This window comes from Nocardia sp. NPDC051463 (genome assembly GCF_040681975.1).
GTDB lineage: Bacteria > Actinomycetota > Actinomycetes > Mycobacteriales > Mycobacteriaceae > Nocardia.
Map to the genome: position 1 here is coordinate 55,889 of NZ_JBFBAB010000002.1, position 113,258 is coordinate 169,146.

The 113,258-nt window shown below is 65.6% G+C and carries 112 protein-coding genes and 6 pseudogenes (2 of these 118 running past the window's edge); 60 read left to right on the top strand and 58 right to left on the bottom strand.

The annotated features are described in order from the left end of the window. From AB0M74_RS05860 to AB0M74_RS05880, 5 genes are all read left to right on the top strand, one after another. On the top strand, positions 1-158 hold the 3' portion of the coding sequence (locus AB0M74_RS05860) for a hypothetical protein (protein WP_364902124.1). 145 nt of this gene lie to the left of the window's left edge; only the last 158 of its 303 coding nucleotides appear in the window; its start codon lies off the left edge, out of view; its stop codon occupies positions 156-158. Further along, the gene (locus tag AB0M74_RS05865; RefSeq protein WP_364902126.1) at positions 158-772 is read left to right on the top strand and encodes a hypothetical protein; all 615 of its coding nucleotides are present in this window, start codon (positions 158-160) and stop codon (positions 770-772) included. Before AB0M74_RS05860 ends, AB0M74_RS05865 begins: the two co-directional genes overlap by 1 nt. A gap of 196 nt (positions 773-968) precedes the next feature. After that, on the top strand, positions 969-1,712 hold the full coding sequence (locus AB0M74_RS05870; RefSeq protein WP_364902127.1) for a hypothetical protein: 744 nt from the start codon (positions 969-971) through the stop codon (positions 1,710-1,712). Beyond that, on the top strand, positions 1,709-1,972 hold the full coding sequence (locus tag AB0M74_RS05875; protein WP_364902129.1) for a hypothetical protein: 264 nt from the start codon (positions 1,709-1,711) through the stop codon (positions 1,970-1,972). The genes AB0M74_RS05870 and AB0M74_RS05875 overlap by 4 nt, the downstream gene beginning before the upstream one ends. A gap of 343 nt (positions 1,973-2,315) precedes the next feature. After that, positions 2,316-3,173 (top strand): YbaB/EbfC family nucleoid-associated protein, encoded by an 858-nt coding sequence (locus tag AB0M74_RS05880; RefSeq protein WP_364902131.1) that lies wholly within the window; start codon positions 2,316-2,318, stop codon positions 3,171-3,173. Between the two features lie 283 nt (positions 3,174-3,456). On the opposite strand, the gene AB0M74_RS05885 is transcribed toward AB0M74_RS05880, so the two are convergent. Together AB0M74_RS05885 and AB0M74_RS05890 are read right to left on the bottom strand one after the other, a co-directional pair. Further along, positions 3,457-4,833, bottom strand: a complete 1,377-nt coding sequence (locus AB0M74_RS05885; protein WP_364902133.1) for a pentapeptide repeat-containing protein — start codon at positions 4,831-4,833, stop codon at positions 3,457-3,459. A 275-nt stretch (positions 4,834-5,108) separates the two neighbouring features. Then, positions 5,109-6,491 (bottom strand): MFS transporter, encoded by a 1,383-nt coding sequence (locus AB0M74_RS05890; RefSeq protein WP_364902681.1) that lies wholly within the window; start codon positions 6,489-6,491, stop codon positions 5,109-5,111. A gap of 463 nt (positions 6,492-6,954) precedes the next feature. On the opposite strand from AB0M74_RS05890, the gene AB0M74_RS05895 reads away from it, so the two are divergent. The 5 genes and pseudogenes from AB0M74_RS05895 (at position 6,955) to AB0M74_RS05915 (ending at position 10,568) form a co-directional block, all read left to right on the top strand. Then, positions 6,955-7,572 (top strand): hypothetical protein, encoded by a 618-nt coding sequence (locus AB0M74_RS05895; protein WP_364902135.1) that lies wholly within the window; start codon positions 6,955-6,957, stop codon positions 7,570-7,572. Next, a pseudogene (locus AB0M74_RS05900) lies at positions 7,559-7,630 on the top strand (hypothetical protein); the annotation flags it as partial. The gene AB0M74_RS05895 and the pseudogene AB0M74_RS05900, both read left to right, overlap by 14 nt. 459 nt (positions 7,631-8,089) lie before the next feature. Next, the gene (locus tag AB0M74_RS05905) at positions 8,090-8,314 is read left to right on the top strand and encodes a hypothetical protein (protein ID WP_364902137.1); all 225 of its coding nucleotides are present in this window, start codon (positions 8,090-8,092) and stop codon (positions 8,312-8,314) included. Between the two features lie 26 nt (positions 8,315-8,340). After that, positions 8,341-9,288, top strand: a complete 948-nt coding sequence (locus tag AB0M74_RS05910) for an SGNH/GDSL hydrolase family protein (protein WP_364902139.1) — start codon at positions 8,341-8,343, stop codon at positions 9,286-9,288. Continuing rightward, on the top strand, positions 9,285-10,568 hold the full coding sequence (locus AB0M74_RS05915; RefSeq protein WP_364902142.1) for an acyltransferase: 1,284 nt from the start codon (positions 9,285-9,287) through the stop codon (positions 10,566-10,568). Before AB0M74_RS05910 ends, AB0M74_RS05915 begins: the two co-directional genes overlap by 4 nt. 157 nt (positions 10,569-10,725) lie before the next feature. Here AB0M74_RS05915 and AB0M74_RS05920 read toward each other — a convergent pair whose 3' ends face one another. From AB0M74_RS05920 to AB0M74_RS05940, 5 genes are all read right to left on the bottom strand, one after another. After that, entirely contained in the window at positions 10,726-11,298 is a 573-nt protein-coding gene (locus AB0M74_RS05920) for a hypothetical protein (RefSeq protein WP_364902143.1), read from the bottom strand. A 31-nt stretch (positions 11,299-11,329) separates the two neighbouring features. Beyond that, the gene (locus AB0M74_RS05925; RefSeq protein ID WP_364902144.1) at positions 11,330-12,682 is read right to left on the bottom strand and encodes an aldehyde dehydrogenase family protein; all 1,353 of its coding nucleotides are present in this window, start codon (positions 12,680-12,682) and stop codon (positions 11,330-11,332) included. A gap of 1 nt (position 12,683) precedes the next feature. Then, a complete protein-coding gene (locus AB0M74_RS05930) occupies positions 12,684-13,742 on the bottom strand; it encodes a phenazine antibiotic biosynthesis protein (RefSeq protein ID WP_364902146.1) in 1,059 nt (352 codons plus the stop codon). A gap of 23 nt (positions 13,743-13,765) precedes the next feature. Further along, positions 13,766-14,914 carry an FAD-dependent monooxygenase gene (locus AB0M74_RS05935; protein ID WP_364902148.1) on the bottom strand — a complete coding sequence of 383 codons (1,149 nt, stop codon included), beginning with the start codon at positions 14,912-14,914 and terminating at the stop codon, positions 13,766-13,768. A gap of 117 nt (positions 14,915-15,031) precedes the next feature. After that, complete coding sequence (locus tag AB0M74_RS05940; protein ID WP_364902150.1) at positions 15,032-15,862, bottom strand: oxidoreductase; 831 nt, start codon at positions 15,860-15,862, stop codon at positions 15,032-15,034. A gap of 48 nt (positions 15,863-15,910) precedes the next feature. On the opposite strand from AB0M74_RS05940, the gene AB0M74_RS05945 reads away from it, so the two are divergent. Further along, on the top strand, positions 15,911-16,177 hold the full coding sequence (locus tag AB0M74_RS05945; RefSeq protein WP_364902152.1) for a hypothetical protein: 267 nt from the start codon (positions 15,911-15,913) through the stop codon (positions 16,175-16,177). Between the two features lie 134 nt (positions 16,178-16,311). Here the strand turns inward: AB0M74_RS05945 and AB0M74_RS05950 are convergent, their stop codons facing one another. From AB0M74_RS05950 to AB0M74_RS05975, 6 genes are all read right to left on the bottom strand, one after another. Then, positions 16,312-17,148: an NAD(P)H-binding protein gene (locus AB0M74_RS05950; protein ID WP_364902153.1), complete on the bottom strand. Its 837-nt coding sequence runs from the start codon at positions 17,146-17,148 to the stop codon at positions 16,312-16,314. Positions 17,149-17,326: 178 nt separating this feature from the next. Beyond that, entirely contained in the window at positions 17,327-17,461 is a 135-nt protein-coding gene (locus AB0M74_RS05955; RefSeq protein WP_364902155.1) for a hypothetical protein, read from the bottom strand. Positions 17,462-17,578: 117 nt separating this feature from the next. Beyond that, entirely contained in the window at positions 17,579-17,902 is a 324-nt protein-coding gene (locus AB0M74_RS05960; protein WP_364902157.1) for a hypothetical protein, read from the bottom strand. A 244-nt stretch (positions 17,903-18,146) separates the two neighbouring features. Then, positions 18,147-19,700, bottom strand: coding sequence for a serine/threonine-protein kinase (locus tag AB0M74_RS05965; protein ID WP_364902159.1), 1,554 nt, complete (start codon positions 19,698-19,700; stop codon positions 18,147-18,149). Between the two features lie 93 nt (positions 19,701-19,793). Further along, a complete protein-coding gene (locus AB0M74_RS05970) occupies positions 19,794-21,050 on the bottom strand; it encodes a hypothetical protein (protein WP_364902160.1) in 1,257 nt (418 codons plus the stop codon). A gap of 8 nt (positions 21,051-21,058) precedes the next feature. Next, positions 21,059-22,264, bottom strand: coding sequence for a hypothetical protein (locus tag AB0M74_RS05975; protein WP_364902161.1), 1,206 nt, complete (start codon positions 22,262-22,264; stop codon positions 21,059-21,061). Positions 22,265-22,796: 532 nt separating this feature from the next. Between AB0M74_RS05975 and AB0M74_RS05980 the strand changes: the two genes are divergently transcribed. The 5 genes from AB0M74_RS05980 (at position 22,797) to AB0M74_RS06000 (ending at position 27,563) form a co-directional block, all read left to right on the top strand. Beyond that, positions 22,797-23,978, top strand: coding sequence for a hypothetical protein (locus AB0M74_RS05980; RefSeq protein ID WP_364902162.1), 1,182 nt, complete (start codon positions 22,797-22,799; stop codon positions 23,976-23,978). A 201-nt stretch (positions 23,979-24,179) separates the two neighbouring features. Continuing rightward, entirely contained in the window at positions 24,180-24,722 is a 543-nt protein-coding gene (locus AB0M74_RS05985; RefSeq protein ID WP_364902163.1) for a YaeQ family protein, read from the top strand. Between the two features lie 88 nt (positions 24,723-24,810). Further along, positions 24,811-25,659 (top strand): helix-turn-helix transcriptional regulator, encoded by an 849-nt coding sequence (locus AB0M74_RS05990; RefSeq protein ID WP_364902165.1) that lies wholly within the window; start codon positions 24,811-24,813, stop codon positions 25,657-25,659. A 99-nt stretch (positions 25,660-25,758) separates the two neighbouring features. Next, positions 25,759-26,523 carry a glucose 1-dehydrogenase gene (locus tag AB0M74_RS05995; RefSeq protein ID WP_364902167.1) on the top strand — a complete coding sequence of 255 codons (765 nt, stop codon included), beginning with the start codon at positions 25,759-25,761 and terminating at the stop codon, positions 26,521-26,523. Positions 26,524-26,816: 293 nt separating this feature from the next. Next, complete coding sequence (locus AB0M74_RS06000) at positions 26,817-27,563, top strand: LppP/LprE family lipoprotein (protein WP_364902169.1); 747 nt, start codon at positions 26,817-26,819, stop codon at positions 27,561-27,563. A 57-nt stretch (positions 27,564-27,620) separates the two neighbouring features. Here AB0M74_RS06000 and AB0M74_RS06005 read toward each other — a convergent pair whose 3' ends face one another. Further along, complete coding sequence (locus AB0M74_RS06005) at positions 27,621-27,968, bottom strand: hypothetical protein (RefSeq protein WP_364902171.1); 348 nt, start codon at positions 27,966-27,968, stop codon at positions 27,621-27,623. Positions 27,969-28,197: 229 nt separating this feature from the next. Here AB0M74_RS06005 and AB0M74_RS06010 point away from each other — a divergent pair, with 229 nt between their 5' ends. Beyond that, the gene (locus AB0M74_RS06010) at positions 28,198-29,343 is read left to right on the top strand and encodes a lipase family protein (RefSeq protein WP_364902173.1); all 1,146 of its coding nucleotides are present in this window, start codon (positions 28,198-28,200) and stop codon (positions 29,341-29,343) included. A gap of 78 nt (positions 29,344-29,421) precedes the next feature. On the opposite strand, the gene AB0M74_RS06015 is transcribed toward AB0M74_RS06010, so the two are convergent. Next, positions 29,422-29,682, bottom strand: coding sequence for a hypothetical protein (locus tag AB0M74_RS06015; protein WP_364902175.1), 261 nt, complete (start codon positions 29,680-29,682; stop codon positions 29,422-29,424). Between AB0M74_RS06015 and AB0M74_RS06020 the strand changes: the two genes are divergently transcribed. Then, positions 29,681-30,043: a hypothetical protein gene (locus AB0M74_RS06020; RefSeq protein WP_364902177.1), complete on the top strand. Its 363-nt coding sequence runs from the start codon at positions 29,681-29,683 to the stop codon at positions 30,041-30,043. The genes AB0M74_RS06015 and AB0M74_RS06020 overlap by 2 nt on opposite strands. 628 nt (positions 30,044-30,671) lie before the next feature. Here the strand turns inward: AB0M74_RS06020 and AB0M74_RS06025 are convergent. After that, positions 30,672-31,991 carry a family 1 glycosylhydrolase gene (locus AB0M74_RS06025; RefSeq protein WP_364902179.1) on the bottom strand — a complete coding sequence of 440 codons (1,320 nt, stop codon included), beginning with the start codon at positions 31,989-31,991 and terminating at the stop codon, positions 30,672-30,674. Between the two features lie 124 nt (positions 31,992-32,115). Between AB0M74_RS06025 and AB0M74_RS06030 the strand changes: the two genes are divergently transcribed. Both AB0M74_RS06030 and AB0M74_RS06035 read left to right on the top strand, forming a co-directional pair. Further along, a complete protein-coding gene (locus AB0M74_RS06030; RefSeq protein ID WP_364902684.1) occupies positions 32,116-32,712 on the top strand; it encodes a TetR/AcrR family transcriptional regulator in 597 nt (198 codons plus the stop codon). 108 nt (positions 32,713-32,820) lie between these two features. Continuing rightward, positions 32,821-33,141: pseudogene (locus AB0M74_RS06035) on the top strand (Lsr2 family protein); the annotation flags it as partial. A 147-nt stretch (positions 33,142-33,288) separates the two neighbouring features. On the opposite strand, the gene AB0M74_RS06040 reads toward AB0M74_RS06035, so the two are convergent. Beyond that, the gene (locus tag AB0M74_RS06040; RefSeq protein ID WP_364902181.1) at positions 33,289-33,624 is read right to left on the bottom strand and encodes a putative quinol monooxygenase; all 336 of its coding nucleotides are present in this window, start codon (positions 33,622-33,624) and stop codon (positions 33,289-33,291) included. A 63-nt stretch (positions 33,625-33,687) separates the two neighbouring features. Here AB0M74_RS06040 and AB0M74_RS06045 point away from each other — a divergent pair, with 63 nt between their 5' ends. Beyond that, a complete protein-coding gene (locus tag AB0M74_RS06045) occupies positions 33,688-34,002 on the top strand; it encodes a helix-turn-helix domain-containing protein (protein ID WP_364902183.1) in 315 nt (104 codons plus the stop codon). 71 nt (positions 34,003-34,073) lie between these two features. On the opposite strand, the gene AB0M74_RS06050 is transcribed toward AB0M74_RS06045, so the two are convergent. The 5 genes from AB0M74_RS06050 to AB0M74_RS06070 all read right to left on the bottom strand — a co-directional run bounded on the left by AB0M74_RS06050 (position 34,074) and on the right by AB0M74_RS06070 (position 37,913). Further along, complete coding sequence (locus AB0M74_RS06050) at positions 34,074-35,027, bottom strand: alpha/beta hydrolase (protein WP_364902185.1); 954 nt, start codon at positions 35,025-35,027, stop codon at positions 34,074-34,076. A gap of 550 nt (positions 35,028-35,577) precedes the next feature. Then, positions 35,578-36,240: a hypothetical protein gene (locus tag AB0M74_RS06055; protein WP_364902187.1), complete on the bottom strand. Its 663-nt coding sequence runs from the start codon at positions 36,238-36,240 to the stop codon at positions 35,578-35,580. Positions 36,241-36,356: 116 nt separating this feature from the next. Further along, complete coding sequence (locus tag AB0M74_RS06060) at positions 36,357-37,244, bottom strand: hypothetical protein (RefSeq protein WP_364902189.1); 888 nt, start codon at positions 37,242-37,244, stop codon at positions 36,357-36,359. Then, positions 37,180-37,620: a hypothetical protein gene (locus tag AB0M74_RS06065; protein WP_364902190.1), complete on the bottom strand. Its 441-nt coding sequence runs from the start codon at positions 37,618-37,620 to the stop codon at positions 37,180-37,182. Before AB0M74_RS06065 ends, AB0M74_RS06060 begins: the two co-directional genes overlap by 65 nt. After that, positions 37,536-37,913, bottom strand: a complete 378-nt coding sequence (locus tag AB0M74_RS06070) for a hypothetical protein (protein WP_364902191.1) — start codon at positions 37,911-37,913, stop codon at positions 37,536-37,538. Before AB0M74_RS06070 ends, AB0M74_RS06065 begins: the two co-directional genes overlap by 85 nt. Before the next feature lie 646 nt (positions 37,914-38,559). On the opposite strand from AB0M74_RS06070, the gene AB0M74_RS06075 reads away from it, so the two are divergent. Genes AB0M74_RS06075 through AB0M74_RS06085 form a run of 3 tightly spaced genes read left to right on the top strand, consistent with a single transcriptional unit; the run spans position 38,560 to position 41,244 of the window. Next, positions 38,560-38,883 (top strand): hypothetical protein, encoded by a 324-nt coding sequence (locus AB0M74_RS06075; protein WP_364902192.1) that lies wholly within the window; start codon positions 38,560-38,562, stop codon positions 38,881-38,883. Next, complete coding sequence (locus tag AB0M74_RS06080) at positions 38,880-40,199, top strand: hypothetical protein (protein WP_364902193.1); 1,320 nt, start codon at positions 38,880-38,882, stop codon at positions 40,197-40,199. Before AB0M74_RS06075 ends, AB0M74_RS06080 begins: the two co-directional genes overlap by 4 nt. Beyond that, positions 40,186-41,244, top strand: coding sequence for a hypothetical protein (locus AB0M74_RS06085; RefSeq protein ID WP_364902194.1), 1,059 nt, complete (start codon positions 40,186-40,188; stop codon positions 41,242-41,244). The genes AB0M74_RS06080 and AB0M74_RS06085 overlap by 14 nt, the downstream gene beginning before the upstream one ends. Before the next feature lie 169 nt (positions 41,245-41,413). Here AB0M74_RS06085 and AB0M74_RS06090 read toward each other — a convergent pair whose 3' ends face one another. Continuing rightward, on the bottom strand, positions 41,414-41,845 hold the full coding sequence (locus tag AB0M74_RS06090) for a hypothetical protein (protein ID WP_364902196.1): 432 nt from the start codon (positions 41,843-41,845) through the stop codon (positions 41,414-41,416). A 74-nt stretch (positions 41,846-41,919) separates the two neighbouring features. Between AB0M74_RS06090 and AB0M74_RS06095 the strand changes: the two genes are divergently transcribed. Further along, positions 41,920-42,870 carry an ATP-dependent DNA ligase gene (locus AB0M74_RS06095; RefSeq protein ID WP_364902197.1) on the top strand — a complete coding sequence of 317 codons (951 nt, stop codon included), beginning with the start codon at positions 41,920-41,922 and terminating at the stop codon, positions 42,868-42,870. Between the two features lie 208 nt (positions 42,871-43,078). Here AB0M74_RS06095 and AB0M74_RS06100 read toward each other — a convergent pair whose 3' ends face one another. From AB0M74_RS06100 to AB0M74_RS06110, 3 genes are all read right to left on the bottom strand, one after another. Next, positions 43,079-43,486 (bottom strand): SgcJ/EcaC family oxidoreductase, encoded by a 408-nt coding sequence (locus AB0M74_RS06100; RefSeq protein ID WP_364902199.1) that lies wholly within the window; start codon positions 43,484-43,486, stop codon positions 43,079-43,081. 275 nt (positions 43,487-43,761) lie between these two features. Continuing rightward, positions 43,762-45,240, bottom strand: coding sequence for an AIM24 family protein (locus AB0M74_RS06105; protein WP_364902687.1), 1,479 nt, complete (start codon positions 45,238-45,240; stop codon positions 43,762-43,764). Between the two features lie 156 nt (positions 45,241-45,396). Continuing rightward, on the bottom strand, positions 45,397-46,209 hold the full coding sequence (locus AB0M74_RS06110) for an SAM-dependent methyltransferase (protein WP_364902201.1): 813 nt from the start codon (positions 46,207-46,209) through the stop codon (positions 45,397-45,399). Between the two features lie 93 nt (positions 46,210-46,302). On the opposite strand from AB0M74_RS06110, the gene AB0M74_RS06115 reads away from it, so the two are divergent. Then, positions 46,303-47,481, top strand: a complete 1,179-nt coding sequence (locus tag AB0M74_RS06115; RefSeq protein WP_364902203.1) for a cytochrome P450 — start codon at positions 46,303-46,305, stop codon at positions 47,479-47,481. Between the two features lie 208 nt (positions 47,482-47,689). Further along, positions 47,690-49,237 (top strand): hypothetical protein, encoded by a 1,548-nt coding sequence (locus AB0M74_RS06120; protein WP_364902204.1) that lies wholly within the window; start codon positions 47,690-47,692, stop codon positions 49,235-49,237. 33 nt (positions 49,238-49,270) lie between these two features. On the opposite strand, the gene AB0M74_RS06125 is transcribed toward AB0M74_RS06120, so the two are convergent. Further along, positions 49,271-49,960, bottom strand: a complete 690-nt coding sequence (locus tag AB0M74_RS06125) for a GPP34 family phosphoprotein (RefSeq protein WP_364902206.1) — start codon at positions 49,958-49,960, stop codon at positions 49,271-49,273. 171 nt (positions 49,961-50,131) lie between these two features. After that, complete coding sequence (locus tag AB0M74_RS06130; protein ID WP_364902208.1) at positions 50,132-50,527, bottom strand: hypothetical protein; 396 nt, start codon at positions 50,525-50,527, stop codon at positions 50,132-50,134. A gap of 247 nt (positions 50,528-50,774) precedes the next feature. Here AB0M74_RS06130 and AB0M74_RS06135 point away from each other — a divergent pair, with 247 nt between their 5' ends. Further along, a complete protein-coding gene (locus AB0M74_RS06135; RefSeq protein ID WP_364902210.1) occupies positions 50,775-51,317 on the top strand; it encodes a hypothetical protein in 543 nt (180 codons plus the stop codon). Between the two features lie 82 nt (positions 51,318-51,399). Here the strand turns inward: AB0M74_RS06135 and AB0M74_RS06140 are convergent, their stop codons facing one another. Continuing rightward, complete coding sequence (locus tag AB0M74_RS06140) at positions 51,400-52,338, bottom strand: SMP-30/gluconolactonase/LRE family protein (RefSeq protein ID WP_364902212.1); 939 nt, start codon at positions 52,336-52,338, stop codon at positions 51,400-51,402. 397 nt (positions 52,339-52,735) lie between these two features. Between AB0M74_RS06140 and AB0M74_RS06145 the strand changes: the two genes are divergently transcribed. The 5 genes from AB0M74_RS06145 to AB0M74_RS06165 all read left to right on the top strand — a co-directional run bounded on the left by AB0M74_RS06145 (position 52,736) and on the right by AB0M74_RS06165 (position 57,382). Next, positions 52,736-54,100, top strand: a complete 1,365-nt coding sequence (locus AB0M74_RS06145; RefSeq protein WP_364902214.1) for a glutamine synthetase family protein — start codon at positions 52,736-52,738, stop codon at positions 54,098-54,100. Next, complete coding sequence (locus AB0M74_RS06150) at positions 54,081-54,836, top strand: gamma-glutamyl-gamma-aminobutyrate hydrolase family protein (protein ID WP_364902216.1); 756 nt, start codon at positions 54,081-54,083, stop codon at positions 54,834-54,836. The genes AB0M74_RS06145 and AB0M74_RS06150 overlap by 20 nt, the downstream gene beginning before the upstream one ends. 110 nt (positions 54,837-54,946) lie before the next feature. Beyond that, positions 54,947-56,308: an aldehyde dehydrogenase family protein gene (locus AB0M74_RS06155; protein WP_364902218.1), complete on the top strand. Its 1,362-nt coding sequence runs from the start codon at positions 54,947-54,949 to the stop codon at positions 56,306-56,308. Between the two features lie 27 nt (positions 56,309-56,335). Further along, complete coding sequence (locus AB0M74_RS06160; RefSeq protein ID WP_364902220.1) at positions 56,336-57,100, top strand: 3-oxoacyl-ACP reductase; 765 nt, start codon at positions 56,336-56,338, stop codon at positions 57,098-57,100. A gap of 117 nt (positions 57,101-57,217) precedes the next feature. Continuing rightward, positions 57,218-57,382 (top strand): hypothetical protein, encoded by a 165-nt coding sequence (locus AB0M74_RS06165; RefSeq protein ID WP_364902221.1) that lies wholly within the window; start codon positions 57,218-57,220, stop codon positions 57,380-57,382. Positions 57,383-57,404: 22 nt separating this feature from the next. On the opposite strand, the gene AB0M74_RS06170 is transcribed toward AB0M74_RS06165, so the two are convergent. Continuing rightward, positions 57,405-57,800 carry an ankyrin repeat domain-containing protein gene (locus tag AB0M74_RS06170; RefSeq protein WP_364902223.1) on the bottom strand — a complete coding sequence of 132 codons (396 nt, stop codon included), beginning with the start codon at positions 57,798-57,800 and terminating at the stop codon, positions 57,405-57,407. Between the two features lie 94 nt (positions 57,801-57,894). Continuing rightward, a complete protein-coding gene (locus AB0M74_RS06175) occupies positions 57,895-58,614 on the bottom strand; it encodes an SDR family oxidoreductase (RefSeq protein WP_364902225.1) in 720 nt (239 codons plus the stop codon). Between the two features lie 73 nt (positions 58,615-58,687). Between AB0M74_RS06175 and AB0M74_RS06180 the strand changes: the two genes are divergently transcribed. The 9 genes and pseudogenes from AB0M74_RS06180 to AB0M74_RS06220 all read left to right on the top strand — a co-directional run. After that, positions 58,688-59,275 carry a TetR/AcrR family transcriptional regulator gene (locus tag AB0M74_RS06180; protein WP_364902227.1) on the top strand — a complete coding sequence of 196 codons (588 nt, stop codon included), beginning with the start codon at positions 58,688-58,690 and terminating at the stop codon, positions 59,273-59,275. A gap of 110 nt (positions 59,276-59,385) precedes the next feature. Then, positions 59,386-59,583: a TMEM175 family protein gene (locus tag AB0M74_RS06185; protein ID WP_364902229.1), complete on the top strand. Its 198-nt coding sequence runs from the start codon at positions 59,386-59,388 to the stop codon at positions 59,581-59,583. A gap of 143 nt (positions 59,584-59,726) precedes the next feature. Then, positions 59,727-59,966, top strand: a complete 240-nt coding sequence (locus AB0M74_RS06190) for a hypothetical protein (protein ID WP_364902231.1) — start codon at positions 59,727-59,729, stop codon at positions 59,964-59,966. 84 nt (positions 59,967-60,050) lie between these two features. Further along, complete coding sequence (locus AB0M74_RS06195; protein WP_364902233.1) at positions 60,051-61,283, top strand: sensor histidine kinase; 1,233 nt, start codon at positions 60,051-60,053, stop codon at positions 61,281-61,283. Continuing rightward, the gene (locus AB0M74_RS06200) at positions 61,280-61,945 is read left to right on the top strand and encodes a response regulator transcription factor (RefSeq protein ID WP_364902235.1); all 666 of its coding nucleotides are present in this window, start codon (positions 61,280-61,282) and stop codon (positions 61,943-61,945) included. The genes AB0M74_RS06195 and AB0M74_RS06200 overlap by 4 nt, the downstream gene beginning before the upstream one ends. A 90-nt stretch (positions 61,946-62,035) precedes the next feature. Beyond that, positions 62,036-63,460, top strand: coding sequence for a hypothetical protein (locus AB0M74_RS06205; protein WP_364902236.1), 1,425 nt, complete (start codon positions 62,036-62,038; stop codon positions 63,458-63,460). Between the two features lie 222 nt (positions 63,461-63,682). Further along, the gene (locus AB0M74_RS06210) at positions 63,683-65,017 is read left to right on the top strand and encodes an MFS transporter (protein WP_364902238.1); all 1,335 of its coding nucleotides are present in this window, start codon (positions 63,683-63,685) and stop codon (positions 65,015-65,017) included. A 201-nt stretch (positions 65,018-65,218) separates the two neighbouring features. Continuing rightward, positions 65,219-66,115, top strand: a complete 897-nt coding sequence (locus AB0M74_RS06215) for a TIGR03619 family F420-dependent LLM class oxidoreductase (protein ID WP_364902239.1) — start codon at positions 65,219-65,221, stop codon at positions 66,113-66,115. A gap of 107 nt (positions 66,116-66,222) precedes the next feature. Continuing rightward, a pseudogene (locus tag AB0M74_RS06220) lies at positions 66,223-66,333 on the top strand (XRE family transcriptional regulator); the annotation flags it as partial. A 236-nt stretch (positions 66,334-66,569) separates the two neighbouring features. On the opposite strand, the gene AB0M74_RS06225 reads toward AB0M74_RS06220, so the two are convergent. Then, positions 66,570-66,818, bottom strand: coding sequence for a DUF6886 family protein (locus tag AB0M74_RS06225; protein ID WP_364902690.1), 249 nt, complete (start codon positions 66,816-66,818; stop codon positions 66,570-66,572). Positions 66,819-66,845: 27 nt separating this feature from the next. After that, on the bottom strand, positions 66,846-67,268 hold the full coding sequence (locus AB0M74_RS06230) for a hypothetical protein (RefSeq protein WP_364902241.1): 423 nt from the start codon (positions 67,266-67,268) through the stop codon (positions 66,846-66,848). Positions 67,269-67,444: 176 nt separating this feature from the next. Here AB0M74_RS06230 and AB0M74_RS06235 point away from each other — a divergent pair, with 176 nt between their 5' ends. Next, complete coding sequence (locus AB0M74_RS06235) at positions 67,445-68,566, top strand: MAB_1171c family putative transporter (RefSeq protein WP_364902243.1); 1,122 nt, start codon at positions 67,445-67,447, stop codon at positions 68,564-68,566. A 136-nt stretch (positions 68,567-68,702) separates the two neighbouring features. Here the strand turns inward: AB0M74_RS06235 and AB0M74_RS06240 are convergent. Beyond that, a pseudogene (locus AB0M74_RS06240) lies at positions 68,703-69,797 on the bottom strand (transcription termination factor Rho, short form); the annotation flags it as partial. A gap of 437 nt (positions 69,798-70,234) precedes the next feature. Between AB0M74_RS06240 and AB0M74_RS06245 the strand changes: the two are divergent. After that, positions 70,235-71,092 carry a cyclopropane mycolic acid synthase family methyltransferase gene (locus AB0M74_RS06245; protein ID WP_364902245.1) on the top strand — a complete coding sequence of 286 codons (858 nt, stop codon included), beginning with the start codon at positions 70,235-70,237 and terminating at the stop codon, positions 71,090-71,092. Positions 71,093-71,119: 27 nt separating this feature from the next. On the opposite strand, the gene AB0M74_RS06250 is transcribed toward AB0M74_RS06245, so the two are convergent. From AB0M74_RS06250 to AB0M74_RS06265, 4 genes are all read right to left on the bottom strand, one after another. Further along, the gene (locus AB0M74_RS06250; protein WP_364902247.1) at positions 71,120-71,521 is read right to left on the bottom strand and encodes a PaaI family thioesterase; all 402 of its coding nucleotides are present in this window, start codon (positions 71,519-71,521) and stop codon (positions 71,120-71,122) included. Positions 71,522-71,526: 5 nt separating this feature from the next. After that, on the bottom strand, positions 71,527-72,738 hold the full coding sequence (locus AB0M74_RS06255) for an MFS transporter (RefSeq protein ID WP_364902249.1): 1,212 nt from the start codon (positions 72,736-72,738) through the stop codon (positions 71,527-71,529). A 364-nt stretch (positions 72,739-73,102) separates the two neighbouring features. Beyond that, positions 73,103-73,852: an SDR family oxidoreductase gene (locus AB0M74_RS06260; RefSeq protein WP_364902251.1), complete on the bottom strand. Its 750-nt coding sequence runs from the start codon at positions 73,850-73,852 to the stop codon at positions 73,103-73,105. A 54-nt stretch (positions 73,853-73,906) separates the two neighbouring features. Beyond that, positions 73,907-74,278: a hypothetical protein gene (locus AB0M74_RS06265; protein WP_364902253.1), complete on the bottom strand. Its 372-nt coding sequence runs from the start codon at positions 74,276-74,278 to the stop codon at positions 73,907-73,909. 326 nt (positions 74,279-74,604) lie between these two features. On the opposite strand from AB0M74_RS06265, the gene AB0M74_RS06270 reads away from it, so the two are divergent. From AB0M74_RS06270 to AB0M74_RS06280, 3 genes are all read left to right on the top strand, one after another. Continuing rightward, a complete protein-coding gene (locus AB0M74_RS06270; RefSeq protein WP_364902255.1) occupies positions 74,605-75,081 on the top strand; it encodes a sigma-70 family RNA polymerase sigma factor in 477 nt (158 codons plus the stop codon). A gap of 197 nt (positions 75,082-75,278) precedes the next feature. Continuing rightward, positions 75,279-76,604 carry an N-acetylmuramoyl-L-alanine amidase gene (locus AB0M74_RS06275; protein WP_364902256.1) on the top strand — a complete coding sequence of 442 codons (1,326 nt, stop codon included), beginning with the start codon at positions 75,279-75,281 and terminating at the stop codon, positions 76,602-76,604. Positions 76,605-77,055: 451 nt separating this feature from the next. Next, the gene (locus tag AB0M74_RS06280) at positions 77,056-78,090 is read left to right on the top strand and encodes a CobW family GTP-binding protein (RefSeq protein WP_364902258.1); all 1,035 of its coding nucleotides are present in this window, start codon (positions 77,056-77,058) and stop codon (positions 78,088-78,090) included. A 174-nt stretch (positions 78,091-78,264) separates the two neighbouring features. Here AB0M74_RS06280 and AB0M74_RS06285 read toward each other — a convergent pair whose 3' ends face one another. The 3 genes from AB0M74_RS06285 to glp form a co-directional block, all read right to left on the bottom strand. Next, on the bottom strand, positions 78,265-78,702 hold the full coding sequence (locus AB0M74_RS06285) for a molybdenum cofactor biosynthesis protein MoaE (RefSeq protein ID WP_364902260.1): 438 nt from the start codon (positions 78,700-78,702) through the stop codon (positions 78,265-78,267). Then, positions 78,689-79,771 carry a bifunctional molybdenum cofactor biosynthesis protein MoaC/MoaB gene (moaCB, locus tag AB0M74_RS06290; RefSeq protein ID WP_364902262.1) on the bottom strand — a complete coding sequence of 361 codons (1,083 nt, stop codon included), beginning with the start codon at positions 79,769-79,771 and terminating at the stop codon, positions 78,689-78,691. The genes AB0M74_RS06285 and moaCB overlap by 14 nt, the downstream gene beginning before the upstream one ends. A 78-nt stretch (positions 79,772-79,849) precedes the next feature. Continuing rightward, entirely contained in the window at positions 79,850-81,055 is a 1,206-nt protein-coding gene (gene glp, locus AB0M74_RS06295) for a gephyrin-like molybdotransferase Glp (RefSeq protein ID WP_364902264.1), read from the bottom strand. A gap of 139 nt (positions 81,056-81,194) precedes the next feature. Between glp and moaA the strand changes: the two genes are divergently transcribed. Both moaA and AB0M74_RS06305 read left to right on the top strand, forming a co-directional pair. Beyond that, on the top strand, positions 81,195-82,253 hold the full coding sequence (moaA, locus tag AB0M74_RS06300) for a GTP 3',8-cyclase MoaA (protein ID WP_364902266.1): 1,059 nt from the start codon (positions 81,195-81,197) through the stop codon (positions 82,251-82,253). Continuing rightward, a complete protein-coding gene (locus AB0M74_RS06305) occupies positions 82,246-82,488 on the top strand; it encodes a MoaD/ThiS family protein (RefSeq protein WP_364902268.1) in 243 nt (80 codons plus the stop codon). Before moaA ends, AB0M74_RS06305 begins: the two co-directional genes overlap by 8 nt. A 434-nt stretch (positions 82,489-82,922) precedes the next feature. On the opposite strand, the gene nadE is transcribed toward AB0M74_RS06305, so the two are convergent. Both nadE and AB0M74_RS06315 read right to left on the bottom strand, forming a co-directional pair. Beyond that, a complete protein-coding gene (gene nadE / locus AB0M74_RS06310) occupies positions 82,923-83,747 on the bottom strand; it encodes an ammonia-dependent NAD(+) synthetase (protein WP_364902269.1) in 825 nt (274 codons plus the stop codon). 6 nt (positions 83,748-83,753) lie between these two features. After that, positions 83,754-84,380, bottom strand: coding sequence for a helix-turn-helix domain-containing protein (locus AB0M74_RS06315; RefSeq protein ID WP_364902693.1), 627 nt, complete (start codon positions 84,378-84,380; stop codon positions 83,754-83,756). A gap of 131 nt (positions 84,381-84,511) precedes the next feature. Between AB0M74_RS06315 and AB0M74_RS06320 the strand changes: the two genes are divergently transcribed. From AB0M74_RS06320 to eccCb, 6 genes are all read left to right on the top strand, one after another. Next, a complete protein-coding gene (locus tag AB0M74_RS06320) occupies positions 84,512-85,081 on the top strand; it encodes an NAD(P)H-dependent oxidoreductase (RefSeq protein ID WP_364902271.1) in 570 nt (189 codons plus the stop codon). 398 nt (positions 85,082-85,479) lie between these two features. Then, positions 85,480-85,713: a glutaredoxin-like protein NrdH gene (nrdH, locus tag AB0M74_RS06325; RefSeq protein ID WP_328404509.1), complete on the top strand. Its 234-nt coding sequence runs from the start codon at positions 85,480-85,482 to the stop codon at positions 85,711-85,713. A 51-nt stretch (positions 85,714-85,764) separates the two neighbouring features. After that, positions 85,765-86,226 carry a class Ib ribonucleoside-diphosphate reductase assembly flavoprotein NrdI gene (gene nrdI / locus AB0M74_RS06330; protein WP_364902274.1) on the top strand — a complete coding sequence of 154 codons (462 nt, stop codon included), beginning with the start codon at positions 85,765-85,767 and terminating at the stop codon, positions 86,224-86,226. A gap of 38 nt (positions 86,227-86,264) precedes the next feature. Continuing rightward, positions 86,265-88,370: a class 1b ribonucleoside-diphosphate reductase subunit alpha gene (gene nrdE, locus AB0M74_RS06335; RefSeq protein ID WP_364902276.1), complete on the top strand. Its 2,106-nt coding sequence runs from the start codon at positions 86,265-86,267 to the stop codon at positions 88,368-88,370. A 141-nt stretch (positions 88,371-88,511) separates the two neighbouring features. Further along, positions 88,512-88,883: a hypothetical protein gene (locus tag AB0M74_RS06340; RefSeq protein WP_364902278.1), complete on the top strand. Its 372-nt coding sequence runs from the start codon at positions 88,512-88,514 to the stop codon at positions 88,881-88,883. Beyond that, positions 88,876-93,222, top strand: a complete 4,347-nt coding sequence (eccCb, locus tag AB0M74_RS06345) for a type VII secretion protein EccCb (RefSeq protein WP_364902280.1) — start codon at positions 88,876-88,878, stop codon at positions 93,220-93,222. Before AB0M74_RS06340 ends, eccCb begins: the two co-directional genes overlap by 8 nt. Before the next feature lie 51 nt (positions 93,223-93,273). On the opposite strand, the gene AB0M74_RS06350 is transcribed toward eccCb, so the two are convergent. From AB0M74_RS06350 to AB0M74_RS06395, 10 genes are all read right to left on the bottom strand, one after another. Continuing rightward, entirely contained in the window at positions 93,274-94,266 is a 993-nt protein-coding gene (locus tag AB0M74_RS06350; RefSeq protein WP_364902696.1) for an LLM class F420-dependent oxidoreductase, read from the bottom strand. A gap of 242 nt (positions 94,267-94,508) precedes the next feature. Next, on the bottom strand, positions 94,509-95,447 hold the full coding sequence (locus AB0M74_RS06355) for a TauD/TfdA family dioxygenase (protein WP_364902282.1): 939 nt from the start codon (positions 95,445-95,447) through the stop codon (positions 94,509-94,511). 111 nt (positions 95,448-95,558) lie between these two features. Next, positions 95,559-95,885 carry a ferredoxin family protein gene (locus AB0M74_RS06360; protein WP_364902284.1) on the bottom strand — a complete coding sequence of 109 codons (327 nt, stop codon included), beginning with the start codon at positions 95,883-95,885 and terminating at the stop codon, positions 95,559-95,561. Next, the gene (locus AB0M74_RS06365; protein ID WP_364902286.1) at positions 95,882-97,468 is read right to left on the bottom strand and encodes an FAD-binding protein; all 1,587 of its coding nucleotides are present in this window, start codon (positions 97,466-97,468) and stop codon (positions 95,882-95,884) included. Before AB0M74_RS06365 ends, AB0M74_RS06360 begins: the two co-directional genes overlap by 4 nt. Then, on the bottom strand, positions 97,465-98,754 hold the full coding sequence (locus AB0M74_RS06370) for an MFS transporter (protein ID WP_364902288.1): 1,290 nt from the start codon (positions 98,752-98,754) through the stop codon (positions 97,465-97,467). The genes AB0M74_RS06365 and AB0M74_RS06370 overlap by 4 nt, the downstream gene beginning before the upstream one ends. Next, positions 98,751-100,097, bottom strand: a complete 1,347-nt coding sequence (locus tag AB0M74_RS06375; RefSeq protein ID WP_364902290.1) for an LLM class flavin-dependent oxidoreductase — start codon at positions 100,095-100,097, stop codon at positions 98,751-98,753. Before AB0M74_RS06375 ends, AB0M74_RS06370 begins: the two co-directional genes overlap by 4 nt. A 38-nt stretch (positions 100,098-100,135) precedes the next feature. Next, positions 100,136-101,026, bottom strand: a complete 891-nt coding sequence (locus AB0M74_RS06380; RefSeq protein WP_364902292.1) for an ABC transporter permease — start codon at positions 101,024-101,026, stop codon at positions 100,136-100,138. After that, the gene (locus AB0M74_RS06385) at positions 101,019-101,849 is read right to left on the bottom strand and encodes an ABC transporter ATP-binding protein (protein WP_364902294.1); all 831 of its coding nucleotides are present in this window, start codon (positions 101,847-101,849) and stop codon (positions 101,019-101,021) included. The genes AB0M74_RS06380 and AB0M74_RS06385 overlap by 8 nt, the downstream gene beginning before the upstream one ends. Further along, positions 101,846-102,928, bottom strand: a complete 1,083-nt coding sequence (locus AB0M74_RS06390; protein WP_364902296.1) for an ABC transporter substrate-binding protein — start codon at positions 102,926-102,928, stop codon at positions 101,846-101,848. Before AB0M74_RS06390 ends, AB0M74_RS06385 begins: the two co-directional genes overlap by 4 nt. Before the next feature lie 394 nt (positions 102,929-103,322). Further along, positions 103,323-104,045: an IclR family transcriptional regulator gene (locus AB0M74_RS06395; protein ID WP_364902298.1), complete on the bottom strand. Its 723-nt coding sequence runs from the start codon at positions 104,043-104,045 to the stop codon at positions 103,323-103,325. A 396-nt stretch (positions 104,046-104,441) separates the two neighbouring features. Here AB0M74_RS06395 and mgtE point away from each other — a divergent pair, with 396 nt between their 5' ends. Further along, a complete protein-coding gene (gene mgtE, locus AB0M74_RS06400; RefSeq protein WP_364902300.1) occupies positions 104,442-105,836 on the top strand; it encodes a magnesium transporter in 1,395 nt (464 codons plus the stop codon). Between the two features lie 152 nt (positions 105,837-105,988). Next, complete coding sequence (locus tag AB0M74_RS06405; protein WP_364902302.1) at positions 105,989-106,537, top strand: hypothetical protein; 549 nt, start codon at positions 105,989-105,991, stop codon at positions 106,535-106,537. Between the two features lie 61 nt (positions 106,538-106,598). On the opposite strand, the gene nrdF is transcribed toward AB0M74_RS06405, so the two are convergent. Beyond that, positions 106,599-107,561, bottom strand: coding sequence for a class 1b ribonucleoside-diphosphate reductase subunit beta (gene nrdF / locus AB0M74_RS06410; protein ID WP_364902304.1), 963 nt, complete (start codon positions 107,559-107,561; stop codon positions 106,599-106,601). Between the two features lie 361 nt (positions 107,562-107,922). On the opposite strand from nrdF, the pseudogene AB0M74_RS06415 reads away from it, so the two are divergent. Both AB0M74_RS06415 and AB0M74_RS06420 read left to right on the top strand, forming a co-directional pair. Then, positions 107,923-108,272, top strand: a pseudogene (locus tag AB0M74_RS06415) (MMPL family transporter); the annotation flags it as partial. A gap of 115 nt (positions 108,273-108,387) precedes the next feature. After that, positions 108,388-108,786, top strand: a complete 399-nt coding sequence (locus AB0M74_RS06420) for a hypothetical protein (protein ID WP_364902306.1) — start codon at positions 108,388-108,390, stop codon at positions 108,784-108,786. Between the two features lie 74 nt (positions 108,787-108,860). On the opposite strand, the pseudogene AB0M74_RS06425 reads toward AB0M74_RS06420, so the two are convergent. Beyond that, a pseudogene (locus tag AB0M74_RS06425) lies at positions 108,861-109,566 on the bottom strand (dioxygenase); the annotation flags it as partial. A gap of 204 nt (positions 109,567-109,770) precedes the next feature. On the opposite strand from AB0M74_RS06425, the gene AB0M74_RS06430 reads away from it, so the two are divergent. Continuing rightward, entirely contained in the window at positions 109,771-110,292 is a 522-nt protein-coding gene (locus AB0M74_RS06430) for a type VII secretion system-associated protein (protein WP_364902308.1), read from the top strand. Positions 110,293-110,374: 82 nt separating this feature from the next. Here the strand turns inward: AB0M74_RS06430 and AB0M74_RS06435 are convergent, their stop codons facing one another. The 3 genes from AB0M74_RS06435 to AB0M74_RS06445 form a co-directional block, all read right to left on the bottom strand. Beyond that, on the bottom strand, positions 110,375-111,268 hold the full coding sequence (locus AB0M74_RS06435) for a hypothetical protein (protein WP_364902310.1): 894 nt from the start codon (positions 111,266-111,268) through the stop codon (positions 110,375-110,377). Positions 111,269-111,596: 328 nt separating this feature from the next. Further along, a complete protein-coding gene (locus AB0M74_RS06440) occupies positions 111,597-112,679 on the bottom strand; it encodes an ABC transporter substrate-binding protein (protein ID WP_364902312.1) in 1,083 nt (360 codons plus the stop codon). A 103-nt stretch (positions 112,680-112,782) separates the two neighbouring features. Beyond that, on the bottom strand, positions 112,783-113,258 hold the 3' portion of the coding sequence (locus tag AB0M74_RS06445) for a VOC family protein (protein ID WP_364902314.1). The gene runs 331 nt beyond the window's last position; only the last 476 of its 807 coding nucleotides appear in the window; the start codon falls outside the window, past its right edge; it ends in the stop codon at positions 112,783-112,785.

Below are 113,258 nucleotides of genomic sequence, written 5' to 3' on the forward strand. Positions count from 1 at the left end.
AGATTCAGGCGGCGATGGAAGTTATTGGTCAGCAGGTCTCGAGTTGGGCGGTAGCCGTCGAGCAGACCGCCAGTAGTTTGGCGCTGAGCACCACCGCGATCACCGGTGTGGACGGGACCACGGCTGCCGATATCAACGCTGTCGGCGGAGCCGGTTAATGCGCGCGCTCACTAGCCAGGGCAGCAGCGATGTCGACCAAGTCCTGGCTGAGGGGCTCAGCAAGCTGCAATCCTTCGGCCAGCTCATGTCGCTGTATCGGGACTGGACGGGTAGTGATCCGAACGGAATGAGCCCGGACTCGCTGATCGATGAGTACCAGCAGCAGAAGGGCATGAGCGTGGCAGCACTTCGGACGTATGCCGCGACACTGAGCGACGAGCTGTCGGCAACGCTTACCGAACAAGCCGTAGATCAGCAGGCGAAGCTCCCCCAATTGCATGCTCTATGGAGTGATTCTGCGGGCTCTGCGGCGGCGACGCTGGCGCAGTCGAAGCTGAGTGAACGCATGGCCACTGATACGGCAACGCTGTCGGCAACGGCGAAAACGGTCGCCGCCGCCGCTGACACCCTCGAACGCGTCGTATCGGAGAAGGCGGCAACTATCCAGCAAGATTTGACCGATACAGTCGCGGGTCTCTCCGCTCAGCAGATCGGCCAGCTCATCGACTACGCCAAGAACGGCTTCGGCGGGGCCAGTACCGAGCAGGCGGCAGCCATGTTGCGGTCCATCCTTCCCGAATACCCCGCTGGTGGCGGTAACGATGTCGCTTGATCCTCAGGAGTACGCAACGCAGTGGCTCAATTCTGTGTTCAAACCGGATGTCGAGAACAAGGTCCTGGCGGTCTCGAGCTTGAACAGTGCATCTCACAATGCGGTCGCAGAGTCGCTGCAGACAGTCGCAAGTCAGCTGAAGGCGACTGATCCTTCTGAGGTGACTGATCCGTCGAAGGCGACTGATCCTTCTGAGGTGACTGATCCGTCGAAGGCGACTGATCCGTCCGAGGCCACTGATCCCACAAGCACCGATATGGGCAAAGCTGGAGAGTGGCGACCCGGCGATATCGCCAACGTCATTACTGCGGCAAGCAAGATCACCGGCAGCCTTCCCGACCTGATCACGGCCATCGGCACGCTCGATGATGATCTCGACGACATCATCAAGGCTCCTGGCGAAGCTATCAAGGCGGGTGGCGAAGGCATCGCGAAGGTGCTCGACTCGGTCGACAAACTGATCGACCAGAACGCCGACCCCACCAACAGCGCGGACCCGACCAGCGCTGCCGACCCCACCAACGCCGCGGACCCGACCAGCGCCGCGGACCCGACCAACGCCGCGGACCCGACCAACGCCGCGGACCCGACCAGCGCCGCGGACCCGACTAGCGCTGCCGACCCCACCAACGCCGCGGACCCGACCAAAGCCGCGGACCCGGCGGCCGATCCCGCCGAGGCTGCGGACCCGACCAAGGCCGCCGACCCGACGAAAGCTCCGGTCACCATCGACCCCGCTCCCACGGGCACCCAAACCGCCGGGGCCGCGACATCCACCGCGCCGGCGAGCGTTCCCCAGTCGGTTCAAAGTTCGCTGATGGGCTTACCGCCAATTGTTCCGCCTCGCTCCGGCGGCGATAAGGAGCAGCGCCCAGATCCTAGGTTGACTCTGACGCCGAGCGTCGAGGGCGTAACCGGCCAGCAGGAGGCAGAAGATTGAATTCGATTGTCAGGCTTGAACATATCGCTGGTCAGCACGAGTCGGCGGTCAAGCACATACGGGATCAGTTCGAGCGAATAGACAAGGCCGCACAACAGGCATCTCGCGAGCTTGCCGCGCAGGAATGGAAGCGACAGCGCAATCGCGCCGAACAGCAACGGGCTCACAAGAAGTCTGCCGAAATGCCGAATCCTGTTGACCTGCTGGATCGCCCGGAGCTGCTCATGTGGGCGCTGCAAGAAAAAATGACCGGGAAGTAGCCAGCACGGCCGACGGGTGCGGATCGCGGTCCCGAAATGGCGATATGTCCTCGGCTTCGGAGTGAACCTGGCGCTGGTGGCAACCGGAGAGAAGTGGCCCGTGCCCGTCGAATGGGCAGGATCGGCGCGCAACGTCGTGTGGACCTGGTTGATCGCGACTTCACCGAGCCGGTACTGGACCCGGATGGGGCCGCGCCTTTGTCGAGCCAGTCAGTGTGGCCAGCGCTGTCGCCGCGAACTCAAGTTGCCAAAACCTGGCGGGCACACCGATTCTCGGTCGTCAGGTTGATCGCTTAGTAGTCGATAACCCGCTATGCTCCCTTGGGGAGAGGCGAGGTGTGGTATGGGGGATGAGGGGCGGGCGCACTTAGATCGGCTGCAGGAGGCATTGACACGCATTCGTGGGATTTCCTCGTGGGGTGATCGCTCGGTGACGGTCGAAGTCGGCGCGAATGGTGCTCTGTATGCGGTCCGGCTCAACGAATTCGGAATGCATCTTGACCCGCAACACTTGGCCGATCGCATCGTTGAGTTACATAAGCACGCCATGGCCGATGCCAGCGACCTGATGCGTGCCACTGTTGACGAACTCCGAGCTGAACCGGGCATGCAGGCCATTCCTGGACAGGCAGCCGATGACCACGACGAGCCGGAATCCAGCTCTCCTGCGACATCCGCTGCTACGGCCGTTCAACAGCAGGATGCTCCGTCGTCGAGTCAGGACCCAGCGCAACGTGGAAGGCCGCCGAGGCCGCAAGGTTCCGAACCGGTCCCGGCCGCCGATCCATCAGATCCGATCTCGCGGAGTGAGCCTGCGCTGCTCGTTGATCAGAACCAGGCCAGCTGGGTGATGGACGACGGGTCGGACAACGGGCCCAGGCGAGAAGACCTGGAAAACGAGACGTCGCAAGCTTTCTGGCCGTTCGAAGACTTCGAGGATCGGGGCGTCTACGCTCCCATTCTGCCGGGTGACAACAACCCGTACGCGGCTGTTTACGCGGATCCGCCGCAGCCCGCCAGAGCATCCGCGCCTAGTGCCACGCCACCAGATCCCGTCATCGGTGCCATATATCTGTCTAGCTCGCAGCCGCCTCATTTGGATTCGCGCAACCCGGCCTCTTGGCGCGACCTTCGAGTGTCGCCGCTCGACGACTACCTGCGATACGAGTCCCCTTGGGACGACTGGTACCCAGATCAATAGGACCCAGGCCATGCGTGGCATCCGTTGACATGCATCGCCTTCCGCTTCTGCGTCATCCACTTCGGGCTGTACTGCGTCCCCGAATCGTCAGCCCCTGGTCGGATTCGCGAGCAGGCCGTCCGCCGGCTTGAACGCCGGCTGGCCGATGGCTCCTCTGGTGGACTGGGCGCTCACGCACGTCTTCGGCGTGTGTGAGCCACTGCTGCACGCCACCACCCGAGCAGCGATCGGACCTATAACTGGACTTTGCTAGCAAGGTCGCCCTGCGATAGAAATGCTGAGCTCAGCGGCCTTGCGCCGGTGTTGCCGCCGGCGGCCAGTCCTGCGGCTCGATATTCATCGGCTTCTCCGCCACCTGCTGATCCCAGTCGAATTCTGGCGCAGGTGGCCCCCACCGTTGGGGGGCGTCGAAGGTAATCCGCTCGGAACCGAAGTCGGTATTCGAAAACGTGGTCGGACCGGAGAATGCCACTCCGCCGAACCCTGCGGGGCCGTTGAACATCGCCTTGCCGAAGTCGGCGGCCTCGTCGAACGTCGTTTCGTCGAACCCCGCGTGGCCGTTGAACGTGGCTCCGTGGAATACGGTGCCGCCATTGAAAGAAGCGCTGTGGAACCGGGCGTGGCCGTTGAACCTTGCTCTGTAGAACCCGGCGGCCTCGGTGAATGTCGCCTTGGGGAACTTGGCGTGGCCGTTGAACGTCGCTCGGTAGAACACGGCCTCGCCATCGAACGTCGCTGTGTGGAACTCGGCGTTGTCGTTGAATATCGCCTCGCTGAACCCGGTGCGGCCATGGAAGGACACTCCACCGAACGCGGCGCCGCCGTTGAAGGTCGCCCCGTCGAACCCGGTGGGGCCGTCGAAGGTCGCCTTATCGAACCAGGTGCGGCCGTCGAAAGTGGCCTTATCGAACCAGGTGCGGCCGGAGAAGGTCGCTGCGTCGAACGCAGCCTCTTCGAAGTGGGCGGTGCGAAAGTCGAAATTACTTGTCGACCAGCAGTATTCGGCTTCCGGCTGGAGATGGCCTGCGATGACCCGGACGATGGTTTGGCGGACTTCGCGGTCGTTCTGTCGGTACTCGAGGTGTTCTTCGGTTTCGCCGCGGTCTTGTCCGCTGTCGACCCGGGGGATGGTGGTCACGAGTTTGGTCCGGCCACTGCGGCCGTGGTCGGGGTCGTAGGGCAGGCGTAGGTAGCCGCAGAGGACGTCGATACATTGCTGTCGACGCAGGCCATCGGATTCGTCGGCGGCGCCTGCCATGGCATACACCCCGGCGATGCGGACCGCGACATCCGAGGCGCCGAGTTGTGCGGCGGCCGCGCCGAAGCGTTCCACAAACCGGCTCTGCTCGATGTCACGTTGGCGGCGGTAGGCGATGACCAGAGCGACGATGCCGCCCACGCCGGCGACAATGGTCAACGAGACTCGGGTGATGTCGATCGGGGCGGCCGCATCCGCGCTGGTGGGCGTGATCCAGCGCAGGAATCCGTTGGACACGATGGCGACGACGAGGCCGAAGCCGAGCGCGAAGACGACGGCGGGAAACAGCCCGGTCCGGCCGGCTCGCCGGCCGATTACTTTGCTGCGCTTGCCTATCCGAGCGCGCAGCGCGCCCGCCTTGGTGCGTGCCCGTGTGCCGACTGCGCTCGCCCTCCCCAGCATCGCTCGATTGTGCTCGAAGTCGCCCGGTTTCGCGAGGCACTCGCCGAACATTCTGTGACTCGTCGGCGGTGGCGTCGATCGACCACCGTTTGTCCGCACGTGCCACTGGACAGTGTGGGTAGCGAGAGTGGTCGCGCCGTTCGCAACCAACCGGCGCCCTCCATGGCCAGTTTTCTGCTGGCCGGAGGAACATTGAGACGGTCGGACGACCAGGCGCAGCGGGCACCCGAAAACAGTATGCCCGCTGCGTATCTCGCCACATGCAGTGTCGATCGTTAGGCCGCTGCGGCAGTTTCCAGGTGCCGCCGCGGCGGTGTCGGCCAGCGGCGGTGTTCGGCGTCGATGACGAAGATGTGGGTGTGTCGGTAGTGGCGTTCGTCGACGCGATCGGCGCCGAGCAGCCTGGCCGGGGCGATGGTGGTGTCGACTTCATGCAGATGAGTCAGCTCCGCAGGGTCGTGACGTGGCCACATCCGCAGTGCCACAGTGATTCCCGCTCCCGCGAATACCGCGAGCGTGATCCAGGTGGTGGTGAATCCGGCGGCGGTGGTCAGCCATCCGGCGATCAAATAGGTGATCAACCAGGCGAGGTGTGACAGCGAGAACTGCGCCGCGAAGAGCGCGGGGCGGTCGGCGGGTTGCGACGATCGCCGCAGGACCTGCCCGGTCGGCGTCAGCACTGCCGCGGTGCCCGAACCGGTCAGGGCCCACACCGCGATCGCGGCACCCCATCGCCAGTCGCCGACATCGGCGGTGGACAGCGCGATGGCCGAGCCGAGTCCGGTAATCAGCGTGGCCGCTCCCGCGAACATCACCGGCCGGGCACCGACTCGATCGAGGATCCGGGGCAGCGAGAGTGCGATGATCATGGTGCCGAATCCGTTGGCGGCCAGGAGCATCGCCACGCCGGACTGCGTGCCGCCGAGGGTGTCGCGGACGTAGTTGACGGTGTTGACCATGATCACCGATCCGGCGGCAGCGACCACGAGGTTCAGTCCGAGCAGGCCGCGCAGGCGTGGTGTCGCGACGAAGATTCGCATGCCCACCGTGATCCGTTCGCGGAAGGAGCCCTGCGTGGCGGTGGTCGCGTCCGGAATACGGGTGGTGATCACCAAGGCGGCCGAGATGGCGAATCCGATCGCGGTGCCGACGAATAGCCAGTGGAAGCTCATCACGGCGAGTGCCGCAGCGGCGAGCATCGGGCTCAGCAGCGTTTCCATCGTGGCGGCCAGTTGTGCGGCCGACAGCGCTCGGGTGTATTCACGCTCGTCGGGCAAGATGTCGGGGATGATCGCCTGGTAGGTGGGGGTGAAGGCGGCCGAGGCGGTTTGCAGCACCGCGATCAGTATGTAGATCTGCCACACCTGGTCGATGAACGGCAGTGCCAGCACTATGGCGGCGCGAATCACGTTGAGCGCCACCAGGAAAAGCCTGCGGGGGAGTCGGTCGGCATAGGCCGCCACGATCGGCGCGATCGTCACGTAGACGAGCATCTTGATGGTCAGTGCGGTGCCTAGGACGGCGCCTGCGTCGGCTCCGGCGAGCTCGTAGGCGAGCAGCCCGAGTGCGACGGTAGTCAGCCCGGTGCCGAACAGAGCGGACACCTGGGCGGTGAACAGTCGAAGGTAGTCACGATGGCTGAACAGTGTGGCGATCATGGGCATGGAGCGCATCGGGAACACATCCTTGGAATGAGTTGGGGGGATCGCGGGTGCTGGGACAACGGCATCGGGACATGTCGGGCTCCTGTCGGGAAAATCGGCGAGTGGGCGTGGGTGGTCAGGCGGTTCGGGGTCGGTGATCTCCATCCGGCAGTCCACGATCGTGCCCGGCATCGGCGGTGCGATATCCGTGTGCGCCGTGGTGATCGGGGTGTCCGCCTGTGCGGTCATCGCCCTGGCCTCTCCGGTCGTGTTCGTTCGACACCGCGAATTTATACCCCCTGGGGGTATGTAGCAAGACTGTTCGGCGTGAAGTGGCTCACTCGCGATTCGGGTGCGGGATTCCTGGAACTCGCGGATCCCGACCCGGGCGATTCCCTTGCCGGGGTCCCGGCCTGCCGCTCCGTGGAACCTCTGGTCATAGCGACGTGCGTGCTACTTCCGTGTCCCGACCTGCGCTATGCGGCTGCTGCAACCCACGGACTTCGGTGGCTACGCCGCACACCCGCGCGATTTCGCCGAGGCGGTCATGGCGGTGGCACAGCGCTGCGGTTCGACCGGCTGGGTGTGCGGGGTGGGTGGCGTACACCCGTGGGAGATGGCGCTGATGGACCGCAGGAGGCAGAACGAGGTGTGGGGCGAGAATCCCGACACCTGGATCGCCTCGCCGTATGCGGCGCAGGGCGTGGCCACACCGACCGACGGCGGCTACCTCCTGACCGGGCGCTGGAGTTCCGAAGAGATCACGACCGGCGAGTTCGCCGCGGAACGAGCCGGGCGCACCGACACCGTCTACAAACTGCCGTTCTGGGCGATGTTCCCGCTCGGCGTCACCGCCGCGGTCGTCGGTACCGCCGAGGGCGCGCTCGCCGCGCACCTGGCCTACCAGCGCGAGCGGGTGACGGCGATGGGCACGGAAATCAAGGATGACCCGTACGTCCTGTATGCGATCTCCGAGGTGGCCGCCGAGATCGCGGCCTCACGCACCCAGCTGCTGGACGGGCGTCAGCCGCCACTACGACCTGGCCGACGCCGGTCGGCCGATCGCTTTCGAAGACCGTTCGCTGGTGCGGCGTAACCAGAGTCGTCGCGCGTGGCGGGCGGTGGCAGCGGTCGACGAGATATTCGCACGCTCGGGCGGTAACGCGGCACGACGGCACAACGGCCTGCAGCGTTTCTGGCGCGACGCCCACGTTCGGCCCGCAGCACGCCATCCACACCCCCGGCACTCCGTATCACTCGACTGCACTGACCGCGATGGGTGTCGAGCCGCGGGCCGCTGCGCGCCATGATATGACGCTCTGGTCGAGGTCGAGCACGCCGTCGATGGTGCCGGTCGCACACAGCGACATCTTCGGCTAGAGTCGGCATGCCAATTCGAGGCTGTTGCCCGATCCGGACTTGATGCCAACTCTTCTGGTTCAGCATGGCTGTCTACGAGGCTATTTCGATGATGAAGGATGTTTGTGAGTAGATCTCCTGTTGTTCTGTCAGTTCTCTCCCTTGCCGTGATCGGTTTGTCGAGTGTGACCGCGTGTAGCGACTCGGATGGCGGGGAACCTGCAAAGACGTCCACCACAGTTGTCGCTCCGCCCGTGACGAGCGCGGCCCCCGAGTCGAGCTCGGTGCCGGTGCCGCCTCCGGTGAGCCCGCCGAGCAGCGAGGTCGAGGTGCCGAGCCCGGTGCCGACGACGCCCGCGGTTGTGGAGCCACCCAAGCAGACTGTGCCTCAGGAACAACCCAAGCAGACAGCGCCCGCGGAGAAGCCCGCCCCGCCGACACTGCCGGACCCTGGTTTCGAGCCGCATCCCGGTTACTGACCGAGAAGATTGGTGTGCGAGTTTTTATGCAGTTCGGTGTAAATGTCCGCGGCTCTGTGCGGACGACCAGGCTTTTTCATGTCATTCTTTCGGCCGTCACCGTCGCGCTGCTCGGCGGTAGCGCGGCGGTTGCCTCCGCGGAACCGGAGAAGCCACCGGCCGCTGGCAAGTCGCTTGTAGTGATCGGCGATTCCTACACCGCCAACGGCGTTCGGCTCAATGGTGATGAGAAGGAGTGCCGTCGCGGTCCGTCGGCATGGCCGACCCAGCTGAGCCAGCTGATGGGGATCCACGGGACACCGGAATTCATGGACGTCTCGTGCTCGGGTGCCTCGATCCAGAGCCAGACCGCCTACAACCTGATACACGAGGCGCGTCTGGCCGACAAGGCGGGGGCGTTCGGTCCGAACACCAAAGTGGTGGCGATTCAGCTGGGTATGAACGACACCTGGGGCACGAACAAGACCATGCTGTGGACCGCGATGGATCCGTGCATCCTCAACCTGACCGACGGCTGTGGTCTCGAAGCCGCCGAGCAGGGTCGTAGCCCCGACTACCGGGCCGTGACCGGGAAAGAGTACGCCGACCGCATTCGGACCGTGATCGACTACATTCGCTATTACGCGCCGCAGGCACGGATCGTGCTGGTCGGCTATCCGGAACTGGTCCCCGCGCAAACACAGAAGTTGTGCGTCAACATTCTCGGCGTGGGTGCCTTCGTCCAGGACCGTGGTGCGGCCGTGGTGGAGTACATGGACCGGCTCGACCGAGCGCAGCGCGAGGCGGCCGAGATCCTGAAACTGGAGTTCTTCAACGCCAAGCCGATCACCGCGGGACATGGCCTGTGTTCGCAGGATCCGTGGGTCAACGGGGTGTTCGATCCCCGCGCCGACTTCCTCGGAATGCCTTTGCACCCCACCGCGAAGGGCGACGCGGTCATGGCGGCCGCGCTGCGTGACTGGATCTCCAAGTGACGACATCGGACACGGAAGCGCCGAGCACCTCGGCGCTTTCACCCACGGTTTCCGCTGCCGCCGGCTCGTCGAGTACGGTTCGGCCGGGCGGGAATCTGCCCGGCCTGACCGGGGCGCGATGGTGGGCGGCCTCGGCGGTTTTCGTGCTGCACGCGCTGGTGTTCTTACCTACCTACCCGTTCCAGAAGTCGGAGTTGTTCCGCACAATCCATCGGAACTTCCTGCCGATGCAGTTCGGCGCAACCGCTGTCACGTTCTTCTTCGTGCTGTCGGGCTTCATCATTTACTGGTCCTTCCGGCCCGGCACCACCACGGTGGCCTTCCTGCGCCGCCGCATACTCAAGCTCTACCCCAGCCATCTGGTCGCCGCCGCGATGATGATCGTGGTGGCCGCTGTGCCGTTGAGCCGCGCCGTGGTCTGGGTGCCGAATGTGCTGCTGATTCACACCTGGCTTCCGAAATGGACGACGGTGGGCGGGCTCAACGTCCCGTCGTGGTCGCTGGCCGCAGACCTGCTGTTCTATCTGAGTTTCCCGCTGGTCCTGCCGTTGGTGCGACGTATTCGCATCGAGCGCTTGCTGCACTGGGTCATCGGTTTGCTGGCATTCATCATCCTGATGAACATCGCTTACCACTTCGGTCTCGACGGTCCCTCCAGCACTGCCAACCCGTTCGTCCCGCGCCTTGTCCCCGGCGATGTGTCCCCGTCGACTGATCTGCATGCCTCGCAGGCGTGGTTCCGTCAACAAGACATCCCGGTCGTGCGGTCGTACTGGTTCAGCTACAACTTCCCGCTCTCGCGGCTGCCCGAGTTCTTCGTCGGCATGATCGCAGCACGCATGGTGATCGAGGGGCAGTGGCGCAATACCCGGCTGACGCTGCCACTGGTCGCGGTCGCGATCACCTACGCCGCCACGTATGTGGTGCCGGTGACCTTCAAAATGTCGGCCCTGGTGGTCGGCCCTATGTGCGCCCTGATCGCCACGGTCGCTGTTCGGGATCTGCAGGGCATCACCGGGTTCACCGCATCCCGGCCGATGGTGTGGCTCGGCAACGTCTCCTACGCGTTCTACCTGATCCAATTCCCTGTCATGGTCTTGGTCAGCCGACTGGTCATCGGCGGACGACAGTTCGGACTCCTCGGCTGGCTCGGATGCACCGCACTCTGCTTCGCGCTGTCCCTACTAGCCGCGGCTGCCATCTATAAGTGGGTCGACCTACCGATCATGCGCCGGTTCGCCCACGGGCGACCCCGGCAGCCGATCCCGCAGGCCGCATAACAATCACGGGCGCTTTCTCGGCCGGTCGAGTCCTGTTCTGCTCCGAACACAAGGCCAGATCCGCAAGACTTCCGGATCTGGCCTTGTGCGTGGTCACGAGCGCATCCTGACCGGCTACATCTCCTCGACGTGAGTGTGACCGGACGCGGAAACGGCCTTACGAAGGCAACGGTATTCGGATCGGCAGCCCCTCGTGGACAAGTCCGGCGGGCAGTGCCCGTAGCGCCGCGTCGTCGCCGAGTTGGACCAGTCGTGGATTGAAGTGTTCGTGCACGTAGGTGCGGCCACCGTCGGCATCGTGGATGATGTAGGACTTGAATGCCGACAGGGTCGGTTCGTCGCTTCCCCGCCACGGCGCCAATCCGCTGGACACTTGCGCGCGATACTGCGGAATTCGCTGTTGACGTAGCTGCATGCCGAAGGGGATCGAGGTGTCGGGGCTGCCCATCCGGCGCCGGGTGATGTTGTCGGTGACGAGGTGGTTGACGCTGACCACTTCGTCTTCGCTGGTTACCAGGCAGGATCGGCGTTCAAGCACGGGTGCGTCGGTGTCGAGTGCCAATGCGTTCCGGATTGTGTCCGAGAGGAATTCGGGTGACGTCTCGCCCTGGGCGTCGACCCGGACGAACAGAGTTTCACCAGTAAGGGCTTCGAGCAAGACTGTGGTCGAGCCGTCGCAGGCGAGCAGCATTCGGACGGTCGGTCCCAGCTGCACGGTCTGTCGGTTCATGCGGAAATCCATCTATCTGATCTAGGTGCGGTCAGGCCGCGATGATGCCCTTGGGCTCGAGGAGGAATTGGGAGTAGTTCCCGTCGTGCGGAATTCCAGGGATCAGTTCCCATGGCAATGCCGTCCCGCACGTGATCTTGCGAATTCCGGGGTCCGCGATCGCGCGCTCCCGGATATCGTCGTTGTCGGTCAACAGATTGAGCACGAGGGCCGGGCTCAGCGAGCGCACGCCGTCTGGTTCGGTCCACGGGGCCACTACGACGAAGGGGAAGCCCAGCTCCATTCCCACCGCGGCATGGTCTGCGGCTTCGGCGGACAGGACAATCGGGCGTGGCAGGAAGGAACCGTCGCCGAGATCGACCATGAAATCACCGCCGTAATGCGGCGTGCTGTGGTCACCGAGTTCGGTGACGAGTTTCGCGATCAGGCGTTTCATCGCATCGGCGCGTTCACGGCCGACCACCAGCAACTGTGCGGTCGGGTCCATGGCCGGTCGCACCGGCAGTTGCGCCAGCCGAGCAGCGAGCCGGTCGGCTGTTTCCGCGACGGGACCGCTCGTCAGCACGGCGGACAAATTGGTACACCGGGTGCCACCGTCGTAGGCGGCCGAGGTGACCAGATGGTCGAGGATCGTTTCGGTGAGCGGACAATCCAGCAATGCTCGGGAGCGGCCCGGTCCCCGCGTGGTGACGTGGCGGCGGTCCCGCCAATCCCGCACTGCGGCGTCATCGCCGTAGATGATCCCGCGGTCGACACTGCGGAGCAGGAACGAGCCCACTGCCTGGGTGCACGGCAGCAGCGCCACCTTCTCGGCGGGCAGCCCGGCGGCGAGCAGCGCCGCGATCAGCCTGCCCGGGGTGAAGGGGTCGCGGCTGCCTGGGCGGACCGCCACGCTGTAACCGACGAAAAGCGCTTGCACCCAGGTCGAGTGGGGCAGCGGATGGTTGCTCGCCATGATCGCCGCGAAAACACCGCCCGCAGGCACCCACCGGGTGCGGTGGCCCGGTGTGGCGAGGGGTGCAGGTAGTTCGGACTCGGTGATGCGCGGCAGCGCCGCCAATTCGGCCACCATATCGACGATCGCGCGCTGGACCGTGGCAGCGGGAAGACCGGTACCGCGCACGACTTGGCTGACGTACTGCTCGACAGATTGCCCATCGAGCTCCGCCTCCGCGAACAGCCGTGCCGCTCGCGCGAAGATCGCCGGATCGCAGCGCTGCCCGTCGGCAGCTCGACGCAGCTGGTCTACTGCGGCTTGCACCCCGAGCCGGGGAAGCACGCCGACATCGGCCAGCTGCTGGCCGTACACATCGATGAGCGGCGATCGGTCCGAGCTGATCGCCGAGCGACCATGGATGACGGGTTCGATTGTCGGCACGGCCATTTCAGTACACCCCTTCCACCACGTCGACGTCATCGATCGTGCGGATGGGGCGGACGTCGGCGAGTCCATCCGGTCCGCCGGCGACGGGCTCGACCCGGGTCGCGGTGTCGCGTTCCAACACATTCGGCAGGAACATCTCCTCGCTGACCAGGTGCATCCGTACCCGGCCACGACTGCCGTAGTCGACCGGCTGTCCATCCACGGCCACCAGATCGAGCCGGGTCGTCTCGTGGAACGGCTCGAACACACAGCGGTGCTCGTCGCCAGGCTGTCTCGGTCGCTGCGGGGCGACCCCCATCAGGCTGTTGCCGTAGATCCCGACGATTCGGATACCGGGAAAGAAGACCTCTTCGGCCTGGCGCAGGCTCTCCGCGCTGAAAGATGTTCCGGCCCAGACGATTGTCTCGATCTTGGCCGCGACCAACGCCAGGAGCTCCGGTCTCGCGCAGATGGCTTCCAGCAGCGGAGGCGTCGTGTTGAGCACGCTGATCGGCTGGGTGCTCAACACCTCGTAGGCTTGGTCGAGCAGATGTTCTATGTAGTCGTCCGCGTCGGAGTGGCGACCTTCGGCGATGAGCTTTTTGACCCAGCGGGGATCAAGATCGATGGTGTACAGCATGCCACCGCCCAGTGCCGCGTAACCCGCGGTGTCGAAGGCGACCACATGTGGGCCCGCCGGTCCAAGGTGCAGCCAGTTCGCCGAATCCTGCACTCCATGGGCCCGAAGCCGAGACCACGCCCACACAGCCATGCGCGACCGGTATCCGCCATCGATGATGCGTTTGGGCGCGCCGGTCGTTCCGCCCGATTCGTACACCCGGAACACCTGGTCGGGGCCGGCGCCTCGGGGGATGAGATCGGTGGCTGCCACGGTCCGCAGCTCGCCGCTGACATCCGGGAAACGCAGCAGATCATCGCCACTGTGGATGTCTTCGATCGGATCGAACCCGAGCACAGCGCGTTTGCCCAGCCAGAACGCCGACCCGGTGTCCTCGCTGAAGTGCCATTCCATCATTTTTCGAACATGCGCGTCGAAATCGACATCGAACACAGTGCTCAACCTCTCGAATATGTCGGTGTTGTCTAGAACGCCGTGTTGAGCTCATCGTCGACCTGGTGTGCTACCCGGACGAGATCGTTCTTCAAGAATTCGATCTGCCGGTCCAGCGAATCCTGGTCCGTGGTGTTCATTTCTGAAAGAAGAATATTCTTGGACGCGTCCTGAATCATTTTGCACCGGCCGAATCGGCGTTCCTGGAACTCGTCTACCAGCTCGGCCACTGCGCCGGGGCGGCTCAGTATCTCGCCTAGTGCGACCGCGTCCTCGATCGCCATCGCGGCACCCTGGGTTCGGTGTGGTGCCATGGCGTGCGCGGCGTCGCCCAAGACCAGCACGCCGTCGCGGTACCACGTGCCGCCGAGGAAGACCTCCTCGATCGGTGCGTAGACGATGTCGTCGGTCGGCACGAGGCCGGCCGCCAAGTCTCCGACGAGGCCGGTGTATCCATCGAGCCGCGTCTGTAGGAGCTCGTAGAACTGCTCCGGATCGTGCCGCGGATTGCCGGGCTCCGGGGTCACGTGCAGCAGGTACATGGTCTTCTCGTTCAGCGGGAAAAGTCCCGCTTTGGTGCCCATGCCCTGGAAGTACATGTTGCTGGTGACCGCGGTGTGTCGGGGCAGGGCCACGCGCCAGACCGAGTAACCGGTGTGCACCGGCTCGACGCCGAAGATCCGCTTGCGCTGCGCCGAGCGGATTCCGTCGAACGCCACCACGAGATCGAAGGTGTCCGAGGTCCCATCGGTGAGCCTCACATGTACTCCGGTCGCGGCGGGGGTGACAGTCTCGACCGTCGTGCCGTATCGAATGTCGACGCCTGAGTCGACGCATGCCTTCTCCAGCAGCTGGGCGAGATCCCGGCGCTGGATCGCGCAGTTGGCGGGCACACCGTCGATACCGAGCTTGGACGCCACCGTGGCCAAGTGCACCGACGCACTGTCGTGGAAGTCGACCCGATCGAAGGTGTATCCGTGGTTCACGGTGTCGTCGAGCAGATCGAGTCGCCGCAACGCGCGTAGTGCGTTCCCCGGAATGTTGATGCCGACTCCGGCTACCGTGTTGTCCGGCTTTATTTCGACGACAGTGACATCGATATCTTTTCTTCCCAATGCCACACCGGCGGTCAGACCGCCGATGCCGCCGCCGATAACCAGAATGCGACGTTTGCTAGCCATTGAATTTCCCCTCGGAAATAATATCAGTCCCATACTGACAATTTGAGCGTGATGCGGTTCGGACTCACGTCACGCGGGGAGTCACTTGTCATGTGATTCCCTGATGTCGACGAGTTTTTAACTCGCGAACCCGGTCGACATCGCGATATCGCGCTGGGCAGCCAGTTCCGCGGCCATGTTGTCGAGCTTTGCTTCGACGCGGGCGACGCAGTCCGCACCGAGCTGCAACCGCAGCGGCGGGGCGCTCTGGTCGGTGATTTCGACGATCAGCTGAGCCGCTTTGGCCGGATCGCCGGGTTGGTTGTGGTTGGTCGCCGCGGCCCAGTCGCGGGTCGCGCCTACTGTCTGCGTGTAATCAGCGATCGGCCCTGCGGACCTCAGGGACGAACCATCGAGGAAGTTCGTCCGAAACACGCCGGGCTCGATGATGGTTACCTGAATTCCCAAGGGGGCCAACTCGGCCCGCATCGCTTCGCTGATGCCCTCGACAGCGAACTTGGTGCCGTTGTAGACACCCCACCCCGGCGCCCCCGTGAAACCGCCGACCGAGCTGATGTTCAGTACGTGGCCGCTACGCTGCCCGCGCATGATCGGCAGCACCGCTCTGGTTACGGAGAGCAGGCCGAAGACGTTGGTCTGGAACAGCTCGCGGACCTCGAGGTCGGTTGCTTCCTCAACGGCCCCGAGTAGTCCCCGGCCCGCGTTGTTGACCAGAACATCGATTCGGCCGAAGCGGTCGATGGCTTGCCCAGCGGCACGCTGTGCCTGGATCTCGCTGGTCACATCGAGCGGAACGACAAGCAGGGCATCATTGTGCTCGTCCAACGCGGATTCGACATCTTTCGGTTGCCTGGCTGTCGCGACCACCTGATGCCCCTGGTTCAGCGCCGCCTGCGCGATGTGCAGGCCGAGCCCTCGTGAGCTGCCGGTGATGAACCAAACTGCCACGTTCTATCTCTCCGAAACTGTTGGCCGCGGACCCGACTATGTCCGGTCATGCGCGAAATGATCTTGGTGCCAACGTCATTCAAAACGTTGTCGCCGAAGTCGATCAAGTGGACTTCCCAGTTCTGGCGAAAGGTGACCGCATGGTCCCGCGGTCGCTTCCGCTGGACATGCCCGGATGTGATGATTCAACGGCGCTGCGCCCGGGCGCCGTTCGGGAAAGTGATTTATGTTGTGGCCCAACATATTTCGATGATCTCCGTCCACAATGTCGCGCGAATTCCGCAGCTGCCGGGCGATTGCTCGGTCCTTCGGTGATCTGGAGGATGCTGGAGTTGTGGTGACATAAAACACACTATTGGTGCGGTTGAATCATGCCCATGGTGGGCAAGTGGCCCTGAACGCGCTTCGCCCGAGATGTTCGAACGAAAGCGCTTTCAGGGCAACATGGTTCAGGCAAAGTCGGCAGTGTGGTCGTCGACCCACTGCGTGAAGGTGCGGGGGGTGTGGCCGGTGAGCTGTTCGACGTTCGCGTTGACCGGTGCGGGCTTGTCGACCGTCGCGGCCATCAGATCGAAGAGGGCGTTGATGAAGGCGGGGTCCATGAACTGCGCCATCTGCTCCCGGACCGGCGCGTCGTCGAGTTCCTCGAAGCCCAACGGGCGCGCGAGGGCCGTGCCGAGGATGTCGACCTGCTCGGCCTGGGTGAGCGACTCCGGGCCGGTGAGCTCATAGATCCGGCCGTCGTGTCCGCCTGTCAGTACGGCCGCCGCGACGTCGGCGACATCCTGCTCGTGGATCGGTGCGCTCGTGGCGTTTGCGTAGGGCGCCCGGATCACGTCGCCGCCGGTCAGCTGCATTGCGAAGGACAGCGCGTTGATCGCCGGGAAGAACAGGCGCAGGAACGTCCAGGCGATGCCCGAGGTCTCGATCGCGCGCTCCACATCGCGGTGGTACTGGGCGATGACATCCGGCTGCTGGTCGACGCCGTCGACCACCGCGCCGGAGGACAGGAACACGATGCGCTCGACGCCCGCGCTGCGCGCGGCGGCGAGCAGGGGTGTGGCATCCATCTGATATGGCAGGACCAAGAAGATCGCCTGTACGCCATTCAGTGCTGGCGCCAAGGTTTCCTCCCGGGTGAGATCACCGGCCATTACCTCGACCCGCTCGGGCAGTCCGGCCGACTCGGGACGGCGGGTAAGTGCCCGAACCGGCTGCCCCGCGGCCAGTAGTGCGTCGACGGCCTGACGGCCGAAGTGGGCGGTGGCGCCGATAACCAAGAACATGGGAATTCCTTTCGGGTTCGGCGTGGCCGGTCCGGCCTCGCTTGCACCACTGTAGCAGAACGGAACGATCCATTCCAAATTGACGCCGATCGTGAGCGGTGCCGGTCCATGGATCGGGATGAGCCGGCCGGTGCGATTGTCGGCGACTTCGGCCACCGGTATTCCGGCCCAGCAGATCTCAGCTCACGGTCATCGGAATGACCGCTGACACGCCGTTCGCACCGTCGATCGTTACCGTCGAGAGGCCGCTGCCGGTGCCGACCGCGCCGACGCCCGCAGTGTCCTCGTCTGTTTCACCCGGCAACAGCGCCATGACGTCCCGCCCGATCGACGTGATGAGCAGGCCACCGTCCGTTCCGGCTGGATCGACCCGAACACCGGCCTCCGGCGGCCATGGCAGCTCTCCTGTATACGGATGCGGCGGGCGCGGTCAGAGGCATTCGTCGATGATGACGTTGCCCAGGGTCAGTGGCGCTTGTCCGTTGATGACGAGCGTCATGACGTAGTTGCCTGCGGGGAGAGTGAAAGCCAACGAGCGCTTCACCGACTCGCCGACCGCCAACGGCTCGCATCGCAGCTCTTTGCTGTCGCCCGAACCTTGATCGTCCACATCGAATATGTCCTGATATCGGGCGGCATCTTCGTCGCCGATATTCTTCTCCTGCCAGGAGACCGTGAATTCTTCTCCTGCACAGGGGTTTACCGGGTCGGTCACAAAGGTGACCTGATCGTCCAGCACGATCTTTACCGACATTTCGTCTCCCTACTCCGCTTCCCTGCCGGGCAAGCCCCATCGATGAGGTCGCCGTCGTCCATCGCGGTGATGGCGGTCATCCGAAGATTCGCAGATGCCGCGCGCATCGGCGTGAGTGGTGCACTACTCGAATTGCCACGCAGAACGCCGGGTGGGCCGTCGGTCGGTCACCGCGGATGGGCGTCATGTCCCCAGCAACACCCTGCATGCCCTGACCCAGTTCAGGGCGGGTCTGGTGCTTCGGCTACTTGATCCCTGTCTTCAGCACCGGGACCAGCTTGTTCAGCAGGATCTGTTCGGAGTCGGAGTTCCAATAGCGAATGGCGTTCACTGCTTGGGGGTCGTCGACGACAAGGACTGTCGCGTGGGTGTCGAGGAGGGCGCCGGGGAGTCCGAGCAGGCCGCCACCGCCTGCGCGGGCGTCGCTGCGGACGGCCAGGACGTAGCCCCCGGTGACGGCGCTGAAGGCGGTGTACTGGCCGTCCTTGCCGATCGGCCGGGGGGATGGTTCCTCGCCCTTCTTGGCGAAGGAAGGGTTGTAGGTGAGGCCGATGTCGTGCAGGAAACTGGTGGGCGGGGTGGTGTCGAGGAAGACTTCTATGTCGGGTTCGCTGCTGCGGCCGGTGCCGGTGACGTTGACCATCAAGATCGGGGTGCCGAGGAATCGGGGGTTCTGGGCGCGGGCCTGATCTTTCGATGTCGGCGGCGCCGCGGATGTCGCGGTCGCCGGGCCCGCGATAGGCGTGGCAGCTGGATCGCCACGGCCGGTGAGCAGCATGCTCGCGCTGATAGTCAGGGCGACCACGACGGCGGCGGCCGCGATCACGCCCCAGCGTTTGCTCGAAGGCTGGGGGATCGGTCGGATTGCTATGGGGGCCAACGGCATTCGGGGATCGGTCGGTGGCAGGGGTGCGCCGACCCGAATCGGGGCGGTGCCGGTCAAGGTAGGGACACGACCCGGGAGCATGGCGTCGGCTGCAGCGTCGGTGAATTCGCGGCAGCTGGCAAACCGGTCGGCGGGGTGCTTGGCCATGGCTCGGGCGAGCACGTTGTCGATTGCGGGGGGCAGGCCCGGGTTGGCGGCGGTGGCCAGCGGCGGGGGCTGGTGGAGATGCCCCATCATCACCACGGTGGGCTGCGTCGACGGGTACGGATTCTGCCCGGTCAGCAGCTTGTAGAGCGAGCAAGCGAGGCTATAGATGTCCGAGCGCGGATCCAGCGGCAGCCCGGAGAGCTGCTCGGGCGATGCGTAGGCGATGGTCGCGACGAAACTGCCTGCCTGGGTGAGTTCGCTGGTGTCGTCGGAAGCCTTCGCGACACCGAAATCGGTGAGCAGGACCCGTTCTTCGTCGCCATCTGCTGTGGACAGCAAGAAGTTTGCCGGCTTGATGTCGCGGTGCAGCAGGCCTTTTCGATGCGCGTAGTCGAGCCCCTTGCCTACCTCGGTGATAATCCGGAGTGCGCGTAGCGGATTCATACTGTGCGGGTCACGCGTCATTTCCGCGGCGACGTCGGTGCCTGCCACGTACTGCATGGAGATCCACAGTCGGCCGTGCTCCTCGCCACGGTTGTACACGGAGACGATGTTCGGATGATCCAGTCCAGCAGCGAGATTCGCCTCCCGCTCGAATCGCGCACGGAACTCGTCGTCGACCGAGCGTTCGGTGCCGAGCACCTTGATCGCGTCGCGCCGCGGCAGGCTGGGATGCTGGGCCAGGTAGACGGTGCCCATGCCGCCTGCGCCGAGTACTCCCAGGATCCGATATCCGCCGACGATGGTGCCGGGGCTCATCGCCATCTTTGCCGTCCTGTTCCTGCGGTGGCCGCGGTGGCCGGGTGTGATGGGTGGAGGAGCCGATCGCTCGAGTGGGGTCGTGTCATTTCTCGTGGGCTAGCTGTTCGCGAAGAGTGCGTACTGAGCGGCTGCCTGTTTCTGGGCATCGGCGAGGCTGCGGTGGGAGACGAATCCCACGTACTCGTGATACGCGACGATGCAGGTGAATTTGTAGGACGATTTCGACGGTTCGTTTTCCACGCACGCCGAATCGGGCAGGTTCGCGGGAGCTGTGGCGTCGCGCACGGCCGGAGTCAGGGTGCGGCGCTCGGTGACGATCTTGCGAGCCGTCGCGGCGTCGGCGGTGTGCGCGACCATTGTGCTTTCGACAGTGGCGAATTGGTCTGCGTTCATCGCCGCGACGCGAGTCGCGGCCAGCTCGCGATCCTTGCTGAGGTGCAGCACACCTTGGCGGCCGAGCAGCACTTGGCGGGTGCTGAACGACGGCACCTGGGACTTGTTCGGATTCAACGCGCGACTGTAGAGATGACCGGTATCCCAGGGGATTTGCAGCATTTCCATGGTGGACAACGGCTTCGCCGGCCCGAGTAGCGGCAGCTGTTTGTCGTAGGACTTCTCGGCCAGGGTGCGCAGTGCGTTCAGATCCACGCTCGGCGTGGACAACAGGAACGCCACGACGTATGGGCCGCGCGCCAGCATGGTCCGCAGGAACGGCGAGTCGGGATGCCAATATGAGTGCGCCTCAACATATTTCGGCAACGGCACCGCCTGATTCTGGTCTGGGTCGACCGCGAGGTCGGCCTCGTAGAACTCTTTCGCCGCCCGCTCGGCGAGCTCCGCGTCCGGGAACTGCATGATCATCGAGCTGATGATCGTCTCGTCCGCCGTGAACTTCTTCGGCCAATCGGCGGGGGCGACCCCGATGGAGAGGCTGAAGTCCTTGTCCGATCCATTCGATATGAATCCGGTGACCAGCTTGTTTCGGGTGGCGATCGGTTCCAGATCCGCAGGACGCCCCAGGTTGTCGGGCATGACGCCTGGCAAGATGCTGTACGGAAAGTAGCCGGTCTTCAACCGCGGGTCGATGTCGTGGGCGGTCACGGCGTACTCGGCGAGCCGCATGGCCGCGACTTCACGCCGATAGAAGAAGCTCGGGGCGTAGTCGTCGTTGTGCGCGTGGTACGGCACGGTCGGATAGGTGCCGACATCGAGCTTGCGGACATCTATTTCGCCGGGCCCCGAAACCCCGGGAACAGTCGCTCCGCAGGCGGCGACCAACAGCACGAGCGCGGCCGCGGTCATCGCGATCGCGCAGGCACGCGCCGACCCGATTCGGCGCTGGCAATTCTGCATGGAGAACCTCATTCGGCGTTCACCAGGAGCGCATATTGGGCGGACATTCGTTGCTGCAGATCGACCAGCTGATCCGACCAGACCAGAGCGACATAGCGGCCATAGGAGACCGAGCAGTAGAACCGGATCACGTATTTGTCGCTGCCGATGTACTCCTGGCACTTGGCCTGCGGAAGGTTCTTCGGCGACTCGACGCTGCGGAGCTTCTTGTCGAGTTCGGCGTGGTGCGCCAGCAGCTTCCTGGCAGCGGCCACGTCGCGGGTCCGGTAGACGATGGCGTGGTCCCGCGCGTACCGGTCGACACCCGCGGCCTCCAGCGCTGGGCGGGCCTCGATCGGTGTGGTGCTGAAGTGCAGTCCGGCGAGGCCGGTGTATACGCCGGGCGGATTGGTGAAGAACTCCTCGTCGATCCGGGGCAACGTGCGACCGAGCATTCCATCGATGTCGACCGGCAGATTCATCAGCTGGTCGGGCGGAGTCGGGGCGAACTTGGCGATCGAAGGAACAACCACGTCGAGGCTCTTTTCCACCAGGCTCACCAAGACGGTCAGATCCACTTCACCTGCCGCGATCCGCAGATAGTCGTAGACCCAGCTGTAGATGACGAGTTTGCCTGCGGCGAACCAGGATCCGATCGACTGCTCGTGCGGTTGCCAGTGGGCCTTGGCCGCAGGATATTTGGGAATTGCCACGGCCTGGTTGCGGTCGTTGTACTCGAAGTCGGAGCGTTCCAGCGCGACCACCGCGTCCTTGGCCTTCTGCTCGTCGGGGAAGACCATGACCACGTTCATCAAATCCATGCCCTGAACGTTCGGGTCGGTGGTGCCGCTGCTGGCGAACCCGGTGATGAAATCCGGTGCGGTCGCGGCGAATCTTTCGAGCTTGATGGCATTGCCCAGGTCGGAGTACTTCGGATCGAAGAACACCTTCGAGGTGAGCTTGTAGCCGTGCGCGAAGCGTGAGTCGATGTCCGAGGCGAGCGGAATGAAATTCGCCAGCCGCTCGGCCTCGACGATCTTGGCCTGTTCGAGTGATTTTGCCGTGCCGTAGTCGTGCGGTTTGGTCGCGTTGCCGCCCACGTCGAGCTGCGCCAGATCGACCACCGGATCCGGCGCTACCGGCGCCCCCGGTTCGGACCCGCACCCGCCGGCCCCGATCGCGACGATCGTCGTCGCGACCACTGTCAGTACGGTGCGAACCGCGTTCGATCCCATGTCGGATCGCCCCTCCCCCTTGCCGAGCGTTCTTCCCGGGGGGATGCTACCGGGGACCGATCGGTATGTGCCACCGCAGCTTTGGTAGCCGCACCAACGGTGTTGTGACTCGCCCGTGCCGCCGCGATCCTTCCCTGTCGCGGGGAGCTGGGACAATGACGAGAGATTCGGAAGGCGGGTGTCGGCGGGTATGGCGGACGGCGATGCTGAATACGGCATGGAACCTACTGGCGTCGAGCGAGGACGGACGTCGCTCGGCGGCGGTACGTTGATCTCTCCGATATTGCCTGATCCTGGTCGGATTCCGCCTGGCGGCGGTACTTCGGTCTCTCCAGTGCTTCCTGATCCCGGGTATGGCCGGCCGGTGATTCCGGAGTATCCGGTGCTTCCTGATCCCGGGTACGGTCGGCCTGCGCCGCCGGAGACTCGGGTCTCGCCGGAATTTCCTGATCCCGGGTATGGCCGGCCGGTGATTCCGGAGTATCCGGTGCTTCCTGATCCCAGGTATGGCCGGTCCGCGCCCGGCGATCCGATGCCGCGAGATCCCGATGATCCCGCGCCGCCGGAGATCGGGCCTACCGTTCCACCCAAGCGTGGGCGCAGCACGCCCCCGGCGCCGCCGTGTGCTCCGGCCGACCCCGAGATCTTGCCGGGGGAGCCCGCGCCGAACGCGCCGAACAATGAGCGCTGGATCGTGCATCTGGTGCCGCCGGCCGGTGCGGGAGCCGGCTTCAAGAAGCAGCTCCTGTTGGCCCAGCGGGCGATTCAAATGGCGGTCGACCTGCTCGGTCGCGGCGGGTCGAGCCTGCCGCCGCGCACGGACGACCTGCTGAAGTTCGCGCCGGACGGGAGTTTCGGCGAGGGTGCGGCGAATGAGATATACGAGAAAATCGCGGCCTTCGCCGCCAAGTTGAAGACGTCGTTGCTGGGCTGGGAACGCAAGGTGCACATAGCGTCCGGCAGCGTGGCAGAGGAGCAGAAAAAAACGCTGCGCGCCATACAGCACATCGTCGCCAAATTGAACAGCGAGCTGAAGGCCGCCGGTTGTGCCGGCAAGCTGAAGCCGGCGCAGGAGACGGCATTGTTGCGGCTGGTCGCCGCTGCCGTGGAGGACGTTTTCGACCAGGTCGACGCGGTCTCGGAGTTCAATCAAGACATAGCCGACCCGGGCGAAAAACATCCGGTTGGGATTGGGAGCGCGACCGCGGCAACCACCGCCGCGGTCGGCGGTTCGGGTGGTGGTTCCGGTGGCGGTTCCGGTGGTTTGGACGGGTTGATGCAGGCGCTGATGCCGCTCGGCATGATGGCCGCGCCGCTGATGCAATCCCTGCCGGGTCTGCTCAACAAAGAGGAGGGCGGCACCGACGCTGCTGAGGAGGATCGGCAGCAGACCACCATCCCGCTTCGCGACGTCGATGCGGCACCGGCCGCGGCCGTGGCTGTACCGACGGGGCTCCCCGCCGCAGCGCCGATCGCTGCCGCCGCGCCCGCCGCGGGACAAGTCGCGCAGGTTTCGTCGGTGCTCAACGGGTCCGGTGCCGGCCGGGTCGAAGCGGGTCTGCCCGCGGCTCCGGTGTCGGCGATCGCACGGCCTGCCGCTCGCACGCGACGCACGACAGATCCAGCCAGGCCTGCCGACGGTGCGCAAGCAGACAGCACCACGGAAGCGGACGACGCGGCGATCGAAGACGTGGGCGCGGTAGAAACCGTTTGATCGGTGTCGCCGAATCCCGGGGCTGTGCCGACTCGGCCCCGGGATCCATTTCGGCTGGTCGAGGCGGGACGCGCGGTGGGCTGACCGGGCAGCCTGTTGCTCGTCCGCCGGGTGAACCGGGCACTGGAGTTGCTCGTTGAGACCACCAGCAGTGATCTCTCCCGAACCGAGTGGTCGTGGCAGGTTTAGGCTTCTGCTCTTATGGCCCTCAGCGCAACATTGCACAACTTCGCCGTTCAACTGGCCGACGTCGACCGTGACGTCTATCAGGACCTGGAGTTGCGGATAGCGCGCCACCCGTCCGAAACCGCCGAATACATGCTGACCCGACTGCTCGCGTACTGCCTCGAATACCAGGACGGCATCGCCTTCAGCGACGGCGGCATTTCGGCGACCGACGAGCCCGCAGTGCTGGTACGTGATCTCACCGGACGGCTCACCGCCTGGATCGAGGTCGGCGCGCCCGACGCGGAACGTCTGCACCGAGGCAGCAAGCTGGCCGGCCGCGCCGCCGTCTATACCCATCGTGACCCGACCAAAGTACTGGCCCAACTCGCAGGCAAACGGATCCATCGTGCCGAAGCCATTCCCGTCTACAGCTTCGATCGTGACTTCATCGACGCCGCCGTCGCCGCGCTCGGACGCCGCAACACCATGACGCTGTCGGTCACCGAACGCCTGCTCTACGTGGATCTCAACGGCACGAGCCTGAGTGCTTCCGTCGACGAGCACCGACTCGGATAATCCGGGCGGCCGATCTCGCCAGCGGACGGTCGTCGCCGACCCCGCACCGGGGTTTCTCGCGTGCGTACTTTCGTTGTTACCGTGGCCTATGGTCAGTGAATCCACGCAGCGCCGCCGCGAGCAGCTCCGTGACTTCCTGCGCACCCGCCGAGCGCGGCTGGCGCCGCAGGATGTCGGAATTCCGGCGGCGGGCAGGCGGCGGACTCCCGGGCTGCGGCGTGAAGAGGTCGCGCTGCTGGCAGGGGTCGGAGTCTCCTGGTACACCTCGCTCGAGCAGGGCCGAAACATCACGGTCTCGACCGAAGTGCTCGACGGCATTGCCGGAGCCTTGCAGCTGAGTGAGCCGGAGCGTGCGCACCTGTATCTGCTCGCCGGTCTCAACCCGCCGACTTCCGACATGCGGACAGGGGGCACCGAGGTCACCTCCGAGATGCGGCAGCTGTTGGATGCGTGGGAGCAACGGCCTGCGGTGCTGCGGGATCGCTATTGGAACGTGCTGGCGTTCAACGACACCGCTCGGACGGTGTTCGGCTTCGATAACACCGCCCACAACTGCCTGATCACGTTCTTCACCAATCCCCGATACCGCGCGATGCCCGATGTGTGGGCATCGGCCTGCGCCGCTGTCGTTGCCGCCTATCGCGCCGACGCGGCGCGCTTTCCCGGCGATTCCGAATTCCGAAGGGTGGTAGAGGATCTCAGTGCGGTGAGCCCCGAATTCGCGGAACTGTGGGAACGCCACGAGGTAGGTGTGCCGATTCAGGCCGTCAATGCGCTACGCCACCCCGAGGCGGGTGCGTTGTTCTTCGACGCGACCACCTTGACAGTCGCCGACCATCCCGACTGGTCTCTGGTGCTGTACAACCCGCAGCCCGGCACCGATACCGCAGGTCGGCTCGAACGACTGCGGCACCTGGGCCTCGCGGCCCCTGCCTGACAGCTACCAGGCGGGTCGATACCGTCCCGAACGTGCTACTGCCACTCCTACGATAACTGCGCACTGTATATCTCCGGGGCGCGGCGGCACGCTGAACCCATGACGCAGAACAGTTCCCGATTCGACGGCAAGATCGCACTGATCACCGGAGGCACCAGCGGCATGGGGTTGGCCACCGCCCACCGGCTCGTCGGCGAGGGCGCGACAGTGATCATTACCGGACGTGACGAGACCCGGCTGAAGGCCGCGGTCGCTCAGCTCGGTGACCGGGCGCTCGGAATACCTGGTGACGCGGCGAGTCTCACCGATCTCGAAACACTCACAGCAGCCATTGGTGAGCAGTACGGGCGGCTGGATGTGGTGTTCGCCAACGCGGGCATCGGCGCTTTTCAAGCTGTCGACGACGTCACCGAGGCCGAGTTCTACCGCGTCGTGGACATCAACTTCAAAGCCGCGTTCTTCACCATCCAGAAGACGCTTCCGCTGTTGTCGGACCAGGCGGCGATCGTGATCAACGCATCCTTCGCATTGCACCGCGGTGTGCCCGACGCTGCGCTCTACTCGGCGACCAAAGCGGCGGTGCACAACCTGGCCCGCACCCTCGCCGCCGAATTGGCGCCCAGGGGTATTCGAGTCAACTCCGTCAGCCCCGGCTACATCGACACCCCGGCTTTTCGGGCCGAGGCTTCCGCTGAGGCCCAGGCTGCCGTCGGTGCGACCGTCGCCGCCGGTCGTGTCGGCACGGCCGAGGAGGTGGCCGCGGCGGTTGCCTTCCTCGCTTCCGGCGAAGCGTCCTATATCAACGGACAAGACCTACTCGTCGACGGCGGCCTGACCTCCGCCATCCCGGCGGCGATGCTCTAGGTGACGGAGGCCGCGGCGTAGGGGACGCAGGGCGAAACAGGGCCGGTCTCCGATACCGCGTGGGTTGGGCCGCCTCCAGCGTTGGCGTGCGGTCCGATGTCCTCGACCACCCGGTAAGTGAGGCACGGTTTCATCGCCGGACCCGACGATTGATTCGTAACGCACCCCACCATCGGTCCGATGTCAGGTATGTGCCGCAAATTATTGTGGGACAGATAGATTCGCGCGCTGCTCCTTGCGGCCGAAATCACAGTTCGACCACCCGCACGGGCCAGCTGGTTGAAAGGGAGGCTATGAACATCACGACGTCGGCTTTCATAGCGATCGCCGCGAGTGCCGTAATCGGTACCGCTGGGTGTGGCGCGACTTCGGCGCCACCGGCTGCCACTGGAACACCTGTCCCATCGGCAATTGCCGCAGTCTCGCCTGCCACCGGTGCGCCCGCCGATCGGCCGGTGCCTGCGGTCGGTCCGAAGCCTGCCGCGCAACAGTCGGTAGACGCGCCGAAACCTGTTGCACAAGAGCCCGAGGCGGCACCGGGGCCTGCTGTCGCACCCGAACAGGCCGCCCCGCAACCCGTGACTACCCAGGAACCCGGGCCCGGCCCGGCGGAATCCGCTCCCAACGGCAGCGGGCATGGAATGTGCTTCGACGTGAATTCGGCACTGGCCAACTCCGCGATCGCTCGACTGGGTCCGCCACCGGCCGGAGGCGGATGGACTATCGAGGGCGCGAGCACCGACCCGATTCAGGCGGGATGCTCCGGCGTCTTGTCATGGATGGCGGTGGACTGGCAGGGAATTCATCCCGGAACCCACGTCCTGTTCTTCGCCGACGGCACGTATCTCGGGACGGCGACGGCCAAGCCGTACGGCTATACCGAGGTGATCGGCAAGACCAGAAATGCCGTCTCGGTGCAGTACCGGTGGCCGAAGCCCGAGGACGCGCTGTGCTGCCCGCAGGGTGGACCGAGCGTGGTGACCTTCACCCTGAATGGGACATCGATCCAGGCGCAGGGACAATTCCCGCCCGACAACTGAGTTGCCGGGTCGGACAGGTACGCACAGCGGCTCCCGCCCGTAGGCGGGAGCGGATCGTCAGGGGTGTGCGGGCGGCGGGGGCAGGGGCTTGCCGTCCGGACCGATCGGGGGTGGGCACGGCTTGCCGTCGGCACCGTTCGGTGGTGGCAGCGGCTTGCCGTCGGATCCCAGCGGTGGCGGCAGCGGCTTGCCATCGGACCCCATCGGGGGCGGCAGGCACCCGCTGGGCGGCTGTCCGGCGGGCTGTGCGCTGACCGGCTGGTGGTCCGGGTGCGCCGCCGCCGACGACGCAGCGACCGGGGCCGGGTCGTGGTGCTGTTCCTGCTGCGCGGAACACCCCGCGGTGACAGTGGCGGCGGCGACTGCGCACAGGGCAACCACGAGGCGACTTCGTATACGACGCATAGCGGTGAACGTACCAGGCGTACCCAGGCACGTCACGACCTTGTCGACGCATCGAAACCGGTTGAGCCGGAACATATTCGGCTACAGAAAAGCGGGAATTCATCGAGCCCTGCGTCGTGCGGGGTTCGCTGTGCAATCCGCACGGTCGGTGTGGGGTGTCGAGAACGCGGCGATCGCATCGCCGTGTTGAGACAGTGATTCATGGACTGTGCTGGTACGGTCCAACGGCATGTCCGTCCTGTCTTTTCGGCGCGCGATTCTTGTTGCGGTTTCGCTCGGCATCTGCGCCGCGGCCAGTATCGCAATGCCATCGGCGCAGGCGCAGGCGCAGGACCTGGGACAGCTGCGGAGCATCGGAGTGCTCGATCCCGCATGGTCATTCGCCGAGGCCGCGGTTGCGTTGGAGATCGTCTACACCACACAGGATCAACGCGACGCACCCGCTCCGGCATCGGGTGCGCTGTACCTGCCCAAAGGCCTACCGCCGCAGGGTGGATGGCCGTTGGTGGTGTGGGCGCACGGCACGGCGGGCATCGGCGATTCCTGTGCGCCCTCGCGCAGGCCGCAATCGGAACGCAACAAGACCTACTTCAATCACATTCTGGGCAGTGGATATGCGGTCCTGGCGCCCGACTATCAGGGGCTCGGCACCGGTGGTCAGTTCAGTTACTACAACACGAATGTCGAAGGGCGCTCGATACTGGATGCGGTCGCAGCGATTCGCACGACGCCCGTTCCGTTGTCGAGCAGATGGGTGGTCATCGGCCAGTCGGAAGGGGCGCATGCTGTGATGAGCGCAGCCGCCCTTTACGGTGCGAACGGCGGCGGCTCCGCCGCAGGGCTGAACGGGGTGATAGCCACGGGGCTGCGCACCAACCCGAGCAAGAGCCTGCGGGAGATGTTCGAGCGAACCTCGACCGGCGCCGAGAACCAGGTGGGCTACGCAGCGTACTTTCTTGCGTCGTTGCAGGAGTTGCACCCCGACAGCGTGACCCCCTTCCTTTCCGACTTCGGACGAGACTATGTGGAAAAGGCGGCGTCGGAATGCCTTGGCGATCTGGTCGCCCACGCCGGTGGCCGTCGCCCTTCGGCACTGGTCGCCGATCCCGACGAGCCGACGCCGACATTCGAAGCGGATATCACCGCGTTGGCCGGATATCCCGAGAACCGCTTCGCCAGTGACGTCATGATCGGCTACGGGACCGCCGACATCGATGTACCCCCTGCGGAGACCGACAGTTACGGAAACCGGTTGCAGGAATTGAATACCGGCGTTCATATCACCGTGCGGGCGTATCCGGGCAAGAACCATAGTGGCGCCTTCCTGGCCTCGATGCCCGATGCCCTCGATTTCCTGAAGTCACACCTGCGCTGAATCGCGCGTGTAACTGCCTCCGGCCCGGCTCATAGAATTCCAAGGGTTCGATGAGCCGGGCTGGGCGCTTCGGATCGGCTAGGGCACCGTGTATTCCACGCTGCAGTCGCCGTAGGTGTAGTTCTCGCCCGTTCCGTGGTTCGTCACGCTCAGGACCAGCGCGATCCGTCCCGCTTTCGTGACAGTGCCGGGGATGGACAGGGTGTTGTCCGAGCCCTTCACGAAGGCGGAAGTGTCAGCCTGTCCGTTGCGACCGGTTGTGATGTTCGCCCAGGTCACCGCGAATTTTTGATCGTATCCGGTCTGCGACCGGGAGTCGGTGTGCAGCTTCAGTTCCATGGATCCGCTGTTGACCGAGGTAGCGAAGGCATCGCTGGATGCCTGGACGGAAAAGTCGTCCGGAGTGGGGTATGTGATCGTGCACAGTGGATCCGATGGAGCGTTCGGTGCCGCGAATGCGGTGGGTGCCTTGCCGACTGTCACCGCGCAGATGCATGAGATGGCAGCGATCCCCGACAGTAACCCCGAATACGTGCGCGATTTCATCAATACCATCCTATCGATCCTAGAGCTGTACAGAGTGAACATGCGTGCCCTTGCCGAGCGGTGCGCGGCAGAGTGGTTCGGCTGTCGAACGTGTCCTCTCCAATGCGTCATCGCCCAAAGGTCAACGGCCGAGCTGTCGTTCATCCGGCGGTAGCGATGCCGCGGTCGTTTGCTCGGGCGCTTCGAACGTTGACCGGAGCTCGATGTTAGTGCGCGGTGGTGGAGACGCGGGGGTGGAAGGGGCGGCGGAGTGGTGTGTTGATCGCCGAGCGCTCATCGTAAAGATGTTGTCCTGCAATCGATTTAGTAACGTATCGAACACATTGGTGGCTGCGTTTCGGTTCCCAGGATTGAGAGGAGTTCGGCGACGCGGCCGATCTCGAGTACGTTCACGCGAGGGAGAGCGGTGTACGCAACACGGCATCGCGCGCGTAGGGACCTCGGTGTCATGGTCGGAGTTCGTCGACTCGCCTGTCGCGCCGTCGCGGACGGATTCCCTGGGCGCATGCGCTATTGAAGGCCAAGACCTCTACGTCGATAACATTCTGCCGCAACATCTTTCGCTAGACAGGCTGGTGTTCGGATGGCGGATCATGCGCCTGCTCGTTCGTAAGCTTCTGCAGAGCAACGTCATCAACCCTGTGGCGAGGCAGGCGGTTCAGCGACAGGAGCCCGTTGGTCTCCTGTCACGCTGTGTGTCAATGGAAATCGGCATTGCCGCTCCGGCGAGAGCTGCATCAGCACTGCGGGTGCGGCGTGATCATCGCGCGCGTGGCGGAGCATCAGCGGGGCACGGTTACCGGGTCGGTGCAGCTGGCGGCGGCATCGACGAAGGAGCAGGATTTCGGCGCACGGGTGGGGCGGTAGTCGGGGGTGACGCCGTTGTCGCGGGTGATGGCGGTGTAGGCGGGGACGGCGTCGGTGGGGCGGCGAGTGAGGGCGGGGTCGGTGCGGACGTCGACAGTGTAGAGGCCGAATCGCGGTGTGTAAGAGCCCCATTCGTAGTTGTCGGTGAGGCTCCAGTAGTTGTAGCCGATGAGGTTCATGCCGTCGGCTTTGGCGCGTTGGAGCCAGTAGACGGTGTCGTTGAGGTCGTCGGCGCGGGTGTAGCCGTCGGCGCGGGGGAGGCCGTTCTCGGTGGGCATGCCGTTTTCGACGATGTAGAGCGGCTTGCCGGGGAAGAGGCGGGCGTAGTGCTGGAGGGCGTAGTAGATGCCTTCCGGCTGGAGTGGGTTCTTCCAGAGTTCGGTGAAGTTGGTCATCCCGGCGAGATTGTCGGGGGAGAGGCCGTAGTAGTAGTCGATGCCGATGTAGTCCAGTTTCGCCGCGATGCGGGAGATGATCGTCGAGCCGTTGACGGCATCCTCGGCGGCGGGAATGTAGGCGACGTTGCTGGTGACCATCGCACCCGGCTGGGTGTGGTGGATGTAATCGTAGATGCTGTTGTGCGCGCGGGCGATCCGATCGAACATGGCAGGGGCCGCGAGCGCAGGGATGCCGCCGTGGCGCGTTTCGTTGAGGACATACATCGTGGGTTCGTTGAAGGTGACCCACATGGGGTCGACCGTGGCGTAGCGATCGACGACCTTGCGTGCGTTGGCGAGCCAGTCATCGACGATGCCCGGGCTGTTCCAGCCGCCGCGGTCGACTTCCCAGCCTGGATAGACCCAGTGGTCCAGGGTCAGCATCGGGCGCATCCCGGCGGCGGTGATGGCAGCTATCACGTTGTCGTAGAAGCGAAGTCCGTTCTCGTCCCACACGCCGGGCTGTGGCTGTACGCGCGCCCATTCGATGCCGATTCGATATACCCGCACGCCCAACTGCGCAGCCAGCTGGATGTCGGACCGATACCGCGAGAAGAAGTCGACCGAGTTCTGGTATTGATCGTCGGTCTTGCCCGCCGCGACGTAGCGGGTCCAATTGCTGTCGGGCGCATGCCCTTCCGACTGGAATCCCGAGGCGGCGACACCCCACAGAAAGTCCTCGCCGAGCGGCGCGACCCGAGCGGGCGGCTCCGGTCGCGCGGCGGCCGGTGTGCCTTGCGCGACGGTGGTGACGGCGGCAAGGACGGCCAGGCAGAGGCCGCTGAGGCGGAGTCGCATCGAGGTGCTCCTGTTCATTCTGTGCGGGCATGGCAGGTGCGAGGAGTACGTCTGAACGAAAACCGTACAATGCTCGGTTTTTGCTGGCAAGGTGTGCCGGGTCCGTGCCTACACTGACCCGGTGATGAAACGGGGTCCCTATGGGAAAGGTATCGAACGGCGGGAACAGATCCTCGACGCCGCGCTGCGCACCATCGCCGCGCGTGGGTACTCGGCCACGTCCATCGCCGAACTCGCGGAAGCGGTCGGACTGAGTCAGGGCGGTCTGCTGCACTATTTCGGGTCGAAAGAGGAACTGTTCGTCGCCGTGCTGCGCAAGCGCGACCAATCCGACCTCGCGGCCGCGCACGGCCCCGCGCCCGCGGCGTTCGTGGAGATCGTCCGCCGAAACGCGACAGTGCCCGGACTGATCGAACTGTTCACTCACATGCAGGCGGCCGCCGCGGATCCACGCCATCCCGCCCACCACTACATGCTGGAGCGCTATCGGCTGGGCACCGAGGGCTTTTCGCGCGCACTGCGCGAGATGCAGGAAGCGGGCGAACTGTCGGCAGACCTCGACACCGATGCCGCCGCGACGATGTTCTTCGCTCTCGCGGACGGCTTGCAAGCCCGGTGGTTGATCGATCCGAGCATTGATATGGCAGCGCTGCTCGAACAATGGTGGCAGCGTTACTCCGAGGACACGTCGATCAATAGTCGTCCTGCCAAGCGCATCTGACGACGTGATCGACACAGGGGAATCGCGCGTGCGCTGCCCCGGTTTCGGACGGTTGCCGTGTTAGCGTCGCCAGCGATCTGCACGGGCGTCACCGGAAAGGAATTTACAGTGGCAAGGCGAATCATTGAGGCGCTGGTCGACGACATCGACGGTTCACAGGGTGACGAAACGGTGTCCTTCGCTGTCGACGGTCGCATGTACGACATTGATCTGTCGGCCGCGAATGCCGCCAGGCTGCGGGCGGCACTCGCGCCGTGGGCGGAGAAGGCGCGTAAGACGGGCCGGGTGTCCTCCAGTGGTGGCCGGAAGCGGGCCGCATTCGGTGGCGAGCAACTTGCCGCCGTCCGCGCGTGGGCCGCAGAGAACGGCCATCAGGTATCCAACCGCGGCCGCATCTCGGCGGAGGTGATGGCCGCATACCGCGCAGCGCAAGACGCACCGCGGGTGCCGCGACCCGCGCCGAGCAAGCCGGACGCCCCCGCCGACGCGAAACCGGAGCCCAAGCGTCGCGCGAAAGAAGGTAAGAAGGCGGCCGAAGTCGGCGCGTAGGAGGTTGTAGTGGCCCGGCGCTTACGGTCAGGCGTCTATGGCGCGCGGATAGGGGCTGTGCATGGTCAGGAACTTGATGTCGAGATCCTGCTCGAGGTACTCCATGCGGCGTTCCCAGAAGTCTTGTAGGTGAGGTAGGGCCAGATGGCGATCCAGGTCTTGCTCGGACCGCCACACTTCGTAGAAGACGAAGCTGCCCGGGTCTGCGCTGTCCTCGTGGAAGTGGTATTCGAGGGCGCCGTCCTCGGCACGGGTGGGGGCGACGAATGACAGGAGTAGTTCGCGTAGTTCGGCGGCGCGCTCAGGCTTGGGGCGCGCGAAGCCGACCAGCGCGAAGGGGCCGTTAGGTACGATCTTGGTCATACCTGGCACGCTAGAGTGTGGGGTAGGTAAGAATCAAGTCGTACCTTACTGAGAGGGGTTACGGTGCCCGATGGCGGCGAGCCGACCCAGGCGGAGATGGAGTTGGGTGCGGTGCTTGCGGCGCTGGCCGATCAGCACCGCAGGCGGGTGATCCTCACGCTGCTCGGCGAGCCCGACGGGACCGAGCGAACATGTAGTTCGTTCGGTCTGCCCGTGTCGAAAGCGACACTCACGCACCACTTTCGGACGCTGCGCGCGGCCGGACTCATCCGGCAGGTCAACCGGGGCAACAGCAATATGGCTCAACTCCGCCGGGCGGACATCGCGGCTCGGTTCCCCGGCCTGATCGAGTTGCTGGCGGCCGAGCTCGGCCGGTGATGCCGCGTAGTCGGGGGTGAGGAACCCGCCCGTGATGGCTTGCTGATACGGCCGGGTTCCTCGTGCGATCCTCAACGGGTGAAGGCCTGCGCGAGCGCTGCCGCGGCCTCGGCTCGTGCTTGTTTGCTGTCGTCGAAGGGGTGCCGAAGGAACTCGTGGATCATGCCCGGATAGCGGGTGACCGTGACCGGCACGCCCGCCTCTTCGAGGCGTTCGCCGTACTGTTCGCCTTCGTCGCGCAACGCGTCGTATTGGGCGGTGATGATGAGTGTGGCGGGAAGTTGGGCCACATCGGGGGCCAGCAGTGGCGAGACGCGGGGATCGAGCTTCTCCTCGGCGTTGTTGAGGTAGTTGTCCATGAACCAGTGTTGGGTTTCGCGGCCGATGTTGCCGTACTTCCCCGCGTACTCGCGGATGCTGAAATTCGTTCTGCGGAAATCGAGGTCGGGGTAGATCAACAGTTGGAAGACCAGCGCGGGACCGTCGTTGTCTCGTGCCATCTGCGCGACAACGGTCGCCAGATTGCCGCCCGCACTGTCACCGCCGACGGCGATCCGCGCGCCATCGCCATTGATGCTCGCCGCGTGGTCGGCCACCCACTGTGTCGCGGCGTAGCAGGCGTCGGGCGCCGCGGGGAAAGTGTGCTCGGGGGCCCTCGGGTAGTCGACCGAGACGACGATGCACTGTGCGCCGTTGGCAAGGCTGCGCGCCAGGCCGTCGTGGGTGTCCAGATCGCCGAGCATGAAGCCGCCACCGTGGAAGAAGACGAGCACGGGGAAGGGGCCGCTGCCGTCGGGGGTGTAGATCCGGATCGGAATCCGGCTGCCTGCGCCCGGGATGGTGCGGTCTTCGATCTGTGCGATGGGTTCCGGTTCGCCGAGCGAGGCGATCTGTCGGCGGAGGCCTTCCCGCGCCAGCTCGGGTGGGAACGTGTGCAGCGCACCGAAGTTGAAGCCGGCCAGTCGCGTCAGGTAGGTCTGGACCTGCGGGTGGAGTGAGATCTGGTCGTTGTGTGTTTCGGTCATGACATCAGCTTCTGACTTGAAGCGCGGTTCAAGTCAAGAGGCGATAATGTCGAGGGTGCGGGCAGGCGGCGTCGGGTCGATCACACCTACACTGCGGCGATTGCCGCGATGAGGTTGTCGCGATGAGGTTGTCGACGTCCGGTTGCGCGGAGGCGGCAAGGCTCTTGCCCATCAGGCGGATCCACAACCAGCTGAGTCGGCCGGTGATGCTGATCTCGACGTCGGGGGTGGTGATGCCATCGGCTCGTGTCAGGGAGTGGGCGAGGTCGGCCGTGCGCCGATCAGCTTCGAGACATCCACGAATTCGCGGTCCTGGACCAGGCTTTCGACGGGGAAGGACACGGTAGGACCGCCCTTGGGCCCGAGTTTGCCGGTTGCGCCCTGGCGGAATTCGCCGTCGAGGCGAACCCATTCGGTGTCGGTGTTTCATGCGGGCCACGTGGCCATGTCGGACCACTTGTCGAAGAAGGCGGCGGGGAGGAACGCGGCCAGTGCCGGCGAAATCCGGTGTGGCACTGCGAGGACGACTCCTTCGCCGAACGGTGACCGTTTACACCGGTTGGGTCTGCGCCAGGTCCGGCAACGGCTCGGGCGCGAACTCCGGAATGTCGCTCAGGCCATCGATGCCGAGTTCCGCTCGCGTCGCGTTGATGACCGAGCGCTCCTCCTCGACGGTCCGCGCGATGGCCTTCGTCCACAGGGTGAGAACGGCCTGCATCTCCTCGCCGGTCGCCTCGTCGTCCATCTCGATCTTCAATCGCTGCAAGGTGATATTCCGGGCGGCGGTCAGGGTGCGCAGCAGATCTTCACAACGACCGGGGATCTCGCGATCCGACAGCACACGAAGTTTGTTGATCAGCCCGCCGCGTCCCCAGATCGTCTGCTCGATGTCCTCGCCGATTCTGTCGATGTCCTCGCCGCCCCCGACATTCCAGCGGTGGCAGGCAGACAGCTGCTGCCGAACCTCGGTGGCGACGGCCAGCACGGAACTGACGGTCGTCAGAATCGTTTCGCGCCGCCATGTTTCGTGTCCACGCTGTTCGGCGGCGGAATTGGTCAGCTCGACGGTGCGCTGCGCGGCAGCGAGTATCACCTGGTTCCGCTCGTCGGCGGCGGCGATCGCGCCGCGATTGGTGCGGTTGTTGATCACCACACCGATGAGCGCCACACCGGCGACGACCAACGAACTGAGGAGCGGAAGCCACGGAGTCACGGGTAGATCATTGCATCACGCGGTGTCGGCACCGTGTGATCGGCCGGTAATACCCAAGGACGACCGTTGTTGCGTGACTGACAGCTTCCGCTTCGGCGAGGCCGAAATCTCCCCGGTCAGCGTGCCATGGCAACGGCGCCGTGCGCCGACGAGCACGAGTTATGGCCGGCGGCAGGCGTGGTCGATCGGTTCACGGTGCGGCGGTCGCGGACATCACCGCCCGACACCGGCCGGTGGGCGCCGGGTTCCTTGATTCCGAGGAATTGGCACGACCGAATCCGCGATCGATGCGCGGTTTCGCACCGCAGGACCGGGCTGCCGATGACGGTTATCGTGGCCGAATGATCGGCAGCTGCGCCACGAGTATCGGCGAGCAGCTCGGCCAGGGGGCCGCCAGTTCGCGCGGCGTATGGGTCTCGAACGGAAATATGTTGCGGTGGTAACTGTTTCATGCGTCGCTCGAGGTCGGGGCCTGCGATTCGGGCGTAGCGGCGTGGGTCGGTGCCGATGCGGTCGGCGTAGTCGAGGACAGCGGTGCGCAGGCGAGCCGCATCGAGACGCGCGGGATCGGCCAGTGCGCAGGCGCCCGCGTACAGCGCACCCAGTGCGTCGGGGACATCCGGCTGTTCTTCGAAGACCGCCACTGCGCGCACCACGCAATCGCGCGCTTCCCGTGCCGAGCCGTCCTGCGAATCCCCACACCAGTAGCAGTTCGGCAATGCCGAGGCCCCAGCGGAATCCGCACCGGTGGCGCATCTTGCGCGCGGTCGGCAGCGTGCTGCTCGCGGCATCTGTATCGGCAGTGCGGAATTCGAGCACGCCGATTCCGACAGCGTGCGCACACGCAGGTAGTCGGGTGTCGCGCGCCGGTCGGACTCGAAGATGAATTGTGCTGTCGCGGTGCGGAGCGCGTCGAGGTCGTCGAGGTCCGACAGTGCGTTATAGCGGCGCGAGTTCGCCTCGAGTGGCAGCGTCTCGTGGGCCGGATACATCGGGTCGAGCACTGCGGTGCACGGAGTGCGCCAGCGCGAGGGCCGCGGGGGAGTCACCCGCGTGAAAGGACTTGATGGACAAAGCGATCAGGCCGCGCGCACGGTCGGCGGCGGCGGGAGTTGCGGCGGACAGCGCCTGTCTGATCGGCCGCATGCCCTCGGGCACGGCGCAAATCGATACCCACATGACGAACAGTTCGCCGGTGGTCCGCAATGCCTGGGCACGATGGTGGCCGATACCTGCGCGCAGATTGGCGAGATAGGCCTGCAGGCTGTGGATCGCGGTATCCGAGTGCGGCCCGTTCAGCAGCGCTGCCCGCCGTGCCGCGAAGCGGCGCACCCAGGTGGGCGTGGCAGCCAGACCGACTCCCCGTTCGGGGTCGACCAACCGGCAGGGCCTGCCGCCAACGCCCGGGTGCCGATCGCCACCGACGCGGCGAAACGCCGATGGTCGATGTTGTCCGCGGCGAGCGTCAAGCGGTAGCCGCCGGGTGTGCGTTGCGCGAATTTGCGGCCATGAGCTCCGAGCGCGCAGCGCAGGCGACGCACGACAACCCTGATCGTGTTCTGGATGTCTGCGCCGGATTCCTCGTCCAAGACCAGTTCGGCCGGCGTCGAGTCGGGGACCGGCGCACCGTCGCCGGTCGTGAGCGCGGCGAGCATCCTGCGCGGCCGGACCACCGAGCTCCACCTCGGTCCCATCGATGTCGACCTCTATGTAGCCGAGAACTCGACAGAGCATCACGAAGTAACGGTACCGAGGCGGCGCGGCTGAACTGGACATATCGCCTGCTACAAACGCCACGAGCGCCAGCTGGTTTCGCCCGCAGGTGGTGTCAGGGATATCAGGCGCGGCAGTGCGTCGCGGGTGAAGCTCCCGTCGCGGATTCGGCCGCATCACGGGGCCACGGGAAGTAGCCGAACGTCCCGCCCTCCGCAGCAGCTCGACTTCGTCGACAGTGAAGCTGCTGATCCGTCCGCCATTGCCGGGGAACGATCAGCCGAACATCGCCTGCTGTGAGCGTGATCGTATCTGCGATCGTCCCCGGTCAGGCCCTGCGTCCGCAGCGACTGCGGGGCATGTGCTCGGACGAGATGGACGCCGGTGGATCTGCGTTGCCTTGGTGCTTGCGCCATCGAATTACCGGACTGCGCAATGGCAGTCGGTCCGGCGACCGGCGTCGGACCGAGCGGCGCGCTCCGGCTAAGATTCGATGGGAACAGTCCGCCTGTCGAGATCGGGCGCGCGCTGCCCACGAGCCGAGTAGGCTCACTGTGTCGAATTATGTCGCGACAGCGAAAGATTGGTTTTCCGTAAGGGGGAACAGTGGACGCGCTGAAGCTCGACCCGGCGGTACTTGCCGCCTACACCACGATCGCGAATACGGTCTCGCAACAGCTGGCGTCCGCGTCGGCGTCCGCGGCCGGTGCGATGAATCCGGAGCAGTTGGCCACTGATCTCGGGCTGGTCGGCGCCGCATTCGCCGCGCGGTTTACCGAAGCGGTAGCCGAGCACACGCAAGCGCTCTCGACCGCGGGCCAGCTGGTTGCCGCCTACGGGAAGGTGCTGCGTGACTACAACGAGGACACGCACACCGTCGATACCGACACCGCGGGTGCCATTTCCCAGGCAGGGGAGGCACTGACATGAGAACCATGAGCAGCCTGATGGGTTTGCGCAGGCGAGCGGCGCGGACTCCGGTCAGCACGCCCGCAGCCACTCCGACGCCGATCTCGGACCCGGATGTCGATCCGCCGATCGTGGCCGTGCTCGTGCAGCCGTTGCTGGCGTTGCGCGCCTCGCTCGGGACCGGTGTCGCCATCCCCGACAAGGCCATCACCGGTGCGTTGGCGGCGGCCTCCACACAGGTGGCCGACACCGAAACCCCGCAACGCGAAGGCCTGCACGCACTGGAATCGTCGTGGGAATCCACCGGCGCTGACGCCGCGGTGCCCGCGCTGCGTACCACCAGAACCGAGATCGGCGAGATCTCCGACCGGGGACCGGCGTATGTGTCGGTGCTCGGCGACGCACATGTCACGAGCTCCCGCGCCGCGCGGCGAGTGGACCAGATCATCGAGGACTTCCGTAAGGACGCCCGGGTGATCATGGGCAACGCGGCCTCGGCCCCGGACACCGATGCGGTGATCGCGCGGGCGACCCAGGCGCTGCGGGATGCCGTCACCACCGTCACGGCCGCGCAGACGGAAATGGACGGCCACACCCGGCGTCTGGACGAAATGGGACCGCTCACGGTCACCCAACCGTCGGGCGTCGTGGCCAACCAGAGCACCACCCCAGGACAGCTGGCGCCCGGCGCTGCCACCGCGGGTGCCGCAGCGCTGCCCTTGGATCCGGCCGCGGCGGCGCAGCTGCAATTGCAGCAGCAGCTGATCTCCGCGGGCGTCCAACTCGGCACTTCGGCGATCAGCGCGGGAGTCGACATCGGCACCCACCTGATCGACAAGATCGTCGAGGTCGGCACCCACGCCATGGACACCGTGGCGGCATCGGTCGACAAGGCGGTTCCCGAACTCATCCACCCCGGCACCACCACCGGCGGTGGCACCGCGGGAGGTGGCACCTCGACCACTCCCGGCGGCACACCGCTGTTCGATTTCGGTGGTGGAGCGCCCAAGCCGACTCCGGCACCGGGGACCAGCGCGGTGATTCCGCCTGCGCAGAACGGTTCCGCCGGTGCGAAATCCGACGCCAAACCGGCTCCGGCACCGGCGGACGGGCCGAATTCCTCGGCCGGTGCGGACTCGCCGCTGCCGAAACCTCCTGTGCCTCCGGGCCAGCCGGGTGTCACGGGTGGGTTGGCGTTGCCGCCATCGCCCGGTTCGGGCGACCAGGAGCACAAGCCTCGTGAGGGTCAGCTCGGGGTGACCGTCCCGACCGGCGCGGAAGCAGTCCCGGCCGCCGTTATCGGCGACTTCGACGATTTCGGCGATGACACGCTCTGATCCCGGCGACTCGAGCAAGGATCAAGGACAGGCCAACCCATTCGACACCGGCCTGCCCATGTTGCGTCTGCCTGCCGAGCCGACCTCGAAGCGGCGTCAGCCCTCGGCTCGTCGCGCTTCGGGCGCTGAGCTGATCCCGGAGGTGGATGTGCCCGAGCAGCGACCGGACCTGGGACCCGGCCCGACACCGAGTTCGTCGGAGCTTTCCGGCGACTGGAAGCATTGGCTGGATGCGCCGAGTCCGGCCGAGGAATTCCCGGATTCGGCGGTCGAGCATGGTGGCTATCCGATCCACCATGCGGACACCGAATCCGACCGCTACGACGAGCCCGGTGAGCGGGTGCCGACGCTGGTCGACCGATCCGGCGGAAGTCCCGGCCCGCGACTGCGCCACCCGCCGCGGCGGCAGGAGCAAACGGGCGGTAGTCGACTGCTCGCGGCGCTGATCGTTGTCGGCATTGTGGTGGCGATCTCGGCGGTCGTGATGATCGCGGTCAAGAGTTCCGGCAAGCACAAGCCATCGGTTGCGGCGACAAGTGCGGTGTCGAAGGCGACTTCGGCGGCGTCGAGTGCTGTCACACGTACTTCGGCGATGTCGAGTGCTGTCACGCGTACCTCGGAAACCACGGTGCCCGGGGAGCGGTCGCCCGCGTTCGCGACTCCCGGTTGCGAGCAGCGCCGCACTCCGGATGTGGTGTCCGGTACCGACCCCGGCGGCACCAGCGACGGGCCCTCCGCGATTCTCGCCTTCGAGCGCGCCTACTACGTGCAACGCTCCGGCTCTGCGGCCCGCGCTGTTGTCGCCGATGACGCGGTCGTCCCGCTCGCCGAGCAGATCCAGCGCGGCATCAACCAGATACCTATCGGCACCCTCTACTGCGTGCTGATCACTCGAACCGCCACCGGTGTCGGCGATGGTCAATCGCACTGGGAGGTCCAGCTGACTCAGCAGCATCCCGGGGAGCAACCGCAGACCTTCACCCAGATCATCACCACACGGACGGCCGCCAACCGGACCCTGATCACGGCGATCAACGCCGCCTGATCGGCCTGACGCCGAAAGCCTTGGCGTGGGACGTATTCGATGCCGAGGCGTTTGTCGATCTCGGTACGTGCACCCAGTAGAGCCGAGCCGCTCTCGACAGTGCCGCGCACGTCGCCGCTCGGATCGATATCATCGGTTGCCGCCTCGACGGACTGCGATCATCCCGATGTCACTGTCGCCCCGCGCGCTGCACAATGGCGTCGGCGACGACATCGACGGCCTCATCGACCGACAGCCCCGCTTCCTTCAACGCACTGAGCGTCGCGGGATGGACGAGACCGGCGGTGGTCCTGGCGAGCAGATTCTCCTCGGTGCCCGCGAGCGCTTCGGCGTAAAGCGCGCCCATCGCCTGTCGGAACTCCACATCGGCGCGGCCCACCGCCGGTACGTCGGTGAGTTCCGCACCCAGGAGGTAGAACCACCGGTAGGTGCGCTCGTAGAAACCGAACATTGCCGCGGTCAGTGCACGCACCCGCGCAGGCAGCGTTTCGGCACCCGCGAAAACGGTTCGGTCGGGGATGTCCCGATCACCGAGCAGTCGCTCGATGACGGCCTCGATAAGTCCCGCGGCGCGATCGGTGACCGCGCATGAACCGAGCACGATTACCCCCGGCAGCAAGGGGCAGACCCGCCACAGGGATTGACCCCGACGCTGTCGCGGGGGATGGTGGGCCGATGAGTGGCGAAGAGGTCCGTGCGGGCGTGCGACTGACCAATCTCGACACCCCGCTGTTCGATGGTGCGGAGGCGACCAAGCGGGATCTGATCGACTATCTGGAGGTGGTCGGGGATCGGCTGGTGCGGCAGCTGTGCGATCGCCCGCTCTCGGTGCTGCGGATCCGGCCGGGGCAGGAGCCCTTCATGCAGAAGAACCTGCCGAAATACACACCGGACTGGATGCACCGCGTGACGATGTGGGCCGACAGCTCCAAACGCGAAGTGACCTATGCGCTGTGCGACGACGTGCGCACGCTGCTGTGGTTCGGCAATCAGCGTGCGGTCGAATACCATACGACGCTGCTGCTCGCGGAGTACGAGAAAGGTCCGACGCATCTCGTTCTCGACCTCGATCCGCCGCCCGGCCAACCGTTCCGGCAGGTCGTGCTCGCCGCCGAGCTGATCCGTCAGGCGTTGGACAACGACGGACTCGCGGGCGCGGTGAAAACCAGCGGCGCCAAGGGCTTACATGTGTACGTCCCGCTCGCGCCCGGCATTCCCATCGAGGACGTCGCCGCGGCGACCCGCGCGATTGCCGCGCGTGCCGAGCGCATCGATCCGGTACTGGCCACCACCGCGTTCATTCGTGAGGACCGCGACGGCAAGGTCTTCCTCGACTCGACCCGCGCGGGTGGCGCGACCGTTGTCGCCGCCTACAGTCCGCGGATACGACCGGGCACCACGGTGTCGTTCCCGCTGGGCTGGGCGGACCTCGGTGACATTGCCCCAGGTGATTTCACCATCCACACCGCACCGAACCTGCTCGGCGACCGCGATCCATGGGCGGTGAATATGCCTGCGTCGCAGGCGTTGCCCCCGGATCTGATCGAGGAGGGCCACACCATCCCGATCGCCAGAGTTCAAGCGATGCACGAAGGAAAGCGCCGCGCCCGCGCGCGGCGCAATTAGCCCGCCACGCTCCCTGGTTCTGGGTGGTTGCCGAATGGAGTCGAATGGTGGTCGCCCAGGCCGTATTCGCCCGCCATAGGTCTACGCTCGGCGAGCAGCCGGCGTGGATGCATCTGGACGGGGCACTAGCCCTGGTCGAGGAGGGCACGCCACCCGGCCAGGCAGCGGGCACGCGCCGCGCCTGCCCGCGGCGCTTGCCCTCACTCGATCAGCTCGACAGGATCGGCGTGGTCTGCGCGGACTCGATGAGCCAGCGGCCGTTCTGTTCGACGACCACATAGGTGAGCCGTCCCGCCGACGCGGGCAGCGCGTCGGCATCCGCCCGTTCGTCGAAGACGTTTTTGACGCAGGCCACGATCGCGACGTCGTCGCGAACGAAATGCACGTCGTCGACCTCGATCTCGGTGCGTACATCCGCGAGCGGAGAGGCCAGCGCCACTTTCATCGCCGCGGACAGCGCGCCGATCCCGCTCACGCGGCGTCCACCGAAGTTGACAATGTTCACGGTGCTCGTATGCAGCGGAAGGAACTGATCGGGATCGTTCTGATATTTCACCGCATCCGCCACCAGCGTGTGAATGGCCGCCATCGCGACCGCGTGGTCGAAGTTACCCATGGTGTGCGACTCCCTTTCTGTCGCTTGCATGATGCCTGACGCCGGCACGCCGAAGTTGGCGGGAACCTGGCTGATATTCACGCAATCCGTGTGCGCCATGCTGGCTGCCGAGTGCCCGTCACTGGACGCCGATCCCGCGCCGGAGGGTCTCCCGGTCGCCTCCAACGCCGATCAGAGCCCAATTCGCCGGGCCGGCACAGACGCTGGCGCTGAGCCCGAATCCTGTTCCGATCAAGAGAATACGATCGCCCGGACATCCCAGATCTGTCGCGCTGCTACCCGAACAGCCCGCCGAGCACGCCGCCGCCCTGCCCGGCCTCCTGGCCGCCGCCGGTGCCGCCGATGAATCCGCCGGGCGGCAGTTCCGAAGGTTGCACGATGACGAAGCCGCGGCCGGAGAACGACAGGGTCAGGCCCTCGCCGGTGCTGCGGCCCATCAGCCTGCCGAGGCCGAAGGAGTCGTTGCGTTTGATACCGCTCTGCAGGCTCGACGACCAGGCCACCGCGGCCTGTGGATCGGCGTAGGTCGGCTGGTCGACATTGAGCACGACCGGTGTGCCGTGGGTGGTGATGGCGATCCGGCCGCGGCCGGTGAAGACGCAGTTGAACAGACCGGCGTTGCTGGCGAACCCGGCGGCGCCCTGGACCCTGCCGATGTTGTAGGACAACGTCGAATCGAAGGCCAGCACGTTCGCGCCGTTGATGGTGAGGCCGTCGGTGCCGTCGAGGTCGACGGTGTGCACGTCGGCGGCGGCATTGGCGAGGAACAGATCGCCGCGGCCGGTGACCTTCATCAGCGGCACGCCCTCGCCGGTGAGCCGCTGCTGGATGGCCCTGCCGATGCCACCGGAGCCGAGCGCTTGGAAATGCAGGTCGCCCTGGTAGGCGACCATCGATCCGGCCCGCGCCATGACCTCACCGTTGATTGCGACCTTGATCATCTTGCCGCCCTGCTTCTGGATGCCGACTCCCGCGACTTCCGCATGGCTCGGGTTGAACAGATCGCTCTGCATCGGCAGCGCTCCTTGCTGAGGTGATGACATCGGTGGGGGCGGTGGCACCGCGCCGGGCGGCGAGTAGGTGGGGGGCGCTTGATGCCTGGGTGGCGCGTATTGCGGCGCGGACCCGGGCGGCGCGGCCGCGGGCGGATAATGCGGTGCGGCTGCGGGGGTTCGATATCCGGGCGCGGGCGGGAACTGTGGCGGCGCTGCTGTCTGGTAGCCGCGCGGATCTGGGGTCGGGGGTGGCGCGGCCTGCGGCCGGTACCCCGATCCCGAGGCAGCGGGCGGGATCGGCGGTGCCGGATCGTCGTCGATGTTCACGCCGAACGCCGTCGCGATGCCGGCAAGACCGTTGTCGTAACCCTGACCGACCGCGCGTACCTTCCAACCGCCGCCGCGTCGGTAGATCTCCACGCACACCACGGCGGTCTCGGTGCTGAGCCCCGTCATCGGGAAAGTGACAGTGCCCGAATCGGATCCGATCGTTGCCAGCAGCGAGCTCGCGCCCGCGAAAGTGTGAGGTCCGCTGCCGTCGAGGCTGGCGGTGATGACCACCTTGTCGACATCGGCTGGCAGCGCGGAGGTCTGCACATCCACCATGTCGCCCGCCCCGCGGCCGTGCCGGTAGACGACACCGGGCCCGACCGGCTGGTTGAAGAACACGAAGTCGCCGTCGGACCTGACCCGGCCGCTCGTGTCCAGTAGTAGCGCCGACACGTCGACAGGAGCGGAACAAGTGACGGTGACCGTCATCCGATCGGCGGGTGCGGGCCGATTCTCGCCGCGGGCAAGCGCGGTCACGACCGACTGCCTCGGCCGTCGAAATATCGGGTTGGCGTGCGATTCACGGCCTCAAGTGTCGCGCGAGTCCGGGCTGTGCGCCACCGATCCGCCGATTCGGGTCGCCGATCAGGGGATACGGGCCACACCGCAGAGCATGGAGACGGCTTCGGCCCTCGGGTGCGCGCGCCAGGTTTCCGGGCGCCACGTCAGTACCGAGGTGATGCCCGGTGAGAGGAGTTCGTATCCGGTGAAGAAACGGGTGAATTCGGCGGTGGACCGCAGCTGGAAGGGCACCCCGCTGCGCTGATTGGCCTCTTTCGTCTCGGCGAGGTCCTCGGCGGTGAGGTGGTCGTTGGTGGCGTGGGTCATCACCAGATAGCTGCCGGAGGGGAGTGCGTCGCACAACTGCCGCACCAGATCGTAGGGGCCTATGTCGTCGGTGATGAAGTGCATGATGGCGACCAGCATCAGCGCCACCGGTGTGTTCAGGTCCAAGACCCTGGTCAGGTCGGGGTGAGTGAGGATGCGCTCGGGGTCGCGGATATCCGCGTCGAGGTAGGCCGTCGCGCCTTCGGGGGAGCTGTTCAACAGGGTGTTCGCATGCATGAGCACGATCGGATCGTTGTCCACGTAGACGATCCGCGATTCGGGGGCGATGCCCTGGGCGATCTCGTGCACGTTGCCCGCGGTGGGCAGGCCGGCGCCGATGTCGAGGAACTGCCGGATTCCGGCCTCGGCCAGGTAGCCGACCGCTCGCCGCAGGAAATTGCGGTTCTCCAAGGCGGCGAGGCGGACGGTCGGGAAGGCTTCGGCCACCGCGTCGGCCGACTCCCGATCGGCGGGGTAGTTGTCATTGCCACCGAGCCAGTAGTCGTACCGGCGCGCCGGGTGCGGCTTGGTCACGTCGATCCTGGGTGCTGTCGATTCCGAGTCCACCACGCCCTCAATTCATCTCGACTACGGTCATCGTGTCAGCTCGAGTTGTGCACCGGTAGCGATGGTGATGTCGCACCGCCCCCGGAAGGCTTGATCATGCGATTGCAGTACAGCCCATACGATTTCGACGTTCACAACGATCCATACCCTTACTACGACAGGCTGCGTGATCAGGCCCCCGTGTTCCGTAACGACACCGACGATTTCTGGGCGTTGTCCCGGCACGCGGACGTGCTGGCGGCGTTGCGGGACTCCGACCGGTTCTCCAGCGCCAACGGCCTGCGGATGGAGCCTGCCTTCTGGGGCCCGCAGGCAGAACGGTTCTTTTCATTTGTCGCCATGGACCCGCCCAAGCACACGCGCTTGCGCGGGCTGGTGACGCGGGCGTTCACCCAGCGTCGGGTGCAGTCGCTCGAGCCTCGATTGCGCTCGATCGCGAACACGCTACTGCAACCACTGCTCGAGCGTGGCAGCTTCGATCTGATGGCCGATTTTGCGGGCCCTTTCCCGACCGAGGTGATCTCCGAACTGGTCGGCGTGCCCGCAGCCGATCGCGACATGGTTCGCAAACTCGGCATGGAGATCATGTACACCGAGGAGGAATCGACCGACCTACGGCCCGAGGCGATGCAGGCGATCGGCGCCCTGGTCGGCTATTACACGGAGCTGACCATCGAACGCAGCAAGACGCGCAGCGATGACCTGCTCTCCGGTCTGCTCGATGCCGCCGACGGCGAAGATCGGCTCAGCCCGGAGGAAATCGTCGGCGTGCTGATCCTGTTGGTCGGGGCGGGTATCGAGACCACCATGCTGACCCTCGGCAATACCTGGCATGCCGCCGCGCTGCATCCGCAACAGCGCCGCACGGCGTTCGAGGGTCGGATCGATGACTGGATCGCCGAGTCGATGCGCTACGACGCGTCGTCGCAGACACAGTTGCGCACGACCACCGAGGAGATCGAGTTGCACGGGGTGCGGATTCCGGCCGATGCGCGCATCCTGCTGATCGCGGGTTCGGCCAACCGGGATCCCGAGGTCTTCGACAACCCCGACACCTTCGATCTGGACCGTGACACCAGTAGGTCGCTCGCCTTCGGTAGTGGCCGTCATCACTGCCTCGGTTCGAATCTGGCGCTGCTGGAACTGCGTGTCGCACTGCAGGAAATCGTTGCGGCGGTGGCCGACTACGAGGTCGATACCGAGCGCCTGCGGCGCATCCACTCCTCCAACAATCGTGGTTTCGCCAGCCTGCCGACCACGGTCACGGTGCGCTGATCGTATGCAACTGGTCGGTCGTCTATAAAGAGCGCTCGCCGTCGGCGGAACCCGCCGACCTGCGTGTGTCGCGCGCGGCACGCCGATTTTTTCGCAACACGGCAATTTTGCAGTTTCGCTGGCGACGGTGCATCGACTATGAATGGCATGTGCCGTTCCCATGCGTGATCACTTGTCTGCCATCGAATCTCCCCCCTCGGGAGTCGAATTGACCATCGAGCACCCCATCGAGGACGAGGTCACGCAGCTCGCGAGGCGGGTCGAGAAGGCCCGTGGTCGGCTTGCGTACCAATTCGATCCTGCGCTGACCGAGGCGCTGTCCGAGGACGAGCTGCAAGCCGAACGTCAACTGGCCGAGAAGATTCGCGATCAAGACCGTGGTCAGCGTTGGAAGCACGTCCAGGCGGCCGCCGCCGCGGCCGACCGCGCTAGGCAGACCACCGAGGCGATCGAGAAGGCCGACATCAGAGATCTATTGGTAGCTCGCAAGGCAATTGCCGCGCAGCGGCGTGAGTCCAGCCCGCATGCCAAGCTGGCCTCGCTGTATCGGCACCGGTCGTGGTCGCTGCGCGCGCTGGCCGGTGTCGTTGCCGCTGGCATGCTCTGGTCGGCTGTCAATGTCCAGCAGAACATTGCGCCGAGCGGGCCGAGCGACCCGCTGTACTGGTTCAGCTACCTGATCGAATCGATGATCAGCGTGTGTCTGATCATCATCATGATCGGCACGAACAAGGTGGCCGAGTGGGGCATCCTCGACAACCGCAGGCAGGTCGCCGCCGCCGAAATCGCTCTGCTCGCACTCACGATCACCCTCAACACCTATCCGTACGTGCGTGATGGCAAGTGGTATGACGCCGCCGTGCACGCGGTCGCGCCGGTCATGATCGGTGTCGCGCTGCTCATCCACGACGCGGCGAGCACCCGCTACGGGCACGCCATCGCGCAGGCCACCGAGCAGGTTCGGGAATTGCCCGACCCAGCGGATCTGATTCGGCACCGGCTACCGACGGTCGCCAGCTACCGCGCGAGTGCTCGAGCGGATACACCGACGACGTCGGTGGCGGCATTGGCTGCTGCCGAACAGCACGATGAGCCCGAACCACGTCCGCGTGCCACCGAAGCGTTCGTAGATCAGAGCTTCGAAGTGATCATGCCCGAGGCCGACGAGGTCGCGCCCTCGGCATTCGTGATGGATATCGACACCACGGTCGGTTCGGATGAAGGCCCGGCGTCGTCGGTGGCTACCGTCAAGACCGCGGCCCGGCGCGCACCGAGCACGTCCAGTCGCGCGGTGTCCGGCGGCTCCGACGATGATGAGTCCAGCAGCATCGATCGGCTGACCGCGCCGATGGCCGACCAAGAATCTGCCACCTCGTCGATCGCGAAGACTCGGCCCACCGCCGCGTCGAACGGCAGGAGCAGGTCAGCCGAAAAGCCCACCGCGGCCACCAAAGTCGACAGCAAGCCCATCGCGAGGGTGAGTAGCTCCAGCACGAAGGCAAAAGCGACGGCAGGCAAGCCGACCGTACCGGCGAGTGCCAAGGCCGACACACAGTCGGAATCCGCGTCGACCGCCATTGTTCGGCAGACCCCGGCCGTCTCGAAATCAGACAGCGCGGCAACCGATGCCGACGATATTGCGCGACCACAGGAAATCTACGACACCGGCCAGTTCCGCGTCGCCGAGATCCTCGAGCAGGAGCTCGCCGAGCTGCAGGCCGAGCGTCGGCGTGCCCGTACCAGCAGGCAGCGCTGAGCGCTGCGACCAGGTATGAACCATCGGCAGGTTTCAGCTCGCCGCTGAGGCGGCCACCACGCTGATGATCGCGACGGTGACGGTCTGGATTTCCTGGACGGCTCGTCGCACCGCCTGCCCGCCCCAGTCGCTTTCGCTGATCGCCTTGCCGCGTTGTTTGACGGTTCGCTTGTCGATGTCAGGGAAGAGCTTGGGCAGCAAGTCGACAGCGTGCGCAAGGGAAATCAGGGTGGCCGTGCGGTCGTCAGGTGTCGCTCCGTCGACGACGACGGCACGGACTCGCGTCATGATCGCGGCTTCGACAGCGGGATCGGCGGGCTTCCAGAGGGTGGTCGGGAAGAGGCCGAGGATCTTGCCTTTGGCCTCGGTCAAGTAGCCCGCTCCGGCGAGGTCTTCTAGCAGGGTGTCCTGCAGGTTCTTGGCTCGGCTGCGCCAGGAACCGAATCCGGCGGCTTTGCTTACCGCGTCTTTGGGTTTGCGTCCGTCGGCGACCGCGACGAGGTCCGCGAGCCGGGGCTCCGCCGGTTGCCGCCCCGTCGCGACCAGCCGGCCGGGTTTGTGCTCGGGATCGCCTGCCTCGGTCAGGCGCAGCGCTCCGCTCAGCGTGAGCTCGACTATCGCCGCGCCTGCCAGCGCGGCACCCACCCGAGTGCTGTCTACCGACTTCTTGCCGGTGTGGTCATCGAGTGCCAGTAGTAGAAACTCTTCGGCAAGCGTCAGCATCCCGGTCCCCGATCTGTCGCGGCGCCACAGCTGCCGGACAGTGGGAACTTCCGGCCGACAACCAGTCTGCCAGGGCGCCTGCGCGCATGCGTCGATCCGCTGCGTGCGCCTGCTCGATTCGGGCGCTGCGGCCGTCGAACCGACGGGCCGCAATGTGTCGATGATCGATCGTCAGCAGATCACGGTGTGGCGAAGCCGATGAGGGCGCCGATGCCCGCCGATGGGAATCGTGACGAGGGCGCCGACGCCGCCGAGGAAGAAGCCGATCACCGCGCCGATGCCCGCGCCGATGAGGGCGCCGATGCCGGCGTTGTACTGCTTGCGCGCGAGAGTGTCCGCCTCGTCGATGAATTGGGCGTTGTGCTGGGTGTCGACCTGCGCGCCGATGGGAGTCAGCGTCAGAGTGCGTCCGGCATCGCTGATCTGTGGCGCCAAACCGAACTTCGTACCGACCGTCTGGAAGGCGAGCGGCAGCGTCACGACGACATTGCCCGCGCTGTCGGACAGGGTGACGGCCTGCGCGTCGCCGGTCAGCGCAAAGCTGCCCGCGCCAACAGTGGTGATCACCCCGCGGCCGTCGATGGCAGGTGGCTTTCGGCCGTGTCAGCCGATCCGTCCCCATCCGGCCGGATCTCGGCCCCCACCCATCTTCGCCGGTACACCGTCCTCGACGGGTCCTTTTGCGAATCTCGCCACGAGTCGCCCGTGCGGGTCTCGGTTCGCGCGGAAACCGTTGTGCCACTTCAGATGATCTTCATCAACGGTAACTCCGCCGTAACCGCCCGCAGTGGCCGGATCACATCCGGATGTGAGCATGGGCGAAAGATCTTATCGGAGAGAGGAAATCGCCGCTGTGGGCCAATTCTGCAGAGCAGTGCTACTCGATGCGGGCCATGAACTGATCGGGTATCTGGAGCCCGGCGCTCAGTCGGTGGGTCGCGCGTGGATCGGCGACGACTTCGTCCAGGGCGTGGAACGCCTGTTGGCCATGCCGACGCGTGTGGTGTGGGCCGGGCGTCATGCCCACCCACCTGCTGGCGAAACGCTATACGAGACGGCGGTTTCCGTCGCGCCGCTGACCGCCCCCCGCCGTGGCTTCATCGGCCGGTACGTGCTCAACCACGACCAGTACTCCTACGTGGACAAAGCAACTGTTCTCGAAAACGACGACCGCTACCGCATCCACCCGCTGCCGGTCCTCACCGCCGAAACTTCCGACGACGACCGCTGTCTGCGCGGCGCGCGCACTACCGGTGATCCGGCACTGATCGGCTACTGGGCTCGAAACCTGATCTCTACCAGCGATACCGTCCCTCCTGGCTTCGATGTTCTCGAATTCGACCTGGTCCAGGCATGACTCGTGGCCCACCGGGCGGCACATGGTGGAGAGCGTCTCGAGTTCGCCGCAGTGCGATGCCGCTCGTCGTCGTCACCGGACGTTATGGAGTGGTGCCGGGGTCGAATCCGCCGGGTATTTCGTAGATGGCGCCGGTGAAGGTGGCGGCGAAAAGGCGGCCCGTGGAAAAGCCCTCGGTGCCACGGCCATAGGTAACGACGCTGGTCAACGGGTTGCCGCTGCCGAGGACGCAGTATTGGCCGGGCGCGTCGACGCGGATGACCTGACCGGCGGCGTCGAGGGGGACGACGGGGCGATCGCGAGAATCCAGCGTCAGCCCGTCCGGCGCGGCGAGCGCCTCGCCGCCGCCGAGGTCGAGCAGCGACTGGGGGGCGCCGGGGTCGGCAGTGGGTATCCGGCTCACCCCGGGGTCGACGAAGGTGCGAGCGACGTAGAGGTATTCGTCGTCGCGGCCGAGCACCGCACCATTGGCGCTGGGGAAGTTCGCCCAGTCGGCCTGGACGACACCGTTCGGATAGACCCGGCTGATGTGGCTGCCGAAATCGTTGGTGGCGTACACGATGCCGTCCGCACCGACGTCCATGCCGTTGGCCGCGCTGAGTCCCGCCGCGAAGGGCAGCATGGTGCCGGTGTCCGGATCGAGCTGCACTATCCCCGCGTGCCTAAGGGTGTCGCCGGCCACGACCCGCGCATCGGCCCCGTAGCCGACCAGCAACTTCCCCTCCGCCGTCCAGGCGAGTGCGCCGGCGCCGCCACTGGGAACAGTGGCAATGGGCACCGGCTCCGCCCCCGGTGCATCGATCCGATAGACCTGTCCGCTCAGCAGATCGGTGGTGTAGGCCCGGCCGCGCGCATCGACGGTCAACCCCTCCAACGCCCCCGATACGGACCCGACCCTGATCGTGGGTTGTCCCGCCCCCGCGCAGACGGGGGCCGCGCTCGCCGTCGGTGCCACAACCGCCGACACAGCGCCGAAAGTCAGCGCCGCCAAGATGACTGCCGATTTGCTCATGCTGCTCATTCCACACCGTCGGCAGGTTCGATGTGTTCGATTCGTTCTCGAAGTCCGGACTTCCCGGTCCCGGCTCGATCACCGGTAGTTAGCTGGTGAGCTGCCCGTTACTCGAACAGCTACCGCTCGGGTGTCCGGTCGTGCGGAAGCTGGACGGGTGCGTGTGTTGGTGCTCGGGTCGTTCGAAGCGCGTGGGGATGACGATCGGGCGCCGATCCACTGGCGACGAGTGTGTGACGGCGGGGTGTCGCTCGGCGATTTCGGCGTGGAACCGGTGGCTGCGCAGAACCCGTAGGTGTTGGTTCTTCGGGTCGTCTGCGACACCGCCGTCGGTTTTGTGTGTCCCGTCACCCATGGTCTCGTTTTGCTCTAGCGTGGGCACGGTCGAGGCCGAGAGGGGACGTGAATGCGTACGGGGATGCTGGGGCTGGTGGAGCTGCGCGAGCGCGTCGAGGCGGGGACCCTCGACACGGTGCTCGTCGCGATGACCGACATGCAGGGCAGGCTGCAGGGAAAGCGTTGCGCGGCACGGTATTTCCTGGATGAGGTGATCGGGCACGCAGCCGAGGCCTGTGACTATCTGCTCGCCGCGGATGTCGAGATGAACACCGTCGACGGGTATGCGATGTCGTCGTGGGACACCGGATACGGCGATCTGGTGCTGCGGCCCGACCTGAACACGCTACGGCTCGTGCCGTGGCTGCCCGGCACCGCGCTGGTGCTCTGCGATGTGGAGCATGTGCAGCCCGAGGGGGTGCCCGTCGCGCCGTCGCCGCGGCAGGTGTTGCGGACACAGTTGGCCCGGCTGGCCGAACGCGGCCTGCGGGCGTTCGTGGGGACCGAATTGGAGTTCCTGGTCTTCGACGACAGCTTCGAATCCGCGTGGAACGCGGGCTATCGCGGTCTCACAGCGGCCAATCAGTACAACGTCGACTATTCGCTGCTCGGCACCGCGCGGATCGAGCCGCTGCTGCGGCGTATGTGCACCGAGATGGACGGCGCGGGCATGTACGTCGAGTCGGCGAAGGGGGAATGCCATCCCGGGCAGTACGAGATCGCATTCCGCTATGACGAGGCGTTGGTGACCTGCGACAACCACAGTATCTACAAGACCGGCGCCAAGGAGATCGCCGCGCAAGAGGGGCGCAGCCTCTCATTTATGGCGAAATATGATGAGCGCGAGGGTAACTCGTGTCATATTCACATCAGTCTGCGCGACGAATCGGGCGAGCCGGTATTCGCCGGTGACGGCGCGGACGGCACCTCCCCCCTGATGCGGCATTTCATCGCGGGACAGCTGGACTGCTTGCGCGAGTTCACGTACTTCCTCGCGCCGAACATCAACTCCTACAAGCGTTTCGTGTCGGGTAGCTTCGCACCGACCGTACTGTCCTGGGGCCGGGACAACCGAACATGTGCGCTGCGTGTGGTCGGCGCTGGGCCGTCGCTGCGCATGGAGAATCGGGTGCCCGGCGGCGACGTCAATCCCTATCTCGCGGTGGCCGCGTCGATCGCCGCTGGTCTGCACGGCATCGAACGGCGACTACCACTCGAACCGGAGTTCCACGGCAACGCCTATCGGTCGCAGCGTCCACGGGTACCGCGCACGCTGCGCGAGGCGGCGCAGCTGTTCGGTGAGAGCAAGGTAGCGCGCTCGGCGTTCGGTGCCGACGTGGTGGACCATTATCGGAATGCGGCACAGGTCGAGCTGGATGCCTTCGACGCCGCGGTCACCGATTGGGAGCGAATTCGTGGTTTCGAACGACTATGAAGATGTCGGCGGCGCAGAGCCGCGTCCGGTAATCGGGCTGTCGACCTACAGCGAGCAGGCTCGCTACGGGCCGTGGGATGTCGAAAGCGCGGTGCTGCCACGCAGTTACATAGATATGGTGGAGGGCGCGGGTGGGGTCCCGGTGCTGCTGCCGCCCGCAGGCGTCGCGCGGGAGGAGGTCGTCGCCCGGCTGGACGGATTGGTACTGACCGGTGGGGCCGACATCGATCCCGCTCGCTACGGTGCGCCACCGAATCCGCAGACTCTGGACACCCGTCCGGACCGCGACGACTTCGAGTTCGGCCTGTTCGCGCAGGCTCGGGCCGCCGGAATTCCAACACTCGCGGTCTGCCGCGGTCTGCAACTGGTGAATGTGGCGCTGGGCGGCACCCTGATCCAGCACTTGCCCGACGTGCTCGGACATACCGACCATTCGCGCACTCCTGGCGTGTTCAACATCGTGCGAGTGTCGACGGTGCCCGGTAGCCGGGTCGCCGCCATCGCCGGGCCGGAGTTGACGGTGCACTGCCATCACCACCAGGCCATCGACGTGTTGGCCGGCGACCTGGTCGCGGCCGCGCATGCGACCGACGGCACGACAGAAGCGGCCGAGGCGAGGACTGGTCCGTTCCTGGTGGGCGTGCAATGGCATCCGGAGGCCAACGCCACTGATCGCAGGCTGATGCGTGCCCTGGTCGAGGCCGCGTCCGCCCACCGCGGCGCCAGGGCCTCGTGAGTGGGCGTCAGCGAGACGATCATGGACACCCGCACGTCATAGTGCACGACGCAACCACGTGTCTGCGGCGGCATCGTGGGTATGACGGCCTACCGAAGGGAGCTGATTCGATGACGACGGCCACCGTGGTCAACCCTGCGACCGAGCAGGTTGTGGCAACGATCGAGGCGACGAGCGAGGCGCAGACCGATGCCGCCATCGAACGCGCGCACCGGGCCGCGGCACACTGGCGCGAGGTCGCGCCCGGCGACCGCGCCCGACTGCTGCGTCGGTTCGCCGATATCATCGACGCGAATCTGGAACAGCTGGCGCAACTCGAGGTCGCCAACGCCGGGCACACCATCGGCAATGCCCGCTGGGAGGCGGGCAATGTCCGCGACGTGCTGCACTATTGCGCGGGCGTGCCGGAACGATTGCTCGGTAGCCAGATTCCGGTGCCGGGTGGGGTGGACATCACCTTCCACGAGCCGCTCGGCGTGGTCGGGATCATCGTGCCGTGGAATTTCCCGATGCCTATCGCGGCGTGGGGCTTCGGGCCCGCGCTTGCCGCCGGGAACACCGTGGTGCTCAAGCCCGCCGAGCTGACCCCGCTGACGGCGATCCGGCTCGGCGAACTCGCGATCGAAGCGGGGTTGCCCGACGGCGTATTCCAGGTGCTGCCCGGCAAGGGATCGGTCGTCGGGCAACGGTTCGTCACCCATCCCGCGGTCCGCAAAGTCGTGTTCACCGGTTCCACCGAGGTGGGCAAGCAGATCATGGCCGGCTGCGCGCGGCAGGTGAAGCGGGTAACCCTGGAATTGGGCGGTAAGAGCGCGAATATCGTGTTCGCCGATGCCGACCTGGAGCGGGCCGCCGCGACGGCGCCCTACGGTGTCTTCGACAACGCCGGGCAGGACTGCTGTGCCCGATCGCGAATCCTGGTGCAGCGCAGTGTCTTCGACCGGTTCCTCGAGCTAATGGAACCGGCCGTGCGCGGTGTGCGGGTCGGCGACCCTGCCGACGAGGCCACCGAGATGGGGCCGCTGATCTCGGCCGCCCACCGGGCGCGGGTCGCCGCGTTCGTCGAGCCGTCGACCAAGGTCGCCTTCACCGGTGACCGACCCGACGGGCCTGGATTCTGGTATCCGCCCACGGTTGTGCTGCCCGGCGCGCCGACCGATCGGGTGCTCACCGAGGAGGTGTTCGGCCCGGTGGTCGCGGTGGTCGCTTTCGAGGACGAGGCCGACGCTCTGCGGATCGCGAACGCCACCGAATATGGTCTTTCCGGGTCCATCTGGACCAGCGATGTCGGTCGTGCGCTGCGGGTTTCGCGTGGTGTCGAGGCCGGGAACCTCTCGGTGAACTCGCATTCCTCGGTGCGGTACTGGACACCGTTCGGCGGTTTCAAACAATCAGGACTCGGTCGTGAGCTGGGGCCGGACGCCGCGCTCGCCTTCACCGAAACCAAGAACGTCTTCATCGCAACCACCTGAGTCAGCACACGTCGAAGAGGAGACACCTTGCAGCGCTTACAAGATCGAATCGCCGTGGTCACGGGCGGCGGTAGCGGGATCGGCCTCGCCACGGTCCGCCGCTTTGGTGCGGAGGGCGCCAAGGTTGTCGTCGCCGATATCGACGCGACCGCGGGTGCAGCCGCGGCCGCGGCGGTCGACGGACTCTACGTGAAGGCCGACGTCACCGACGAGGCCCAGGTCGAGTCGTTGTTCCAGACCGCCGTCGATACCTACGGCGGGCTCGATATCGCCTTCAACAATGCGGGAATCTCGCCGCCGGAGGATGATTCCATCCTCACCACCGGCATCGAGGCGTGGCGGCGGGTGCAGGAGGTGAATCTGACCTCGGTGTACCTGTGCAGCAAGTACGCCATCGGCCACATGCTGGAGCGCGGCAAGGGTTCGGTGATCAACACCGCGTCGTTCGTCGCGGTGATGGGCGCGGCGACCTCACAGATCTCCTACACCGCCTCCAAGGGCGGAGTTCTCGCGATGAGCAGGGAGCTCGGTGTCCAGTTCGCCCGCAACGGGATTCGGGTCAACGCGTTGTGTCCCGGCCCGGTGAACACGCCGCTGCTGCAAGAGCTGTTCGCCAAGGATCCCGAGCGCGCCGCGCGCCGCCTGGTGCACATCCCGACGGGGCGGTTCGCCGAACCCGAGGAGATCGCCGCAGCCGTGGCCTTTCTGGCCAGTGACGACGCCTCGTTCATCACCGCGTCGCAGTTCCTGGTGGACGGCGGCATCTCGGGCGCCTATGTGACTCCGCTCTAGCGCGGGGCGCCATGTACTGTTCGACCTTCGGCGCAGCTACCTGCGCCGTTGTGGATCGACCGTTGTTCGTGGACGGCATAATTCGCTATTTGCCGCCGATCGGAGGAGGCTCCAGGAATGAGTCAGGAAGACGGGCAAGCACCCGGACTGTTCAGTCACGACACGGTCCTGGCGGAGACATCTCCCGTCGCGGAGACCGACGGAGCGGATTTCCGCCCGGTCTTCAGTCGCTCCGATGGTTCGGGCCCGGGTGCGTATCTGCCCGCGGATGATCTGAAGTAACACCCGCTGAGCTGTTCGGCGCTCAGGATGCGCCGAACAGCGCCAGCAGTTCGGTCTTACCGAACATGGCGGCCGCCTCCCGTGCCGACGGCGTGCCCGCGTCCGGATCCGCGCCCGCCGCGAGCAGGGTGCGCAAGATCTCGGTTTCACCCTTGAAAACGGCCCCCGCCAACGGAGTTTGCCCCCTATCGTTCGCACGATCCGGCTCGGCTCCGCGCGCGAGCAATGCCGTAACAGCGTCTTGATGGCCGTGATATGCGGCCAGCATCAGCAGCGTGTCGCCCCGATCATTGGTGAGGTTCACCGGCACCCCGGCATCCACGTAGGCGCCGAGAGCCTCGGCCGCACCCTGCCGGGCCAGATCGAACACCTTTGTCGCCAACTGGATCAACTCGGGATCAATCTCGTCACCACTCACCCGTCCATTCCTACCCGCACTAGCGGTCTTCCCGCGAGTAGGACATGGTCGTGGGGGCGTGTTCGGCCTCCGCCGTCGGGTGCCGCTCGCCGACCTATCGCGGTGTGCCCAGGCGCGCGCCGCCGTCGACGCGGATCACGATGCCGGTGGTGAAGGTGTTGCCGACCAGGAATTCGATCGCGTCGGCGACGTCGTCGGCGCTGCCGACCCGGCCGACGGGAGTGGTGGCGGCGATGGAGTCGAAGACCTCGGTGCGGGCGTCGTCGGGCAGGAAGCTCCACCAGTCGGTATCGATGACCCCCGGTGCGACGGCATTCACGCGCAGCGGCGCCAGCTCGACCGCAAGGACCGGGACCATGGCTTCGACGCCCGAGTTGATGGCGGCCAATGCGGCGGTGGACGGCATGGCCCCGCCCGCCGATGCCGAGGACACCAGCGTGATCGACCCACCCGTGGTCAGGTGGGGGAGCGCGGCCTGCACCGTCGCGGTGTGAGCCATCAGTTTTCCGGTGTAGTGCGCCTGCAGCTGCTCTGCGTCGATCTCGCGGAACGGTGTGGTGCCCGACGGGCCGGTCACCGTCACCACCAAGTGATCGATGGGCCCGACCTCGGCGAAGAGGCGGGCGAGGTCGGCCTGGTCGCGGGCGTCGACCCGCTGACCGGTGGCGGCGGCGCCGAGCTCCGCCAGTGCGGCGGCGAGTCGTTCCTCGTTGCGTCCGGCGATGACCACGTCCATGCCGTCCTTCAGTAACCGGCGTGCGGTGGCCAGCCCGATGCCCGAAGTTCCGCCGACGATGACGACTTTGTTGCTCACAACAGCCTCCTGAATTACGAACCTCTGTGTCTCGAAATATAAACGAGGCACAGTGTCTTGTAAAGTGAGGTGCATGACAGGGACCCGGGGACGCCCCCGCAGCGAGGAGGCCAGGCGCGCGATCCTGCATGCCGCGCTCGAGCTGTGTGAGCGCGACGGCTACCAAGACCTGACCATCAAGGCGATCGCCGACGCCGCAGGAGTCGGACGGCAGACCGTGTACCGCTGGTGGCCCGACAAGGCATCGATTCTGATGGAGGCCCTGGTCGACCTAGCTCGTGAACACGAGACGGCGCTGGTCCCGGTCGGTTCCGCCGATGTGCTCGGCGATATAGAACGGCTGCTGAAAACCACCTACGAACTCTCGCGGAAGGTCACCGGACAGGCGCTCGTCGGGCTGATGGCCGACGCGCAACGCGATTCCGCGCTGTCGAAACGATTGCAGGACACCGTGATCGGACCGCGTCGTGCGGCGTTGCGGGCAGTACTGCAGCACGGCGTCGATACCGGCGAACTGGCCGCGACGGTGCCGCTGGACCTTGTGGTCGATTTCGCCTTCGGCGCCATGTGGTATCGGCTGTTGAGTAGGCATGCGCCGGTCGACGCGGCCTTGGCGTGCGCGGTCACCGCGGGCATTGCCGCGATGTTCGCGCAACGCTGAAAGATAGTGGTGGTCAAGGGGTTACGCTGCGGCAATGGATGATGAGGAGCTGGTCCCGAGTGGACAGTTGTCGAGTACCGCCCGAGTAGAAGCCTTCAGCGACGGCGGTGATGGCGATCGCCATCACGCTGCTGATTCTGGAGATCGAATTGCCCGAGTACGAACCGGGGCAGCTGCTCGGCGCTCTCGGTCATATCTGGCCGTCGTACGTGGCCTATCTGGCGTCGTTTCTGACGATCGGTGTGATCTGGATGAACCACCACGCGTTCTTCAGTAGGGTGCGCCATGTCGACCACGTGCTGCGCTGATGGAATCTGATGCTGTTGCTCGGCGTCTCTGTATTGCCTTTCCCCACCATGGTTCTCGCGGAGCACGCCGTGCACGGCGTGGGCGATGACGCCAAGGTCGCCGCGGCGTTGTATGGCATCGCCGGTGTCATGATGACGGTACCGTGGGCGCCGCTGTGGTGGCGGTTGATGAGCAGGCCCGAACTTTGGAACCCGCCTTCGATGCCGCATTCGCCCGGCGCGAGAGCGTGCGCGCCCACCCGGGCATTGTGATCTACGCGATCTGCATCGGCGTCGGCCTCATCCAGCCGGTCGCCGCTCTGATCCTCTACCTCGTCGTCGCCATCTTCTACGGCTTCACCAGCCAGGGCTGGGGGACGAAGCCGGGCGATGACTCGGACTAGCACGGCCCTCACCCGTCTCGGCGAGGGCCGGATCGCCGGGACGAGTGAGGCGCTCGCGGGGCGCTCGGGAGACACTGGAGCGCTATGGATATTCGGAGTGCGGTCTCGAGCGCGGTCGGTGCCACCGACACGGTGGTGCGGCGGGTGACCGAGCGGGTCCGGGCCTTCCCGGCGGGTCTGCTCGATATCGTCGTCGCCGCCGCGGTGACGGTCGCGTCCGTCGGGCCTGCCGTGGTCGGCGGCGCCTCGTGGTGGGTCGTCGGCCTCTCGGCGCTGGCCTCCGCCCCTGTCCTGTGGCGTCGGCGCGCGCCCATTCTGGTGCTGCTCGTCGTCGGTCCGGCCATCACCGTGCTCGCGTGCCTGCACGCTATGCCGACGCTGCCCTACGGCACCATCGTCTGCGCTTACACGATTGCCGCCTACAGTTCGACCTGGCCGCGGCGCGGGGCGCTCGTCGGCGCGAGTGCCGGCATTCTTCTCTCGCTGGTCGTCCCCAACGAGAGTCCCGACTCCTATGGCTATGCCGCCATGTCCTTTACCACCGCGTGGGCACTCGGTACCGGAGTGCGGGCCAGGCGCGCGCAGATCGAGACGCTGCAGGAGCGCGCCCGCCGGCTCGACGAGGAGCGGGTCGCCGCGGTGGACCGGGAACGATTGCGGATCGCGCGTGATATGCACGACATCGTCGCGCATTCGGTCGGGCTGATGATCGTGCAGGCCGAGACGGGGCCGCTGCTGACCAGGGGCGATCCGGCACGGGCCGACGCGACCTTCGCGGGCATCGCCGAGACGGGCCGCGAAGCGGTGCAACAGCTTCGGCACAGTCTCGGCACATTGCGCGGCCCGACCGTCGACCTGCCGCATCAGCCGGGCATTGATGCGATAGCCGACCTGGTCGAGATTTCGCGGCGCAGCGGACTCGCCGCCTCTTTCGCGGAATACGGGCCGCGTCGTTCGGTATCCGGCGAGGTTGCGGTTACCGCCTATCGGGTGGTTCAGGAGGCGCTGACGAATACCAGGAAACACGCGCACGCGACCTGCGTGCGGGTGTCGCTGTGGTGGTCGGAGGATCGATTGACGGTCCGGGTTTCCGACGACGGCAGCGGCTATGCGGACACGGACGGGCCGAGCGAGAACGGGCCGGGATCGAACGGGCCGGGATCGAACGGGCCGGGATCGAACGGGCCGGGAGCGAACGGGCACGGCCTGCTCGGAATGCGCGAACGCGTCGGCGGTTGCGGCGGAAGACTGCACTACGGACCGTCGAGCAACGGCTTCGATGTCGCCGCCGAACTACCTATCACCCAGGGGAGTTGAGCATGCGGGTGCTCGTTGTCGACGATCAGGACCTCTTCCGTGCCGGCTTCCGGCTGATCCTCGACGCCCAGCCGGACATCACCGTGGTCGGTGAAGCCGCCGACGGGCTGGAGGCGATCGAGCAGGCCATCGCCTTGGCGCCGGACGTCGTGGTCATGGACGTGCGGATGCCGCGCTTGGACGGCGTCGGCGCGACCCGGCGCATCTGCGCGGAGACCGACGCGAAAGTGTTGGTGCTGACCATGTTCGACCTCGACGAATATGTCTACGAGGCGCTGCGGGCCGGTGCGAGCGGATTTCTGCTCAAGGATCTGCGCCGCGAGGAATTGGTCGAGGCCGTTCGGGTGGTCGCCGCGGGGGAGGCGTTGCTCGCGCCCACTGTCACCCGCCGACTCATTGCCGATCTTGTCCACCGCGGCCATTCCCGCCCCGAGTTGGTCAGACAGCTCGATGATCTCACCGACCGCGAACGCGAGATTTTGCGTCAACTCGCGACAGGGTTGTCCAATGCTGAACTCGCCGCGGCACTTGTGGTCAGCGAGCACACGGTGAAGACACATGTCAGTTCGGTGCTGACGAAGTTGCGTCTGCGTGACCGCGTGCAGGCGGTGGTCTTCGCCTACGAGGCCGGCCTGGTCATCCCCGGTCGCACCCGAGAGTGAGCTGGGAACCGCTCGTCTCGGCGATGCGGTGGTCTGGTCGTCGCGAGGAGCATCGGATCGCATCCGATCAACGATCCGTGGAGTTCCTCGATGAAGCGTTTCCTGACCCTGGCCGCGGCGGTGCTGTTGTCCGCGGCGCTGTGGCGCTACGGCACCGGCCTACATCCGTTGCCCGGCTTGGCATTTCTCGCTCCCTTGCCGGTGCTGCTGCTCGCGCCGCGCGAATCGGCGGTCGCCGCGTTTCACGCGGGTGCCCTGTCGTGGCTGGGTGGCGGACTGCAACTGTGGCCCTACTTCACCGAGACCCTGGAACAGCCGGTTTCGGTCACGGTGCTGCTTCTGCTGGTCACTGCCGGTGTGTCCGGCGCGGTGGTCGTCATCATGCGCGCGTTGCTGCTGCGCGGCCGCCCCGGCCTCGCGCTGCTCGCGCTGCCTGCGGGGTGGGTGAGCTTCGAGTTCCTGCTCGCGCTCGTGGGGCCGTTCGGTGCGTGGTGGAGCATCGCCTACACCCAGGTCGACGGGCTGCCGCTGGTCCAAGTGGCGGCGCTGACCGGACCGTGGGGCATTACCTTCCTGATCCTGCTCGTCCCCGCGACCATCGCGGTGCTCGCCGCGCCCGCGGTGACACACGCGCAGCGACTCCGCGCTGCCGGTGCGAGCGCCGCGGTGCTCGTCGCGGTCGCCGCATTCGGGTTCTGGCACTTGGCCGTCGCGCCGGCGGGTGACCCGGTGCGAGTCGGCCTGGTCGCGCTGTCCCAGCCACCCGACTACATCGCCGTGGACTCGCCGGACGGCAGGGACATGGTGGCGCGCGCGGTCATCGAGATCGAACGGCTTGCCGATCAAGGCGTGCGAGCTGTGGTGTTTCCCGAAAAAGCTTGGCGTGCCGATGAATCGACGCTACCGCTGTTGTCCGGACCGCTGACCGACGTCGCCATTCGCCGTAACATCCACGTCGTCGCGGGATTGATCCTCACTACCGACGGCACCAGTGTCAACGCCGCGATCGACTATCCGTCCGGTGTCGTCTACGCCAAGCACTACCTGGTCCGCGGACTGGAGGACGAGCTGCGACCGGGCACCCAGTGGCAGCGAGTGCCCGGCGAACCATGGGCACTGGCGGTGTGTTTCGACCTGGATCGACCCTCCCTGGTCCGGGAGAACCGGCGCCACGGCGCCACCTTGCTGCTGGTGCCTGCGCTCGACTTTACCGACGACCGCTGGCTGCACAGCCGGATGGCGGTGATCCGCGGTATCGAATCGGGCGTCGGCATCGCACGGGCGCCCCAACTCGGAGAATTGGTCGCCAGCGATTCGCGCGGCCATGTTCTCGCGTCAGCCGAAACAGATGTCACGATCACACGCTCGGTGGCGGCGTCGATTCCACTGGACTCCGGCACCACGATCTATACGCGGTTCGGCGACTGGTTCGGGTGGTTGTCGGTGCTGACGTTCGCGATCGCGATAGCCCGCGCGTCGTGGTCCAGGCGCTCCGTGGTCGCTCCATTGGGATGAGAGGTCTGCGCAGCTGAGAGCCGATTCCCAGCGATAGTGACGACGCTCACAATGGGCATGGTTTGCGCAGTTCGCAACGGCCGAGTCGGCGGGTGGTCACCGTGGGGTCGGGTTTGCCGCCCCAGGGACGCGGGTATCGGTTGGTTTCGTGCTGAAGCTCTGAAATTCGGAGTGGGCTGTCACGAAATGATGTCCGCTGGGACGGCGGGAGAGGAGGCGTACATGACCGATCGCGCAACGGAGGCGGTACCGTTACGGCGTTCCGTCGCCGCCTCTGCCATGGGCAATGCCACCGAATGGTTCGACTACGGCGTGTACGCCGCGACGGCTACCTACCTCACCGACGCGTTCTTCCCCGGCGACCTCGGCACGTTGGGAACCATGCTCGGTTTCGCCGTGTCGTTCGTGCTCCGTCCGCTGGGTGGCATGGTCTGGGGACCGCTCGGTGACCGGCTCGGCCGAAAAGCCGTGCTGGCCACCACCATTCTGTTGATGGCTGCCGCGACCGGCGCCATCGGCCTGCTGCCGACGCACGCACAGGTCGGTTGGTTCGCGCCGATCCTGCTCATCGCGCTGCGCGTCGTGCAGGGCTTCTCCACGGGCGGCGAATATGGCGGCGCGGCAACGTATCTGGCTGAAACGTGTACCGACAGACGACGGGGTTTTTTCGGTAGCTTCCTGGAGTTCGGCACCCTCGGTGGGTTCGTCGGCGGTTCCGCGGTGGTGCTGGCCTGTCAGCTCGTCCTGGGATCGGATGCGATGCACGACTGGGGCTGGCGCGTGCCGTTCCTGCTCGCGGTGCCGCTCGGACTGATCGGCTGGTATCTGCGCTCGCACCTCGATGAATCCCCGGTGTTCACCGAGGTCGCCGAGCAGTCGCACCCCAAGGGTGGCCTGCGTGAGTTGGTGACCACCTATCGGCGCGAGGTGCTCACCCTGGCGGGCCTCGTCGTCGCGCTCAACGTGGTGAACTACACGCTGCTGACCTATCAGCCCACCTATCTGCAGCAGACCGTCGGCATGGGGGAGTCGGCCACCACGGCGATGATGCTGATCGGTCAGCTGGTGATGATGGCGGTGTTGCCGTTCTTCGGCCGATTGTCCGACAGCGTCGGCCGCCGCCCGATGTGGCTGTTCTCCTTGGTCGGGCTCGCCGTGTTCGCGCTCCCGATGTACTGGCTCATGGGACAGGGAACCGGTTGGGCCATCACGGGATTCATCGTTCTCGGCCTGCTGTACGTGCCGCAGCTCTCGACCATCAGCTCGACCTTCCCCGCGATCTTCCCCACCCACGTCCGCTATGCGGGATTCGCCTTGGGCTACAACGTCTCCACCGCGGTATTCGGCGGCACCGCCCCGCTGGTCAACGAAGCCGCCATCGAGGCCACCGGCTGGTCGCTGTTCCCTGCCGCGTACATGGTCGGCGCCTCGCTGATCGGCCTGTTCGCCTGGACGTACCTGCGCGAAACCGCGGGAACCTCGTTGCGTGGCACCGAAGTCCCCGATGCCGACAGCGGCGAACTGCCGATCGTCGCGAGAGCCGCGACCGCAAACTGACAAGCACACGGCCTACCTCCTCGAGGGCGCTGCAGCCACCCACCAGGCAATAGCCTGCAGGCACCACGATCGGGACCTGACGGAGCGGCCGGTCGCCGATGCCTCCGGTCGCCGATGCCTCCGCCATGTCCGTTCGTCGTGATGATCAGATTTTGATGGCGGGATGATCGGGTGACCGGGTGTGTTTGGTAGGACGGAAGGATGAAGGTTGGTGTTTCTATACCGCAGCATGGCGTGCATGCGCATGAGGGTCATCGGGTGGCGGAGTTCGCGGGGGAGATGGAGCGAGCCGGAGCGGACAGTCTGTGGGTCGGTGAGCGGCTGATCGCGGCGACGAATCCGAAGGTCGGCTACGGTGGTGGCCCCACGATTCCGGACGAGTTCAATTCGGTGCTCGATCCGTTCCTGCTGCTCGGCATGGCGGCTACGACGACCGAGCGGGTGCGGTTGGGCACCAATGTGCTGATCGCGCCGCTGCATCGCCCTGCGCTGCTTGCTCGCTCGCTGACCACGATCGACGTGGCGAGCAGGGGCAGGCTGGTGGCCGGTTTCGGCATCGGGTGGTCACCGGAGGAGTACGACGCCGCGGGCGTGCCGTTCACCAAGCGGGGAATTCGGCTCGAGGAGACCCTTGACGCGCTCGAGGCGATCTGGACTACCGATCCCGCGGGTTATACCGGCACGCTGGTCTCGGTGCCGGAGCATCGCGCCGAATTGAAGCCGGTGCAGCGTCCACGGCCGCCGATTCATCTCGCCGGCTTCACTCCGGCCAGTCTGGAGCGTGTCGGTCGCCGGGCCGACGGCTGGTTGCCGGTCGTGCCGGTGCCGGGTCCACCGGACTGGGGGTCGCGACTGCGTGAACTGCGTGCCGTCGTCGACACCGCTGCGGAGCGGGCCGATCGTGATCCGGCCACCATCGAGACGATCCTGCGGGTCAATGCTCGCGCGGGCACGTCGACCGAGCAGATCGCCGAGACGATCCGCCGCGTCGCCGATGAGACGGCGTTCGATGATTTTTTCGTCGATCTGATGTACGTCGCCGATTCCTATGACAGCACCATGGAAACGTCGATCCGCCTGTTCGACTTGTTGCGCTGAGGCGAACTGCTTGCGCAGCGACGTTCCACTACCTGCACCACGGCGCCCACCCGGTGCGCACCGATCCGCGAGCGCTGCCGCCCGAGCGCCGCAACCTGCTGTGGTGGATGTTCACCGACGACCGCAATCGCGCCATGATGCGCCGCTGGGAACCCGCCGCCCGCGCCGTCCTCAGCCAATTCCGCGCCGCTGTCGGCAGCCCGCCCGACGATCAGCGTCTCGCCCCGATCGTCACCGGATTGACCTGTGCGAGTGTCGAATTCCACACATGGTGGTGCTCGTGCAGGAATTTCGTCCCGCCACCATCGCCATCGACCATCCCGACGCGGATCGGATCGAACTGGAGCCGATTCAATTGCCTCTGGTCGAGAATCCGATCTGATACTGGTGGCGCAACCGTCGGCAACCAAGGGGGAATCACCGCCGCATCATGTCCCAGCTCGCCGGACACCGTTCACGGACGTGGCCGCGCGCCGCGGAGCCGGATGCCGCCGAAGCCGACGGAACTTGTCACCGAGGATTCGGTCACGGTCGAGGTCGGTGGTTGTCTGCGTCGCCCACGCCATGCCCGCGGGGAGTTGCGTGGAAACCAGTAGCTCGGCGCGTTCGGCGCATCGGCTGCCCAGACATACACCTCGGGTTGCGGTGTCGCCGTGTCGCGCGGAACGAAGCGCCGGATCGTCGGATCCTCGGAGAAGTGCAGTACCTGACCAGGTTCGGGTACACGCGCCTACCCGTCCTCCGGCCGATCGCTGTCGTCCTCGGCAGGCCAGTCCGGCTCGATGATGAGCCTGCCGGTGCGCAGCACCTCGGCGTACTGCTCGGCGACGAGATCTGCCGGGTAGCTCGGCCAATAGGAGACGGCGCCGGTCGACTTGTCGATGACGCTGACCGAGCCGCCGATGGCGGGCGGCAGCGGGGGCGTGTGTGGGTCGGTCCCGGGCGGCGGTGGGAAGATCGCGACAACGGTGTAGCCACAGTCGAATTCGGTGAGCAGGTTCGTGATGCCCTGCTCGGCGTCGTCATCGCCGGATAGATAGTGATCGGCGATGCGCGCGGCCTCGGTGGGATCCACCGGCGTGCTGGACTCGGTGGGGTAGGCGTGGATGTCCATGTTCGTCTGACGTGTCGGGGCGGCCAATGGTTCCCGCATCGGTGGATTCGGAACAATGTGTGGCTCAATGAGACTGGACCAGCGGTAACGTCATCGTCGCCGGAAAATCTTTCGCGTCCGCGGACTGGATTGCTCGGATCTCACCGAACGCGCAGAGCGGTGCGACCGGTATGCTGCTGCACGAGCAGCGGTTCCGCTGGCCGGGAGGTACAACGATGTGGATTCCGGTCACCGGATTCGTTGCCTGGCCGGTGATCGGTTACGTCACCACCGTTCTGGTGGGTCGGCTGTTGTTCGTGCGGGAAACGATCATCGATCGCCTGATGAACCGCACGTTCTTGTGGAGCCTCGCCGGGCTGCTGCTGTACCGGTGCACGATAATGCCCCAGATCGCCAGTCTGGCGCAACAGCTGGCGCTCGGCTGCATTCTTCTAGCGATGACGAACCTGCACGGTATCGGCACGTTCGCCGATACCGGCGGCGATCCGAGCATCGTATGGCGACGCCAACGCTTCTACAGTTGCGTCGCGGTCGCCGCCGCCACCGTGATACTGCTGGCCGGAACCTCCGCACGCCACGACGGCCGGTTGCTGGACCTGGGCATGGACGCGGAGGGCATTGCCGTCGGATACGCGTTCGGGATTCCGCTGACGATCAACACCTTCGTGTTCTTCCGGGCAGGCATCCGCGAGCTTCGGCGCGGCGATCTGTCCGCGCGGGAGACCGTCCTCGGCCATGCCTTGGGTGTCGGCATCATGTACATGTGGCTCACCGAGGCGGTCTCGATCGCCCAAACGAGCACCGGATGGCCTGCCCTCGGTCCGCACATGCCGCGGATCGAGGCCGCAGTCACCCTGTGCGTCGCGTACTACGCCACGTTGACCGCCGTCCCGCTGGTCATTCTGCTGATCGCGAGGGCGGGCCTGGATCCTGCCGCGCGAGCCTGCCGTCGGCTGCGGCCGTTGTGGTGCGATCTCACCGCGGCCGTACCGGAGATCGTGCTGTCCTCGGCTGCTGATACGTCGATCGGTGCCGATGCTCGTCTGTTGCGCATGACCGTCGAGATACGCGATGCCCTGATGCACCTCGGGCCATATCTCCCTGCCGCGTCCGACGCCACGGACCTCACGCGCACCTGCGAGTCCGGATCGGACCGGGAGCCGATCCGGTACGCTCACCGTCTGGCACATGCGGTGTGCGCCAGGCAAAGTGGGCTCACAGCGGAGCACTCGGGAATTGCACGGCGGTCACCACTGACCGCCCAAGACTTCGACACCGAGCTACGGCACTTGCTCGACCTGGCTCGTGTCTGGCCAGGGGCTCGCGCGGCGGAGTGACCGGAGCGTAGGCGCGGGTCGGAACGAAACACCCGGCCGTCCCTGCATCCCCCTCCGAATGCAGGCCCGACCGGGCTGCGACAAACAATGCCTCGGGGGGCTTGACACGCGCTTAAAGCAGCCTTAAGTGTCGCGGTCAGCGGCGGGGAGTGTTGAGCTGGGTGAGGAACTCGGCATTGGTCGGGGCCTGGCGCAGGCCTTCCAGCAGCAGATCGATGGCCTGCTGGCCATCTACCGCCGTGAGGGTTTTGCGCAGCAGGTGGGTGGCCGCCAATTCCGCTGGGGCGAGCAGTAATTCGTCCTTACGGGTGCTGGACTGGGCGATGTCGATGGCGGGGAAGACACGGCGGCCAGCGGTGGCGCGGTCCAGTTTCAATTCGGCGTTGCCGGTGCCTTTGTATTCCTCGAAGATCACCGTGTCGGCCAGCGACCCGGTTTCCACCAGTGCGGTGGCAATGATGGTGAGCGAGCCGCCGTGCTCGATATTGCGGGCCGCACCGAGGAATCGTTTCGGCGGAGCGAGCGCTGCGGCGTCGACTCCGCCGGAGAGTACGCGGCCCGAGGATGGGGCGGCATTGTTGTAGGCGCGGGCGAGGCGGGTCAGCGAGTCGAGCAGGACGACCACGTCGCGGCCCATCTCGACCAGGCGTTTGGCTCGTTCGATGGCGAGCTCCGCGAGTGCGATGTGCTCACGGGGCGCGCGGTCGAAGGTGGCGGCGGCGACGTCGGCGGGCACCGACCTGGTCAGGTCGGTGACCTCCTCGGGACGCTCGCCGACCAGCACCAGCATCAGTTCGCACTCCGGATGGTTCTTCGCGATGCCGTGCGCGATGGCTTGCAGCACAGAGGTTTTGCCCGCCTTCGGCGGTGCGACGACGAGCGCGCGCTGCCCCTTGCCGATGGGCATGACGAGGTCGGTGACCCTGGTTGTCATGGCATGCGGTTCGGTCTCGAGACGCAGGCGTTGATTCGGGTAGATCGGAACCAGATCGGCGAAGTCGGGCCGCGGTTGTGCGTGGCGCGGGTCCTGCCCATTGACCGTCTCGATCAGGTGCAGTGGGTCGGGTTTGTCGCCGCGCGTGCCGGGCTGAGTGGTGCCGATGACGAAATCGCCACGGCGCAAACCGTATTCACGGATCAGGCGGGGTGGCACGTGGATATCGCCCGGTCCGGGCAGATAGCCGTCCACGCGCAGGGCGGCGTTGCGGTTGTCGACGATGTCGAGGATGCCGCGGACGGAGCGTTCCCGCTGCTGTCCTGGCTCGATCACCGCGATCGGGTCGGGTGTAAAAGTGTTGTCGTTCATGGTGTTTCTTTCTGAATGGGGTGGGGACACGGCGAACAGCCGTGACAGGCAGCGGTCGAATGCGCGCTGCGAGGAAGATCCCTTGCTGCCGAGATAAATGATTTCCAGGCGGACGAACGAACCGACATGGAAAAGGAATCTCAGAACGTCTCGGTGGGAGGTACTCCTACATCCACTGCAGAGACATCGGCGACAGTACACCCTCGAACGTCTGTGCGCAATTGATCAAGGTCACAGGCCGGCTACGGAAGTTGACCATGGTGGTCTGCTGGGGCACGGATTCACAACGTTCGCCGAAGGCGTGAACAACTCGACGGCGTGTCGCGCTTTAGCTTGTGACCGGAGATAGCAGGAGATGTGCGATGACCGACCTCACACCGTTCTACCAGCAAGTTCAGGCGCACTACGACGTGTCCGATGAGTTCTACCGGCTGTTTCTCGACCCCTCGATGACCTACAGTTGTGCCTATTTCGAGCGCGACGACATGACACTGGAGCAGGCCCAGTCAGCCAAGATCGACCTTGCGCTCGGCAAGCTCGGTCTGGAACCCGGCATGACGCTGCTCGACATCGGATGTGGTTGGGGCGCAACGATGTTTCGTGCGGCGCAGCAGTACGGCGTGAAGGTCGTCGGGCTCACGTTGAGCCGCAATCAGTTCGAGCACGTCCGGTCGGAGATCGACCGGAGGGGCATCGCGGATGTGGAGATTCGGCTGCAGGGCTGGGAGGAATTCGACGGCAGCGCCGACCGGATCGTCAGCATCGGTGCGTTCGAACACTTCCGCCGCGAGCGGTACGCGGCCTTCTTCGAGCTCTGCCATCGGATGCTGCCGCCCGACGGTCGGATGTTGTTGCACACCATCATCGGGCACACCCTCGCCGACCTGCGGCGCATGAAGCTCCCGGTGACACGGGAGGATGCGCTGTTCCAGATCTTCATCAAGCGGCAGATCTTCCCCGGCGGGCAGTTGCCGCAGGCGCCCCAGGCGACCCGGTTCGCGGGCCAGGCGGGGCTCGGTACCGAGCGGATCGATTCGCTCCGGCTGCACTATGCGCGCACCCTCGACCTGTGGGCGCAGGCGCTGCGTGACCGGCACGACGATGCGGTGCGGATCGCGTCGGAGGAGATCTACCAGCGGTATATGAAGTACCTCACCGGGTGTGCGACGTATTTTCGCAAGGGGAACATCGACGTCATGCAGTTCACGCTGGTGAAGTAGGCCACGGGCGACGGCCCGCGGCACCGATCACAGGACCGCTTGGGTCTGCGTCACTTTCGCGACGAGTTTGTCTGCGGCATCGTGGATTTCGGTCTCGACCACGATGAACGAACGTCCCGCGTGCAGTGGTCGTGCGGAGGCGGTCGCGTGACCGGACCGCACGGCTCGCAGGAAGTTCGTCTTCGACTCGACGGTCGTCGTACCCTGCTTGCCCTCGGGCAGATTGAGGAACGCACATACCGCGGCGGTCGAGTCCGCGAGCGACATCAGCACGCCGCCGTGCAGCACGCCGCCGAGCGTGCACAGCGACTCGTCCCACGCGATCCGACTGCGCACCAGCCCCGCCCCGTGCTCGAGCACTTCGATCCCGAGCCGTTCGGTGAACGGCATGGACTGATGGAAAAGCCTGGTGCCAGTCTCATCGATCATGGAACTCAGCCTGCCCGATGCGTGCGTCCTGTGTCGATTACCCCTGAGGTAATGACGAGCACGAGCAGGGCGGTCGCCCCGCCGAGCAGCATCACCATCGACGGTTCGGTGCGGTCCACGATCACACCGCCGACCAGCGCGCCGAGGGAGAATGTCGCCTGGAAAGAAGCGGTGAACAACACCGAGGACACTTCCGCTGTGCTGGGCACCGCGGCGGCGAACCAGGCCTGTAAGGCCACCGGCACCGCGCCATACCCGACACCCCAGACGATCAGCAGTAGCGCCGCACCTGCCTCCCACCGCCCCAGCAGCGGCAACGCCAGCGTCGCGCAGGCCATCAGCGCCGCCGCACCGCCGAGCGTGGTGCGTGGTCGGCGGGCGACCAGCGCGCCGCCGAGGAAGTTGCCGAGGATGCCCGCGACGCCGTAGATCAGCAGCAACATGGTGATGGTGGCCGCGCCGACGCCGGTGACCTGTTCCAGGAACGGCGTCACATAGGTGTAGGTGCCGAACTGCGCCAGCACCACGAAAAATGTTGCCAGCAGGGCGGATCGAATGCCACGGCCATGGAGCCCGGCCCGCAATGTCGACAGCTGAACCGCCTGGACGGCAGGCAGCGGTGGCAAGGCGATCAGCAGCAATGACAGCACTCCGGCCGACAGGATGCCCAGCACCACGAACGCCGCGCGCCAGCCTGCGAGGCTGCCGACGAGGGTGCCCGCGGGCACGCCGAGCACTGAACCCAGCGGAACCGAGGAGAAGATCACCGCTGTTGCGCGGGCGGCCGACTCCGGTGGCACCAGCCTGCCGGCGAGCCCGGCCGCGATCGACCAGTACCCGCCGATCGTGATGCCGATCAGCACCCGAGAGACCAGCACGAGCCAGAAGTCGGGCGCGATCGCGGCGACGGCATTGGCCAGCACCAGCACGAGCGTGCAGGCGCACAGCAGCAGCTTGCGGTCGATGCGCGCCGCCGCCACAGTGATCAGCGGCGCGGCTACGGCGGCGAGCAGGCCGGGCATGGTCATCATCAGTCCGGCCATGCCGTCGGAGATGGTGAAGTCGGCGCCGATCGAGGTCAGCAATCCGATCGGCAGGATTTCGGTCGTGACGATCGAGAAGATGCCGAGCATGACGGCGACGACCGCGAGCCAGCGCAGCAATGGCGATCGGATTGTCGTGGCGTGGGGTTCGGGGGTGACCTGGACGGTGGACATGCGATTTAGTTCAGCGATCGCGGCCGAGGATTTCCGGCGGGATTACGACATCACCGTGCCTGGCGAGGTCACGATGACAACGAAGCCGATGCCCGGTAGGTGACGGGGAAGTGAGCACCAGGCCGGGCATCGGCGTTCTGGGGTCTTACGACGCGTAGATCGCGATGTGGAACTGGATCGCGCTCGCGATACCGACCGGAACACCGATCACCGATCATGCCCGCGGCAGCACCGAGGTGATGCCGACGCCCGCGCCCGCGATGCATAGGCCGATCGGGCTCGCGAAGAAGGTCGGAACAACCAGGGGCGCACCGATGACGGCGCCTGCCACACAGCCGAGGCTTGGAAATATTCGATATGAAGCTCAGCCGATTCGAGCAACCACCGCACCGGGCAGGCGCGGCAGCACCAGATCGATCAAGCGCCACGGCCAGCCCGGCACACAGGCCCTGATCTTTTCCCGTTCGATCGCGCGCACCATCGCCGCGACACCTTTGTCCAGCGGTGCCACCATCCGAGCATCATCCGCTTTGGCGGCCATCTCGGTGGCGATGAAACCGGGCAGCAGGGTCGTGACGGCAATCGGTGACTTCGCCAGGTCCACCACGAGCGCCTCGCCGAGCGCCGCCACTGCGGCCTTGCTCGCCGAGTAGGCGGCCTTCTTTCCCGGCAGCCCACGCACCGCGCTCATCGAGGAGACCAGCACCAGGTGTCCGGAGTTCTGCGCGCGGAATATTTCCAGTGCCGCCTCGGTCTGGGCGAGCGCGCTGACGAAATTTGTTGTCGCAGTGGCGAGATTGGCACCGGCGCGCCCGCTGCCGATCACCGCGCCTTTGCCGATGCCCGCATTCACGATCACCCGGTCCAGACCGCCGAGTTCGTCGCGCAGCGCGCCGAACACCTGTGGCACCGCCGCATGATCATCGACATCCAGCGCGCGGACTGCGACCGTAATCCCCGGATGTGCCGCGACGAGCTCGTCGCGCAACGACTCCAGCGCGTCGACTCGCCGCGCGCACAGTGCCAGGTTGCGTCCCTTGGCCGCGAAGTCCCGCGCCATCGCCGCGCCGAGCCCGGCGCTCGCGCCGGTGATCAGAATCTTGCTCCTCGTCATGGATGCCGACCCTAGCCAGGCGAGTCGGTAGACGCGTCGATCGGTCGCGCTGGTTCAGCCGCCGAACGAGCCGGTCGGTGCCTGTGGGGTCAGTAGGTGCCATGGACCGCAATTCACGGTCTTGAAGGCGACGTCGGTTGCCTTGATCTCGGCGCGCACCGGCGTGTGGCGGGTGAAGTCGTTGTTGATGATGTAGTGCTGGTCGGTGTTGTCGCCCTCCACCTTGCGCAACCGTCGCCAATCGCAGCCGTTGGCCTGGTCCGGGGTGCCGGGGGCCTCCCAGGTGCCGGGAAGAATGTCGATGCCGACCAGGTAGAGGCCGTCCTCGGGCATGGTGGTGGCAGGGGCGGCGGCGGCGGTCCCCGAGCCCAGCAGTGTCACCGCGGCGGCTATGGCTCCCGCGATCATGAGCGTGCTTGCACGCATGGCGATTTCTCCTCGAATCGTGCTCTTACCGCCCGTGAGCAGCTGACCTGCGGGGACCCCGAATCTCCCGGGCAAGATCTACCAGAGTCGGTGATGGATTTCGGCTGAATTGGAGATATACCTCACAGCGACAACACTTCGCGCATCACCCGAGGATGGACAGTGCTGCGCGGAATCCGCATGCGACGGGCGTTGTCACTCGGCGTCGTCGCCGCGATATCTGTTGTATGAGAAGTATTCGGCCGGTTACCGGCATTACGGACCGGCGCCCCGTGTGCGGGGACCGTTGCGCGCGGCTGTGTACGGATGACGGCATCGCCGCGGTATTGACCGCGGATCGAGCGCTGCTGCACTGGCGGGCGATGCGCGGACTCGGCGACTCCGGCCTTGCCGAACAGGCCGTGCAGGAGACGTTGCTCCGAGCGTGGCGTTCGTGTGCGCGGTTCGATGCGGGTAAAGGCACTATTCGCACCTGGCTGCTTGCGATCCAGCGCAACGTGATGATCGATATCGGTCGTGCCCGTGCGTCCCGCCCAGGCGATACCGGATGGGACGAGGTCGCGGAGCTCAGCGATATTCGCTACGCCGACCCGGACTTCTCCGAAGGGATCGTCGATGGGCTGCTGGTTGCGCAATTGCTTTCGCGGCTGCCCGCCTCGCAGCGCGAGGCGGTGGTGGAGGTGATCCTGCGCGACCGGGCGTATCAGGACGTGGCCGACGACATCGGCGTACCGGTCGGCACGGTGAAGACTCGGGTGCACTATGCGTTGCGCTCGCTGCGCCGGTTGCCGATCGGTGCCTGAGCGGGCGTTGCGCGGGTTCTTGCGGTCGCGGCCCGGCCTGGTTGCATCGGTCTGATCAGGCACGATTGCCTGCCGCGATGGTCACATTTCGATAACGGGGCTTGCTTTGCTGGTGCTGACGTTGCGAGAGTTAACCACTGGGTTTGGTGTTACTAATGGGAAGGGAGGGGCGCTCCATTCCGGAGCGCCGACCGAACATGGAGCCAAGCATCATCAAGGCCGGTTTCTGCAGCGCCGTCACGGCGGCGGTGGCAGTGACGCTCTCCGGGCTGGTCCCGGTCACCGCACACGCCGATCCGGTGTCACCGGAAATGGCCAACAAGCTCGCAGGCAAGACGGTATTCCTCGACCCGGGCCATCAGGGGCCGAATCACTCGGAAAACTTGGCTCGGCAGGTGGACGACGGCCGCGGCGGCACCAAGGACTGCCAGACCACCGGCATGACCACGGTGAACGGCATACCCGAGCACACCATCAACTGGAACGTGGCGCAGCTGGTGAAAACCTCGCTGGAGAGCCTCGGCGCGCGGGTGGTGCTCAGCCGCCAGGACGACACCGGCTGGGGCGGCTGTGTCGACGAACGGGCAAAGGCCGCCAGTCAATCCGGCGCCGATGTCGCGGTGAGCATTCACGCCGACAGCGCCCCCGCGCAGTTCCGTGGCTTCCATGTCATCATTCCGCAGCTGCCGATTCCCGACACGAAGGCCGATCAGGTCCAGGCGGGCCCGGGTCTGGTCGCCTCGAAGTCGATGCGCGACGCGTACTTGAACGAGGGTTTCCCTGCCGCGACCTATGCGGGTGTGCAGGATGGTCTGCAGACCCGCACGGACGTAGCGGGTCCCGCGCTGACCACGGTGCCCGATGTGTTCGTCGAGATGGGTAACGGCGGCAATGCCGAAGATGCTGCGCTGCTGGAGAGTTCCGACGGGCAGCTGAAGCACGCGATCACCATCACCACCGGACTGGTCGGCTACCTGCTCGGTGCGCCGTCTCCGGTCGGACAGACCGGCTCGGCCGCCGACCGCCCGGCTGCGGCGCTGTCGCCGAGCACGCCGCACGTGCAGTCCGCCCCGAATGTCGAAACGATGCCGCAGTCCGCGCCGCAGTCCGTGCCGCAGGTTCAGGCCGCGCCGGAAGCTCAGGTTGCGCCGCAGGCTCAGGCCGCGCCGCAGCAGGTTGCGCCGGAAGCTCAGGCCGCGCCGCAGTCCGTGCCGCAGGCTCCGGCTGCACCAAAGGTACGGAAGCTACGACCCGCACTTGTGCCGAACACACCCCAGGCCGTTCCCGCTTCGCCGCAGTCGCAGACATCGCCGCAGTCGCAGACCGCGCCACAAGCGCAGGGCGCCGCGCCCGGCAAGACAGCGCCAGGTACCACCACCTCGCTGAGCGCGCTCGTCGGCACGGTCATGCAGATGCTGCTGCCGCTGGTCAGGTCGCTCGGCATGGACAACTCGATGATCACCTCGGAGCTGATCAACCTGGCCTACACCCTGGCCGGTGCGTTGGTCGGCCCGTCCAAGTAGTCTGCGTACCGCAGCCGAAACGCCACCTCCGTCACGTGCCGGGGGTGGCGTTCGGTCGTGGGTACGGTGTCGCGGGCGCGCACTAAGTGGTCTGCCCTACCGTCCAGCCCCCAGGGCGGTCGACCCCACGTCGACACCACATCTATGAGCGGAGTCGGGAGTCATCCGCCACGCTCTCCCGCCGTCAGCTCGAGTTGGGAGCCGGGTCTCGTTCCGAGGGCGTGCGCAGCGCGGACGTCCTGCCGGACAGGCAGGTGTCCGGGGTGCGGCAGGATGCGGCCTGTCGTGATCCACTTCTCGCGATCGGCCTTCCTTGGTGAACCTCCGACCTGGACGATCTGCTGGCCAGGCTCGACCGGCACGCCGCCGATCACCCAGAAGAATCCTCATTCCGTCTCGCCGCGTGCTCAACCCCGAAGGACTTCCGAACTCGACCACTAAGGTGAGCCGGGTGGCTGACCGGATTCCAGTTCTGATCGTCGCCGGATTCCTCGGATCCGGGAAGACGACGCTGCTCAACCACCTGCTGCGTAACAACCGGGGCACCCGGATCGGCGTGGTGGTCAACGACTTCGGCGCCATCAATATCGATGCGATGCTGGTCGCCGGACAGGTCGACGCGATGGTGTCGCTCGGCAACGGATGTGTCTGTTGTGCCGTGGACGTCAGTGAGCTCGACGAACTGTTCACCCGGCTGGCGGAGCCGCGCGCCCGGATCGATGTGATCGTGGTCGAGGCCAGTGGTCTCGCCGAACCGCGCAACCTCATTCGGATGGTGGTCGGCAGCGAGAACCCGCGTATCCGATACGGCGGGCTCGTCGAGGTCGTCGATGCCGAGGGGTTTCCGGCGAGCCGGGTACAACACCCCGAGCTCGCCGCACACCTGCGGCTCGCCGATCTGGTCGTGGTCAACAAGGCCGATCGGGTGCCGCGGGCGGACCTGGAGCGGTTGCGACAGGAGATCGCCGAGCAGATCGGGCAGGCGCCGGTGTACGCGACCACCCACGGCCGCATCGATCCAGGGTTGCTGTTCGACGAGCCCATGCGCGAAGCACCGCGCGTCGCCGAGCAATTGAGCTTCGACGAGCTGCTCTTCGACCATGACCACGACGCGCACGACGACCACCGGCACCTGCACGACGACTACACCAGTGTGAGCTTCACCAGCGAACGGGAACTGGATCCTCGTCGCCTCGTCGGCTTCCTGGAGGACCCGCCGCCCGGCCTGTTCCGCGCGAAGGGCTTCGCCGCCTTCGGCGTCGCCGCGGAGCGTCGGAAGTTCGTCCTACACATGGTGGGCAACCACATCGTGTTCGAACCGGACAACTGGCGTCGCGGCGAGCCGCGCACCACCCAACTGGTGCTCATCGGTGCGGGGCTGCCGACTGAGACGGCGTTGCGGCGATTGCACGAGACGGTGCACACGGCCGCGGAGCCGCTCGATCCACAGACCATGCTCGGCGTCTGGCGCTACACGCCGCACTGAGTTGCTGTTCGGGCTCGAACAGTCGGGCCGGTGCCTACTGTCGCAACATCACCCCCGGTGGATCACTGGATGGGCCATGACCTGCCGCGCCCGGCTCCGGACCGTGCAAGTCCCCACACCTGCGTAAGGTCCCCGTCACGGGCCTCGCGGAGATCATGTCGAGATACAGGGTGCTCACCCGCAGGCGTTGACCCATTCCGACAGGCCGTCGGCAAATAGCTGGCGCTTCCAGATCGGTACCTCGTGTTTGATCCGGTCCACCAATTCGGCACAGGCGGTGAACGCCTCGGCGCGGTGCGGCGCCGCGACCGCGACGACGATCGCGAGATCGCCGACGCTCAGCGCACCGATGCGGTGCACGGCGGCGACCGGAAGACCGGAGGATGCGGCCAGCTCCGTGCAGCAGTTCCGCAGGAACCGTTCGGCTTCGGGGTGGGCCGAGTATTCCAGCGCGGAAACGGCTTGTCCGCCATCGTGGTTGCGCACCTTGCCGGTGAACACCACGACTGCCCCGTGCTCGGGTCCGGTGACCGCCGCCTCGACCTCCGCGGGATTCAGCGGCTGATCGCTGATGGCCGCAAGGCGCACGGCTGCGTGTTCACTGGTTGTCATGGTCGCCGCCTCCTGCTACTTGCGCGAGCAGATGATCCAAGAGCGGCTCGAGCACCGCCATACCGTCTTTCACTCCACCGGGCGAACCGGGCAGGTTCGCGATCACCGAGCGGCCCGCCAAGCCCGCGACGCCGCGACTGAGCGCGGCGAGGGGGAACTTCGCGGTGCCGCGCTGTCTGATCGCCTCGGCGACGCCGGGTAGTTCGCGATCGATGACCGCCAGCGTCGCCTCCGGCGTCGCATCGGTGGGGGAGGCGCCGGTTCCCCCGGTGGTGATCACCAGCGTCGGCGCGAGGCGCAGCGCGTCGGCGAGGCCGACGGCGATTTCGGCATCGGCGTAGACCAATGGTCCGCGTACCGAGAAGCCGAGTCCGGTGAGCCATTGCGTGAGTACGGGACCGGTGGTGTCGATTCGGGTGCCCGCCGCGACGCCGGTCGAGGCGACCACCACCACGGCCGTGCGGGGTTCGGTATCCGAACTGGCTTGCCGCGCTGCGCCACTCGGAATCGCAGCTGCGTGTGCTGCGCTGGGCACCGGCTGCAGGTCGCTTTCGGCGGGCGGGACCGGTTCTGCCGCAAGGGATTGCGCCGCTTCGCCATCGGCACGGACCCAATGCCCGTGCTTTCCGCCTTCTTTGGTGAGCAGTCGCACGCCATTGAGGGTCGCCGCGGGGTCGACCGCCTTCACCATGTCGTGCAGGGTGAGCCCCGCGACGGCGACAGCGGTGAGCGCCTCCATTTCGACGCCGGTAGGACCCTTGGTCTTCGCGGTGGCCTCGATCGTGATGGTGGTGTCGGTGAATGCGAACTCGACCTTGACCGACGAGAGCGCGAGCTGATGGCAGAGCGGAATGAGCTCCGAGGTCTTCTTCGCGCCCGCTATGCCCGCGATTCTGGCTGTCGACAACACATCGGCCTTCGGCATGTCGTCGGCTCGCACCAGCGCCACCACCTCGGCGGTAGTCTGCAGCTCACCGGCCGCGATCGCGATCCTGGTGGTGTCGGACTTCGCGCTCACATCGACCATGCGGGCGCGGCCCTCGCGGTCGACATGGGACAACTCACTCATGATGTCCACATTGGCACAGCGCTGCCGCGGCGGGTGAGGTGACCTCCGTGCCGCCGTTACGTGATCGGGCGACGGCTTTCACAGCGATCGGACGAGCACTGTCGCGCCGGCCGGGACCGAGGTCGCCGCCGCGGGGATATCGATCAGTACCTCCGCCCATGCCATTCCGGCGATGAGGTGCGACCCCGGACCGGACACGGCCTCGACGCCCGCGTCGGTGACCCGGCCACGCAGGAACTGCCGTCGCCCCGATGGCGATTTCACCGATTCCAGCAGCGGTAATTCCCGGGTGAGGACCTCGGGCAATCCCACCAGCCTGCGCAGGATCGGCCTGGCGAACACCTCGAAGGACACCATGGTGCTGACGGGATTGCCGGGGAAACTCAGTACCGGAACGCCATCGACGACGGTCAGGCCCTGTGGGCCGCCCGGCTGCACTGCGATCGAGCCGAATTGCCCGCCGAGCGGTTGCAACACCTCCTTGACCACTTCGAAATCGCCCTTGGACACGCCGCCGGAGGTGAACACGATATCGGCGGATTTCGTTGCGGCAGTGAGTAATCGGCGAAATACTCCAGGTTCGTCGGTACTGTGCTCTACGGCGGTGACCAGCACGCCGTTCGCGGTGAGCGCCGCGGCGAGTGCGATGCCATTGGAGTTGTAGATCTGCCCGGGCTGCAGGGGGGTCCCAGCGGGGACGAGCTCGTCGCCGGTGGTCAGGACGGCCGCGCGGATGGGCCGCAGGACCGGCACCGAGGGCTGACCGACAGCGGCGAGTGCCGCGATGTGCCTGGGTGCCAGCCGGGTTCCGGCCGCAACCAGCAGCTCGCCGGCGCGCACGTCGGCGCCGGGCTCCCGCACGAATTCGCCTGCGCTGCGGCCGCGTTGGACGGTCACCGTCGCGCCGTCGGCGTGCACGTCCTCCACCGGAACCACACAGTCCGCGCCGGGCGGAATCGGCGCGCCCGTCATCACCTTCATCGCGGCACCGGGTGGCAACGGCGTCGCACCGGGGTGGCCTGCCGCGATGACACCGGCGACCGGCAGTACCACCGGGGCGACGACGACGGACTCCGACCGCACCGCGTACCCGTCCATCGCGGAGTTGCGGAAGACCGGTAGGTCGACCGGCGAGTGGACGTCCGCGGCCAGTTGCCTGCCCAGCGCCGCGGGCACCGGGGCGGATTCGGCCTTGCGTGCCGCCAGCGGTTGCAGCAGCTGTTCGATGGTGTCCCGGTAGTCGTCGACGGACCGGACCTGGGACGTGGCGGGCCGAGAGGTCATGTCGTCAGCCTAATCGCCGACCCTGCCGAGTTCTCTTGTCGCTTCGCACGAACGCTCACTGGCTGATCTCGGTGTTTGTGAGGTCGAGTTGGTGTGGTCCGGCCCTAGGCGGCGCTGGTAGAGCGGTCATAATGGAGAGGTGACGTTGGTCCAGATGGGGATTCCCGCCGTGCGGTCTGGGCGTCCCTCGCTCGATGGACGCCCCGACACGCCGTTCCTGGTGGACCGATTCGGTCGTACCGCCCGCGATCTGCGGGTGTCTATCACCGAGAAGTGTTCACTGCGCTGCACATATTGCATGCCCGAGGAGGGGCTGCCCGCGATTCCGCACGAGGAGTTGCTGACCGTCGAGGAGATCGTGCGACTGGTCGCGCTGGCCGTGCGGGAACTCGGGGTGCGCGAGGTGCGCTTCACCGGCGGTGAGCCGCTGCTGCGTCGCGACCTCGAACAGATCATCGCCGGTTGTCACGAACGGCTACCCGGGACCCCGCTGGCCATGACGACCAACGGTGTCGGTCTCGCCCATCGCGCGCGTGGTCTGGCGGCGGCCGGGCTGAGTCGGGTGAATGTTTCGCTGGATACCGTCGACCGACTCGGCTTCGCCAAGCTGACGCGCCGCGACCGCCTCGAGTCGGTGCTCGCAGGTATTCGCGCGGCACGGGACGCGGGCCTGGCACCGATAAAGGTGAACGCTGTCCTGATGCGCGAAACCCTGCCCGGTGCGGCCGATCTGTTGCGCTGGTGTCTGGACGAGGATTGCGAGCTGCGCTTTATCGAGGAGATGCCGCTCGACGCCGACCACGAGTGGGCGCGGGCCAATATGGTGACTGCCGCCGAACTCCTCGATGTGCTCGGCGCGCGCTACCACCTCATCGAGGCCGGTCGGTCGGACCCGTCGGCCCCCGCCGAGACCTGGCTGGTCGACGGCGGTCCCGCGACGGTCGGCATCATCGCGACCGTCACCCGCAAGTTCTGCAACACCTGTGACCGCACCCGCCTGACTGCCGACGGCATGCTCCGTTCCTGCCTGTTCAGCGACCAGGAATTCGATCTGCGCCAGGCCATGCGCTCCGGCGCCGACGACGTCGAGATCGCCACGATCTGGCGCGGCGCCATGTGGAACAAATGGGCAGGTCACGGCATCGACGCCGACGACTTCGTCCCCCCGGAACGCACGATGGGAGCCATCGGTGGTTGAGATCCGCTATTTCGCCGCAATCGCCGACGCCGTCGGCAAGGACAAAGAAACCCTCGACTTCCCTACCGACGCGACCATCGCGGACCTGCGCACCACGCTGGCCGAGTCCTACGGTTCCGACCTGGACAAGATGCTCGCGGTCTGCGCCTACCTGATAGGCGACGAGCTAACCCGCGACCCCGCCACCCTCCTTGCCCCCCGCGTGGATGTCCTGCCTCCCTTCGCGGGTGGCTGAAAAGCCCCGCCCCCACTTTCATCCAGCCTCGAGCCGCCGACCAGCCTCGTCGCCCCCGGCTGATCCTGCCGCACTCACAACATTCACAAGCGACGTGAGCGCAGTGATATGGCGGGCTCCGACCCTCGACCCAGCCGCCATTCGACTGCCCTCGTCGCCGAAAATGCTTGGGACGCAACTACAGCCAGTCTTTACGCTGGCGCGCCACCTCGCGGCGCGGTCCAACCGTCAGCTTCGCGCATATGCGCGGTGACGACCTCGGGGCCGACTGGGCGCTAGGGGTGAGTTCACACACGGCACGGTGGAGAGCCTCAACCCACCAGGACGGCGAGTCGGCCGCGGACTGGCCGGACCTGCTCGAGTACGCCACTCGGCTTCGGCTCGCCAGTGCGAAGAGCGGCGCTGGGAGGTGGGCTCGGTTTCCATGGTGGTTGTCAGTGCCACCAGGTGTCGAGGGGAGTGACCGGGACGGTGCGCTTATGGCGGGTGTTCTGGAAGATCGTCTCCAATTGGGCGGCGACCTCGGGGGTGACGTCTTTGCCTTCGAGGTAGTCGTCGATCTCGGTGTAGCGCAGACCCAGGGCTTCCTCGTCGGGGAGGGCGGGGCGGTCGTCTTCCAGGTCGGCGGTGGGGACTTTGGACCAGATGCTGGCGGGTGCGCCGAGTTCTTGAAGGAGGGCGGCGCCTTGGCGTTTGGTGAGGCCGGTGAGGGGGGTGATGTCCACGCCGCCGTCGCCGTACTTGGTGAAGAAGCCGGTGACCGCTTCCGCGGCGTGGTCGGTGCCGACGACGAGCAGGTTCTGCTGCCCCGCGATGGCGTACTGGATGACCATGCGTTCGCGCGCCTTGATGTTGCCGCGGACGAAATCGCGCAGGTCGGGCACACCGAGGCTGCGCGCGGTCTCGGCGGCGACCGCATTCGCGCCCGGTCGGACATTGACCGCCACCGAGCGGTCGGGCTGGACGAACTGCATCGAGATCCTGGCGTCGGCCTCGTCGGCCTGCACGCCGTAGGGCAGCCGCACCGCGATGAAAGTGGCCTCGACGCCGTCGGCGCGCAGCTCCTCGGCGGCCAGCTGGCACAACCGCCCGGCCAGTGCGCTGTCCTGGCCGCCGCTGATGCCGAGCACGAAACCTGTTGCGGGGGTGGTACGCAAATAGTCCTTGAGGAAATCGATGCGGCGGCGCACCTCGATCTTCGGTTCGATGCTCGGTTGGACGCCCAATTCGGCGATGATCTGTTCACGCAAGGACTGCATGGCAACTCACTGTACTGGCGGTTGTGGTGTGACAACACGCCGAACCAGCGCTTCCCAGTTGTCGCCGATCTGTTCCCGTGAGTAGCCGAGGGCGTGCATCTGGTGCATGACCAATGCCGCGCTGAGCGCACCGAGTAGCGCGTCGGCGAGCAGTGGTATGTCACCGGTGACCTCGGCCTGCCGCAGCAACATCGACACGTGGGCCTTGAGCAACAGGTAGGGCGGTCCGGAGAACCGTTCGCCGGTCTCGGCCGCGCGATACAGCTCGCCTTCGACCTCGATGTCGAGCAGTCGAGCCCGACCGAAAGCGATCAGCCGCTGCTCCGGTGGTGCGCCGGGCCCGAGGGGTGGGGGCCCGTACATGAACCCCTGTTGATATTTGACCTCGGAATGGTCGAGCAGGGCCGTCATGAGCCCGGCCCGGCTGCCGAACCGGCGGAAAACGGTGCCCTTTCCGACACCGGCTCGTTTGGCGAGCGCGTCCATGGTGAGGCTGTCCACGCCTTGTTCGCGCACCAGTTCTTGCGCCGCGTCCAGTAACAATCGCCGGTTGCGGGCGGCATCGGCGCGTTCGGTCGGCTCGAGTGTGCCGAGCAGGGGCGCGCCGACGCCCAGCGGTGGACGTTCGGGCATCGACCCGCCCTGCGGGTGTGTGCTGTAGCTCACCAGACCCTCATCGTCTTCAAAGGAATGAAATCGGACCATGGTCCGGTTAGTGTCTCATGAAAGCCCGGACACCAACATTCAGTACACCAGGAGTCGTCATGAATCAGACCCGCATCCTCACTCTGGTCGGCAGTCTGCGTGCCGCATCCATCAATCGACAGCTTGCCGAGGCTGCGGTGCAGACCGCGCCCGAGGGTGTCGAGGTTGTCATCTACGAGGGCCTCGCCGACATCCCCTTCTACAACGAAGATCTCGATGTTCCCGGTTCGGTGCCCGGCGCTGCTCAGGCGTTGCGTGATGCGGTCGCCACCTCCGACGGCCTACTGCTGGTGACACCCGAATACAACGGCACGTTGTCGGCCGTGTTGAAGAACGCGATCGACTGGGCCTCCCGTCCGTACGGCGCCGGTGCGCTGCGGGATCGGCCGGTCGCCGTGGTGAGCGGATCGATCAGCCCGAACGCCGGGCAGCGGGCGCACAGTGACGCGGTCAAGGTGCTGGGCGTCGCGGGCGCCAAGGTCGTGGAGTCCGCGCATCTGCACTTCGGTACCTTCGGTCAGCGGTTCGGCGACGTGCATCCGCGCGCGGATGCCGAGGCGCTGACCCAGCTGGCAGGCGCGGTGCGTGAGCTCGTCGTCGCCGCGCGCGGTGTGCTGGTTTCCGTCTGAGCCGCGGTAGGTCCGCGCGCTTCCCGAAAGGCCACCTCTCTGCTCGATGGAGGTGGCCTTTCGGTATGCGAAGAAATGTTTGCTGAAAGAGAGCTGCGGGACAAAATTGTGATCTCCGCCACGGTCGTGTCGGGTTGTGAATCGAGTGTCCTGGTACTTACCGCGTAGGAATTTCATCAATGTGGTTCGCAACATGTCGTGTTGTATGAATCTGTCGGCCACTAGGTGTAGTGTCTTCCGTACTGGAGAACGGCGCGAAGCCTGGGGCGAAAAGCATCGGTGCGAACCGGCTGAGCAGGGCTTTCGAGATCGGATCCAGGAGTTTGCGCAGCGTACGTCGGATCAAGCACTGCATACGGATCACAGGCTGTGGATCAGGCATAGGAGAGAGGGACATCTTGACCATCACCGTGTACACCAAGCCCGCTTGCGTCCAGTGCAACGCGACCTACAAGGCCCTCGACAAGGTCGGGGTCGACTACGAGGTCATCGACATCTCCGAGAACGATGAGGCGCGTGACTACGTCATGGCCCTCGGCTACCTGCAGGCGCCGGTCGTCGTTGCCGGTGAGGATCACTGGTCGGGCTTCCGGCCGGATCGCATCAAGTCGCTCGCCACTGTCGCGGCCTGACGCTACCGATCGTTTTCCGTTCATCCGAATGATGGAAGAAGGGAGTCGGCCATGTCCGAAGGGGCAGCGCTCGTCTACTTCTCCAGCGCTTCGGAGAACACACATCGTTTCGTCGAGAAGCTGGGTATCCCAGCAACTCGTATACCACTGCACACCGCCGATTCGCTGCGCGTAGACGAACCCTACGTGCTGATCGTCCCCACCTACGGGGGCGGTCGGCACGTACTGGGGGGAAATAGATCCGACAAGGATTTCGTGCCGAGGCAAGTCGCCAAGTTCCTCAACGATCCGCACAACCGCGCCCTGCTGCGCGGTGTCGTCGCGGCGGGAAACACGAACTTCGGTGATACGTACTGCTATGCGGGAGAGGTGATCTCACGCAAGTGCGGGGTGCCGTACCTGTATCGCTTCGAACTCATGGGAACCGCTGAGGACGTCGAGCGCGTCCGCGAGGGATTGGGATTGTTTTGGCAACAGCAACGACAGCACCGGCCGGAAAAACGGCTCGCTTAGAGCAGCCCCCGGTACGGGGCACGGAAGCCGGCGAGGTCATGGATTACCACGCCCTCAACGCGATGCTGAACTTGTACGGCCCGAACGGCGAGATCCAGTTCGACAAGGACCGCGAGGCCGCACACCAGTACTTCCTGCAGCACGTCAACCAGAACACCGTCTTCTTCCACAACCTGGACGAGAAGCTGGACTACCTGGTCGAGGAGAACTACTACGAGGCAGAGGTTCTCGACCAGTACAGCCGCCCGTTCATCAAGTCGCTGTTCCAGCAGGCCTACGCCAAGAAGTTCCGGTTCCCGACCTTCCTCGGCGCGTTCAAGTACTACACCTCGTACACGCTGAAGACCTTCGACGGCAAGCGCTACCTGGAGCGGTTCGAGGACCGCGTCTGCATGGTCGCGCTGACCCTCGCCGCCGGTGACGAGGTGCTCGCGGGCAAGCTGGTCGACGAGGTCATCGACGGCCGTTTCCAGCCCGCCACCCCAACCTTTCTCAACTCGGGCAAGAAGCAGCGCGGCGAGCCGGTGTCCTGCTTCCTGCTGCGCATCGAGGACAACATGGAGTCCATCGGGCGCTCCATCAACTCCGCGCTGCAGCTGTCCAAGCGCGGCGGCGGTGTCGCCTTGCTGCTGAGCAATATTCGCGAGCACGGCGCGCCGATCAAGAAGATCGAGAACCAGAGTTCGGGTGTCATCCCGATCATGAAGTTGCTCGAGGACTCGTTCTCCTACGCCAACCAGCTCGGGGCACGTCAGGGCGCGGGTGCGGTGTACCTGCACGCGCATCACCCCGACATCTACCGGTTCCTGGACACCAAGCGCGAGAACGCGGACGAGAAGATCCGTATCAAGACCCTCTCGCTCGGTGTGGTGATTCCGGACATCACCTTCGAGCTGGCGAAGAAGAACGAGGACATGTACCTCTTCTCGCCGTACGACGTGGAACGCATCTACGGCAAACCGTTCGCCGACATCGATGTCACCGAGAAGTACTACGAGATGGTCGACGACAAGCGGATCCGCAAGTCGAAGATCAAGGCGCGCGAGTTCTTCCAGACCATCGCCGAACTGCAGTTCGAATCCGGCTACCCCTACATCATGTTCGAGGACACGGTGAACAGGGCCAACCCGATCGCGGGCAAGATCACCCACTCGAACCTGTGCTCGGAGATCCTGCAGGTCTCCACGCCGTCGGTGTTCAACGACGACCTGTCCTACGCCGTGGTGGGCAAGGACATCTCGTGCAACCTCGGGTCGCTGAACATCGCCAAGACGATGGACTCACCCGACTTCGCGCAGACCATCGAGACCTCGATCCGGGCGCTGACCGCGGTGTCGGATCAGACGCACATCTACTCGGTGCCCTCGATCGAGCAGGGCAACAACCAGTCCCACGCCATCGGCCTCGGCCAGATGAATCTGCACGGGTTCCTGGCCCGCGAGCGGGTCCACTACGGTTCCGACGAGGGCATCGACTTCACCAACATCTACTTCTACACCGTGGTCTACCACGCGATTCGGGCATCGAACCTGATTGCCAGGGAGCGCGGGACCTACTTCGGTGGCTTCCCCGAATCCAAGTACGCGTCGGGTGAGTACTTCGACAAATACACCGATCAGCTGTGGGAACCGAAAACCGAACGAGTGGCACAGATCTTCGCCGACGCGGGCGTGCACATCCCGACCCAGGGGGACTGGCGTGAGCTGAAGTCCTCGGTGATGGAGCACGGCATCTACAACCAGAACCTGCAGGCGGTCCCGCCGACCGGCTCGATCTCCTACATCAACCACTCCACCAGCTCCATCCACCCGGTCGCTTCGAAGATCGAGATCCGCAAGGAAGGCAAGATCGGCCGCGTCTACTACCCGGCGCCCTATCTCGACAACGACAACCTCGAGTACTACGACGACGCCTACGAGATCGGCTACGAGAAGATCATCGACACCTACGCCGCGGCCACCCAGCACGTGGACCAGGGCCTGTCGCTGACCCTCTTCTTCAAAGACACCGCGACCACCCGTGACCTCAACCGCGCCCAGATCTACGCCTGGCGCAAGGGCATCAAAACCCTCTACTACATCCGCCTGCGCCAAATGGCGTTGGAGGGAACCGAAGTAGAGGGCTGCGTTTCCTGCATGCTGTAGTCACGCTGCCGAATGGGCGGTCTCCATGGGAGGCCGCCCATTCGCGTTCCTCGGGTCGGCCGTCGCTTCGCGTTCGAATCCGTTGTCTCGTGGTTAGAGTGGTCGCACTACGGTGAGTGTGGGGCGACTGGAGGGGCAGTGATGAGTGACGTTGTGCTGGTGATCAATTCCGAGCGGCGTCGAGATCCTGAGTGGCTGGACCAACTCGCAGACGAACTACAGCAGGATCTGCGGCAGATCAGGGGACTGGCCGTTCGGAAGGCGACCACCTCCGCCGCGCCGGGCGCGAAGTCCGGCGCGCTGGAGCAGATCGGCCAGCTCGTTGCCTCCGGTGGGGCGATCGGAACCACGGCGTGGGCAATCCGGGACATCGTCATCAAGTTCCTCGATCGGACCAGGGCGACATCGGTCACCGTCAAACGCGGTGACAAAGAGGTGACCATCGTCCGCCCGACCGACGGCCAGGTCGACGAAATCGTCGACCGGATTCGCGACGTACTCGACGATGAGTAGCCCGACCGGTCGGCGGTTGGCGCTGTTCATCGCGAACGACACCTACCATTTCGAAGGGCTGCCTCGGCTGTACGCGCCGGTCTCGGATGCGGAGCAACTGCGGGAGTTGCTGCGGGATCCGGAAATCGGTGGTTTCCGGCCGACCGAGCTACTGACCAACGAATCCAAGGCCGAGATCGAGCGCAGTATCGAGCGACTGTTCCGCGGCGCGGAGCCGGAGGATGTCGTCCTGCTGTACTTCTCCGGCCATGGCCTGCGAACCCGACAGAACCTGTATCTGGCGACCAGCAACACCGACCCGCAATTGTTGAGCAGCACCGCGGTGTCCTCGACGTTCATTCGAGAACTGATCAGGGACTCCGCCGCCGCGGCGAAGATCATCCTGCTGGACTGCTGTTACAGCGGCGCGTTCCTCGGCGCGGACGTGGTCAAGTCGGCCCCGAATATCGACGATGTCGGCCGGGAACTCGCCGCGGGCGATGGCATCTGCGTGCTGACCGCCTCCAGCGCCGTCGAGACGGCCGAGGACGGGCGGGCCGGCTCCGATCAGTCCGCGCCACTTTCGGTGTTCACTTCCGCCCTGGTGAAGGGCATCGGTACCGGACTTGCCGACAATGGCAGCGGCCTGATCGGCACGCACGACCTGTGGACCTATGTGAGCGCCGATGTGCGCGGCCGGACCAGTAGGCAGACCCCGAACCATTACGGCGTCTTCAAGGACGAGGTCTACATCGCGCGCGTCCGAAGGAAGTACTCCGCGGTGCTCGAGGTGGGTGATCGCGTTCAACTCGGCGCGTTGCTCGGCAGGCTCGAACGCGATCCGGTCACCGGCCTGCGAGCGGAGAACTGGTGGGGGACAGGACGACTCAAGGTGCCCATCGGGCAGGAGCGGCGCTCGGACGGTGCGCCGGGCGAGACGATCTGGCTGGATCTGGCAGGCGCCGACGGCAATCTTCTCGTGGTCGGGCGGGCGGGCTCGGGAAAGAGCACCCTGCTGCGTACGCTCGCCGGAGCGCTCGCGCTGACCCACACCGCGCAAGAGGCGCAGATCTACGTGCTGGAGTCGAGCAACCGCTTGGGCTCGATGCGCGCGCTGCCGCACCTGGTGGGCGTGGCGGGCGACGACGAACCCGAGCAAGTGCAGATACTGCTGGACACGATCACCAGAGAGATCCGCCGCCGCAAGAAGCTGTACCGGGACAACAGCATTGATTCCCCCGCGAGCCTGCGCGCCGCACGGTCGCTGCTGACCGACGGGCCGGTCGCCGACGTCTTCTTGCTGATCGATCGGTGGGGTGACTTCCGTGAGCACATCGCGGAATTCGACAGCAGGATCAAGCAGGTGGCCAGTGCTGGACCGGAGTACGGCGTGCACGTCGTGGCGACGGCCCGCGACTGGAGCGAGGCGCCGGACTGGCTCGGCGATCTGCTGCCCGCACACGTCGAACTGCGTTTGCACCGCCCGTCGGAGTCACGGATCAATCCGGAGCGTGCCAACCGGCTGCCCGACGGTCCCGGTTGGGCGCTCTACGGCCAGCGGCCCTTCCGCATCGCTATGCCGGATCTTCGTGAACTGCAGCCGGATTCGGTGGGACTGTCGGACATGACCGATGGGGCGGCAGAGTTGGTGAGTCGGTTGGTCGGGGAGCGGTCCGCGCCGTCGGGTTTGTCGCGCTCGCTGTTGGACGGCGAGGTCGATTTCGCGGATCTCTTCGGAATCGGCAGCGATGACAAGGTCGTTCTCGATGAAGCGTGGCACGCCATGGCCGGTCGCGATCGGCTCAGAATTCCGATCGGGGTGACTCACACCGGTGAAACCGTGGAGCTGGATCTCAAACAGGCCGCCGAGAACGGCATGGGTCCACACGGTCTGGTGGTCGGTGCCGTGGGATCGGGCAAATCGACGCTGCTGAAGAACATCGTGGCCGGCCTTGCGGTGCGTCACTCGCCGGCTGTCGTGAACTTCTTGCTCATTTCGTTCAAGGGGGAGGGCGCATTCGATGGTTTGGCCGGTTTGCCCCATGTCGCGGCATTGGTCGACGATCTCGAAGCGGATCTCTCGCTCGTTGATCGGCTGGCCGAGACGGTCACCGGCGAGGTTCAACGTCGGCAGCAGTTGGTCCGGTCGGCGGTAAACCTCAACAGCCTCGACGAGTCCGAACAAGCGGGCGCGGCAGATTCGCCGCTGCGCCCAGTGCCGCAGGAGCCGTTGCCTGCGTTGCTCATCATCGTCGACGAGTTCGCCGAACTCCTTTCGCAGAAGTCGGGATTCGCCGAGGCGCTCGGTATGGTCGCTCGACTCGGCCGATCGTTGGGGATACACCTGTTGCTCGCAACACAACGACTCGATGGACCCAAACTCGGCGCGATCGAGAGTCAACTGTCCTACCGGATCGCCCTGCGCACATTCTCGGCCAATGAATCCCGGTCCGTGCTCGGCACTTCGGATGCCTACCAATTGCCGAGCACGCCGGGGCACGGATACCTGAAACATGATTCCTCCGACCCCATTCGCTTCAGAGCGCCGTATGTGGTGCGGCCGGAGCGGGATGTGCACGGTGCGGGGACCGCGGGGACTGTCCAGCGCACATTGCTCGACGCGCTGGCCGAACAACTGCGGGCCAGTGCTGCGCCCGCGCACCGGATATGGCTGCCGCCGCTTACTGCGCCTTCGACGATCGACAAGTTGCTGCTGACTTCGCGCGCTTCGCATGGTCAACTTCGGGTGCCGGTCGCTGTCGTCGACGATCCGTTCGCCCAGCGGCAGGACGCGCTGACGGTGGCCTTGGTCGGTGAGCACGGCAATGTGGCGGTGGTCGGTGGCCACGGGTCCGGCAAGTCGACAGCGCTGGCGACCTTTGTCATGGCGATAGCAGCGACACACAGCCCGGATCAGGTCCAGTTCTATATTCTCGATTTCGGTGGTGGTGGCGCCTTCACGGATTTCGCGGGCTTACCGCACGTGGGCTCGATCGCGGCCAGGACCGACGAGGATCGAGTACGACGCACGATCGCGGAGCTGACCGCGCTGTTGCATCGGCGTGAGGAGTTCTTCACCGCGGAGAGCATCGTGTCGATGGCCGAGTTCCGCAGTCGTAGAGCCGATGTCGATGCGCTGCCCGCCGGGCATCTCGCTGCGGACCCGATTCTGCGGGAATCGTTCGGGGACGTATTTCTCGTTGTCGATGGCTGGCGAGAATTGTTTCTGCAGTTCGAGGCGTTGGAAACCGAGTTGAGTCTGCTTGCGGTCCGCGGCCTCCAATACGGCATCCATGTGATCTTGTCGGCGACCCGCTGGGCGGACATCCGCGCGGCCGTCAAGGATCGAATCGGTACGAGAGTGGAGCTGCGACTCAATGACCTGAACGATTCCGATATCAGCAGGCGCGCGGCCGCGCTCGTGCCCGATATACCGGGGCGCGGGCTGCTACGTGGGCCGGCCGGCGCTCAACACATTTTTATGGCGCTGCCACGCCTGGACTCGGAAACGGATGTCGAAACACTATCCGTCGGTGTCCGGTCGGCAGGTCGGCAACTCCGCGACGCCTATCCTGATCGATTCGCGCCGGAAATTCGAATACTGCCGCTGCGGATCACCCGATCCGAGGTCCTCGCTGCCGCCGAGGTCTCAGGGATCGAACAGAGCTGGAGCCGCGTCGTTGTCGGCGTGCGAGAGTCCGACCTCCAGCCGCTGGTGCTGGACTTCAAGAGCCAACCACTTTTCGTGGCCTTTGCCGACGCCGGAGCAGGCAAAACGACACTGTTGAGGAACATCACGACCGGGATAGTCGAACAGAGCACCCGAGGACAGGTGGCGATTCTCCTCATCGACCCTCGGCGAACGATGCTGGAGGCGGTCGAGGGCGAATACCTTTCCGCGTACTCGACATCGTCTCCGGACGCGACCGCCGTTCTGGCCCAGTTCGCCGATGTCATTGCGCGCCGCCTGCCGGGGCCGGAGGTGACGCCACAGCAACTTCGTGAACGCAGCTGGTGGAAGGGTCCCGAGGTATTCGTGATCGTCGACGACTACGAACTGGTGGTGTCGAGCTCTGGTAATCCGCTCACGCCGCTGATCGACCTTCTCCCCCATGCGAATGATTGCGGCCTTCACCTGGTCGTGGCGCGACGCACGGCAGGCGCAGGCCGCGCCATGTACGACCCGGTGATCAGCCGAATGCGGGACCTGGGTGCGGACGCGTTGGTGATGAGCGGGTCCAGGGACGAGGGCACATTGTTCGGGAACGTCCGCCCCTCCCCGATGCCGGTCGGTCGTGGCAGGTTCGTCACGCGTCCCCGTGACGCGGAGTTGGTCCAGATCTGCGAACTCCCCGAGTGAGGACACCGCGAAGCGGTGGGCTCCGCGGGTGAGCCCACCCCTTTCCAGCGCTCACCTCAGCGCGGGTGCGACCTCGCGCTCGAACAGTTCGATGCCCGAGGTGTCGTAGGCGGCTTCGGGGAAGTTGAAGATGGCGTACCCGAGCCCGAGCTCACGGACCTTGCTGAGGTTGTCGATGATCTGCTCGGGCGTGCCGACAGCGGCGGTGCCCCGGTAGAGGTCGGCGACATGAGTGGCGGCCTGCTCGGCGCCGACGAAGGGGCTCAGGCGGGCTTGCAAGGTAGCGAGGCGGGCTTCGACCTCCGCCTCGGTGGACCCGATCGCGACATTGAAGTTCGAGCTCCGCACGATGGCATCGAAATCGGTGCCGACGTCGGCGCAATGGGAGCGCAGGATCTCCGACTTGTGGGTGAACTCCTCAGGATTGCCACTGAAATTGGTGTAGTCGGCGTACTTCGCCGCGATGCGCAGTGTCTTCTTCTCGCCGCCGCCCGCGATCCAGAGCGGAATCCCGTCCTCCTGCAGAGGCAGCGGGCGCACAATGGCGCCGTCGACCTGGTAGTACTTGCCGTCAAGGGAGGCCGTGCCCTCGGTCCATGCCTGCCGGAAGATCTGCACCCCTTCGTCGAGGCGTCCGAGACGCTCGCCCGCCGAGGGGAATCCGTAGCCGTAGGCGCGCCATTCGTGTTCGTACCAGCCGCCGCCGATGCCCATCTCGACCCGGCCACCGGCGATCAGATCTGTGGTGGCCGCGACCTTGGCCAGATAGGCCGGATTGCGGTAGCTGATCGCGGTACACATCTGCCCCAACCGAATCCGCGACGTCGAGGCCGCGAACGCCGCCATCAACGTCCACGCTTCATGGGTGGCCTCGTCGGTCGGCGTCGGCACGGTGTGGAAATGGTCGTACACCCACAGCGACTCCCAGACGTCACCGGCGTCGGCCCGTTGGGCGAGATCGCGCATCACCCCCCACTGCGCCGCGGGGTCGATTCCGACCAGGTCCAGTCGCCAACCCTGCGGGATGAAGATGCCGAAGCGCACAGATATCTCCTTCATGTGTTTACCCGAAAATCTAGTCGTGATCGGTCACTCACCGGCGGACACCGACCGACGGTGTGGCGGCCGCACGTACGCCGGCGCAGGCGTACCGGACCCGGCCCACTGTCCCGGGTTACCGGCGGCCGAGCAAGAGTTCGACGCCGCGTGCGTCCAACAGCGGTGTGGTGACACCGTGGAGCCGGCCGAGTGCCCCTGCAGCACTCGACCGACTCACTGACCTCGGCTCAGGCGCCGGTGAACTGTGCGCCCGAGACGGACGTCGAGGCCACGCCGTCGACGCCGACCGGGATGTCACCTTCGAGCGTGGTGCGATACAGCACCCTGGTGACATCGAGATGATTCAGGTCGCTGGGCGCGAGATGCGCGGTGGCCCGGTTGTCCCAGAAGGCGATGCTGCCCTGCGCCCAGCGGAATCGCACGGTGTAGGCAGGCTGCGCTATCTCGTCGAACAGCAGCTTCAGCAGTGCGTCGCTCTGGTTGGGGCTCAGCCCGATGACGCGGGTGGTGAAACCCGGGTTGACGAACAGCGCCCGTTCCCCGGTCACCGGATGAACTCGAACCACCGGATGTTCGGTAACCAGCGGCGCGGCGGCCACCTTCTTCGCATAGTCGCTCTCGGCGTTCCACGCCGGCCTGCTGCCACCGAACCGGTGCTCGGCGCGCAGGCCCTCGACGAAACGCCGCAGCGATTCCGGCAGGTTCTCGTAGGCGGCGACGAGGTTCGTCCACTGGGTGTCACCACCGTGCACGGGGGCGATATCGGCGCGCAGGATCGATGCCGCGGGCGGGTTGATCAGCGGGGACACATCGGTGTGCCAAAAATTGGTGTAGCTGAATTTTCGTACCCCGAAACGCTTTTCGTACAGCCGACTGTCGACCGCGAGAATTTCCGGGTACTCGGTCGGCGCGTCGTCGTCGTAGGGATGGGACGGGGTGACCGCGCCGAATCGCCGGGAGAAGGCGATCTGCTCGGCGTGGCCGATGTGCTGGTCACGGAAGAACAGCACCTTGTACTTGTGCAGCGCGGCGGTGATGTCCTCGACCTGAGGGTCGGTGAGGGTCTCGCGCAGGTCGACGCCGGAGATTTCGGCGCCGATGTGTCCGGCGACCGGGGCGATCCGCACGGTGTCGGTGGTGGTTGTGGTGTCGTGCACGGCAGTCATGGGAACTCGCTCAGTGAATCAAGATGGAGGATGGCACGGGTCGATCTCCCGCACAACAGGCGCTGCGGCACACGCGCATCAAGTCGATGACGCGCCGTTTCGTCAAGGGCGTCAAGGCAATTCCGGTCCGATCGCATAGCGGGCGCCGAGGCAGCCGCCGCCCCAGCCGAGCGCCTTGCGGTAGCTGCCCAAGAGCTCGCGTTCGATCAGGTACGTCTCGTCGCGCTGGATGTCGTCGGGCGGCAGTGGCGCGGTGCGTGCTGCGACGAACAACGCGTCCACAGGGCAGTAGGCCTCGCACATGAAGCACGTCTGGCAATCGTATTGCCTTGCGAGCAAAGGGATCCCGTCCACACCCCGGTCGAAGACGTTGGTGGGGCACACCTCGATGCACTTGTCGCATCCGATGCACCGGTCGACCGAAATCACCTCGATCATGCCGGCACCAACTGTGCTCGGGACCCCGCGAGGAAGGCGGGCTCGGGTGCGGTCCACACTTCGTCGAGACCGCCGGTGATCAGTCGATGGTGCTGGGCGGGATCGAGGTCGGGGAATTCCTGGCGGCGCGCCATTCCCCGAGATTCGGTGCGCGCGAGCGCCGCGGTATACATCCACCGCGCGTGCGCGGTCATCGCCGCGGCCGAGCGGACCTTGGCGGTGTCGGTGCCGGTCAGGCCTGTGCGCGCCTGCTGCCACAGCTCGTGCAGCGCCGCGAGAGCCGGCCGCAACCGGTCTCCGTGGCGCAGGTAGTTCTTGTCGTAGGGCAGTACCTCCCGCTGTACCCCGGACACGACCTCAGCCGGTCGGAGTCCGGTATCGGGTCGGCCGGTGGGTCGCAGCCCGACACCGCCTGCGCCGAACCGTCGCCGATCATCGATCGAATTGCCTTGGCGCAGTGCGTAGTTCGCCGCCCCGGTACCGGCCCAACTGCCCGAGGACATCGCCCATGCGGCGTTGTGGCTGCCGCCGCCGGTGAACCCGCCGCAGATCAGCTCGCGGGTCGCGACATCGCCTGCCACGTACAGACCAGGGACGCTGGTCGAGCAATCGTGATCGGCGACGCGCACGCCGCCGGTGCCGCGCACCGTGCCCTCGAGTAGCAGCGTGATCGGGAAGCGGTCGGTGAACGGATCGATGCCGAGCCGGTCGAAGGTGAGGAAGAAATTCGGTTGCCCGAGTCGCATCGCCCGGCGCTGAGCGTGGTCGGCTTGGTCCAGTGTGCAGTACACCGGCGCGCTCAACAGCGCTCGCGCGATCGCCGAGCGACCGCCCTTGCTCGACGCACCCGCCAGCGGCTCTCCGTTGCCCAGATAGAAGGTCGCGAAGGAGTAATACGCGGTCTTGGTCACCGAGGTGAACTCCGGGGCGATGGCGTAGGCATTGGAGAATTCCATGCCGGAGAGCTCGGCGCCTGCCTCGACGGCCATCAAGGTTCCGTCGCCGGTATTGACGTTGCAGCCCAACGTTTTCGACAGGAAGGCGCACCCGCCGGTGGCCAGCACCACGGCACGGGCGGCGATATCGATGTGTGCGTGGTCCGACCGCCGCTGCAGGCGGGCTCCGGCCACTGTGCCGTCGGTGTCGGTCAGCAGTTCGATCGCGGGCGTGTGGTCGAGGATCGTCACCCCGGCGCGCTGCACCCGAAGCCGTTGGCGCTTCATGTATTCCGGACCCTGCACACCGGTCCGCAGCGGTTGTCCATCACGGCCGACCGGGAACGGGTAACGGCCGATCTCGGCAAGTTCGTTCACTCGAGAGTATGTTTCGTCGAGCACCCGTGCCATCCAGCTCCGGTCGGCGAGATAACCGCCGAGAGCCTCGCGACCGGCCATGGCCTCCTCACGCAGTTTCGGCTCCGGTCGGACATACCAGATCCCGGTCCCCGCGGCAGCCGTCGCACCGCTGCTGCCACAGAATCCCTTGTCCGCCAGTGCGACCGAGGCCCCTGTGGCCGCGGCTTTCAGTGCGGCCCAGGTGCCTGCCGGTCCGCCACCTAGGACGAGAACGTCGAATGCGGTCATGATGTCACCTTCTGCTGCAGGAGATCCGATTGCTGGAGCCCGGGTTGTTCCGAAGAGTCATGGCTACGGGGCAGGTCCCGGTTCTCGCCAGGACGCGGCCACGGGACGTACTGCGGGATATATCGGCCCATGACCGTCGCGCCGAGTGCGGAAATCCCGCCGATCGCGAGGACCGAGAACGCGAGCGGGGCAGCGGTTGCCAGTGCGGCGATCAGCAGCGGACCCGCGAAGGCGCCCGCATCGTGGTTGAGCCGCCATGCCGCGAGGAACTCGGCGCGGATCGCGGCAGGCGCGACATCCGCGCCGAGGACCATGATCAGCCCGTTGCTGATCCCGTTGCCGATTCCCATTACCACCGCGACAATTCCCAAGGTCGATATCGAATGTGTCAGTGGCACAGTGAAATATGCGATTGCCAGGATCGCGAGCGAGGGGACCGCGATGAAGCTGCGGCCGAAGCGATCCATCACATGGCCGGCGGGATAGGCGAAGACCACCTCCAGCGCCGCACCGATGCCGAAGATCGCACTGGCTGTCGCCGCGCTCATCCCGATGTGATCGGCCCACAGCGGCAATATCGCATCGCGGGATGCTCGAGCCACCCCGAGCAGCAGCACGCCCGCGCCCAAGGTCGACAACACCCGCCGATGCAGGCGTGCGACTCCGACGAGCGATAGCGGCGGCTCCTTCTCCTGCGCGACGGTTCCCGGCACCGGCCGCACCATCAGTGCTCCCGCGATGGCGAAGGCAACCAGCTCGACCACGAACCCGCCCCTGGTGCCGAGGCCGAGGATGGCGACCGCGCCGAGGAAGGGACCGACGAAAAAGCCGAGCCGCATCGAGCCGCCGAACAGCGACATCACTCGTGCGCGTCGCTCGAACGGAATGGCCTCGGCCAGGTAGGTCATCCGCGCCAGGCCCCAGACGGCATTGGAGAATCCGACGATGAGCAACCCCGCGCACAACATCGGAAGGTTCTGCGCGAGTAGGCACACCAGCACCCCGACGAGCCCGACCACGGTGCCACCGATGATCGAGGTCCGCTCGCCGACCTTGGCCACCAACTGACCGGCGGGAAGATCGCCGAGCACCTGACCGAGCCCGACCAGCGCCACTGCGAGTCCGGCGATGGCCGTGGAGGCACCGAGGTCGAGCGCGGTCAGCGTCATGACCGGTGCGCCCGCCCCCATGCCGATACCGCGCGCCAAGGTGGGCAGGTAGACCGAGAACATCAGGGGCCGAAGAGAATCCGCGGCAGGCGCCCCCGATTCAGGATCGGAGGTCATGCGCTCGCTTCGGTGTGCGCCGTGGCGAACTGGCTTTCCACCGGTTCGAGTCCGTAGTGCCCGCGCAACGTGTCCGCCTCGTAGTCGGAGCGGAAGAGGCCGCGCTCCTGCAGGATCGGCACCACCCGCTCGACGAAGACCTCCAGCCCACCCGGCAGATACGGCGGCATGATGTTGAAGCCGTCCGCCGCGCCGTTCTCGAACCAGGTCTGCAGCTCGTCGGCGATCTGTGTCGGCGTGCCCGCGAACGAGCGGTGCCCACGACCACCGCCCAATTTGCCGATGAGCTCGCGCACCGTCAGGTTCTCGTTCTCGGCCAATTCCTTGACCAGTGTGAACCGGCTCTTGCCGCCCTCGATTTCGGTCACCGACGGCAACGGTGGCAGCGGTGCGTCGAGTGCGTGCTCGGTGAGATCGACGCCGAGCAGGCGTGAGAGCTGACCGAGCGCGTAATCGGGTGAGATCAGGTCGGTGAATTCCCGCTCGAGCGCCTGCGCCTGGGCCGTGGTGTCGGCAATGTAGGGCACCAGCCCTGGCAGCACCTTGAGCTCGTCGGCGGAGCGTCCGTATTTCGCCAGCCGAGACTTGAGATCGCGGTAGAAGGCCTGTCCCTCGGCCAGCGTCCGCTGCGCGGTGAATACCGCCTCGGCGTATTGCGCGGCGAATTCCTTACCGCTCTCCGATGATCCGGCCTGCACGAGCAGCGGCCGCCCTTGTGGGCTGCGCGGCGAGTTCAACGGCCCGCGGACCTTGAACCGGGGACCGTCGTAGTCGACAGTGTGCACTTTGTCGGGATCGGCGAACACCCCCTCCTGCGGGTCGAGGACGATCGCCGAGGACTCCCAGCTGTCCCACAGTTGGATCGTGACGTCGACGAATTCCTGCGCCCGTTCGTAGCGGCGGGCATGCTCGGGAATGGCATCGAAGCCGAAGTTGAACGCCTCCTCCTCGCTGCCCGAGGTGACGATGTTCCACCCCGCCCTTCCGCTGCTGATGTGGTCGAGCGAGGCGAACTTGCGGGCCAGATTGAACGGTTCGTTGTAGGTGGTGGAAGCCGTGGCGATCAGCCCGACCCGCGAGGTGGCTGCGGCGATGGCGGCCAGCAGCGTCACCGGCTCGAATACCGCCAGCGTATTGCGCTTGATGCGCGGCCCGACCGCGAGGCCGTCGGCGAAGAACACCGAGTCGAGCTTGCCGCGCTCGGCGATTCGTCCGAGCTCTTGGAAGTGCGCCACGTCGAGCACTCGGTGCTCTTCGGTGCGCGGGTGTCGCCACGCTGCCTCGTGGTGCCCGACTCCCATCAGGAAGGCGTTGAGGTGGAATTGTTTACGAGGTGCCGACATCGGTGATTGTTCCTTCGATAGGGGTTCGGATGGCCGGGTCAGGCGTTCGATTCGACACGCCAGCGCGAGAAATGGCGTTCGAGGGCGACGAGGACACCGTTGAAGACGAGGCCGAGCAAGGAGATAGCGAGGATTCCCGCGTACATAATGGGAATCTGAAAGTTCTGCTGAGCCGCGGTGATCAGATAGCCGAGTCCGGCTCGGGCGCCGACCATTTCAGCGGCGAGCAGCACGAGAATCGAGCCCGCCGCGGCCATGCGCAGGCCGGTGAAGATGGACGGGAGCGCGGCGGGCAGGATCACCTTCTGGAACAGCCGCAGCGGCGACAGCCCCAGTGATACTGCGGATTTGATGAGCAGCGGGTCTACGGTGCGCACACCGGTGATGGTGTTGAGCAGGATCGGGAAGGAGCTCGCGTACACGACGAGCGCTACCTTCGAGGTTTCCCCGATACCGAGGATCAGCACGAACACCGGGAGCAACGCCAGCGCGGCGGTGTTGCGGAACAGTTCCAGTATCGGGTTCAAGAAGTCGGAAACCGGCTTGTACCAGGCGATCGCGACCCCGAGCGGCACGGCGAAGGTCAGCGCGATCGAGTACCCCGTCAGCGAGCGACCGAGGCTGGTCGACACGTGCGTCCACATCTCGCCGCTGCGCACCAGGTCGATGAATGCCTGCGCGACCGTGGTAAACGGTGGCAGGAATATTTCGTCTACCAGACCCCAAGCCGGCGCGAACTGCCATACCAGCAGAAATGCGGCAAACGCGGTGGTCGGCTTCAGCACGCGCCAGCCGAGCCTGCCCGCCGTGGCGAGCACCCGCCTGCCGATCGAGGGCCCGGCCTCGGCTACAGCGGCCGGTGCAGAGCGGGGTGGGACGGCCACCTGGAGCCGAGCCGGGGCAGCGATGAGTTCCACGACGCTAGACATGGGTCAGCCTCTCGGTGTCGGATGCGACGGGGGTGATGTGCTCGGGCGCGATCTCGCTCTGCAGGAGCGACCAGATCTGATGTCGATACCCGCGGAAGATTTCGGTCGACCGGATGTCTTCTGCGGCGCTGCTGTCGATATCGACGTCGAGCACCGCCTTTACGCGGCCGGGGCGCGCGGTCAGCACCGCGACCCGCTGGCCGAGGTATACCGCCTCATCGATGCCGTGGGTGATGAACAGGATGGTCTTGCCGGTTGCCTGCCAGATACGTAAAAGCTCGTCCTGCAACGACTCTCGGGTCTGCGCGTCGAGCGCGGCGAACGGCTCGTCCATCAGCAGCACCTCCGGATCGAAGGCGAGACTGCGGGCGATGGCGACCCGTTGCTTCATGCCACCGGAGAGTTCGTGCGGGAAGCGGTCGCCGAACCCGCCGAGTCCGACCAACTCCAGATACTCCTCGGCGCGTTCGCGCCGGGCTCTGCGCCGCAAACCCTTTGCCTCGAGTCCGAATTCGACATTCGCTCGGGCCGTACGCCAAGGAAACAGCGCGTATTGCTGGAATACAATGCCGCGGTCGAGTCCTGGGCCATCGATCGGCTTGCCGTCCAACAGGATTTCACCGGACGTGGGCTTACTCAATCCACCGAGCAGATCCAGCAGCGTCGACTTGCCGGAGCCGCTCGGCCCGACCAGGACGAGGAACTCGCCTTCGCCTAGGTCCAGCGAAATGTCCTCGATGGCGGTGAACTTCTCGTGTGAACCACGGATCGGAAATTGCTTGTTGACGTGCGTGAGCGAGAGTTTCGCTGTGGTTGTCGTCATTTCGCCGCCACCACTTCACCGGTAGGTCCGCTCTCGGCCGGGAAGGTGCCGTTGGCGTACGGGTTGTATTGATTGGTGACCAGATCGGTGACCTTCAGTTGTCCTTCCTTCAGCTCACCATTGCGCACCAACCAGTCGATCCAGATCTGCAGTTCCTTGTCGGCGATCACGCCACCGGGAACGGGAATTCCGGAGCTCTTCCAGTACTTCAGCAGGTCGGTGTTCTCGTTGCGGCCACGCTTTTCGATGATCGTCCTGAATCGCGCAACCACCTCGTCGCGCGGAGTGACCTGCAGCCAACGGGTTGCCCGCGCGGTGCCCTGGACGAAGTCCGCTACCGCCTCGGTATTTTTGGCGATGTAGTCGTTTCGGAAAACGTAGGTGCCGTAGTCGAACTGACCGAAAAGCGCCTTGTCGGTGTAGAGCGGGTGGATGCCGCCGCGTTCGACGGCGGTTTCCCGGAAAACGCCACCCAGGGTGCCGACCTCTACCTGGCCCTTGCGCAGCGCGTCCTCGGTGTTGGCCGGCGGCAGCACAACCAGCTGGACCTGCTTGATCTCGCTCTCGGTGAGGCCCTGCTGATGCAGCCACTCCCGCGTGATGAACTCATGGTGCGCGCCGAGGGTATTGACACCGACCTTCTTGCCGATGAGATCGCGTGCCGACGTAATACCGGAATCATCGCGAACGAAATATCCACTGAACGACTTCTCGTCCGCGCCATAGGAACTGAGCACCGAGGTGACCTTGGCGCCACCGGAGATCAGCTTCGCGACGGCGCCGTTGAACGCGCTGCCCACCTCGACCTGGTTGGTCGCCGCCGCCTGAATATTGGCGGGCCCGCTGGTGGTGTCACCCTCCCAGTGCAGTGCGATCTTGCTGAAGTAGCCGAGGTCCTCCGCCAGTTCGTACGCGGTGACCTGGCCAGTGCTGCCCTGATACCGGATCACGGCCTTCCCGTCGGCGGTGGTGCCCGGTTCGGACTTGCCGCACCCTGCGAGGGCGGAAATGCCGGTGAGCAGGGTGAGGGCGGCGGCGAACGCTCGGGTTCGGCGGCGCGGGGGTGCGGAGGACGGCATGGTGTGTTTCCTTCGATGAAAATGCGCTGCGCGGAACGAAATAGACATGCGGCAGCGAAGAATGGAGTCGCTGAAATCGTGACTCGAGGATGTGTCGTGATCTGGAAAGCGCGAATCGGACCGGTGCGGAAGCGTGTTCCGCCGGGATCGTCGCTGCGTCAGGGGCGACAGATTCCGTGCGGAACCCGCATGAGGTCGATCGCGCGGCGGCGGATCAGCGCTGTGGGTATCAACACGTCGAGACTTTCTCGAGTTGTGGTGCGGGTCGGGAAGTTGCTGTGGCTTTCAATGGTGTGGCCCTGTGGGCGGGGATACAACGGCCATTCCACATTGTGAAAATCGGCGCGAGTTTAATTCCGGCACAGTGGTACTCACGCTGTTCGGGTACCGGCACTCAGCCCGCCGAGCCGGCGCCGTTCTGTACGACCCCACCGATGCGCACGGCGATCTGACGCATGGCGGGCACGATCTCGCGGATCAGTTCGTCGTTGAGTCGCGCCGAGCGCGCCTGCACGCTCAGCGCGCCCCAGACCTGCTTGTCGGCATCGAACACCGGCACCGCGATCGAGCGCACCGGATCGTCGGACTCGAGCTCCTCGAGCGCGAAACCCTTGCGCCGCACCAGGTCCAGGTCCGCAGCGGGACGTCGGTCCGCGGCCGTGTAGGCGAGCAAGGCGCGCCCGGCCGCGCTGGATCGCAGCGGCTGTCGCGAGCGCGGCAGCTGATGGGAACAGAAGAGTACCGGCGGCCGCGCGTGGAAGACCGTGACAGCGTCGCTCGAATCGGCGACGCTGAGACTCGCGGTGATCTTGATCCCGGCGGCGAGGGCGTACATATGTGGTGCGGCCGAATCGATGCCGAGCCGGGTCAGCGCAGGCCGCGCCAGCGTCGCCAGGCCTTGCCCGACCCGGTAACGGTCGTTGACCGGGTCCTGCTCCAGCAGTCTGCCGCGGACCAGGGCGCGGGCGAGACGGTGCGCGGTGCTGAGCGGAACACCCGCCAGATGCGCCAATTCGCTGAGCGAGAGCTCGGGATCGTCACCTTCGAAGCAGTTCAGCAGGTGGATGGCCCGCTCGACGGCCTGAGACCCCGAACGTGGCTGATCGGTGGTGCCCATGGTGATTCCTCGCGGTCCGGATGCTGGTCCGGCGGTGGTGCGGACCTGGCACACACTGTGCTCGGCGGGCTGTGGACGGGCAATAGTTCGACGCCGGGTGCGCCGAATGGCTGCTGCCGTGGCGGCCATCACTCGTGGTGAGTTGTTCCACTCCAGCATGTATCCTGCACGAGGACGTAATCGCGTCCTTTCCGTGTTTTCGGTAGATGGCGTGGACGCAGAGATCCGCGGCAACGACTAGAAGGAGGTGGGGTTGCCATGCGCAGCGAACCTCCGAGTCGAAGGCCGCGCGGCGCCGCCCTCTCGCACTCATAGCTCGTACGCGACAGCAGGGACCGGCGCCCGCGGTGTGAATCACACGCGTCTCATTCACTCCCGCTCTGCTGAGGACTTCCCATGTCGCAGACCGAACTCATCGATGCACGCTCGACGCTGTCCGAATCGCTGCCCGACGTCGCGTTGCCCGACGTTTCGTTGCAGGATGCCGTCGACGCCCACCGCGTGGACGCCGCGCTCGAATGGCTCGATAACCACCCACCGCACGTCATTGCCGACCAGCTCGCCCGCATGGACGCCGTTCAGGCGGGTATGGCCTTCCGGCTGCTGGACAAGGATCTGGCACTTGCGGTGTTCGAGGAACTCGAACCGGTCGACCAGCAGCAGATCCTGCAGGGCCTGCGCGACCAGACCTTCCGCGAGCTCGTCGAGGGTATGGATCCCGACGACCGGGCCAGGATGTTGCGTGAGGCGCCTGCCAAGGTCGCCAAGAAGGTGCTCGCAGGGCTGAGCCAGCGTGAGCGCCGGATGACCGCTGCACTGCTGGGCTACCCCGAGGGCTCCGTCGGTTTGTACATGACGCCGGAAGTTGTTGCGCTGCCGCGCAATCTGAGCGTCGCCGATGCGTTGCAGACGGTGCGGATCAAGGGAATCAACGCCGAAACGGTGTACACACTGCCGGTGGTGGACTCGGGCCGCCGCCTCACCGGCATCGTGGAACTGCGCGAGCTGGTGCTGAGCCGACCGGACACGATGGTCTCCGAACTCGTCGTCACCGAGCCCGCCTTCGTACGGGCCACCGACTCCGCCGAAAAGGCCGCGCGGCTGATGCGCGAGACCAATGACATCAACCTGCCGGTCGTCGACAGCGAGGACCGGCTCGTCGGCCTGCTCACCATCGATGACGCGGTCGAGGTCATCGAGGCGGCTGACAGCGAGGACGTGGCCAAGCAGGCCGGATCCGCGCCGTGGGAAGGTCACTACATGGCGGCGGGGGTGTTTCAGCTCGCTCGCTATCGCGCGCTGTGGCTGCTGCTGTTGCTGCTCGCGGCGACGTTGACCGTCAGCGTCACCGACTTCTTCTCCGGAACCCTGGAGCAGGCCGCGCACTTGGCGCTGTTCATTCCGCTACTGATCGGTGCTGGCGGGAACGCGGGCGCGCAAGCGGCCACCTCCTGCGTGCGCGCGCTCGCCGTCGGTGAGGTGCGCGGTTCGGACTTGCTCGGGGTGATCTGGCGGGAATGCCGGGTCGGCCTGGTGCTCGGCGGCATGCTGGCTGGTGCCGGCGTGATCATCGGGGCATTGTTCGTCGGCGCGAAGGTCGCGCTCGTTGTCGGCATCACCCTGATCTTGATCTGCGCCTGGGCTGCCACCATCGGCGGCACCATGCCGCTACTGGCCAAGCGGCTGCGCATCGACCCGGCCGTGGTTTCCGCCCCCATGGTGACCACCCTCGTCGATGCCACGGGTCTGATCATCTACTTCACTACGGCCAAGATCGTTCTGGGCATCTGACCGAATTGTGCAGGGCCCCTCGGGCTCTCGTCGATGCACATGCATCGGCAACAACTTCGCTTCGCTTCGGCAAAGCACTGGCATAGGCCAGTGTTGTCGATTATTGTCGAACATGTTTTCGATGCGATGTGACGAAGGGGAGGGCTCGACCCATGAGTAGCAGCGGGAAACCACTTGAACAGCGTGTATGCGAACTAGAACTATGGCGTGATCACCAAATCACACGGGATACTGTGACGGTGACGCAAATTCACGAGCAGCTGGCCGCGATCCACACCGGTATCGCGGATATCAACACCGATATCGGTGATCTGGACGGCCGCTCGGTCGCCTCGCGGTTGATTTCGATGGGCGTCGACATCGGCAATATCGCATCGCGCCAAGAGTCGATGGCGTCGCGTCAGGATGCGATGGTGGTCGGTTTGGAGTCGATGGCGTCGCGTCAGGATGCGATGGTGGTCGGTTTGGAGTCGATGGCGTCGCGTCAGGATGCGATGGCGGTGGGTTTGGAGTCGATGGCGTCGCGTCAGGATGCGATGGCGGTGGGTTTGGAGTCGATGGCGTCGCGTCAAGACACGATGGATCGCCGGTTGATATCTGTAGAGACAGATGTCAGCACCATCAAGGTTGATGTCGGTGGGTTGAAGGCCGACGTTGCTCAAATTCTGCGAATTCTGCAGAAGCCCAACGGCGACAAGTAATTTCGGGATCGAGAGTGCCGGTGCCCTGCCGCTGCCGGAATCGCAGCGGCAGGGTGCGCGGTCAGAACTCCCAGTCGGCGTCTTCGGTGTTGACTGCCTTGCCGATGACGTAGCTGGAACCGGAGCCGGAGAAGAAGTCGTGGTTCTCGTCGGCATTGGGCGAAAGTGCCGACAGGATAGCGGGATTCACGTCCGTCTCGTCCTTGGGGAACAGGCCTTCGTAGCCCAGGTTCATCAGGGCCTTGTTGGCGTTGTAGCGCAGGAACTTCTTGACGTCCTCGGTGAGACCCACCTCGTCGTAGAGGTCCTGGGTGTACTCGACCTCGTTGTCGTAGAGCTCGAAGAGCAGCTCGAAGGTGTAATTCTTGAGCTCGTCGCGCTCGGCCTGGCCGATGAGCTCGAGACCCTTCTGATACTTGTAGCCGATGTAGTAGCCGTGCACGGCCTCATCGCGGATGATGAGCCGGATCAGGTCGGCGGTGTTGGTGAGTTTGGCCCGCGAGGACCAGTACATCGGCAGGTAGAAACCGGAGTAGAACAGGAAGCTCTCCAGCAGGGTGGAGGCCACCTTGCGCTTGAGCGGATCGTCGCCGTTGTAGTACTCCAGTACGATCTCGGCCTTGCGCTGCAGGTTTCGGTTCTCCTCCGACCAGCGGAACGCGTCGTCGATCTCACGGGTGGAACACAGCGTGGAGAAGATGGAGCTGTAGCTCTTGGCATGCACCGACTCCATGAACGCGATGTTGGTGTACACCGCTTCCTCATGGGGGGTCAGTGCGTCCGGAATCAGGCTCACCGCGCCGACGGTGCCCTGAATGGTGTCCAGCAGCGTGAGGCCGGTGAACACCCGCATGGTCAATTGCTTCTCGTCGGCGGTGAGGGTGTTCCACGACGGAATGTCGTTGGACACCGGCACCTTTTCGGGCAGCCAGAAGTTGCCGGTCAGTCGGTCCCAGACCTCGGCATCTTTCTCGTCGGGCACCCGATTCCAGTTGATCGCCGACACCCGATCGATCAGTTTCATCCTGCCTCCACACCCTTCCCGAGCACGCTGCCGTCACAGAATTGCTACCCACTGAACACTACTCCTAGTGGGTGACAAGTCTATGCAGCACAACACCTTGTGTTGCAGCGGTGCGTGTCACTGTGGCGCAGATACGCCCATGACCACCGCATGCGGGACCCATTGTCCGTCATGACTCGTGATTCGAGCGCATCGGACCCGGCGCGTTCTGATCGATCGCCGGTGGTTTGCCTACCGCGGTGTTCCGGTGCCGAGCCGTGACCGATCGCATGGTCTGGGGCCTTGTCGTGCGGTTAGCTGTCCTTGGATCGGCTAATGCCGGTGCCGCATTCGCCGAGCCGATCGCGCTCGGCGCCATGGACTCGGCATCGACTACAACATATTCCTGATGTCGCGGGTCCACGAGGAGGCGAACAAGCACGGCACGCGCCATGGTGCGCTGATCGGTTTATCCGCGACCGGCGGGGTGATCACCTCGGCGGGGCTTGTGCTGGCCGGCACATTCGCGGTCTTCGCGACCATGCCGGTGGTGACGTTCGCCGAGTGGGCATTGTCATTGCGGTCGGCGTTCTGCTCGACACGGTGATCGTCCGCTCGATCTTGGTGACCGCGCTGACCCTGGATATCAACGATCGCATCTGGTGGCCGAGCGCCCTGGCACGTCCACGAAAAGAAGCGGTGGCCCAGTCGGTGGTCAGCGTCGGCAAGTAGTCGCACGGGTGGCCGCGCGCCGAACTCGCCCCATGGCCTGCGCCGATTCGGGCCGCGTACCGGATACGTTGTGGCGGATAGGCGATTACCACGCGTTTCGGAAGGAGTGTGTGTTATGACCAGTCCCGTCTCGACCCCGACACGTCCGGCGCTCAACGACATGACGATTTTCGCGGGCGTCCTGATCCTGATCACCGGTGTTTTGCACCTGCTGACGGCGATCGCCGCCATCGCTGGACGCGACATCTTCGTGGTGACCCAAGACCAGGTGTTCCTCGTCGACGTGTCTGCATGGGGATGGATCCACCTGGTGATCGCGGCGCTGATCGTTATCGCGGGTTTCGGCATCATCACCGGCAAGACCTGGGGTTATCTGGCCGGTATCGTGATGGCGTCGCTCAGCATCCTGGACAACTTCCTGTTCGCCCCCATCTACCCCTTCTGGGCATTGGTGATCATCGCGATTGACATCCTGGTGATCTGGGCGCTGGCCCGCCAGCTCGGCGCCGACTGACACAGACGCCGCCCGTTTCGCGGGCTCGGCCCTCGAGTCCTGTCCAGTACGGGACCCGAGGGCCGAGTCGTCTCTCACCTACCCCCTGGCGGTCGGCCATCGGGGTCGCCCGGTGGCTGACCCGGGCCGTTGTCGGACCGAGTGTTCTGCGACTTGTCGGCGACACCCACGGTGAGCGCGACCGACAATGCGGACGCGGGCGTGCCGGACACGGTGGCGAGTTCGGCGTCCCAGCCGTCACCGAAGACGTTGTCCGAGGCCAACGAGGCGTCGGCGAGGTTGGGAATGCTCTTCGCATAGCCGGAGTCGTAGGCGTACACCGCGGCGCAGGCGTCCTGGGGGAGAGCGATCTGCGAGGTGAGGCGGGCGTTATCACCCGCGACGGCCACCGCGAGCGAGTCGTAGACCTCGAAGTGGATATAGGTCCACCGGCCGGAGTAGCAGCCGGGGAAGACGGATTCGAAGGCGACCCTGCCATCGCCGTCCGCCACTTGGACGCCGCGCAGATAGTTCTGGCCGATGGTGCCGTCGCTGTACAAACGAATACTTGCCGTTCCGATCGCAATGCCACAGATACACGGCCATGCCGGCGCCCGCCGCACCGTTCATTGCCAGGTCTTGCAACGTCAACTCGAGTGTCATCGGAACACCATGGGCGACACCAGCATACGACCCGAAGCTGCCGGTGATATCGCGGCGCACAATACCGGACTCGATGAGCACATCGGGCCCGTTGGATCCGTCGCCCGGGTATGGGCCCGCCCGTTTCGGGCGTGACGCGGGGTTATATGACCAACGACGAAGTCGACGGAATCCTCGCCGCTGCTGCAAGACCTATTCAGCACCTGACCCGGGACGAAAGGAAAGGGGCCGTCGGCCTACGGAATGTCCGGTATTTCGGCCGCAAGTGCGATCAGCGGGTCGGTAAATCCCGAGATCTTCGGGCCGGTGCGATAATCGAAACTCCGAAGAGAGGGAGCACTGGTGCCGGAGCCGATGCCGGGCGCGGTCCGACGGGACAACTGGTTCGTACTACTCGATCCGGGCTGGACGGCAGGCGCGCCGGACAGCATGCCGCCACGAGAGGTCATCGTCGGCGGTTGGATGGTCGCCGCCGACGGTGGAGTCGGGCCTTTCGAGCCGAATCCGAATTATGTGCCAGGCAACCAGTCCACCCCCACTGATCCGCTCGACGCGCTGTTGCGGCTGGCGGCTCGGGGCGAAGATATCGGCGATCAGATCATTCCCGCCATCCGCGACACCGTGGTGCAGATCGGATGGGACGAGAACGACGACCCGGTGATCGTGTTGTCGCCCGATGGGGTTCCCTGTGTGCAAATAGTGACCGCCGAGCTGCACCGGTCCCGATTGACCACTGCCCGTTCGTGGCCGGTGGTCGGTAGCAAGCTCTCGGAGATAGTGCCGGAGGGTACCGACATCCTGATCAACCCCGGAGGTCGAGCACAGTTCCGTCTGGTCGGTGCCGCGCTGCGCGCCGCCGACTGAGGGAGCGCGGGGACCGTACTCTGCCGGTCCGGCTGCCCGCACGTGGGGAGTGACGCGTGAATCGGCTTCCTGGCCTTGGAGATCAGGGCGGCGCTGCCGGATCGGGTGCGGTGGTTGATCGGGATGGCGCCGGAAAGGTCTTGATTCGTGGTAGCTCGTTTCCCGCCGCATCGTAGGTGGGGAGTATCCCTAATCTGGATGAGTGACCATCGGCTGATGTATTGGTAACGAAGCCTGCGGTCGGCGCATGGATGTCTCGGTTCGCGTGGCCGGACGCATGCAGCGAGCGCGCGGCGGTGCGTGCCGAGTGAGCCCCGGGGGCGCCGGCATTGCACGAGATCATGACAAGCGGGCTCTCCGGATGTAGGTCGGCGGCCCTCCTGAAATTGCTATTGGCAGCGACGAGCTTGCCGTAGTTCTCGCCGTTCAATACGAGGGTTGTCTTCTTCGACCCTGGTGGCCCGAGCGTGGCCTGGACCACGAAATATTCCTCACTGGAGTGGGCATTGATGTAGATGGGCGGTCTGCCGGCTTCGACGTCCTTCGCCCACGGCGCCTCCTGATCGCGGGAATGTCGCCACTCCGTACCCGATCCCTCCGCGGCATAGACCCGCCAGTCGTCCCGGTGCTCGGCTTGCGCCCAGTCGGTGATCTTCCCAACATCATCGGCCCCCAACGGGAAACTCACGCCGATTGGATTGCCCTCGGCGTCGTTCATTCGCACCGAATGCACGTCATCGGCTTCGAGTTGCCGCCATTGGCCGGTCAAGTCCAGGCCGAACAACTGACCGTGCGAATCGGAATCTGCCCGGCCGCCGTCGAAGTGATGCGAACCTATCGGCCCTACGCCGGCCGCATCCCCCCAGACCGCATTTACGGCAGCCGATTGTGCATGGTCGCCGGTCCGTCTCAAGCGGTCGCTGACGCCATGCGCCGCACCCTCTGTGGCCTTTCCGAGCCGGGCCACTATCGCCAAGAGCTCGTCGGTGGCCGGAGAGATGCCACCCATGCCGACGCCCCTTTTCTATCTGGGGAATCTTTTCGGTGGCGACCCACGCCAGGTATTCAGTGTGCAGGAATCGGTTCCCGCAAAGCTTCTCGAGGTTGGGGATATTCATCCGGCGCGGAGTGTGGTCTCGGTGGGCATCGGATCGAATTCGATATTCACCGGGCGGAGCCGAATTGAGTTACCGGTCAGCGCATCGACTTGCGCGTAACGAGGATTCGGCACCATCCTGGGGCTCGTATCCGCGAAAGGGCGATTGTTCGGCGATCGAGTCCGAGCGCGATCGAGTCGAGTTCGGTCAGTCGGTGACGAACCCGTTGAGCGTGCCGCGGATGTCGGTGAGCAGCGCGCGGGCGGCGGTCAGGCCCCTGCCGTGCCAGACGGCGTCCTCGACGGCGAAGACACGGTGATCGGTGGCGGCGCCGAGTTCTTTCCATGCGGCGCTGCGCAACACGGATTCCCCGTGCTTCTTGCCTGCTTCGCCCGCGAAGATCACGTAGATGAGATCACCTTCGCCCTTGTCGAGATCGGCAGCACCGATGTCGAAGGAGGGGCCACGCTGCACGATCGGGCGCCGCACGCCCGCGTCGGCGAGGACTCCGCCCGCGAAGCTGTCGGTGCCCTGGACCTGGTCCGTGTCGGCGGTGAACCGGACGACCGAGGCCTGGGTCTGGTTGGCGATGACCGCATTACCGGTGTCGACAGCCTCGGTGCGGTAGTTCGTCAGCGCGGTCGTAGCGGCATTGCTACGGTCGAGACCCGCTGCGAGCCCGGTGAATTCGGCCTGCCAGCCACTGGTGGTGCCTGCCAGCACGGTGGGTGCGATGGCCTGCAATGCGTCGAAACCGGCTGTGCCCGAGCGTAGATCGCCGATGATCACGTCGGGACGCAGCTCGGCGATCTTGGCGAGATCGGGCTGTGCGGCGGTGCCGATGCTGGGAATTTTGTTGACGCCGTAGCCGAGATAGGCCGGGTGTGGGGTCGTTCCGTCATCTGTGGTCGCACCGACGACGCGCTCCCACAGACCGAGCGCGCAGGTCGCATCCAGCGCCGAAGTGGTGAGGACCACGATGCGTTGCGGGTCCGCGGGCACCTCGGAGACCCCCGCGGCATGGGTGACGGTGCGGGTGCCGCTCGCCGTATCCGGCGCGCTCGGTAGTGCGCAGGCTGTGGTGGTGTCGCGCTCGAGTCCGACCACACCCGCGCCCGCAATGTTCGTCGTGGTGCGCACGATCGAGGCGGCATCGTCGGTTTTGCTGCTACAACCTGCTGCGAGGACGGCTGTGCACAGCACGGCGACGGCCGCGCTTCGGCGACCGAGCGTGCCGTATCGGGTCGAGTTCGTGTGGTTTCGGGTGCGAACAAGGGCGCTCACCGGCATGCGGGTGAGGGTACATGCGTCGGCGTCGGCACGATACGAGGCCACCACGCGACGCGGCGCAGGAAAACGCGGCACGGATTCCTGCGGTCGAGTGTCGTCGCGCTCAGGTCGTTTCGCCGCCGATGCTGAAACGAGCACCGGTCGGATCGGCGACTCCGACCATGCGTCCATAAGGCGAGTTCATGGCCGGGACCACCACCGCCCCACCCAGTTCGACCACCTTCGCGGCGGCCGCGTCGACATCGTCGGCGCCGAAGTACACCGTCCAGCCTGCGGGTGCGCCCTCGGGCAGGAACGTCGACGCGTCCATCACACCGCCGAGCATCGGACTGGTCGAATGGATCGTGGTGTAGCGGAATTCCGGTGAGTCGGCGATGGTGAACGGGTCTTGCCAACCGAACACGTCGCGGTAGAAGGCCAGCGAGGCGTCGTAGTCGCGGGTATGCAGCTCGAACCAGGACGGGGCGCCCGCATGGTCGCTCCATCTACCGCCGGTGACGAGGCCGAGTGTTTCGAAGCCGGCGAAGGTGCCGGTCTGCCAGATGCCGACGCCCGCACCGCCGATATCGCCGAGCACCG

Coding starts and splice junctions, on each gene's coding strand:
- AB0M74_RS05865 (WP_364902126.1), top strand. CDS start 158: ATGCGCGCGCTCACTAGCCAGGGCAGCAGCGATGTCGACCAAGTCCTG.
- AB0M74_RS05880 (WP_364902131.1), top strand. CDS start 2,316: ATGGGGGATGAGGGGCGGGCGCACTTAGATCGGCTGCAGGAGGCATTG.
- AB0M74_RS05885 (WP_364902133.1), bottom strand. CDS start 4,833: ATGCTGGGGAGGGCGAGCGCAGTCGGCACACGGGCACGCACCAAGGCG.
- AB0M74_RS05890 (WP_364902681.1), bottom strand. CDS start 6,491: ATGATCGCCACACTGTTCAGCCATCGTGACTACCTTCGACTGTTCACC.
- AB0M74_RS05895 (WP_364902135.1), top strand. CDS start 6,955: ATGCGGCTGCTGCAACCCACGGACTTCGGTGGCTACGCCGCACACCCG.
- AB0M74_RS05910 (WP_364902139.1), top strand. CDS start 8,341: ATGCAGTTCGGTGTAAATGTCCGCGGCTCTGTGCGGACGACCAGGCTT.
- AB0M74_RS05920 (WP_364902143.1), bottom strand. CDS start 11,298: ATGAACCGACAGACCGTGCAGCTGGGACCGACCGTCCGAATGCTGCTC.
- AB0M74_RS05925 (WP_364902144.1), bottom strand. CDS start 12,682: ATGGCCGTGCCGACAATCGAACCCGTCATCCATGGTCGCTCGGCGATC.
- AB0M74_RS05935 (WP_364902148.1), bottom strand. CDS start 14,914: ATGGCTAGCAAACGTCGCATTCTGGTTATCGGCGGCGGCATCGGCGGT.
- AB0M74_RS05945 (WP_364902152.1), top strand. CDS start 15,911: ATGCGCGAAATGATCTTGGTGCCAACGTCATTCAAAACGTTGTCGCCG.
- AB0M74_RS05950 (WP_364902153.1), bottom strand. CDS start 17,148: ATGTTCTTGGTTATCGGCGCCACCGCCCACTTCGGCCGTCAGGCCGTC.
- AB0M74_RS05955 (WP_364902155.1), bottom strand. CDS start 17,461: ATGGCGCTGTTGCCGGGTGAAACAGACGAGGACACTGCGGGCGTCGGC.
- AB0M74_RS05960 (WP_364902157.1), bottom strand. CDS start 17,902: ATGTCGGTAAAGATCGTGCTGGACGATCAGGTCACCTTTGTGACCGAC.
- AB0M74_RS05965 (WP_364902159.1), bottom strand. CDS start 19,700: ATGGCGATGAGCCCCGGCACCATCGTCGGCGGATATCGGATCCTGGGA.
- AB0M74_RS05970 (WP_364902160.1), bottom strand. CDS start 21,050: ATGCAGAATTGCCAGCGCCGAATCGGGTCGGCGCGTGCCTGCGCGATC.
- AB0M74_RS05975 (WP_364902161.1), bottom strand. CDS start 22,264: ATGGGATCGAACGCGGTTCGCACCGTACTGACAGTGGTCGCGACGACG.
- AB0M74_RS05980 (WP_364902162.1), top strand. CDS start 22,797: ATGCCGCGAGATCCCGATGATCCCGCGCCGCCGGAGATCGGGCCTACC.
- AB0M74_RS05985 (WP_364902163.1), top strand. CDS start 24,180: ATGGCCCTCAGCGCAACATTGCACAACTTCGCCGTTCAACTGGCCGAC.
- AB0M74_RS05990 (WP_364902165.1), top strand. CDS start 24,811: ATGGTCAGTGAATCCACGCAGCGCCGCCGCGAGCAGCTCCGTGACTTC.
- AB0M74_RS05995 (WP_364902167.1), top strand. CDS start 25,759: ATGACGCAGAACAGTTCCCGATTCGACGGCAAGATCGCACTGATCACC.
- AB0M74_RS06000 (WP_364902169.1), top strand. CDS start 26,817: ATGAACATCACGACGTCGGCTTTCATAGCGATCGCCGCGAGTGCCGTA.
- AB0M74_RS06005 (WP_364902171.1), bottom strand. CDS start 27,968: ATGCGTCGTATACGAAGTCGCCTCGTGGTTGCCCTGTGCGCAGTCGCC.
- AB0M74_RS06010 (WP_364902173.1), top strand. CDS start 28,198: ATGTCCGTCCTGTCTTTTCGGCGCGCGATTCTTGTTGCGGTTTCGCTC.
- AB0M74_RS06020 (WP_364902177.1), top strand. CDS start 29,681: ATGGATCCGCTGTTGACCGAGGTAGCGAAGGCATCGCTGGATGCCTGG.
- AB0M74_RS06015 (WP_364902175.1), bottom strand. CDS start 29,682: ATGGAACTGAAGCTGCACACCGACTCCCGGTCGCAGACCGGATACGAT.
- AB0M74_RS06025 (WP_364902179.1), bottom strand. CDS start 31,991: ATGCGACTCCGCCTCAGCGGCCTCTGCCTGGCCGTCCTTGCCGCCGTC.
- AB0M74_RS06030 (WP_364902684.1), top strand. CDS start 32,116: ATGAAACGGGGTCCCTATGGGAAAGGTATCGAACGGCGGGAACAGATC.
- AB0M74_RS06040 (WP_364902181.1), bottom strand. CDS start 33,624: ATGACCAAGATCGTACCTAACGGCCCCTTCGCGCTGGTCGGCTTCGCG.
- AB0M74_RS06050 (WP_364902185.1), bottom strand. CDS start 35,027: ATGACCGAAACACACAACGACCAGATCTCACTCCACCCGCAGGTCCAG.
- AB0M74_RS06080 (WP_364902193.1), top strand. CDS start 38,880: ATGAGAACCATGAGCAGCCTGATGGGTTTGCGCAGGCGAGCGGCGCGG.
- AB0M74_RS06085 (WP_364902194.1), top strand. CDS start 40,186: ATGACACGCTCTGATCCCGGCGACTCGAGCAAGGATCAAGGACAGGCC.
- AB0M74_RS06095 (WP_364902197.1), top strand. CDS start 41,920: ATGAGTGGCGAAGAGGTCCGTGCGGGCGTGCGACTGACCAATCTCGAC.
- AB0M74_RS06100 (WP_364902199.1), bottom strand. CDS start 43,486: ATGGGTAACTTCGACCACGCGGTCGCGATGGCGGCCATTCACACGCTG.
- AB0M74_RS06105 (WP_364902687.1), bottom strand. CDS start 45,240: ATGACGGTCACCGTCACTTGTTCCGCTCCTGTCGACGTGTCGGCGCTA.
- AB0M74_RS06115 (WP_364902203.1), top strand. CDS start 46,303: ATGCGATTGCAGTACAGCCCATACGATTTCGACGTTCACAACGATCCA.
- AB0M74_RS06125 (WP_364902206.1), bottom strand. CDS start 49,960: ATGCTGACGCTTGCCGAAGAGTTTCTACTACTGGCACTCGATGACCAC.
- AB0M74_RS06135 (WP_364902210.1), top strand. CDS start 50,775: ATGGGCGAAAGATCTTATCGGAGAGAGGAAATCGCCGCTGTGGGCCAA.
- AB0M74_RS06140 (WP_364902212.1), bottom strand. CDS start 52,338: ATGAGCAGCATGAGCAAATCGGCAGTCATCTTGGCGGCGCTGACTTTC.
- AB0M74_RS06145 (WP_364902214.1), top strand. CDS start 52,736: ATGCGTACGGGGATGCTGGGGCTGGTGGAGCTGCGCGAGCGCGTCGAG.
- AB0M74_RS06155 (WP_364902218.1), top strand. CDS start 54,947: ATGACGACGGCCACCGTGGTCAACCCTGCGACCGAGCAGGTTGTGGCA.
- AB0M74_RS06165 (WP_364902221.1), top strand. CDS start 57,218: ATGAGTCAGGAAGACGGGCAAGCACCCGGACTGTTCAGTCACGACACG.
- AB0M74_RS06180 (WP_364902227.1), top strand. CDS start 58,688: ATGACAGGGACCCGGGGACGCCCCCGCAGCGAGGAGGCCAGGCGCGCG.
- AB0M74_RS06185 (WP_364902229.1), top strand. CDS start 59,386: ATGGCGATCGCCATCACGCTGCTGATTCTGGAGATCGAATTGCCCGAG.
- AB0M74_RS06195 (WP_364902233.1), top strand. CDS start 60,051: ATGGATATTCGGAGTGCGGTCTCGAGCGCGGTCGGTGCCACCGACACG.
- AB0M74_RS06205 (WP_364902236.1), top strand. CDS start 62,036: ATGAAGCGTTTCCTGACCCTGGCCGCGGCGGTGCTGTTGTCCGCGGCG.
- AB0M74_RS06210 (WP_364902238.1), top strand. CDS start 63,683: ATGACCGATCGCGCAACGGAGGCGGTACCGTTACGGCGTTCCGTCGCC.
- AB0M74_RS06215 (WP_364902239.1), top strand. CDS start 65,219: ATGAAGGTTGGTGTTTCTATACCGCAGCATGGCGTGCATGCGCATGAG.
- AB0M74_RS06230 (WP_364902241.1), bottom strand. CDS start 67,268: ATGCGGGAACCATTGGCCGCCCCGACACGTCAGACGAACATGGACATC.
- AB0M74_RS06235 (WP_364902243.1), top strand. CDS start 67,445: ATGTGGATTCCGGTCACCGGATTCGTTGCCTGGCCGGTGATCGGTTAC.
- AB0M74_RS06245 (WP_364902245.1), top strand. CDS start 70,235: ATGACCGACCTCACACCGTTCTACCAGCAAGTTCAGGCGCACTACGAC.
- AB0M74_RS06250 (WP_364902247.1), bottom strand. CDS start 71,521: ATGATCGATGAGACTGGCACCAGGCTTTTCCATCAGTCCATGCCGTTC.
- AB0M74_RS06255 (WP_364902249.1), bottom strand. CDS start 72,738: ATGTCCACCGTCCAGGTCACCCCCGAACCCCACGCCACGACAATCCGA.
- AB0M74_RS06260 (WP_364902251.1), bottom strand. CDS start 73,852: ATGACGAGGAGCAAGATTCTGATCACCGGCGCGAGCGCCGGGCTCGGC.
- AB0M74_RS06265 (WP_364902253.1), bottom strand. CDS start 74,278: ATGCGTGCAAGCACGCTCATGATCGCGGGAGCCATAGCCGCCGCGGTG.
- AB0M74_RS06275 (WP_364902256.1), top strand. CDS start 75,279: ATGGAGCCAAGCATCATCAAGGCCGGTTTCTGCAGCGCCGTCACGGCG.
- AB0M74_RS06285 (WP_364902260.1), bottom strand. CDS start 78,702: ATGACAACCAGTGAACACGCAGCCGTGCGCCTTGCGGCCATCAGCGAT.
- moaCB (WP_364902262.1), bottom strand. CDS start 79,771: ATGAGTGAGTTGTCCCATGTCGACCGCGAGGGCCGCGCCCGCATGGTC.
- glp (WP_364902264.1), bottom strand. CDS start 81,055: ATGACCTCTCGGCCCGCCACGTCCCAGGTCCGGTCCGTCGACGACTAC.
- nadE (WP_364902269.1), bottom strand. CDS start 83,747: ATGCAGTCCTTGCGTGAACAGATCATCGCCGAATTGGGCGTCCAACCG.
- AB0M74_RS06315 (WP_364902693.1), bottom strand. CDS start 84,380: ATGCCCGAACGTCCACCGCTGGGCGTCGGCGCGCCCCTGCTCGGCACA.
- AB0M74_RS06320 (WP_364902271.1), top strand. CDS start 84,512: ATGAATCAGACCCGCATCCTCACTCTGGTCGGCAGTCTGCGTGCCGCA.
- nrdI (WP_364902274.1), top strand. CDS start 85,765: ATGTCCGAAGGGGCAGCGCTCGTCTACTTCTCCAGCGCTTCGGAGAAC.
- nrdE (WP_364902276.1), top strand. CDS start 86,265: ATGGATTACCACGCCCTCAACGCGATGCTGAACTTGTACGGCCCGAAC.
- AB0M74_RS06340 (WP_364902278.1), top strand. CDS start 88,512: ATGAGTGACGTTGTGCTGGTGATCAATTCCGAGCGGCGTCGAGATCCT.
- eccCb (WP_364902280.1), top strand. CDS start 88,876: ATGAGTAGCCCGACCGGTCGGCGGTTGGCGCTGTTCATCGCGAACGAC.
- AB0M74_RS06355 (WP_364902282.1), bottom strand. CDS start 95,447: ATGACTGCCGTGCACGACACCACAACCACCACCGACACCGTGCGGATC.
- AB0M74_RS06360 (WP_364902284.1), bottom strand. CDS start 95,885: ATGATCGAGGTGATTTCGGTCGACCGGTGCATCGGATGCGACAAGTGC.
- AB0M74_RS06365 (WP_364902286.1), bottom strand. CDS start 97,468: ATGACCGCATTCGACGTTCTCGTCCTAGGTGGCGGACCGGCAGGCACC.
- AB0M74_RS06370 (WP_364902288.1), bottom strand. CDS start 98,754: ATGACCTCCGATCCTGAATCGGGGGCGCCTGCCGCGGATTCTCTTCGG.
- AB0M74_RS06375 (WP_364902290.1), bottom strand. CDS start 100,097: ATGTCGGCACCTCGTAAACAATTCCACCTCAACGCCTTCCTGATGGGA.
- AB0M74_RS06380 (WP_364902292.1), bottom strand. CDS start 101,026: ATGTCTAGCGTCGTGGAACTCATCGCTGCCCCGGCTCGGCTCCAGGTG.
- AB0M74_RS06385 (WP_364902294.1), bottom strand. CDS start 101,849: ATGACGACAACCACAGCGAAACTCTCGCTCACGCACGTCAACAAGCAA.
- AB0M74_RS06390 (WP_364902296.1), bottom strand. CDS start 102,928: ATGCCGTCCTCCGCACCCCCGCGCCGCCGAACCCGAGCGTTCGCCGCC.
- AB0M74_RS06395 (WP_364902298.1), bottom strand. CDS start 104,045: ATGGGCACCACCGATCAGCCACGTTCGGGGTCTCAGGCCGTCGAGCGG.
- mgtE (WP_364902300.1), top strand. CDS start 104,442: ATGTCGCAGACCGAACTCATCGATGCACGCTCGACGCTGTCCGAATCG.
- AB0M74_RS06405 (WP_364902302.1), top strand. CDS start 105,989: ATGAGTAGCAGCGGGAAACCACTTGAACAGCGTGTATGCGAACTAGAA.
- nrdF (WP_364902304.1), bottom strand. CDS start 107,561: ATGAAACTGATCGATCGGGTGTCGGCGATCAACTGGAATCGGGTGCCC.
- AB0M74_RS06420 (WP_364902306.1), top strand. CDS start 108,388: ATGACCAGTCCCGTCTCGACCCCGACACGTCCGGCGCTCAACGACATG.
- AB0M74_RS06440 (WP_364902312.1), bottom strand. CDS start 112,679: ATGCCGGTGAGCGCCCTTGTTCGCACCCGAAACCACACGAACTCGACC.